We start from the raw sequence: 115,343 nt of genomic DNA on the forward strand, positions 1-115,343 counted from the left end.
CTCCATATAGGTCGATCTAACTATACAGAGTGTCTACAAGTCATGGGTATCTCGGGAAGCTAATGCCGAAGAGTATAAAATGGCGGACGGAACAGAAGTTTCCCTTCCTATGGTAGCTGTATTATTTATAGAGGTGTTTTTCAGGAGTTTTTTCAATGAACAAAAAATTGCTCATAAGTAATATAAACATAAAACAGGTGAATAGATTTAATATTTTTAAAGTTTCGAGTAAATTTATTTTATACCTTAGTGTTGAATAGTTTATCGGGGTTTCTTGTGTGGGTAGTATGTTTTCCGGGTGGGATTGTCATTAGTGAGGCGGAGCTAAGCGATAGTCATATGCATGCTTGATAATTTGTAAGCGGTACAGGTGTCTGGTGCAGGTGGGACATACTTACTTATAAATGCCATTGCATCACGATGCCTAGAGCTTCGATTGATCAAAGTGCGGGCATCTAATGGCCTCAAATCACTCCATGCTGAAACAAGGCTGCGTATATTTGTAGGTAGTGCTTCGGGCAGACACTTTAATTCGGTGAGATGGTATTTGATCGCTGCATTTTCGATGTCTCCACGGGCTTGGCGCTCTCGACGATTTTTCCATGCAACAAGGCTTCGAACATGAAACCACTTTTTTTTATCACAAACCCAAGAAGCCTCAGCTGTAAGCGGAATGAATCGAAACGGATCCCAAGTGTGCATGCTGCTATCCAAACCAAACGATAAAAAAGCTCCCATTAACCCATCAACGCGATATATCCCAAGAGGAATACGAATATTACGATTTCTAATTTGTTCAAGTGCTGCTGATTTGATAGAGCAGAGGTTGCCATGAAAGCCTCCTTCGATTTGCATTTGACGTCGCAGTTTTGCAGCAGAGGCTCCGATTGTTGGTAGCCCACTGGTTCCTAGAGAAGAAGCATTGTATGCCAGAGTCCGAGATAGTGCTGAGATGGCATCTTTTGTTACACGCACATAGCCGTCAATGTAAATTGCATCCATATCTCTTTGCCATATCGCATGGATATGCTGATTCCAGGCGTTACCTTTGTCCCCAACAGGTATATTCCATATCTGCAAGTGCCTGGTTTTGTGAGGGATACTGCGTGTTGCCCAATGGTACGTCTGGTCAGCCAGATCTTTATTTCCATTAATCAATACATCAATCCTTGATCCTTCTGGAACTGCTTTTATAGCACACGATAAAGTATTCGTTATTGCTATAAAGCTTTCTCTTGAAGCAAAAACAACAAGATTAACAGGCGTATCCATCAGAGGACCTCCGTATAAAAAAATGACACTAACATGCGCAAGGAACTACTATTTTTGCATACATTTTTATACACATGGCATTTCGCCACTACTCAAGCCAGCCCAACCCTTTCCTAAATGAAGCTAGATCTTTAGTATTTTGATGACTGGTTACTTTAAGGCGATCTTTTCCAAAAATAACTGACATCATTTTTGGATTGCGTATCAGTTGCTAGTCGATTTTTTTGTTGATGTTTTTACTGGCTCATACTATTGGCGCTTCGCCAACCACATTTCCAGCACCATCAGAATCCAGATTAGTTCCCCGTAATAGGCAGCATGCTGATTTCTGTGCAGTTCTATGGTCTGGTCAATAAAGTCGGGTTTGAAAAACTGGCGTTTTTTCAGGTTCAGTAGATGGTCATAGGCCATTTCCTGAAGCGGTTTATGGGTTTCCATCCATACCCCAAACGGCAAGCCGAAGCCCTGTTTTTTCTTGTTGATGGTGTCGTCGTGCAGCCAATCCTTCAGTGCGGCTTTGTAAAAATGGCGCAGGTCGTTGCCTTTGATCTTCCAGTCGCTCGGTACCCGACATGACAGGTCAATCAGACCGTCATCCAGCATGGGATAAGCGACATCCACGCCAGCCAGTTCACACATGTGGCTGACCTTTCTGAGGTCGTTATCCGCCAGGGTATATTGCCAGTCCAGATACAGCATTTTATTGAGCGTGCTGGCGTCAGTCGCCCGATGGTAAGTTTCTCTCAGTAACTGGAGCGGCGCCTGGGTGTTGACTGTCGCCAGAAATTCATCGTCGAAAATTTCATTCGCGGCATGGCGATGCAGGAAGTTATAACTCTGAAGGCGGTCGGGCAGCGGAACATTGGCCTGCTGCAGGTAGCTTTTTGCCTTGCCAGCCAGTGGTATGGCATTGGGGAGGACATTGATGAGCGGTTCAATGAATGCGTGCCGCAGGCCTGCGGGAAACTTCTGGTAGTTTTCAAATACCCGTTGCTTGATATAGCGTTCGTTGCCACCAAACAGCTCATCGCCACCGTCGCCGGCAAGCAGGCACTGGATACCGTTTTCGGCGGCCAGTTTCGCGCAGAAGTAAGCGGGCAGGGCAGAGGAGTTGCCGAACGGTTCGTCATAACTGGCGGCGACCATTGGCAGGGCCTTCACCACATCCTCTGGCGTGACATAGTACTCGTGGAGCTGGATGCCGAAGTGTTTTGCGGTGAGGCGCGCGTAGGCCATCTCATCGTAACCCTTGGCTGAAAAGCCGATAGAGAATGCATGAGCATTGTTCGGCTTGAGTTCAGACAGCATGCCGGCAACGGAGGAACTGTCCAGCCCGCCGCTGAGAAAAGCCCCTACTTTCACGTCGGGTTTGATGCACCGTTCAACGGCACCTTTTAACTGTGTCTTGAGTTCTGCCCCGAGGCTAATGAATGAATCCTGCGATTGTTCCCTGAACACGGGTCGGAAGTAGTTGCTGACAACACACTGGTCTACTGAGCAAAGCAGCAGGTGTCCGGCGGGTAATTTTTTTAGTCCACCAAATATCGAATGTGGGCTGGGTACCATATGAAAATAGACGTAGTCATACAGGCCCTGGGCTTGCAATGCCGCCTGTGCTGCCTCGTCAGTCGGGGTTGTATTGGCAAGTACAATGGATGCCGATGAACCGAAAACCAGTCCGTGATCGATCTCGGTGTAATAAAGTGGGTAACGGCCCATCCGGTCGGTACCCAGCATCACCGTATCCGTCGAGGTATCGATAACCGCGAAGGCGAACGGGCCCCTTAATACTTGTAAAAAGCGGCTGCCGTATTCAGCGTGGGCCATTGCCAATGCTGCGCCATGGCCCTCCTCGCGGGCTTTGTTGGCCAGGTGTTCCTCGGTCCACTGCGGTTGTCCAATCATGGCAAAACTGGACCCGTTATCGGTTTGGTAAAGCTCATCGCTGCTGGCACAGGCCGATGTGCTGTTTTCGATTGAATTATTTGGCAGTGAGCTATTGGCCGCTGTCACCATTCTGACCAGCGAATTTTTTGGGCTGGATGCTGATGATGCAGAGCAGGACCAACCCGCCAGGAAGTGATTGAGCAGCGGCGGCAGGTTGCTGGTGGTCATGGCGTAAGCTCCATTTTGTTTGCGGTCCATTTATTCGGGTTTGGCGGGATGGCAATAGCAAACATTATTCGGTGGTCGGTCAGTGGTCAGTCAGTGGTCGTTGTTGGTGTTCGCAGATTTTTGATCGGGCTGATCGGTCAAATGGTTTTTCAGCCATTGCGCTGTTTGCTCGAACAGTTCCGTACGCCAGACCGTCCGGGAAAAGGTATGGTCGGCATCTGCCATGTCATTAAAAAAGATTTTCTCCTGCAGCCCGGAGCTTTTCCAGATAGCTGAGCTATACGTGAAGTCTTTGAATTCCTGGGCGATGTAGTCGTTGCCACTGGTCAGGATATACGTCTTTCCCGGAAAGCGTTGCAGACTTTTGGTTAAGCGTTCGGGCAAGGGCAGCGACGTCAGCTCTTCTGTGTCTGAAGCCTTCTTCGAATCGCCGTTGCTTTTGGAGGCGTTTTGGGCGACATGCCTGAGCAGTTGTAACCAGGCTTTCAGTGAGCGCATCAGCGAAAACTGGCCGGTCCGGATTTTCTGCCAGAAGCGGGGGTCTCGTAGCCGGTTCCAGTAGTAGTGTTTGAGGTAGGTTTTGGCTTGCCCTGCCTCTGTTCTGATCCAGGGATTGACCATAAAGATTCCCGCCACCCTGGGATCCCTGTAGGCATAAAAAGCGGCGGCCGAAGCGGACTCACACTCGCCCCAGAGCATCACGCGCTTCAGGTTGCCACATTGTGTGAAAAGCGTGTCGATGGCACTTCGAATATCGGCATCCATGTCGAGAAACCCGCGAAAAGCGCCGCCGCTGTCACCAGTTCCCCGATGATCGAAGCGCAGTACCGGAATGCCCTGTCGAGCCAGTTCCCTGCCCAGCACAACAAACTGGCGGTGGGCGCCTACCCGGTATTGAGGGCCGCCGGCCACAATGATGACCACGCCGGTGGTTCCCGCCTGGTCCGGTGCGTGAACGATGCCCAACAGTGCATCCTCTTCACAGGGGAAAACAACGGCGTGCTCATTCATGTTGGGGTACCCCGGTCAGATGACTGATGGTCTCGTTCACCAGATTGGGTGCCAGGGTCCGTTCGTGAGCTTGCCAGAAGGCGGGGCCTATACTGGTCAGATGTTCAATCTGTTTTCCCTCGGAGCGCCATTGTTCGATGGTTTTCAGATCGGCGCGGGGGGTGCTTCGCTCTTCACTGGCCAGTACTGTAAACCAGCTGATTGGTGCGTTTACGGGTGACAGGTATTGATCGAAATGAGCAGCCTGGACTCCCCTGAAAAGCGCGGGAGACACATCATAGCCGGCCACCTGAATGCTGTTCCCCCGGTTGAGTTGTTCTTCAAACTGGGCAGTGGTGCCGCCGTCCTCGTCGCGGCCAATGGCAGCGGCAATCTTGATGCGCAGAAACTGATTGAGAGCGATCTTGCCGTTGCTGACCGGTTGCCAGAAGACCAGCCGTTGCAGGTTTTTCACCTCGGGTGCGGCGGCGGCTGCCAGCAGCGCACCGAGGCGGATACCCAGCAGGGTGACAGATCGGTAGCCGAGCTGCCCGGCATAGTCTGCTGCGGTGATGATATCCCTGATCCACTGTTGCCAGTCGGCTTCTACAAACTCGCCCTGACTGTCGCCGGTCCCAAAGGGATCAACGGATAGCAGAGCGATGCCGTGGCCGGCAAGTTGCTGCGCCAGCATCGTCTGCATATAGCGACAACGGTTCATTTCCTCAGCAAAGGAGGGGGCGACAATCACGCATTCTGCACGGTCATTTCGAGCTGCAGGTGCGCAGTGGAGTGCAAACAGTTTGCCTCTGCTCCCGGCGATATACGCGGGTTCTAACCTGCAGGAGTGAGCCATCAGTCCAGCTTTTGCTCGACGACTTTTGTGAGACTGCCGATGGTGGCGAACACATCGGCATTGAGTTCGTCATCGTCGAAAGCACAGCCGAATTCTTCCTCCAGTGCCGTCACCAGCGAGACCACGGCGATAGAGTCAAATTCCGGTATGGATCCCAGCAGGCCGGTGTCACTGTCAAACTCAGTGGTTTGTCCGTCGAGCATAAGTACGTCATTGATAATTTGAATGATGTCCGCTTGCAAACTCATAGAGGGTGTTCCATTTTTGTCATGAATCCGGGGCGTTCAGCCTGCCGGATAGCATTCTGCCAGCTCAGCACAGAATTGAGTAGTGGTGAAGATTTTTTATCACCCGGAGCCGTAGTCGAGTTGGTCGGGCGATCAGACCAGAACCTCAACCGGCTCAGGGTGACTCAGAAAGTGGTGCGGGCTGGCGGTATAGCCATAGGCGCCAGATTGAAAGACCACAATTAGATCGCCTATCTGAACGGGCGGTAGTGCGTATTTGTCCCCGAGGATATCCAGTGGGGTACACAGCGGCCCCACCACATTCACCGGTGCCAGTTGTTCGCCTGCCACCCGGTTGCCGATGCACACGGGGTAGTTTTTTCTGATCACCTGACCGAAGTTTCCCGACGCGGCGAGATGATGGTGCAGCCCGCCATTGGTCACAGCATAGGTTTCACCCCTGGATTTTTTCAGGTCGATGACTTCGCAGACGTAGACGCCGGCTTCACCCACCAGGTAGCGGCCCAGCTCAACAACAATTTCTGCTTCTGGCAGATCGGCCCTGTGGCGGGCCAGAAGGGTAGCAAGATTATCCGCCACAGGGGCTAGGTCGAGTCGTTGTTCACCCGGGAAGTAGGGGATGCCAAAGCCACCACCGATATTCAGCCACTGGACAGGCGACGGGGCGTGATCGGCCAGTTTCAGTGCCAGGGCAAAGGTGTTTGTCTGGGCCTCGATGATGGCGTCCGGTCGCAGGTTCTGCGAGCCACTGAAAATGTGGAACCCTTGGAAGGCGAGATCGAGTTGCCCAAGCCGCTTCAGCACGGCGGGAACCTCTTCAGCATCAATGCCGAACGGTTTCGGGCCGCCGGCCATCTTCATGCCGGAGGTTTTCAGTTCAAAGTCGGGGTTAACCCTCACGGCGACCTTGGCCCGGTGGCCGGTCTGGTTGCAGATGGTCGCCAGCCGTTCCATTTCCCCGGCGGATTCAAGATTGATAATAATGCCCGCCGCTGCCGCCGCTTTCAGTTCGGTATCGCTTTTGCCCGGTCCGGCAAAGCTGATATTGCGTGGGTCGGTGCCCGTATCCAGTGCCACGCGAAGTTCTTTCAGGGACGCCACATCAAGTCCGTCAGTCAGTCCTGCCAAGTGTTGAACAACGGCGGGCATCGGGTTGGATTTGATGGCGTAGTGTAAATGGATATCTTCAGGGAACTGGCCTCTCAGTGCGGCTACCCGATCTGTCATGAGCTGTCGGTCATAGGCATAAAAGGGTGTTTGCCCCACCCGCTCGGCAAGTCTGTCCACAGCTACATGACCCACCTGAAGGCGGTTGTCTATCACCTTGAACTGATCCATCGGTACATGTTCCGGTAATGCTTTTTTCACGCCTGAGGCTCCTTGAAAAGGTCGCGGTATTCAGTGGCAAGATGCTTTCGGTCTATTTTGCCATTTTGATTATGAGGCATTTGCTCGAGGATAACGATTTGCTGGGGCACCATGAAATTGGGCAGCTCCTTTTTACAGTGCTGGAGGACTTCTGCTGCCGTTACTGTGCCATGTGTTGTTATCACCAGTAAAATGGCCTGCCCCAGCATTGGATGAGGCAGCCCGAGAGCGGCAGCCTGACTGATACCCTGAAGGTTGTAGACGACCTCTTCGACCTCTGAAGGGCTTACCCGATAACCGGAGGTTTTGATCATTTCATCCAGTCGGCTGATGAAATACAGGTAACCCTCCTCGTCCCTGCGCACCTGATCGCCTGACCATACTGCGGTTTCCGGCAGGGGAATCCCGGTGGGCTGGCCGGGACTTGGTTTGAAACGCTCAGCGGTTTTCTGCGGGTCGTTCCAGTAGCCCATGGCCACCAGTGAACCGCGGTGGACAAGCTCGCCCGGTTCCCCGGCGTTGCAGGGTGTGCCGTCCGGGCGAACTACCAGAACCTCGGCGTTGGGAATCGCTTTGCCAATTGAGTCGGGGCGTTGATCGATTTGCTCCGGTGGCAGAAAAGTGGACCGGAATGCTTCGGTGAGCCCATACATCAAAAAAACCTTTGTATCGGGCAGGGCAGCTCTCAGTCTGTTGGTGGTGGCCCCCGGCATGGCACCGCCGCTATTGGTGATATAGCGCAGTGAGCGAGCAGTTTCCCCGGGCCATTCCAGCTGCGCCAGCTGGTTCCACAGTGGCGGGACAGCCGCCAGACCGGTGATGTTGTAGCGCTGAATGCTGCGGATAATGTCCCGGGGCAGCAGGTAATCCATCAGGACGACCGAGGCGCCCACCGAGAATGCGGTGGTGAGTTGGCTGAGTCCGTAATCAAAGCTGAAGGGCAGGGCCGCCAGCAGCCGGTCATCCGCGTGATTATTTAAATAGGACGCAACGCTTCTGGCGCCGGTGACCATGTTTTTATGGGAGAGTACGACGCCTTTCGGGTTGCCGGTGCTGCCCGAGGTATAGAGGATGGACACCATGTCACTGTCGATATGTGGGTGGGGTGGTTGGCAGTTCTGACTGCTGAGGAAGCTGTCCCAGCCGAGCAGAGCATAATGCGTTGCTGCTACTGACGGTGGCCGGGGTTTGTCGTCGATAATCACCACAGTCCGCAGATCGGGGCACTCCTGCAGTACCGCAGCCAATTGCTCCAGCCGTTGTGCCGAGGTGATCAGTATCCGGACATTGCAGTCGCGCAGAATGTAGGCCACCTGGTTGGCCTTGAGCAGGGGATTGACCGGGACAAACACCCCTCCGGCGCGGGCGGCTCCAAACAGACCGAAAACATTTTCCGGCACTTTTGGCAGATAGGTTGCGACCCGTTCACCGCGATTCAGGCCTGCACATAGCAGGCCGCATGAGACAGCGTCGACCTGCTGTTGCAACTCACGGTAACTGAATTGACGGTCCTTGAAATACAGCGCCATCGCATCAGGTGTTCGCATGGACTGGTGACTGATGAGTTGGTGAAGAAGGTCTGACATGGTGGGCGCGATCCGTTCGTTGAGTTGTCCCGGTTTATCGGAAGATGCCCGATTATAGCGATTTTTATCAAATGCACGTAACCTGTGGCCAAAGCTCAACGCGGACGGTCGGGGATTCCAGCTCATGAGGTTATTGGTACGTTACCTGCTTTTGCTGTGCGGTTTATCGCTGATGCCGGTCGGTCAGGTTGTGGCCGGGCTGCCGGATACCATCGACAAGATCAGGGGCGGGGTGGTCGGCATCGGCACGGTCTTTCCGAACAAGGGGCCGGATGGTCGGGGGCAACTGCCGACTTTTCGGGGTACCGGCTTTGTGGTGGGTAACGGCCGACAGGTGGTGACCAATTTCCATGTCATCCAGAAACCACTCGATAATGAAAAAAAAGAGTTGCTGGCAGTGTTTAGCGGTGAAGGCAAAGCCTCCCGCGTCTATCCGGCGACCCTGATCCGGACAGATGAAGCCCACGATCTCGCGTTGCTGGAGATTGTCGGCCCCGCCCTTCCCCCATTGGTGGTGGAGAGTTCGCGCACCTTGCGTGAGGGTGAAGAGGTTGCCTTTACCGGGTTCCCCATTGGGCTGGTGCTGGGTCTGCAGCCAGTCACGCATCGGGGTATTGTGTCTGCAGTGACGCCCATCGTGATGCCAGCCATGTCCTCTGCCACGCTGACGGCCGCGCAAATCAAACGTGCCCGCCAGCCTTTTGAGGTGTATCAGCTCGATGCAACAGCCTACCCTGGCAGCAGCGGCAGCCCGGTTTACGATGTCGAGACGGGTAGAGTCGTTGCTGTGATCAATAGTGTGTTTGTTAAAGAATCAAAAGAAGCCATGCTGCACAACCCCTCTGCTATCAGCTATGCCATCCCCTCGGCGTATGTCAATGCATTGCTTGAGGCTGCTGCGGCTGCCCAATGATCGATATTATTTAAATGGAACGCTGATATGCCCTCTGGCCAGACAATAAAAAATACGGGGCCAAATCCCGTTCTCAATATCTCTGGCAAACTGGCAGGTTTGTCATTATTGCTACTGGCACTGTATCCGTTTCTGTCTTTTCCCCTGGTGGGGAACATCTTGGTTGCTGTCGCTCTGGTTTACCTGGTGTTGCTGTTTTTTGTCCCGCGCCTCTGGTTGCTGGTGCTGCCGGTTGCGACGGTCAGTCTGGACCTTGCCACTTATACGGGCAGATTTCTGTTCAATGAGCTGGATCTGTTGATGCTGACGACAATAGCGTTCTCACTATTGTCCGGGCGTTTTGATCTGCATTTGGCCCATCGCAAGGGTGCTTTGCTGCTCATCGCAGCCTATTGTGCGGTGGTGCTGGCCGGTTTTTCGGCCTGGAATGTGTTCCTGTTTCCGCCCGAGAGTGTCACCAGTAACCCGTATTATTTGCCGGAATATGGCTACAAACTGATCAGGGGCATGCTCTGGGCGCTATTGTTGACCCCTCTCTGGCTCAATGTGTTCAGTCGTGCCCGCCACCGGTCTGTTAACTGTCTGGTGGCGGGGTTCTGTACAGCAGCGTTGGTTTTGGGCGTTATTGTGCTCTGGGAGCGGGGCACACTCGGTGTGCTGTTGTCCTGGAGTGCCTGGTATCACGTGGTCAATTCGCTGCTTGATCTGGCATCGGCCTATCGCACCACTGGCATTTTTTCAGATATGCACACCGGTGGTGAGGTGATTGACGGCATTGTGCTGCTGCTTTTGCCGGTGACCCTGTACGGGATATTTCATGGTTCCGGGCGGGTGGTGAAAATCTATGCGCTGGTAGCATTTTGCGCACTGGCCTATTGCGCCACGGTGGGATTTACCCGCGCAACCTATGTGAGTTTCTTTGTTGGCTGTGTTGCTTATGCGGTGCTTTCCATGGTGTGCCGCTGGCGCGCGGGAATCAGGCAGAGTGGCTTCCCTTCTCTGTTGATCGGCGGCACGTTGATGGTGGGGATGCTTGCAGCCTGGCTGTCATTTTCACGCGGTGGCAGCTATGCCCTTGCCGCCTTTGCCGGACTGGTTGTTTTTGCGTTGATCGGTGGCTGGCTGGCGCAGCGACACAGAGCGCTGGGGGTGGTTTGCTGGGTGCTTGCCGGCAGTCTTTTTCTGTTTGTCGCCATCAGTGCCCATTTTGACAGCCGTTGGGTGGACCGTTCAGCCGGGCACGCATTGACCATTGGTCTGGCACAATTGCTGTTTTATGTACTGGCAATGGTTCTGTTTGTCCGGCTCCGGACGCAGCCATACTTCAATCAGTTTCTGGCGGTAGTGCTGTTGGTGATGTTGCCGGGCGTTTTTGCGGTGGCACTGGGTGGTTATAAATTTAACGAGCGTATGGACACGGTGGCCAGCGACCTGGACTCCCGGTTGGGTCATTGGCAAAACGTTGTGGATGCGGGTTCCGGTAGTTGGCGAGCGAGGTTGTTGGGTAACGGGGTTGGTTCATTCCCGGCGGACTACGCCTACCGCTTTCCCGAAAAGGTGAGTGCTGTCGGCAGCTTTTCCATCGAGAGCGACGATGGTAATGCGTATCTTCGGCTTGGCCCCGGTGAAGATCTCGCCTTTGGTCAGCGAATTCCCGTTCAACCAGACACTGAATACACCCTGCAGCTTAGGGTCAGGGCGCCGGATAAAGCCCGCCTGGCGGTGTTTATCTGCGAGAGAAACCTGATTTTTGCCAGTAATTTTCGAGCAAACTGCCACGCGTCTTCCATACGCTTTGCGGACATGGGCAATCATTTCACCACGGTGTCGACCACCCTGGATTCAGCCAATGTGGGGAAGCGGTCACGGCTCTCACGCTGGCCTACGACCCTCTACCTGAAAAACTTTTCCAGGGGCACAGTAGTTGAACTGGACGACGTGACATTTGGTTCCGGTAATGAAAATTTGCTCACCAACGGTGGGTTTGCCGAAGGACTTGATTACTGGTTCTTCTACAATGATTTTGCGCATTTGCCCTGGCATATCAAAAATATTTACGTGCAGTCCTGGTATGACAATGGCTGGATCGGGTTGGGGCTGTTTTTGCTGCTCTGCCTCATTGCGGCACTGGTGCCATGCCTGCCACAGAATACATTGCCACTGTATGTCGCATTTTCTGTGGGTGTCATCGCTATCGCGGTCTTTGGTCTATTCGGTTCGCCACTGGACTCCGCCAGAGTGAGCTGGATTTTCTATCTGTATATTTTTGCCAGCCTGCTAAGACCAGCGGAAAGCGGTGATGTCGGCCAGCCAGACGAGGCACGCCTATGAGGGGGGTGGCCATATTGATGGTCTGTCGACATAACATTTGTCGCTCACCTCTGGCAGAAGGGATTTTGGTGCACGCACTCAAGGCCCATGGCATGCAGCGCATGGTCAAGGTGGATTCTGCCGGGACCCACGCCGGTATGGCCGGCCAGAGAACTGACGAGCGGGCCAGAAAGGTAGCCCGTATGTTTGGCGTTAAACTGAAACGCGGCCGTTCCAGGCGGGTTGTTGCCAAGGATTTTGAAAAATTTGATTACATCCTGGCAATGGATCAGGACAATTATCGGGACCTGCTGCAGATGTGCCCTGATGAGTTCGTGTACAAGCTGGCGTTGATTCGTTCTTTTTGCCCGGAGACTGAGCAACCGGAAATCCCCGACCCTTTTTACGGCAGTGTCAAGGGGTTTGAAAATACCTACCAGCTGCTGGACTCGGCAGTAACTGGCTTGATTGATGAACTTCCCCGGAATGTGCTTCGTTAGGTGGAGCCGTTAACAGAGGTTGTCTTTCCTGGGCCCGGAAAGTGATACAGTTCACATAATGGGTGTTAATCTCCGGGGGGGGTAATCTGTATTTATTGGTTCTGGCGTATGAGTCATGCTCACTCTGCGGTGATTAGAAAAGCGGGGAGCGGGTTTTCGCTGGAAAGAGCATGTTGTGCTTTACTGTAGTGAGAAAGTACCAGTGAAAGTTTGCTGTAGGATAAACAGCTGATCTGACAAGGGTCACAGGGAAGCATTATGAACGAAAGTATGTTGTCCATAGCCGAGGATTTCCAACGTTATTTCACCGTTGAATATGCTGCAACTCCCGAGCAGAAAGCGGAAGTCTATAGCATCAGATACCGTGTTTATTGCGAAGAATTCAAATACGAACCGATAGACCGCTTCCCCGCCAAAAAAGAATGGGATGCCTTTGATGATATCTCCTTGCACTGCTTGGTGAGACACAAGGCAACCAATAGGGGTGCTGCCTGTGTGAGGTTGGTGCCTGCCGGCAATAAGGGGATTTCACATCTCCCGATGGAGGCTTTTTGTGGTGATAAACTGGACAGAAAGCTTCTCGACAGCCTCCATCTCAATCGCGAGACGATTTGTGAGGTTTCCAGGCTGGCTGTTGACGGAGCTTTCAGGCGGCGTGCGGGGGAGGGACGAACCCGTTTCGGTGATCTGGATGCAATCGATTGTTCATTTCATGAGCGCCGTACGTTTTCCCTGATTTCGGTGGCCGCATACCTGGCGGCAACTTCTCTTACAGAAATCACTGGTATGACCATGGCATTTGCGATGATGGAACCCTTTCTGCCTCGTTTGTTGGCGAAGTCCGGAATTGACTTTGAAAAGGTGGGAGGAGAGGTGGATTATCACGGGCTTAGAGCGCCCTATTTCTCAACGACGGATAAGGCAATTAAAGGAATGCTGCCCAATTTGCGTGGGTTGTATGAAGCGATTTACCCTTTGGTGAATAGCGGTTATCAGGCATCGGTTATGAGTCGGTAGTTACTCAACTGTTGTCATGCTCAGATAGTTGGCGTCATGAAAAGTAGATTGAGTTTTGGCGGGGAGTGAGGTTTGGCAGAGACCTTTGATTATGAAACAGCATTTTCCCGCAATCTGGGATGGGTGACAGAGGCTGAGCAGCAGCTGCTCTCCGCTAGGCGAATTGCTATTGCCGGATTGGGTGGTGTAGGTGGCAGTCATCTGCTTTCCCTGGCCAGGCTCGGCGTCGGCAGCTTCCACGTGGCTGATATGGATATCTTCGAGTTGGCTAATTTTAATCGTCAGGTCGGAGCGACCATTCCCAACCTGGGAAGGGCCAAGGCTGACGTGCTGTCAGAGATGGCGGCGGCTATCAATCCCGAGCTCGACATAAAGACCTTTCCTGAGGGGGTGGCTCTCAACAACCTCGACGAGTTTCTCGCCGGTGTCGACCTCTATGTTGATGGGCTGGATTTTTTTGCTCTGGATATCAGGCAGGCAGTATTCGCTGCCTGTGCCGACAAGGGTATCCCGGCTATTACAGCGGCACCTCTCGGTATGGGGGTTGCCCTGCTTTGCTTTATGCCGGGGAAAATGACCTTCGAGCAATACTTCAGAATGACGGGGTTGTCAGAAAACGAGCAGCTCCTGCATTTTTTGCTGGGGCTGTCACCTGCCATGTTGCAGTCTGCCTACCTGGTGGATGATAACAGGGTCGACCTGGCAGCCCACAAAGGCCCGTCAACCAATATGGCCTGCGAACTCTGTGCCGGTGTTGCTGCCACCCACGCGCTCAAGGTTCTACTCAACCGCGGGGAGATTCTTGCAGCCCCCTATGGGCTTCACTTTGATGCCTACCGCAATTGCCTGAAAACAACCTGGCGACCCTGGGGAAATGCCAATCCGATACAAAAACTTGGTTTGTTCATTGCCAAAAAAAGGCTCGGGATCCGGTAAGGATTGCCCGATTTTCCCCGGTTATCGGGTAGAGGTATCGGTGAAAACCTTTTCGATAGGTAATCGCAGCGAGGAGGGTGGTGTCTGTTTTTTGGGATAGCCGACTCTGAGCAGCATGTGCAGGCTTTCTCCCTCGGACAGGCCCAGTGTGCTCTGGCAGTTGTTTGCCAGCGTTGTCGCTGCGCCAACAAGATCAGAAGGGACTGTGCCGGTGGACAGTCTCGCCAGCTGGTCAGATATTACATAGTACGGGTGAGCGGCGATATGCTGGCCATTGAGATAGCTCCAGCTTCGGTTGAGCAGCATTCCGGCATCAAGTGCGCCGGTGGCATCCGGCGGGGCAATCACCGCCAGTAGTGCCGGTGCACCAGCGACAGGTGCTGAATCCACTGTTGCCAGAAACTTGTAGATGCCCAGACGGTTGAGCATTTTCATACGATTCCAGTCACCGATAAATTTCAGCAGATACGAGCCGCCGAGCGGTAGTGCCAGCGTCTTTAAATCCAGTCCGTCAGCTTCTTTTACACTGTCTTCGGAAAAGCGCAGGCTGGCCATCAGCCACTCGTGAACCTCTCTGGTCTGAAAGCGAATTTCTGAGGCCGATTTAACCAGTTGCCCAACCTGCCTGATCTGTCTGGGTTCATTGATGGTTATCAGTCTGGCGCTGCTTTCAGATAGCTCTCCCAGGCTGTCCAGAACATCCTGGGGAAGCGGCGTATTCTTGTAGGGGAAGCGATTGGTATGACGAATCGATGGGTATTGTTTGGTGCGCTCCAGCAGAGGCTTGACGGGTGATGGCTTAAAGTCCATAGCCGCGTAGTAGGCTCCGTTGGCCTCACCTTCGGGCCACCAGTGAATCTCCGTTTTCAGGTCCCTCTGCTGCGCAGCATTGACGATGTTTTCCACTGCGGCGCCCATCGATAACAGCGTTGCCTGGTTGTCGGGGGGAAAAGTGCGGCCGGTGACCCTGGCGTGATCATAACGCAATGACAGCTGTTCGCCGTTCCAGTGGAAATGCCAGGGCTGTGAATTGTCGGCGGAGGGCGCGCGATGCCCGGCATTGACCAATTGCAGGATCGTATCTTTATCTGTCATGGCCGGATTATGAGCCGCCTGCGAAGCAGGGTCAAAACTATCTGTGACAACCTTGTGGGTCTCTCACCCTGTCGCACACATTTCTTCCGGTATAGATAAGGGGTTGATCATGGGGCAACAGGCTAAGACGTTTGTTTTTAAGTCTGCCGGCACCGTCAGGTTTCTTTACAGACCGCAAGTTCTCCTCAAGCGTCTGCCTCGACCCTCACGAAGATTCCTCAATAAAATCCTTTAATATCAGTAATATAATGTTTTTTTTGGAGGGTGCTCTAATCTTGGCATGCTTTGTGCTGAATATTACGGAAAGGATAATCAGTTTTTATCTGATAATCCTCTAAACAGAGAAAGACTTTTAAAGACGTTTAGACGCAGAGTCATCTTTTCGGCAAACAATGGAACTGTAAGGTTCTAGGAGTGAATAAATGAAAACGAACAATTTTGTAAAGCAGTTAGCTATAGGCCTGGGCCTCAGTGCTGCAATGGTGGGCAGCGCTTCAGCGGCAACCATGATCACCTCCTTTGACTACACCCAAGAATTTGAGTGGGTAGAGCCAATCAACCCCGCGGGTGTTGTAAAAGAAGGTGCAACCTCTGGTGTTTCTGATGTCGATGGTTTTACCAAACTGAGTTGGGGCACAGAATCCAATGATTTTGACCGTGTCAGTAGCCTGGTAATTAACCCTACTGCGGGCGATAGCACCACCCCGAGTAATAGCCTGACCAGTGGCAGTGGTGCGACTGGTTTGATGGTTTCGACGGATGTGAATGCTACAGCCTTCGCCCTGGGCCCGGTAGTTACCCACAATAACTATGTGATTACTGGTACATCTCTATCAAGCACGGCAGCACAGGATTATGTTGTCCTGACACCAAACGGTGGCGGCCCTGACCAGATTCAGGAAGTGACTTTCGGTGTGGACTTTACCGAAACAACCAATAACCCCGGCAATCCCGGTGCCTGCCCGGCGGGTGTTCCATTCAACGGATTCGGCTGTGGTGATATTTTCGCGCTCACCAGCGACTTGATTGGTCTGGCAACGGCACAAGCCTTTAACAACGGCTCTGTATTGGCCTTCCTGATCGATTCGTTCTCGGATGGTGACTTCACCTACGATGTCTACGTTGCAGCACTGGGTCTGGCTCCTCTTTCTGAAGAGGCTTGCAATGCAGCCGGCGCTGGTGACAACTGCATTGGCTTTGTTACTGCGGAGAATGAGACTAGCAGCTTCCAGCTCGAGTTTGCGATTCTGGCCACTGAAAACATCCCTGAGCCTGCTACTTTGGGCTTGCTGGCAGCCAGCCTGTTGCTGATGGGCTTGGTTCGTCGCAGAAAAGTAAACGGTAGCCTGTCTGCCTGATCTATTCTGTAAGTAAGTGTGAGTATGAAAGCGGCGACCTTTGGTCGCCGTTTTTTTTGCTTGGCTTTTCTGCCGGGTTCTTTTTTGACTGGGCTGGGTGACTGGAATGTATAACGGGCTACTCGTCTGCTCCACTCCACAGGTTTTATTTCTTTATTTCATCTGACCGCCATCGGATCAACGACTATCTATTTGTTCGCAAACCCTGTTTGCTTTAACCTTGAACGAAGTTTTATTATCAAAAAGGCAGTTTTATTTTTCGCAATAATGCTAATCACCTTCAAGCAAGCGGTTATCTCTGGCAGGTACAAAGGGAATTTTCTATGAGCAGATTTTTTCGGGTAGGGTTTCTGATGATTGTGGCAGGTCTTGTGCTGGCCTGTTCCAGTGATATGACTGGAAATCAGGAGGTTGCCAAGGCGGAGGCCTATCTTGCGGAAGGCAGGAACAATGCTGCCGTTATCGAATTGAAAAATGCATTGCAGAAGAATAGCAACAACCAGCAGGCAAGATGGTTATTGGGTGAGTACTATTTCAGCGAAGGAGCCTACGCCAATGCTGAAAAAGAATTGAAGGCAGCTCATGAACTGGGTCAACCTGATAGTGATGTATTGCCTCTTCTTGCTCAGGCACATCTTTCACAAAACCAGTTTGAACCCCTGCAGGACCTGCCGGTAGAAACGCTCTCTGGTGCTGATCTTTCAATGGTGCTCGCATCACAGGGATTGGGTTTGCTGGCACGGGGACAGGAGGAAGAGGCTGCGGTGTTGATAGATAAAGCAATTTCAGCGGCCCCGGAACTTCCCTATGCACTGGTGGCCCAGGCCAAGTTGAAAGGTACGCAGTCTGGCGGTGACTGGACTGAAGCCCGGCGTTTGTTGGGCAATGTATTTGACCTGGCGCCGGAATACGCCCCGGCGTTAAGCCTGCTTGGTGATATCGAGCTGCAAAGTTTGAATCTGGATGCAGCAGAAACTGCCTACTCAAAAGCACTGGCCAGTGACGATGATCGCTTTGAAGACCGCTATAAACGTGCGCTGGTCAGGTTGCAAAAGGAGGACAATACCGGTGCCTCTGAGGATGTAGCGGTGTTGATCAGGCGTTCGCCAAAAAGCCCCGCGGCCAACTATGTACAGGGGATCATTCACTTCCGTGAAGGTGATTTAAAAGCTGCCGTAGCGGCTTTCGATTTGGCGCAAACGGATGGAGATCGCTACCCCATGTCGCTGTTTTACCTGGCGACGGCCCACGACAAGCTGGGTAATTCTGCACAGGCGGAAGACTTTGCCTATCGCTACCTTTCCATCGCGCCCGACAGTGCTCCTGGAAGGAAACTTCTCGCCAATATGAAACTGCGAGAGGATGAGGGTGCGGAAGCTGAAGAGTTGATGCGTGCCGTTGTCGAGGCGAATCCTGAGGATGTGGATGCGCTCAATCTGCTGGCGGGAGCCCTGATAAAACAGGGTAAAACCGAGGAGGCATTGACACTTTTGGCTAAAGTGGCTTCTTTGCAGCCCGATTCCCCGGAAGCGCAAGCCAGACTGGGCGCAGGGTTGCTTGCAAGTGGTCAGGTAGCGAGCAGTTTTGAGCACATTGAGGCAGCGCTCAAACTTGATCCGGAGTTTGAACAGGCAGACATTCTGCTGGTAACGGCCTATCTCAAAGAGGGTGATGTGGATGGGGCGCTGGCTGCAGTAGAAGCCTTTGAACAGAAAATGCCCGATAGTGCCGCACCCCACAATCTGCGTGGGCAGGTCTATCTTTCACAGGATAAATCCGCTGAGGCGAAGACCGCGTTTAATCAGGCGCTGACAGTAGCCCCTGACGATGTCACTGCCAATGACAAGCTGGCACTCCTGTCTATTCGGGAGAATGATCTTGATACTGCCCGAGGTTACTACCAGAAAATACTGGAGACTCTCCCGGATAATTTGCCAACACTCATGAAACTGGCAGCCCTGGCTGAACTGGAAAAAGATGACCAGGGTATAGAGGAAAGTCTGAAACGGGCAATGGAGGCGCACCCAAAAGCGACCCAGCCCCGGGTTGTACTGGCCCGTTATTATCTGACTAAAGGTGAGCCGCAGCGGGTACCAAATCTTCTCAACTCGCTGGACCCTGCGTCACAAAATAATCCCGAAGTCCTTAATGTAAAGGGGTTGTCGCTGCTTGCTCGAAACGATTTTTCTGCCGCCAGATCTACCTTTGAGCAGTTGATAGCCCTTCGTTCTGATGCGCCCCAGCCGCATTATCATCTGGGTATGACCTATCGTGGTCTGAATGATGTCGATAAGGAAAAAGCAGAATTTGAAAAAGCGCTTCAAATATCTCCCGGCTATATCGAACCGCGTATCGAGCTAACCCGCATATTTCTCCGAGACAAAGATCAGTCGGCGGTAGAAGAAAACCTCACCATTTTGAAAAGATTGGCGCCGGAAAATGCGGAGGTTATGCAGCTGGAGGCAGTCTATGCCCTGGAGGGTGGAGACAGGGCGCGTGCGCTGGAACTGTCGGAAAAAGTATTTGCAAAAGCGCCTACCAGCCGAAACATGTTGTTTCTTGCCCAGCAGCACTGGCTGGCTGGAGATAGAGATGCTGCAGAAGGGATGATGACGGATTGGCTCAGTGAGCATCCGAAGGATGTTGCGGTCAGGCATGAGTTGGCGAGCCTGTATGTTGGCAAGGGGGAAGAGGGCAAGGCTGTTGAACAGTATCACGCTGCCCTGCAGGACGCTCCGGAGAGCGTTGTGGTGTTGAACAATCTCGCCTGGTTGTTACGTGACTCTGATCCCGAAAAAGCACTGGATCATGCCGAGAAAGCTGTAGATCTCAGCGACCGGTCACCATCAACACTCGATACCCTGGCTATAGTGCAATTGAAAAACAATCAATTGGTCAAGGCGCAGCGCTCCATCGAGCGTGCCCTCGCCGATGGCAAGGGCAGTCCCGCGATGTATTACCACAGTGCCATGATTGACCACGCTTCGGGGAATGCTGAGGCGGCTATTCAGACCCTGCAAAGATTGTTGTCAGAGAAAAAAGACTTCTCCGAGAGAGCTGAAGCAGAAAAACTGTTGGCAACTTTAACAGCGAAAAACTAGTTGGAGCTGATAATGCGCCTGGTTCGATAGATCGTAATCAGCAGGGCGGGAAGTAACAGTAGGTCGAACAGCAGTGCGGTGAGCAAGCCGATACTGGTCAGTATGCCAAAATGTCCCATAGGGACAAAAGCGCTGGCCATCAGCAGGCTGAACTGGGCGCACAGAATGATGGTGGTTGTCATCACTGCACGGCCTGCCAGGCTGTATGTTCGTGCCAAGGCATAGACAGGGCTGTGGCCCTGTCTGATGCGGTCGATAAAACCGTGATACAGGTGGATGGTATCGTCAATCGCGATACCTACCGCTACGCTGGCAATCATCGCTGTGGCCATGTCCAGCCAGATGCCCAGAAATCCCATGATGATAAAAATAACGATGATGGGGGAGATGTTTGGAATCATGCAAATGAGCGTGTCCTGAACAGATCGCCACAGACCCAACATCAGTAATAAAATCAGTAGCAGGGCCCCGCCAAGACTGTATATCTGACCTTTGACCAGCAGGTCCTCCTGATCGGCGAACATCCTGCCGGCTCCCGCCAGCTCCCAATCCGCTCCGGCTATCGGGCTTGCCGTGAGGTAATAACCAATCCGTTCCATCAGGTCGCCAATCTCATTTGCCCCGTGCACATTGACGTTGATGGCAACCCGCGCCCGGCGGAAGTCCCGGTCGATAAAGTCATACAAATCTGTGCCGTCATAAATAAACAGGTACTGGCTGATCAAGTCGGCATTCTGCGGGATTTTCCTGAATCGGTCGTTCTCTTCGTGAAAACCCCAGTGCATTTCTTCCACGAAATCAGCTGCCGACATGCTCTTGTCCACTTCGGGTTGTCGGCTCAGCCAGTTCTGAAATCCCTTTATGTCCTGAAGTGCCTCCGGTGTTATCAGCGCGTCCGGTTGATCGGAACTGAAGAACACTTCCAGCGGTGTGGTGCCGACGAGTTTCTCCTCGATGTGTTCTGTCGCCTGACGAAGCGAATGGCTGGGAGGAAAAAACTCGAGAATGTTGGTTTCTACATCGACTTTGAATATCTGCGGGATCGTCGCTGCCAGGATCATCAGGGTAAAACCCAGCACCCATATCGGATAGCGAATGCCGGTGTGGAACAGCCCTTTCACCATGACATCCATCAGTCCGAGTCCGGCTTTATGGTGGGGCCATTGCCGGTTGTCGTAGCGGGAGAAGATCGGTGGCAGCAGGTGTATGACAATCAGATAAATCAGAAAGACCCCGGCAGCTGCGGTGAGTCCGAAAGTGCTGATGGGCGGAATCGGACTCAGCCCGAGCGAGGCGAGTCCGGCAGACGTTGTCAGGGCGCTGAACAGCGCGGGTCGGCGGATTTGTGACAGGGCGGACTGCACCCTGTCATTGCCGGACAGACCTCGCCTGGAGGCGTACTGCAGCGCATTGAAAAAATGCACCAGGGCGGCAATCGTGAGCGCGGACAGCAGCGGTGGAATAATGCCTGCAATGGAATTGAAGGGTTGCCGAAAGATGACGTAGAAGGCAATGGTGGAGCTGACCACCGCTCCGGTGACGATACCGGTAATGATGACGGCCATCCAGCGATGAAACAGCCACCAGATCAGGATCAAACCGACCAACACAGTGGTGGGAATAAAAATCATGTTGTCGCGCAGGATGGCCCGCATCTGCGCCACATCCGTGGCGATTTCGCCGGCCATTGCCGTCAGATAACTGTCCAGTCGATTTTCCTCAACCAGCGCTACAATTTCCTGCTCCAGTGCCAAGTGGCGAAAGCTGTCGTCCAATGCCTGGGGAATCACTACGAGCGCGATCGCCGAACCGTCAGCCGCGATCAGGGAGTTCATGGCAAACCGGTCCGAGAGTGCTCGTTCGCGACGCTCTGTGGGTGACGTATCTGCCAGGGTATCGATGTTGATAAGGGGCTCGACCAGAAATCCGTCAGCCGAGCCACTGATGTGATCCTGCCGGGTGATTCCGATCACGCTGTCGATCAGGGGGTGTGCAGACAGCGACTCGGACAGTTGGTGGTAGGCCAGCAGGAAGTCATCTGAAAACATCGCCAGACCTTCAAACAGCATCACGATGACTTCGTCATCGGGAAAAGTTTCGCGTATCTGCTGGTCGATTAAAACGGAGGGCGCATCAGCTGGAAGGTAAGTTCTGGGTGCGTTATTGATGTTGAGGTTGGGGAGTAACAGATTGGGCAATGCTGCGATCAGTAACAGGCCAAACAGGCAGAAATACAGCTTCCAGGGCAGTCTGAGCATGCGTCTTGACGGCGTTAGGTCGTCTGCTGTCAGCAGGTATAGCTTGACGACTTTTTCCCCGTTCAGATTGTCTTGGTGGGCATGAATTTCTGCGGGAAGGCGAGTGCCGTCATTGCGCCGCAAGGTAACTTTTGTTCGGGGAGCATCGCGGGTATTTTTATCAGTGTGGCTGGCGCTTGCCAGAAAGTCGCGGGTTTGCTCCTTGGTCAGCCCCTCCAGCAAGTCCAGTAGTGGGGTTGATTCCAGTTCTGCCGGCGATTCAAAGCCCGCGTGTCGTGCAAAAGGCTCATTGACGGCCAGCAGAATACCGTCCTGAATGAGCGCCACAGGTTGGTGCTCATTGCTTAGCTGCTGGCGATAATCCTGTAATTCTTTATTGATGTCAGTAATCCCTGATCATTTGGCCTGGTGCCAGGCTGCTCAATAATCTGCCCGCCATCCCAGGGTAAGGATGCCGTTGTCCTGATAAAACCCGCCCGGTGTACCCAAGCTGCCATCAAAAAAGTGAAACTCCAGATACACTTCCTGGGCCTCCCACCCGGTATAGGCGATTTCCGGGTTAAAATAGATGTCTTTTTTATCCAGTCCGACATTGAAGCGGAATTTGGCTCGCCAGCGATTCTGGGCAAACGGTATATTGTAGGAGCCATTCAGGGCATAGATTTCTGCACGGTCCATCACCTCTGGTGCCCTGAGCAGTTTGACGCCCGTCAACTGTAGGTTGAGCCTGGCATCGCCGTCTCCGGGGAACAGCTCCAGTGCTGCCCCCCAGCTGATGCTTTTAACCGTGGTGTAGCTGCCATCCACCCGGGTGACAGGTGTGTCGCTCAGCCAGGCCGTCTCGAACTTGACGGTGCCACCCAGGGCTTCAATGCCGAAGTCACCACCGATTATCCAGGTGCGTGGGTACTGGCCTTCAATAATATTCCGGTCGGGGTTATAGCTGAAGTAGGGCACTGTCTGACGGCCTTTCTGCACAGTCAGTGCATAGTCAAAACCGGAGCCGAGTGTGCTGAAGCGGATACCGGCACCGCCTTCTGAGTCGGGGGCGTTTTCCTTTATGGGGACATTTTTTACGATGGTTTCTGCAAGAGCGGTGGTTTTCAGGCTGAGAATTTCACCGGTGCGTTTGTTGACCGGGTACCAGATGCTGTCCCTGTCAGCCAGCTGTGTTTCACGGAAGTGGGGGTAAAGCACAAAGTCTATTTTGCTGTCGCCAAAAAAATGCTCCATACGGATAGCGGGAGAGGCGAGTCGACGATCCTCGAGGTCATCGATCACAAACCGTCGGAAATCCTGAGTACTCAGGCGATCAGTGGGGGGGAACTCATCGATTCTGCCCCATAGTACTCGCTGAGTGCCAACGGTGAAGATAGAGCTGGCTGTTTTGTAGCGTGCATAGATTTCATCGTAATCGAGGCGGAAATCACTCCAGTCGTTGCTGCCGGATTCCCTGTAGCCATCCGCACGAACCGAGGCGTGGAATTCCCACGCCGATGATGGTGACCATTCGGCCGTGGCCAGACCGTGCATGTAGCCCTGATGGTTCTTATCAGCACTTTGTTGGGTAAAGTGCCCGTACTCGACCCATAACCGGTTCAGCTTGACAGTTGGCCCCGCTGATTTTTCAGTGGTGTAACTCGTGAACCGAGGTGGCTCGGTGGGAGTGCCGTCGCCCTCATCTACAAACAATCCATTTTCATCTTCACCGGAATCAAGAATTAGTTCGTCGCCGGGAGCCTCGCTGTTATTGGGCAAATCCGTTTGATCGTCAAGGATCAACAGTTCCTCCGGTTCCTCTTCAATAATCAGCAGGTCAAAATCCTCAGCGCTGACTGGAGACGCAAGAGGGGTCAGCAGCAGGGTGGCAAAAAGCGTCGCTAATCCGCGGTCAGTTATTTTCATGTCATTCTTCCTGGCTGTCTTCGCTCTGCGGACGGAATGGTATTTCCCGGCTGTCATCAGACAGACCTCTCTGGCTGAAGAGTGTCTCGGGAATACCCTGATCGTATTTGATATCAATAGTGATTAACTTGGTGCTTCGACCAGATTGCAGGTCATACATCGTACTATCAAAAATGGTCCAGTAACCCTGGACCCGTTTGATTTTTCTCGCCTGAAGTCTTTTGGTGGGTTCTTCGCGGTTGTTCTCGTAGTAGTCAATTCGCAGGGGCACGAGAATTCCCGGATGAATACAGAGAATGCGTTTGCTGTAAACCGAGTTGGATTTATCGACCGGAATACTTTCCAGTAGGGTGCAGCCGGCACCGCCGACCTTGTCCTTGCCGATAATCCGATGGTGATCCATGGAAACTTCCCGGTCGGATAAATCTTCATAGTAGAAATCGGAACCAACGAACCGGCCGCCTTTTCTCGATGAGGCGATGCGACGAACTCGCTCCAGAGCAGGCAGATACAGCCATTGGTCACTCTCGTCGCCGGGATAATCCTTGGTCAGCAGGCCGGTCCCTGCCACATCGTTCGGTTTCACAAAGCGGAGTAGTGTCCACCGCTCGGCATTGCCCTTGTCCAGTGCATAGCTGAACAGCATGCGCTGTCTGGTCGAGCCGCTGCTTTCCAACACCATGACTACCTGTGAGCTGGCATCCTGGCCGGTAGGATTGTCATAGACAGCCTGAGCCAGTTTGAGTGCTTCACTTTGCTGATTGGCATTGGCCACAGCTGGATGATGCGGCCCGGCCCAGCCAAAGCCGGTGAGCATCAGTACTGACAGGGTTGTTACCCACTGCCTGATGTTGCTGAAGGAAATATGCACGGTCATCCCTGTGATTGTTTTCATCATTCTAACGATCTAAGCGATTCACGGGAACAGTATCGTCTACTGTAGTGACCTAAAGAAAATGCAGCTGAGGTAAGTAAGCCAGCGTGTCGGGCCTGTGTGCTTTATCCGGTACTTTTGTCCAGAACAGTTTGTACCAGTTTGGTGGTCCGTAGGTCGTTGAACGGGTTATGGGTTAGCGCAGCCAGATGTGTGGTCTGGCGTATAAAAAGTGAGTAGCTAGCACTCTATAACAGCATGGTTAAAGGTTGTGGCAACGAGCCTGCGTCAGGTTTCTTTACAGAAGCTAAATGACGGCGCTTTATTTCTGGCAACGATATATATATCTATTTGATATAAAAGAATATTATTTAATTGGCCTGCATTTTGCTTACATGTTATGTATATCAGTGTAATTCATTAAAATTATTGAAGAAGGCCAGAAGTATGTTCAACTCCAAGATCACATCGCGTTTGCGTCGTTTTGTTAGTCAGGTTGCCGTTTGTGCCGTAGCTGTTTCTTTTATGGCAGGTGCCAATGCTGGTTTGGTGGGCGTGAAAAGCGTTGAGATTTCCAATAGTATAAATGAATGGTTGCAGGTGGCTGAGTTTCAGGCCTTCGACATGAGTAATGTGAATGTTGCGCTGACGGCAACGGCCTCAGCACCCGACAGCTGGAGCGCGTCTTCCACGCCGGATAAAGCCATCGATGGGAATACGGATGGCATTTTTGCCAATGGCAGTGTCTTTCATGAAGGTAATCCAAAAACAGGTGATACGCTGACGATTACATTTCTTGAAGCAGTTGACCTGAGTAGTATGGCAATTTTCGGACGTACAGATGATTGTTGTTCGAATCGTGATATTTACGACTTTAATTTTCTTGATGCCAGCGGTAGTTCCTTGTTCCAGTTGACTGGAGTGGATGCCACGGACGTCAATAATCACTTTGCTTCCTATCAATTCGAGAGCAACGAAATTCCCGAGCCGGCTCCACTGGCCTTGCTTGCGGCTGGCCTCCTTGCGATGGCCCTGCGTCGCCGTCGTCGGGCAAGCTGATACCCGCGGTTCTTCGCGCCAATAAAAAACCCGCTAATTGCGGGTTTTTTTATGTCAGCCTGTTTTGCAATTGATGTGAGTTAGCCAGGTAAAGTTCCCCTGGATGCAGCGGTAGAGATTGCGACTATAGACTGGTACCCGCCGTCACAGAATGAGTTTGAGTTAGTGTATTACTGAATGCGGTTGCACAGAGAATTGGTTGGTGGGTTGGGAAGATTGCTGGAGAACCAAAATGCCTTTGACTGTTATAGGGAGTGTGTCTGAAGAGGTGTTAGAAGTAGGGTAAAGGAATGGTAGCTACGGGTGGACTTGAACCACCGACCCCAGCATTATGAAACTGGCTGTAAATTTTTAACACGTTGATTTTATTAACTTTAATTTCGACACCCACAGCAAATTTGCAGTACAGAGCACAACTTTTCACAACAAGTCACGCAAATCTCACGCAAGCGCTGAATTGAATTTGGGATGTTTTGATGTTTTTATTTCACTTTATTCGCTTGAAAGTGAAATAACCTCCTTCCCTATTTCATTTTCACAAAACCAGGTTCCATAGCACTCTCAATCTAAGGTGACACGATAATTTTTATGGCGCATTTCCATTTTTGTGCCACTTTAATTTGTCGCAAAAGGTTAAATGCGCCAAATACAATCGAATATTGTCTTCGTTCCGACTTAACCAGGGGAATTTGCTCTGTAGTCTTGTTCAGGTAGAGAGAAAAGGTTTTAACTGATAAACGAGTAAATTAATAGTTGGCCTTATTTAGACTTCCGGAAATAACCCCGGCATCCAGCGCCCGGCGAGTGTGGCCGGGAATGCTATATGCAACGGTGCACGTGTGCTCTCGGAAGTAATCACTCCGGCATCCTGCAGTGCTGAAACGATACGCCGCGCCTGACGTTCACCTGTACCGACAATACCGGGGACATCGCCACGGGGTAGTTCGCCGCGATATAGCACCGCGTCTAATACGTTATCGGCCTTCGGAGGTAAGCTATCCGTCCGAATTTCCTCTTCTGCCCAAAGCCGGATACGCGCCCGCAATTTGTCCGGCTGCACAAGCTCTTCCATAAAAGTGATCTGATCTATACAGGTTTGCAGGAAGAACTCGGTAAATTCTGCCAAAGCACTTTCACTGCGGCTGCCCCGTCCATCCGTATCTCCGCGGCGTGGCTGGTCACAGGCTATCAGATGTTGCTTGTATCTGGATTCCTGTCTCGCCAGTCCCCGTGCTATTGACCAAATGCCCCCCGTATCAAGGGCCTCTCTCAGCATGGCGTAAGACATAAGGCGGGCCACCCGACCATTGCCGTCGAGAAAGGGGTGAATCCACAGCAGGCGATGATGTGCGGCGGCTGCCGAGAAAATTGTTTCAGCTTTTTTCAGTCTGCCATAAACCTCCTCAAAACGGCGAAGAAAGCGGGGCAGGGCACCGGCACTGACGGGAATGTGATCGCCAACCTTCACATCCCGTGCCCGAAGTTCGCCAGGGATGACTTTTATATGCTCCTCAGTATCCGGGTCTTCTACCCAGAGCAAATCTTCCGGTAGCTGTTCGCAGAACCGCCGGTGGATTTCACAAATGCCGTCAAGGGACAAAGCGCGTCCGTCATCCAGACCGCCTTCATCAATCCATTTTTGAACCATGACATGGGCGCGGGCCTCTAGCTGTAGGTCGCGTTTGCGAGGCTCATCGCTGTAGTCATTCCGCATGGCTCGTTCAATATCGACAGGATGGGTGTTGTGACCTTCAATCAGGTTGGAGTAGTAACAGTTCATGGCGCGCACCAGTTCGGCAAGCGCCGTGACAACGCCCACGGGCAAGCTGCGCCTGAAACCAGCTGATTTTGCGGCAAGCTCTAAGGAGAGTTCTGTTAAAGCGGGACGGAGACGGGAGCCTTCACTTATTTGGAGCGGCTCCATGATTGCAGTAGACTCTCCGCGATCAAAGGCCGCCTCCATGTCCGCTTTAATGTCCGTTTCTTTTTTATCCATAAGTCATTGTATATCATTAGGATAGATTATTTTCAATGCACAAATTATTTGAATAAAAGTCCGGTTAAATGTCCAGCTCTGTATTTTATCTTACCGGCAGTATAAAAATGTCCATAGGATTTTGATATTAAAAGAATTTATTCATGAATCCAGAGTAGAATTGCTGTTTTGAAAGACAAGCCGCGCACATTTCTAGCTTAAAGATGCACTCAATTAGGTACAATCTTTCCGATCGTCTTCCGCTTGATATATCGTGAGGCAATCACACAACTTGGTCTCGTATACGTTGTAATGAATACAAAATATTAGAAACAGGCCGTTTCACTTATCGGGCAATATACTGTTTTGCAAGCATAATGGTAGGATGAGTTGTTTATTTTGGTGGGATGTCAATGGTCAAGGATGCATCGTATGGGCTAACGCGAATAGCCCTTTATGGCTCTTTCATTCGAGGCAAAATGGTCTCGGTCGTATGTGGCGAAAATACCAACCTCTCTGGTGGTAACGCTGCTGGCAAGTCTGTATTCCTAAAGCTGATCCCCTTCTTCTACGGTGCAAAACCTGAAACATTGGTGGATCGTGCTGGCCATAAATCATCCTTTATGGATCATTACTTGCCCACAGAAGGCAGTCTGATCGTATTTGAATATCAGCGAAACGATGGCCCCCGGTGCATGATGGCATATAGGGGGACATCGCAGTCAGTTATCTATCGTTTTGTTAGAGCATCGTTGGATGAGAGCTTTTGCCTGCCAGATGTCACTGCGCTCCTTCAATCCGGCGTACCTATCGCCCAAGTGGTACAGGCACTGAAGGCTTTGGATGTGGAAACTACCATTCAGATCGACACAGTGGATAAATACTGCGCAATTATCCAGCATGACCTGTCGCTACTGAAAAACAAAGGTCGAGCTGATAGTACCGTACGCCAGATCGCAAGAGAGTACTGTATCGGGGGTGCTGATGTACGAATGCAGCACATCGAGAAGCTCACTCTCGCTATTTTAAAGCGTAACAATATGTTTTCCCGGCTTCGGCAGATGATCGCAGAGTCCATGTTTGATGGGGTACTCATTGGCGACAAGCCAGTACATATTGAAAACCGGGCAATGATTGATGATGTTTCAAGCCTGAATGAATTTATGCGTCACGAGGTCAGCATCAGGGAATGTATCCGGGCCTCTCATGCTAGATTGGATACCATCAAAGAACTCTATGCTACTGCACAAGGTCTTGACCAGACAATTGCAGAATCCAGAGAAAAACTCGAATCGCTCAACGCAAACATTCAGAACCTGGATGAGCGCGAGTCGCTAGCTGCTGAAGACTTCCAAAAACGTATCGATACCGCCAATGATTCCCTCTCGGCGATGAAAAGTGAGGAGCGCGAGCTCAATGACACGATTGAACGGTACACCAAGGAATTTCTGCAATGGGATGAAATTACGCCTGGCCCTGAAGCGATGAGGCAGGCCTATGAAAATTTACCCAACCTGCGAGAAGCCTATTCCTCTGCCAAAAATCATTTCAGTCGGTTGCAATCTGAGGTTGCTGAGCTAGACAGCAAGCGTCTGCTTGATCGTGAAGCTGCACAGAAAAGTGCTGAGAAACAGAAAGCTAGCATGCTCAGGCGCAAAGAGTCACTGCTGTCTGATTTTCATCTGAAAAAGGAGCAATGGCTGCGGACGGAAGGCGATATTAAAGAACGCTGTACTCTGGCAATTGATGTGGCAAGAAGCAAGGCACAGCCAAAACGCGAACAGTTGATTCAAAAAATTTCTGAAGAGAAGGCTTTGAACCAAAACCCCGGCATGACAGTGGGCGAGCGATTGTCGCTGCAAGAGCATGAAAACCGGGTAGAACGTTATGGTGATCAGATCCGTGAAGTGGAGGAGGAGTTCGCTGCACTTAAGATCAAACAAAATGAGGTCAAAGTTGATTATCTTGGTCGAGACAAAGCGGTCGGTGATGCGCGGCGTCTCCTCCAACAATCTCAGGGCGATGTGGTGCGTATCAAAAGCCACCTCTATCCTGATGACAATACTTTGTTGAGCCAGCTACGCAAGGCAGATAACTGGGTTACTGGGCCTGCCAAGGTAATACGTCCCGATTTGCTTGCAATGAAGAGCCTATCACCTGTACTCACAGAAGAAAACAATCACTTCTTTGGATGGGAGCTTAATCTGGATGACGTCAATATCCCGGAGTTTGCCCTAAGCGACGCTGAACTCAAGGAAAAACTCAGACAGGCAGAACTGTTTGAAAGTAATACACGGGAGGATTTAGCCGCAGCTGAAAAGCGGTTGGCGGATGTTGAGGACAGACGCAAAACCTTACAGCGTGAGGTCGAGATTTGTGAAGGCAAATTGCGTCGGGCCAAAAGTGACCTGGATTCCGCGAGGGCTGCAAAAAAATCCGCAGAACGGACTGTTCATGATCGTATCGCTGAGACAAAAGCGTCGAAAGATAAGGAAATCAAGCAACTGAATGACCAGTTGACAAATTTTAACAAAGCCTTGGAAGAAAACTTGTCGGCCATTAGAGAAAGTTTCGCGCAGGAAATCAGGGAAGGCCAAGGGCATAGCGGTATAGTTTTGAGTGGTGTACAGGAGCAGATAAATGCTACCGATCTTCAATTGCAGGATGTTACAGACAACCTGAATCGGCAACTGAACGATATTGAAAAGGCTTTCAGTTTGCAGGCTAGTGAAGATGGCATTGATACCGAGATGATCAGTGATGCCCGTCATCGGATGGAATTTCTCGAAAACGAGATAAGTACAGTGGAAGGTTGTAGAGAACAGGTCCGGCGCTACGACAGTTTTATGGCGAATCACTATGCCAAAATTCCCCAATTGGAGCAGCGCGCAGGTGAAGTACTACGTGAAAAAGAGAAAGTCGAGTTGGAGCTTTCCACTTTAAAGGGGGAGAGGCATCAGTTTTTTGAAGCTATTCGCAAGGAGAAGCAGGAAACACTGCGCGTGATAAAAGACCTCAAGCACAATCTGGATGATGCCGAGAGCTGTTATAGAACAATTGGCTCTTCACCTGTCGGGGAAATCGTCAAAGGTGATCTGGTTTTTCTCACCGAACGCGCCCGAAACCTCTATGAAGAGTCTCAAAGGGCGCGCATCAAGATTATCCGTGAAGTTGAAAAAATTAGAGGGGTTATCAATCAGTTTGATAGCTCCCAAATCAAGACCGCTTGGCAACAACTAGTGCAGAACCGCCTATCGCAATCTCAGTTTACTGATCTTGATCCCGATTTTCTGTTGCAGCAGCCACAGGATTTGGAAATCTTGCTTGATTCCCAAATCCCGCATATTCGTCAGACGTTACTTCAAACGGTCCGGTCTGTGGGCACAGGAATTGCGAATTACTATGAGGGGCTGAAAGGTCTGACACGGCAAGTAAAACAGGTGTCGTCACGGCTCGACCAGAGTATCAACACCAATCAGAAAATCGAAGACCTTGAAGATATCAGTATCAAGCTCGTTTCCCGTGTCACCAAGGAAGAGTGCTGGGAACCCCTGAGCCGATTTCATGAGCTGTGGACACCTTGGACTTCGCGAAGGGACGAAGAATTCCCACCAGACGACCTGATCCGGGCGCTCAAACTTGCCATCGATACCCTGAATCACGCACACATCGCGCGAGGCATAGAAACGCTAATTGAAATGGAAATTAGCATGGTGGAGAAAGGCCGTAGGGTCATCGTTCGCACCGATAATGACCTGTTGAATCTGAGTAGCCAGGGGCTTTCCTATCTGGCGATATGTGTGGTTTTTCTTGGAATTTGCCGCTTTCTTGCACCCAATTCACAAGTGCAGATCACTTTTCCCATTGATGAGCTTGCGACATTATCACCAGAGAATATTGCACGTCTGTTTAGTATGTTCGAAGACCATAATGTGCTGATGCTCGGTGCATTTCCGAGTACAGACCCCACAATCTTGAAATTCTTTGGTCTTCGATACCAAATTGATAGTCGCATTGGTGTGCGCAGTGTTGCTTTTCAGTCCGGGGGTGCCCCCGTGAATATGCGCAGCCTGTTTGCCAATGCCATTGTCACTAGTGAGCCGGAGAGTGTCCAATGAGTACGATTTTCAGCTTAACTGCCCAGCTTTTACTGGAACAAAAAATGATCTGCGAGGTGAGCCACGACACCTACTTTGATTGGCTCAACAATCCCACTCATCAGGAGAAAATGGATCTATTCCTTACTCAACTTGACCGAAAGTTAGTCAAAACCAGTGATGGTCAGGCATATTTTTGTGGGTACTTGGATGCTTCGGCACCGGATGCAAATCGTGAGATACGCAGCCAGTTCAAAGATGCAACCAGCCATCTTGGAACGCTTGTTAAGTGGCTCAATCTGGTAATGTCTTCCTCGCCCTCTGGTAGTCCTTTGTCACCTGGAGACCCGCTCTATGAAAGTGATCTGTTGCGTAGCATTGAGAACTCCCCTGCACAACTGGACGCACTGACAGAAATTGCTCGCTCTCCTTTCGTAAATTCAAAAGCAACGGACGGGCGAGGCCGTATACGGGCTGTGCTAATGCGTTTGAAAGAACAGGATTACCTGGTGCCTGTAGGCAATAGCGGGTCACAGTTCAGGGCGACCGGCAAATGGTCGTGGCTTTATGATGTCATGGCATTTATTCAGTCCCATGAAGGGCTTGAAGAAGAGCCACAATCCCTTATTGATCAGGATCATCTGGTTTAACAATGGCCACCAAAGAGCAGGTTGTTGCTGCACTCAAAACATTGGCGAAATATGCTGATCTAGTGGCCGATGCATACCTTTCTAGCAGAGGCACAATCCTAAATGACAGCGAAACGGATAACCCTATCAAGGCGCTACGAAAACACCGGTTGGTCTGGGTGGATGATGAGGAGGGCATTGTCCAGATTAGCTCGACAGTATCAAGGCTACTTGATAATTCTCTTGTCCATTACCGACGTCATCAGGCTAACGAGGTGGTTGCCGGTATCTGGGAGACGATTACTAATCATTTAGTACCCCAATATCTTAGCGCCAGAAAACGAAATCTCTTTAAGGAAGTCGATCGGTTCTCGCAGGATATTCAGGAAGCCGGAATGGAGCTGATTCAAGTACTGGATCAATCAACGCGCCGTTTTTCTCAATATATCACCAATGACTTTGCCTATGTTCGTGATCTGGAATTGCGAATCCGTGAAAACGAACGGGTTATCAAAGAGGCGGGACGGCTCAATGACCTGATTATGTCATTCCAATATGAGGAGCTGAATCGTTTTGGCGGTCAAGACCCCTTCCTCCGACGGTTGTTTAATCGTCAGGTGCCAGCTGCCATCCAACGGTGTAATCGTGAAATTACTGACGCGCTGCACAATTTACGGGGTTTGTTGCACAAGATGCGTAGCGACCTGGTTCAGGCAAGACTGATCCGATCAATCAATGCCGCTTTCACCAACGACCCTTCTTTCTCGCCAAATATCGATAGCCTATTTGCCGTACCCGATTACCTGAACAGAGCAAAACCTCTGTTAATGACTTCATCGGTGGATGTCTTGGATGAAAGTCAGCACAGAGAGCTTATTCCCTTGGCTCAATCTCTCGCTCAGCAATCGAGGATTATAGTAGTGGAAGCATCGCCAGCTGCCCCACTGGAGGATACCGCTGGTCTATCCGATGTTGAAATTGAATTACCCTATCTGGTGGAAGCAGCATCTGAGTTGATTGCATCGGCCATGGCGTCAGACTTACCAATTTCGGCCAGAAAAGCCTACGACTTGTTGGCCATGGATGAGCCAGGTGACTTGTGGTTGTTTGCTTTGATGAATGCGCTGCTGGCGCTTCCAGAAGCCGATCGGCAGTTGCTTCATATTGAGTGTGCCGAAGTGCTTGACCCACAATTTTCCGGCAACTCCATTGTTTGTGATTTGTTACTGAGCAAAAGAGCTCCCCATGTTGTCAGTCTCTGAGCTTTCTGCTGTCAGAAAAGTGTTGCGACAAAGCGATACCTCAGTACCGTTGACCAATTTCTGGCAAAGGCTCCACACTGAAGAAGGTATTGGCTCACCCATAGGAAAACGAATCCATTTCAACGTCACTGATCTATCTAGACTGCGTGAAATGGCGATAAAGACGTCAGGTATTGATCCGGTCTATGGCGACCTACAAGGTGATCGACTTGCAGTTGCTTCTACGTCCGCTAATGAAAAGTTGTCAACTGTCGGGGTTTTTGCCGACCTGGTGCAACTTGCCCGCTTCCCGGATAATTCAATCCCCACGCTTAACGGGGACTGCCGCACGCCGATAGGAACTGTATTATCGGTGCCCCCCGAACTTTTAAATGGACAAGCTTTTGACAAACTGGTTGTAATTGAAAACGGCATCGTGATGCGTTGTTGGGCGTCGGTGTCCTGGCCTCTGGAAATACGAGATGCTGTCTTTGTCTATCGTGGTCACGGAACCAATGAGGTTGCAGTGACACAACTTGTCACCGAGGCAGCGGTTAGCTATGGATTCTATGATTTCGATCCCGCCGGGCTGCTCATGGCGGTTAGGAGTGGCTGTGGAGGAATCGTTGTGCCAGCCGTCTGGCAGGAGTGGACCCAAAACCACGAATTCATAAAGTCATTCAACAAGCGGGCTGAATACAGAAAGCAATTCCGGGAATTGGCCAACCTGAAGACCAGTGTTAAACCGTTACTGAGATCTATAGTAAATCACATAGAACGATTTGAGTTGGCAATCACTCAGGAACACATGCTATCACACCAGATCCCTCTAACCGTGGTGCCAACAGGCAAGTAAGGATAGTTAATCAAAAACCTGATTTGACAATAATTCTTCAAAAGAGGCCAACGAATTGATCTGGGGCAATATTGCACGATATCTATTAAGGCTTTCTGATTTTTGAAGCATAGAAAACAATGGAATTAACGAGACTACAAACCAATATTCGAAGCGTCATGATAATGGAGATTTAGGTTGTACTCCCCTCATCAAACCCAATACTTTGCCTGGCAACTGACCCGCCGTCTTTCTTCAGAGGATGAAGATAAACTCACCGGCGCTATCATGGATGCCCAGATCGACCTCAACCCCCATCAGGTGGATGCGGCACTATTTGCCTTCAAAAACCCGTTGAACAAGGGAGTACTTCTGGCAGACGAAGTGGGTTTGGGTAAAACCATCGAGGCTGGGCTGGTCATTTCTCAGAAATGGGCCGAACGCAAGCGTAAAATTCTTATCATTGTTCCGGCCAATCTGCGCAAACAGTGGCATCAGGAACTACAGGAGAAATTTGGTGTTGACGGTCAGATTCTCGAATCGGCCAACTACAACAAGGCAAAGAGATCGGGCGTTAAAAACCCCTTTGATATTGGTGATGGTTTGGTTATCTGCTCCTATCAGTTCGCCAGCGCCAAGGCCGATGACCTCAGAATGATTCCCTGGGATTTAGCCATCATTGATGAAGCTCACAGGCTTAGAAACGTCTATAAAAAAAGCAACAAAATTGCCAAAACGCTAAAAGACGCACTGGCACCCACAAACAAGGTGTTGCTCACGGCCACACCTTTGCAAAACTCGCTGCTGGAACTCTATGGCCTGGTGAGTATTTTGGATGAACAGGTATTCGGTGACCTGGATAGCTTTCGTAGCCAATATGGTCGAATAACTGATGCAGCATCGTTTGCCAGTCTTAAGCAGCGCATCGCTCCAGTATGCAAACGCACCCTACGCCAACAGGTTCAGGCCTACGTTTCCTATACCAAACGTATTCCGTTGGTACAAACCTTTACCCCGTCCAGCGACGAACAGCGGCTTTATACACGGGTTTCCGACTACCTGCGACGGCCAGAACTGAACGCCCTGCCCAGTGGCCAGCGACAATTGATCTCTATGGTGATGTGGAAATTGCTGGCCTCATCCTCCTTTGCTATCGCCGGTGCGCTCGGTTCTATTGTCGCCCGGCTGGAGCGCATGCTGGAGCACGCTGCACCAGACGATGAACAGGTGGTCGGCGAGTTTCAAACAGATTACGAAGCCTTGGATGAAACTGCCGAAGAGTGGGATGAGCAGGAACAAGGGCTTTCGGAAGCGGAACAGCAGTCAATAAAGGCAGAAATTGAAGAGCTGCGAAGCTACAAAGACCTGGCCGAAAATATCCGCCAGAACAGCAAGGGCGACGCACTGCTCAAAGCCCTGAAAATCGGCTTTGATAAGCTGGCGGAACTGGGCGCCAACCAAAAGGCCATTATCTTTACCGAATCCCGCAAAACCCAAAACTATCTGTTGCAGCGCTTGGGCGATAGCCCCTACAACGACGGTATTGTTCTATTCAACGGCAGCAACAGCGATGCCGCTGCCAAACAGATCTATCAGGACTGGCTGCAGCGACATCAGGGTTCCGACAAAATCACCGGCTCGCGCACCGCTGATACCCGCGCCGCGCTAGTGGAATACTTCCGCGACTACGGGCGCATTATGATCGCCACCGAAGCCGCTGCCGAAGGGGTCAACCTGCAATTCTGTTCGTTAGTGATTAACTACGATTTGCCGTGGAACCCGCAACGCATCGAACAGCGCATAGGCCGCTGCCACCGCTACGGTCAAAAGCACGATGTTGTAGTGCTCAACTTTATCGACCTCAGCAACGAAGCCGACCGCCGTGTTTACGAACTGCTGGATCAAAAATTCAACCTGTTCAATGGCGTATTCGGTGCTTCCGATGAGGTGCTGGGTGCTATCGAAAGTGGTGTTGATCTGGAACGGCGCATCAAGCAAATCTACCAAACCTGCCGGGAGCCGGAACAGATTAGCTTTGCCTTTGAACAACTCCAGCAAGAGCTGGCCCACGAAATTAACGCCCAGATGGTCAATACACGCGAGCAACTTTTCGAGCACTTTGACGAAGACGTACTGCAAAAAATCAAAATCGACAGCACCGCTTCCCTCGACCGTTACGAACGCCTGCTACTCAACCTCACCAAAGGTGAATTGCAGCAATATGTTAAAGAAATAGACGGCGGCTTTGTTCTCAAGAGCCTGCCTACCGGTGCGCCAACCGGAATACCACTAGGCGAATACGAACTGCCGCGACGCGATGGGGAACACCATATCTACCGCCTCAGCCACCCATTGGCACAATGGCTAATCCATCAAGCCAAAGCGCGGCAATTGCCAGCCGCCAAACTGGAGTTTGACTACAACGCCAGCCCTACCCAGGCTGCGGTTATCAAGGAGCTTCAAGGTAAATCAGGATTGCTTCAAGCCCATTGCGTCACCGTCACCTCCCTTGAGCGAGCAGAAGATCATATTGTTCTCTGCGGACGAACCGATACAGGCGAGAGGATCGACCAGGAAGTGTTGGAAAAACTTCTCGGCTTTCCGGTCGCCCGTATCGACTTGGTTGAACAAGAAAACAGCGCTACTGACTTGATGGATGACCTAAACCGCCGCAAAACCGGAATCCTGCAGGATGTGAATCAGCGGAATCTCAAATACTTCGAGGCCGAAGTGGAAAAACTCGACGGCTGGGCCGATGACCTCAAAGTGGGCCTGGAGCAGGAAATCAAGGAACTGGACAAAGAAATCAAAGAGGTTCGCCGTACCGCCAAAGCCGCCCCCGACCTGGAAGAAAAACTCAACTGGCAAAAAAAGCAGCGGGAGCTGGAAAAACTTCGCAGTCGCAATAGGCGGGAACTGTTTGATAAACAAGACGAAGTGGATGCCAGAAGGGGGGAATTAATCGGCGAACTTGAGGATAAACTGGAACAAAATGTCGAAGAATTGCCTCTCTTTGCTATCACCTGGGCAGTCAATTAAAATGCCAGATTTGAAATTAAAATTTACCTATTAGGTAAATAAATATATACTAAGGTACCCAAGTGGATATCAGTTACAAGGACAGTAAGCTCCGCAAACTCTGTGAAAATAGCCGTGAAGCAAACCGAAAGCTGGGTGCAGACAGCGCTGGAAAATTACAAAGGCGTTTATCTGAATTAGATGCCGCGGATAATGTGGACGAGCTGATAGCGGGTAACCCTCATCCGTTAGAAGGTGATAGATCTGCCCAGTTTTCGTTGGCGCTTGCAGGGGGTAAACGCTTGGTCTTTACGCCAGACCACGACCCAGTGCCACTCAAGGACGATAAAGGAATCAAATGGTCGGCGGTGACCGCTGTCACCATCATATATATTGGAGATTACCATGACTAATCAGCTAAAAGGATTTCAGCCCGATTGGGTCTCCCCACCCGGTGAAACCATTCTTGATGTAATGGAAGAACGCGACTGGAGCCAGGCGGAGCTGGCTCAGCGCCTGGGTTTTAGCACCAAACATCTGAATCAGCTGGTTAAAGGCAAGGTTGCCCTTACCGATGAGGCAGCTTTAAGGTTAGAGCGGGTGTTAGGGTCCACTGCCAACTTCTGGTTAAACAGAGAGGCCAAATACCGCGAACACCTCGCACGCATCGAAGCTCAGGAGCGCTATAAAGCCTGGACCGGGTGGCTGGATCAGCTCCCTTTGGCAGAGCTAAAAAAGGCCAAGGTCATTCCTGATGAGCGCATTACGAGCGCGGTAAAGCCGGCGCTAGTGGAGAGGTTGCTGAGCTTTTTTGGCGTTGCCTCCCCCGATAGCTGGCAGACACAGTATGGCGATATGCAGGCATCATTCCGTCGTACGCGGGAAACCCAGTCAGATGTCGGGGCTATCGCGTCCTGGTTGCGCCTGGGTGAAATAAAAGCCGAGCAAATCGAATTGCCCAAATACAACCGCGCCACATTTATCAAGGCGCTGGATGACATCAGGGAAATGACTACCCAGCCACCCCAACAGTTCGAACCGGCAATGCGCCAACTCTGTGGCGAAGCGGGTGTAAAGCTGGTGCTGGTGCCTGCCATACCCAAGTCACACGTGAGTGGCGTGGCGCGCTGGCTTAACCGCCACACGCCGTTAATTCAAATCTCTCTTTATGGAAAAACCAATGACAAATTCTGGTTTACCTTCTTTCATGAAGCTGCCCATATCCTGCTCCATGCCGAGAGCAAAGCCGATATTTTCCTGGACGACCCTAATCACGGGACAACGGACTCGGAGCAAGAACACGAAGCCAACCGGTGGGCGGGAGACAAGCTGATTCCTCCTTCCCATGCTTTTGAGTTGTCCCAAATTGTCCCAACTGCCCCCGAGATAACAGCCTTCGCAACAAGCATTAATATTCACCCTGGTATTGTCGTAGGCAGATTGCAGCATGAGGGTAGATTGGGTTATGCAACGCCATTAAACAAGTTGAAGCAGAGTTTTCGGTTTGTTGAGGAATGTGAGCGATGAATATGTCTAAACGAGATATCGCACGCGGCTCTCTATGGAGACAATGGGACTTGCATGTGCATACACCAGCTTCTTTCCATTGGATGGGAAAGAAATTTGAGGGCAACGAATTAACAGACGTAAATCGCGCGTTAGTCGATAAGATGATTGACGCACTGAATAAGGCGACACCTGCAGTCTTTGCGGTGATGGATTATTGGACGTTTGACGGCTGGTTCTTACTGAAAAAAAGACTAAGTGAATCGGATTCCCCGAAACTGCGTAAAACCGTATTTCCGGGAATAGAGATTCGGCTGGCTGCTCCAACTACCTGTAGATTGAATGCCCATGTTATTTTCTCAGATAAGATCACAGATCAACAACTACGCGACTTCCTAAGTTGTCTCAAGCTGGAGACATCCGCGCAAAGACCGCTTTCTAAAGAAGCATTTGTTGAGCTAGCTAGAAGTTCAGCGTCGGACATACTTAGTAAGAAAGGGCACGATAAACAAAATGTCGTTACCGATGAGGAAGAAGCTCTCCTAGCAGGATATAAGCTGGCGGAAATCAATTGCGATAGCTATAAAAAGGCCATTACTGAAGTACCCAATGGCTTGGCCATTGGTTTTATGCCCTATGATACAAGTGACGGTTTGAATGAGATTAAATGGCAAGATCATTACGCTTATTTCATGGGATTGTTTGAGTCGTCACCTGTTTTTGAATCCAGAAATCTTGAGCTTAGATCCGCATTTTTGTGTGAGAAAACGGAAAAAAATGAATCTTGGTTGGGCAACTTTACTCACGGTTTAAAGAATATTCCCAGATTAGTTGTATCTGGAAGCGATGCACATTGCTTTATTGGTGTAGCGGGTGACAACAATAAACGTGGTTATGGCGATTTTCCCTCTGGCAAAAAAACCTGGATCAAGGCCGATACAACTTTTGATGGCTTTAGGCAGGCCATTCTTGAACCATCAAAACGCTCGTTCATTGGAGATAAGCCGTCAAAACTAAAGGCAATCGAGTCGAACAAAACTTTTTTCATAGAGTCGGTCGAAGTTAGCAAAACAGGAGACAAAGAAGGTATAGGTAAATGGCTCGAAGGTTGCGATCTCCCACTAAACCCAGACTTGGCTGCTATTATTGGTAACAAGGGCAGTGGTAAAAGTGCACTCGCTGATGTCATCGCAATGTTAGGAAACTCCCGTCAATCAAAGCACTTTAGCTTTTTACGTCGTGACAGGTTTTGGGGGAAATCGGGCGAGCCAGCAAAACACTTCACCGGAACGCTGACATGGCTGGACGATAGTACTGAAGCACGCCCCTTGATTGATCTGCCACCCGAAGAAAAAGCTGAATTGGTCCGATATATCCCCCAAGGGTATTTTGAAGAGCTGTGCAATGAACATGTTTCTGGTAAGTCAAACGCATTTGAAAAGGAACTCAGGGCAGTCATTTTCTCCCATGCAGGTGAGGATATACGTCTTGGTGCGCTTGACTTTGATCAGCTAACCGAACAACAAGAGCAATCATTAAGAAACCAGTTAGGAGAATACCGAAAAGAACTCTCCTCACTAAATGCTTCTATCGTTCGCATTGAAGAGCAGTTGCAGCCAATCGAGTTGGAAAAGTTGACCGATTTGCTTTTGTTGAAAAATAAGGAGATCGAGGAGCATCAGAAAGTCATGCCCCCCGAGGAGCCTGAACCGACGGATGTACTCTCGCCAGAACAGAAACAAGCGGCAGAAAACTTGGCTGAAGTGACCCAGAAAATTGAGGGTGACACTAAGCGGTTGGAGGAGCTTGCCGAGCAGAATACTATTCTTGCCAAACAGCAAAAGGCGATATCGAATGTTCGGGAAAAAATACGCCTTCTTCAACGTGCCTATGATCAGACTGAAGTGGAAACGGTCGACGATTTGAATTTGGTCGGAATTGCTTGGGCTGAACTTGCAACCCTTGACATTGATATATCGATTCTTGACGAAAAAACAAATCAAATTACCACCAAACAAGATACTGTTCGGACTGAAACCGACGCTATCGATGCTCAATTGGAATCCCTTGTTACCCAACGAAATGCTTTCACTGAAAAACTCGACGCTCCGCAGCAAAACTATGAAGCGTATAAGCGACAGCTTTCAGAGTGGAACAAAAAGCTCACTGAATTGACTGGTACTGAAACCGAGCCTGAAACCAAAATTGGTTTGGAAACCCGAATCGCTCAGATAAAAGAGCTTCCTTCTAAGCTAGAAGAGATGGAAGTTCGCAGGTTAGAATTGTCGGCGGAGATTTATGACACGCTAAATGCACAGCGAAACGCCCGCGAAATACTCTTCAAGCCGGTGCAGGATTTAATCCATAAAAATAGTTTGATTCGTGAAGATTATAAGTTGCAATTTCAGGCCGTTCTGGCGGCGTCCGCAGATTCAGTCTCAAGCTCGTTGTTTAATTTGATTAAGCAAACTAGTGGTGAATTTCGAGGTCAAGATGAGGCGCTCTCAACAATCAGAAAGCTCCTGGATACTCATGATATAAATTCAAAAGATGAATTGATAGCCTTCCTCAAAGCTCTTCATAATAAAGTTGTTGAATCTTCTAACGCCAACAAAGCAAATTCCTTTGGAATATTCAATGTGCTCAAAAAGGAGCAATCCGCGGAATCAGTTTACGACCTGATCTTTGGGCTGAAATTTTTGGAGCCGAGATATTCGCTTCTTTTTCAAGACGCTCATATTGAACAGCTTTCACCTGGTCAGCGAGGTGCGCTTCTACTTATCTTTTACCTTCTGGTAGATAAAGGAAGGATGCCAATTATTCTTGACCAACCTGAAGAAAATTTGGATAACGAGACAGTTTACCGTTTGCTCGTTCCAGTTATTGCAGAGGCAAAAAAGCAACGGCAAATTATTATGGTCACTCACAATCCAAACTTGGCAGTTGTGTGTGATGCCGAACAGATCATCTATGCGGAATTTGATCGGACAGCTGATTCAGTTATCAGGTACACGTCAGGTTCGATTGAGAATTCCAATTTGAACTCAAGAGTCGTGACCATTTTAGAAGGAACAAAACCAGCATTTGACAACCGTTCCGGGAAATACCACTAATGGCCGGTTCCAAACAAAAAACCAAACTCGAACTCACCTGGATCGGCAAAGACAAACGGCCCAAGCTGGAGCCGCGTATTCTGCTGGAAGAGCCTGACAAATCCTACCATGCCAAACACCGGGTAACGGATAAGGATAATTTTCATAACAAGCTGATCTTTGGCGATAACCTGCTGGCGTTGAAGGCGCTGGAGCAGGAGTACGCGGGCAAGGTGAAGTGTGTGTTTATCGACCCGCCCTACAACACAGGCAGTGCCTTTGAGCATTACGACGATGGGCTTGAGCACTCCATCTGGCTGGGGTTGATGCGGGATAGACTGGAGATTTTGCGGAATTTGTTATCAGAAGATGGCTCTCTCTGGATCACCATCGACGATAACGAAGCTCATTATTTGAAGGTGCTATGCGATGAAATTTTCGGGCGTGAAAATTTCGTAGCGAATTTGATTTGGGAAAAGGCGGATTCGCCGCGTAATTCTGCGAGACAATTTTCTACCGATCATGACCACTTGCTGGTTTTCTCGAAGAAGCCTGATTGGGTCCCAAATAAATTGGCTAGAACTGAAGAAGCAAATTCAATTTACAAAAACCCCGACAATGATCCAAGGGGGCCATGGTTACCCGGTGACCCCTACGCTAACAAGCCCTATTCAAAAGGGCTCTACACTGTAAAAGGTCCGACTGGAAGAGAATTTTCGCCTCCACCCGGTAGATTTTGGAGAATTTCGGAAGACAAACTAAATGAGCTTGATCGGGACGGTCGAGTCTGGTGGGGACCAAATGGTAACGCTAGGCCAAGTATAAAACGCTATTTGACAGAAGTTGGTGACCTTGTTCCTCGAACCATATGGGGAAAACAAGATGTCGGGAGCAATAGAACATCAAAAAATGAAATGCGTTCATTGTTCCCAGGAGTTAGCTCTTTCGATACGCCAAAACCAGAGCTTTTAATGAAAAGGGTTTTTGAGGTGTCAACTGATTTAGGGGATTTGGTTTTAGACTCCTTCGCCGGTTCCGGCACAACAGGTGCTGTAGCGCATAAAATGGGCCGCGGCTGGATTATGGTGGAGCTGGGGGAGCACTGCCATACCCATATTATTCCGCGCTTGCAAAAGGTCATCGACGGCGACGACCCCGGTGGTATTACTAAATCCGTCAACTGGCAGGGCGGTGGCGGTTTTCGCTATTACAAGGTCGCGCCATCACTGCTGGAGCAGGATGCCTGGGGTCGCTGGGTGGTGAATAAAGAGTACAACCCGGAAATGCTCACCGAAGCTATCTGCAAGCTGGAGGGTTTTAGCTATGCGCCCTCGGATACCCTGTTCTGGCAACAGGGTTATTCCACGGAAACGGATTTTATTTACGTCACCACCCAAACCCTGTCGCTGGAGCAGTTGCAGGTGTTATCCGACGAGGTGGGGCAGGATCGCACCCTATTGGTGTGTTGCAGCGCCTTCCGCTGCAAGGCGGATCAGTTCCCTAATTTAACGCTGAAAAAAATCCCCAAAATGGTGTTAAGCCGCTGTGAGTGGGGCCACGACGATTACAGCCTGAATGTGGAAAACCTGCCGATGTTGGAGCGCGAGCAGTTGCCGGAACAGGATGATCTTTTTACCGGTGACAATGGCGAGGGAGAGAGCTGATGGATACTCGCACTCTTAACGCCATTACTGGCCGCCTGAGCTTACGTGCCCCGCAGGAAGAATCTCTGTACGCACTGGCAAAAACATTGGATGCCGCGCCAGATATGCTGAAAAAAGAGCGGGAGTTGGATAGCCTGCAAAAGGCGATTTCAGCAGAATTCCCCACACTTACGGATTTTGAGCGGGAGTTTCCCTCATTGTGTTTTGCCCTGGCCACCGGTGTGGGTAAAACCCGTCTGATGGGTGCATTTATTTCTTACCTGCATTTGGCCTGCGGCATTAAAAACTTTTTTGTGCTGGCCCCCAACCTGACGATATACAACAAGCTGATTGCCGACTTTACCCCCAACTATCCCAAGTACGTTTTTAAGGGTATTGCCGAATTTGCGGCCTATCCGCCACAGGTGGTGACGGGTGACAATTACGAAAGCGCCGCCACCGGGGATATTCTCTCGCCGGTCACTATCAATATATTCAATATCGCCAAGATCAATTCGGAAATACGGGGCGGTAAGGCCCCACGTATCAAACGGCTGCGGGAAACCATTGGTGACAGTTACTTCAACTACCTGGCCAATCTGCCCGATCTGGTAATGCTGATGGATGAATCCCATCGCTATCGCGCCAGTGCCGGGGTGCGCTCACTCAATGAATTAAATCCGTTAATGGGGCTGGAACTGACAGCCACGCCATTTACGGAAGGCAATCGTGGCCCAGTGCCGTTCAAGAATGTGGTGGTGGATTACCCCCTGGCGCGGGCCATGGATGACGGTTTTGTTAAGGAGCCTGCTGTGGTGACTCAGCGCAACTTTAACGCCAGCCAGTACAGTGCCGAGCGGCTTGAGCGTATCAAGCTTGAAGATGGTATTCGCTTGCACGAGTCCACCAAGGTTGAACTGTTCACCTACGCCAAACAGCAGGGGGTACAAATCGTAAAGCCCTTTATGCTGGTGATTGCCAGGGACACGACCCATGCGGCAAATCTCTTGGACTTGCTGGAAAACCAGCTCTTTGATAGTCGCTATAAAGACAAAGTCATTCAGGTGGATAGCAGCCGAAGTGGTGCTGCAGAAGAAGAAATGGTCACTCGCCTGCTGGCGGTGGAAAGTTTCGACGAACCCACGGAAATTGTTATCCATGTGAATATGCTGAAAGAGGGCTGGGATGTTACCAACCTTTACACCATTGTGCCTTTGCGTGCAGCTAATGCCCGCACCCTGATTGAGCAATCCATTGGCCGGGGTTTGCGCCTACCCTACGGTAAACGTACCGGGGTGGATGCGGTGGATAGGTTGAGTATTGTCGCCCACGACCGCTTTCAGGAAATTGTCGATGAAGCCAATAACCCGCAAAACCCGTTGCGGCTGAAACAGGTGATTCTGGAACCCGAGGGTAATGACGCGCCCAAAGAGGCCGTGGTGGTGAAACCCCATCTTCAGGCCGTGTTGGCGGGGGATGAATCTCTCGGCACAGAGTATCCCGGCAAAGGAGAAAAACTAGCCTTTGGCAGCGAACGGGAGCGGCAGGTGGCTGATGTCGCTTTGAAGGTGTTACAGACCTTTCAGCACAAACCACTGCAGGCGCCAACATCAAAGCAGTTGCTTAACGCGGATATTCAGGCGGCGATTACCCAGGCGGTGCAGGAGCAATTGACCGGTGAGCAGCAATCGTTGTTGGCAGAACAGGAGCATCTGGACGTGGCTGCTGTGGTGGCCAAAACCACGGCGCTAATGGTTGGCCAAACCATCGACATACCGCGCATTGTGGTGCAGCCGATAGGGGAGATAACCTATGGTTACCACCCATTTACCCTGGAACTGAATCACCTCAATTTGCAGCCCAGCAACCGGGAGTTGATCAGCCAAAGCCTGCAAACCAACCAGCAGATTTCTATATCGTCTGCCCCCAACAAAAAATACCAGAGGTTGGAGGACTATATCGTCGAACACCTGGTGGACAAGGACGACATCAGCTACGACGAACACGCGGAGTTGATTTATGGCCTGGCTAGTCAGGCAGTCGCTTATTTCAGTGAGGCAAAAACCTATTCAGACGACGAGTTGCACAATATCTTTTTCGGCTATGGCAAACTGCTGGCGGACAATATCCACGCGCAAATGGCGGCGCATTACTGGGAGCAGGCCAGCGGCTACGAAGTGAAAGTGAGCGCCGGCTTTTCTCCCCTTAAGGAGGCGGCCTTTACCAAAGCGGTGGATCAGCCCATTCACAACTACCGGGAAACCGTAGCGGAGGTGGGCAAAATCAAACAAATGCTGTTTGGTGGCTTTAGTAACTGTCTTTACCCGCTGCAAAAGTTTGATTCCGACACCGAGCGCCGTTTTTCGGTGATATTGGAGCGGGATGCCATCAAGTGGTTCAAACCCGTTAGCGGACAATTTCAGATTGTCTATAAGGATGGTGTGGAGCACAGGCAATACCAGCCGGATTTTGTCGCGGAACTGGATAGTGAAGTGCTGATGGTGGAAACCAAGGCACGCAACGAACTGGATGATGCCATCGTTCAGGCCAAGGCAGAAGCCGCGCGGGAATACTGCAAAAACGCCAGCGATTATTTACAGGCCAATGGCGGCAAGCGTTGGCGTTATGTACTGGTTGCGCATGATGAGGTAACAGAGAATCGGGCGGCCTCGGATTTTTGACTGATGTCTTGTCTGCAACCGTTGTCAAAAATCCATGGTTCCAGTGGAACCACTTGTTCCTGGAGGCTTGATTACGCCCATGTCACTGCCAACGCCAGTGGTAGTGACGTGGGCGACCGCACCACTAACCGCAACGGTTTGGCGTGGGATTTCGCCATGACACCGGGATGATCTGTTCCTAAACTAGCCTCCAATGTTGTTGTAACGGTTCTATCCGCGGCCACTGCGGGAAAGTGGCAAGGCAAGCTCCACCTTGCGCAAGCAAACGGAGTAGAGTGCGAAACAGGTCTGTAATCGCACTTGTGCAGGGTAGTAGTTATTTTGTTTCTGCACAGGCCTATCTTTCATGCAGCGGGCTTCGGTCTGCACTTTTAAAAGTACTTTTCAATCTGTACCGGTCAAGCTTTGTAGTTGTTATAGGCCGGATACACCTTCAGTTTGCGAGCCTTTCGGCAGTGGCATTCAGCAACAGTTGATAGCTGTCGTCTGGCTCGACCCTTCCAAGTCAATGTTACTAGCTGCATCACGCAGCTATTTCGTGTCCCTTAACTCAATCTAAATAAAGGAGGTAATTCCACTCACCCGGATAGCCGGGATATTGGTTTGCAGGTGCCAGGTCTCTTCAGAGAACAAATCTGCTGTCTAGGGCCAGACATATTCAGGTCAGTTTCGGGCGTTGTGTCCCGTGATCTTTCTGCCATGTGCAGACCGTCCAGGCTACGGCTTGGCGCTGATCAGAAACACTAACCAACACAGGTTTACACGAATGAGAGACTTGAACTACCAATTGAAACAACTGTGCCGCCATAACCGGGAAGGCAGCTATGCCACCCGCAGCAATCGCGAGCACCAGTTAACACAGATCGCTGATCAGCTCCATGAATTGGGTTTCAGGCGCATGAGTAAACACTCCCTGAAGCCCAAGCATGTGGAAGCTTTGGTGAAACTGTGGCAATCACAAAATCTTTCGCCTGGCACCATCAAGAACCGGATGAGTAATCTGCGCTGGTGGGCCAGAGCGGTGAATAAACAAAACGTGATTGCCCGATCCAACGATTTTTATGGTATTCCCGATCGCTACTATGGTTCCACTGGAACCACAAGAGCGAGAACCCTGGAACAGGACAAGCTGGACAAGGTGACAGACCCCTTTGTTCGCATGAGCCTGCAACTCCAGGCAGCTTTTGGGCTACGACGGGAAGAGGCCCTGAAAATCAAACCCCGGCAAGCGGATGAAGGCCATCAAATCAGATTACAGGCCAGTTGGACCAAGGGCGGCAAGGAAAGAACCATCCCCATCCGCACAGAAGAACAGCGGCAACTACTCGAACAGGCCAAAGCACTGGCAGGCAGTCATTCACTGATACCCCAAAACCGGCAATACATCCAGCAGGTACGTATCTACGAACGCCAAACCGCCAATGCCGGGTTATCCAAAATGCATGGTCTCAGACATACCTATGCCCAAAATCGCTACAAAGAGCTCACGGGCTGGGATGCCCCCAACCAAGGTGGGCCAACCAATCAACAACTCACAAGCCGTCAAAAAGCCCAGGATCAGCAAGCGAGATTACAAATCTCCCGTGAATTGGGTCATGAGCGCGAGCAGATAACAGCGGTGTATTTAGGAAGATAGCCATGCAAGGAATTCTGCCACGGCTTATTCGACTCAGAGATGCTCCGACTTATCTGGGCATGGATAAGAACCGATTCAACCGGGAAGTCCGACTCCAGTTGACAGAGATTCCCATTGGCAAACAGGGAATCGCCTTTGATCGCCTTGAAATGGATGCCTGGGTGGAGCAGTATAAGTCCCGCTGTGGGTGTTCGACGAACCATAGGAGTAATTCACTATGTCGAAGAGAACACCGGGCCTCGTCAAACGGGGCAAAAACGGCATCTGGACAATCGACAAACGCATCAGAGGATATGGCCGCCTTTTCGAAAGCACTGGCACGGGTGACCGGCAGGAAGCCGAGCAATACCTGACTTTTCGCCTGGAGCAGATTCGGAATGAAATGGTGTATGGCATCAAACCCGAATACACCTTTCGGCAGGCAGCCACCAAGCATCTTCTGGAGAACGAGCACAAACGCAGTATTGATCGCGATGCCCAGTCGCTGAGGATTCTCGACCCCTATATCGGGAATCTGGCGTTACGGCAGGTGCATCAGGATACCTTGGGGCCTTTCATTGCTTCACGCAAAAAAGAGGGCCTGAAGTCCAATACGATCAATCGCGATTTGGCTGTTGTCCGGCGGGTACTGATGTTGGCGGCCAGGTTGTGGCGCGATGATCGCGGCAATCCTTGGCTGGAAACACCACCGCTGATTCGTATGCTGGACTGGAAAGATGCCAGGAAGCCATACCCGGTTTCGTGGGTTGAGCAGGAGCGGCTGTTTGCTGAATTGCCGAAGCACATGCGGGAAATGGCGTTATTCAAGGTCAACACAGGTACACGGGAAGCGGAAGTCTGCGGTTTGCGCTGGGAATGGGAAGTCTCACTCCCTGAGCTGTCGAGCAGTGTGTTCCTGATACCGGGAGACCTTGTGAAAAATGGCGAAGATCGGTTGGTGGTACTGAACTCTGTCGCAAAAGCCGTTGTGAATCGTCAGCGTGGTAAGCATCGGGAATATGTATTCACCTATCAATACAAAGGTGAATACAAACCGGTCGAGCGGATGAATACCAAGGCTTGGCGCAGAGCGCGAGATGTGACCGGGTTATCCCCGGTCAGGGTGCATGACCTGAAACACACATTCGGTCGTCGCCTGCGCGCTGCCGGTATCGGTGTAGAAACACGGATGGTGTTGCTGGGTCACACCAACAAGCAGATCACCACGCACTATTCGGCAGTGGAAATCGCGGAACTGATAGAAGCAGCCGAGAAAGTGAGTTTTGAGCGGGGATCAACGCCGACATTAACGCTACTGAAGAGTTCAAATGCCATGACAGAAGGAGGGTCACGCAAATCTCACGCATTTGGCAGAAACAAAAAGGGCTACGCGTACGTAACCCTTTGAAAAATATGGTAGCTACGGGTGGACTTGAACCACCGACCCCAGCATTATGAATGCTGTGCTCTAACCAGCTGAGCTACGTAGCCATTGCCTGAATAACGGGCGCGAATTTTCTCGATTTTGCCGGATGTTGTCAAGGTGTATTCTGCCTGCGGTTAGTCGCTGCAAGCGTGGCAGGTCGGTGTGCATATCTGATCAAAGTGGTCCGCTGTCATTGTTGAGGGTTAATTGTAGCGGACCCGATAAATAGCCCCGGCGTAGTCATCCGAGATAAAAATGCTGCCGTCCATTCCCTCCTCAATATCCACGGGGCGACCGATCACGTCATCGTCGGGGCGTAGGAACCCGGTGACAAAATCCTCGCTGGTAATTTTCCCCTGCTGATCCCAGTGCAGGGCAACGACTTTGTAGCCATCGGGTTCGGTGCGGTTCCAGGAGCCGTGCAGTGCTACCAGGGCGGTGCGTCGGTACCCATCCGGACGGTCGGGATGGCTTAAAAAGCTTATGCCGAGTGGTGCGTTGTGGGCTCGAAAGCCGAACACCGGTGAAATACTGGTGGCGAGCAGGGTGGCCTTGTTTTTCGCCGATTTGTTTTGCCCGAGGTCGGGGTCGAGATCGCCAAACCCGTTGATATAGGGCCAGCCGTAAAAACCACCCGCTTCGATTCTGTTCAGTTCACAGGGCGGAAAATCGTCACCAAGCATATCCCGGCCATTGTCCGTGGCGTAGAGGCTGTTATCCCAGGGTGCCCAGTCAAATCCCACGCTGTTGCGCAGGCCGGTCGCGTAAATCTGTTCGCCGGAACCGTCCGGTCGGTAGCGCATCATGGCCGCTCGCCGGGGATCGGTTTCTTCGCAGACGTTGCAGCTTGAGCCGACGGTGAGATACAGCCAGCCGTCTGTTCCAAACTGAATCGTCCTGGTCCAGTGGCCGCCAGTATTGGGCAGGTTAGTGATCAGTCGTTGATAGTCGCTTTTAGTGGAGGCCGTTGACCAGTCTATGGCGATACGGCCTACTGCATTGGTTTCGGCAATGTAAAGCCACGAAGTTTCGCCGTCGTGGTGAATATCGAGTCCGTGTGGGCGATTCAGGCCACCGATTAACGGGATGTGCTCATCTGCTTTGCCGTTGCCATTTGTATCAGCCAGCAGATAAACCGTGCCGGTTTTTGGTGAGCTGACCAACAGTTGACCGGCGGGGGTGGTTTTCATAAAACGGGCATTGGGAATGTTGTCGGCGAAAAGTGTGAGTTCAAATCCCTTGGGGCTGACAAGCAGGTCGGTAATGGTCTCCAGTTCGACAGGACTACCGGTTCCAGCCAGTGTGTTGAACAGCACCGGGAAGCTGCTGATCTGAAATCCCGGCACATGGCGCGTCAGTGCAACCAGTAGCAAGACCGTCAGCAGAAGACCAAGGATCAGGACCTTCAGTGATTTAGCCATTGCTGCATTATAGGGCTGGATGGCGGCCTGTACAGCAAAACGCCCGCATCAGCGGGCGCAGCAGTTTTGGGTGGACTGGAAGCGGCGAGCTTGGACTTTCCATTGATGTCGTGTTCAGACGTTAAAACGGAAGTGAACGACATCGCCATCGCGGACAATATATTCTTTGCCTTCGAGACGCCATTTGCCGGCATCCTTGGCGCCCTGTTCGCCATTGCCGGCGACAAAGTCCTCGTAGGCAATGACCTCGGCGCGGATAAATCCTTTCTCGAAGTCGGTATGGATTTTACCGGCAGCCTGCGGCGCGGTGGCCCCTACCGGGATCGTCCAGGCACGCACTTCTTTTACCCCGGCGGTAAAGTAGGTTTGCAGTCCCAGCAGTGAATAGCCGGCGCGAATCACCCGGTTCAGGCCGGGCTCTTCCATACCCATCTCCTGCAGAAAGTCGAGTTTTTCGTCGTCGCCCAGTTCCGCGATTTCGGATTCCAGCTTGTTACAGATAGGGACAACCACGGCATTCTCTGCGGCGGCTACCGTATTGACCTGGTCGAGATAGGGGTTGTTTTCAAATCCGGTTTCATCGACATTGGCGATATACATGGTGGGTTTCAGGGTCAGCAGGTTGAGCGAGCGTATCGTTTTCAACTCCTCGTTACTGAGGGACATTGCCCGCAACGGTTTTGCTTCGTTGAGGTGAGGCTGTATTTTTTCCAGCACGGCTTTTATCGCCATGGCCTCCTTGTCCTGACCCTTGGCGGCCTTGGCCACGCGCAACAATGTCTTATCCACGGCATCCAGATCAGCGAGCGCCAGCTCGGTATTGATGACTTCAATGTCTGATACCGGATTGATTTTGCCCTCCACATGCACCACGTTGTCATCGTCAAAACAACGCACCACATGGGCAATGGCATCGGTTTCACGGATATTGGCGAGAAACTTGTTGCCCAGCCCCTCGCCCTTTGAGGCGCCGGCAACCAGCCCGGCGATATCGACAAACTCCATGGTGGCGGGAACGATGCGCTCCGGTTTGACGATGTCGGCGAGTTTGTCCTGGCGAGGATCCGGTATGGGGACGATACCGGTGTTCGGTTCAATCGTGCAGAAGGGGAAGTTTGCTGCGTCAATCCCCGCCTGGGTCAAAGCATTGAAAAGGGTGGATTTGCCCACATTCGGCAGACCGACGATACCGCAGTTAAAACCCATGACTATAAAACCTCAATGCCGATGTTTGTTTAGGGAATGATTGAGTGCAGCGCTTTCATGGCGCTGTTCCACTGGCCGGCCACTGTAGGCTCAATGGCCTTGATGGCGTTATCAATGCTCTGATCAATCAATTGTTGTTCTGATGCCGGTGCCCGCCGCAGTACATAGTTGACCACCTCGCTGGCGTGACCGGGGTGGCCGATGCCGATGCGCAGGCGTGCAAAGTCACGCTGGTTCCCCAAAGAAAGAATCGTGTCTTTGAGGCCGTTGTGTCCACCGTGTCCCCCGCCCAGTTTGAATCTTGCGATACCGGGATTCAGATCCAGTTCGTCGTGGGCCACCAGAATAGCCTCGGGACGAATTTGGTAAAACCCGGCAAGGGCTGCAATTGCCTTGCCGCTGCGGTTCATAAAGGTCGTGGGGATCAATAGCCAGACCGGCTTGCCATTGATTACGGCCTTGCCGGTGAGACCAGAATACTTATTGTCAGCTTTTAGCGTAACGCCGAAGTGATTGGCGAGCGCCATAACGAAATCAGCCCCGGCATTGTGACGGGTTCGCTCATACTGGGGGCCGGGATTTCCCAGCCCCACAATAAGTTGAACGGGCGTGTCCAATGTCGGGGCCTGTTAACGCGAACAGTAAGTTCCGGTGGGGTAACCCCGGGAACTTACTCTTCGTCGCCGTTGCTTTCTTCAGTCGTGTTATCAGCTTCCTCGTCAGCGATATCTTCCTCGGTGGCGGCGGCCTTCGGCTTGTTGACCGTGAATACGGGCAGGTCATGGTCTTCACCATGACTCAGGGCCACGCTCTCAACGCCGGAAGGCAGCTTGATATCAGAGATATGCAGGATGTCGCCAATTTCAACGGCTGCCACATCCAGTTCGATGAACTCGGGCAGATCTGCAGGCAAGCAGGAAATATCCAGCTCAGTCATGGTGCGGGAGATAATACCGCCACCGGGTTTGACGCCGACACAGGTGTCTTCATTGATAAAGTGAATCGGCACTTTGGTGTGCAGTTTGTGGGTTTTGCTTACCCGCAGAAAGTCCGCATGCAGGATGACCGGCTTGGATGGATGACGTTGTACATCTTTCAGGATCACCTGCTGGGAATCGCCTTCAAGATCCAGGGTGATGATGTGAGAGTAAAACGCTTCATTCTCCAGAGCATGTTTCAGCTCGTTTTGAGCGAGACTGATGTTTTGTGGTGCTTTTTGTCCACCGTAAATGATGGCGGGCACCTGCTTGGCCAGACGACGCAGGCGGCGGCTCGCACCTTTCCCCATGTCCTCACGGGCCTTGGCATTCAATTGAAAATCATTGGACATTGCCTTGACTCCTGTTGTTACCCCTGCTGATCCGCGACCAGAATCGAGGCGGGGGTATTGAAATTCCCTTGCGGGAGTTATAAAGCCCGAATGGGCGGTTTATTATCCGGTGCCTGTCAGTCGAACATGGCACTGATGGATTCTTCGTTGCTGACCCGGCGCATGGCTTCTGCCAGCATTTGTCCGAGGCTCAACGAACGTATCTGCGCACAGTTTTTTGCTGCCTCAGTCAGAGGAATACTGTTGGTGACCACCAGTGTATCCAGCGCAGAGTTTGTAATATTTTCGATGGCCTTGCCCGACAACACCGGATGGGTACAGTAGGCAATCACTTTTTTTGCACCCTGCTCCTTGAGGGCATCAGCCGCCTTGCAAAGTGTCCCTGCCGTATCAACGATATCGTCGATCAGCAGGCAGGTGCGGCCTTCGATTTCACCGATAATATTCATTACCTGAGCCTGATTGGCCTCCGGACGGCGCTTGTCAATGATGGCCAGGTCAGTGTTGAGTTGTTTCGCCATCGCTCTGGCTCGAACCACACCACCAATATCTGGTGAAACTACTGTCAGGTTTTCGTAATTCTGTCTTTCTACGTCGGTGAGTAATACGGGCAAGCCGTAGACGTTGTCCACCGCGCAATCAAAAAATCCCTGGATCTGTTCGGCGTGGAGATCTACGGTCATGACGCGGTCAACCCCGGCATTGGTCAGCATGTCTGCTACTACCTTGGCGCTGATCGGCACCCGGATAGAGCGAACCCGGCGGTCTTGTCGTGCGTAGCCAAAGTAGGGCACTACTGCTGTGATACGGGTAGCTGAGGCACGTCGCAGTGCGTCAATGATGAGTACCAGCTCCATGAGATTTTTATGGGTGGGAGCACAGGTGGGTTGGACGACGAAAACATCGCGGCCGCGCACATTATCCCTTATCTCGATATTGATTTCCCCGTCCGAGAACTGTGAAACCAGCGCCTTGCCCATATTCAGGCCGAGGTGACGGGTAATTTCGTTTGTCAGCTCCGGGTTGGCATTCCCGGAGAAAACCATCAAGTTAGGCACGGCTTTTTCCTGATCAGTTTCGAAATGTCTCCGGTGGCCCAGAGGAATTCAGAGAATAATGGCTGGGGTGGGAGGACTCGAACCTCCGAATGACGGGATCAAAACCCGTTGCCTTAGCCACTTGGCGACACCCCAATATTAGTATTTAGACGGTAACTGCTGAAATAACGGGGATTGGTTGACCCCTTTAGCAACAAAGCCCTGCCATTGATGTGGCAGTTGTTCCAGTACTGACCTTGCAGTGGTATCTGAATCAAAGCAGCCGAACAAGCAGGCGCCAGTTCCCGTCAATCGGGCTTCAGTAAATTGAGCCAGCCATAAGCGCGCCTCTTTTACCTGGGGGTAGAGCGATTCCACTACTGCCTGGCAATCGTTTCTACCACCCCGCTCGAGAAAGGCGCGTATTTTGATCGGATGCGTGTTCCTTGTCAAACCCTGATGGGTGAATATTTTTCCTGTTGAAACATGGGCATCCGGCGCGATGACCAGGTACCAGACGGGTGGTAATTCGATGGCCGTGAGTTGTTCGCCAATGCCCTCGCCCCAGGCGCTTTGACCAAAAATAAACAGGGGAATATCCGCACCCAGTTTTTCTCCCATGGCCATCAGTTGCTGTTTTGATAAAGCCGTCTCCCACAGGGCGTTGAGTCCCACCAGGGTGGTGGCGGCATTGCTGCTGCCGCCGCCGAGTCCACCGCCCATGGGCAGCCGTTTGTGCAGGCGGATGCTGGCCCCTTGCCTGCAACCGGTCTGTTCCTGTAGGCAACGTGCCGCCCGAAAAATCAGATTTTCCATGGGGGGGATACCCGTCTGCTCATCGGTGAGGCAGATTTTGCCAGTGTCGTTGCGCTCAAAATCCAGCAGGTCGCTGTAATCAAGCAGTTGAAATAGGGTTTGCAGGTTATGGTAACCGTCCTCCCGACGGCCGGTAATATGAAGAAACAGGTTCAATTTGGCTGGAGCGGGTAGTGATAGCTTCACGGCGCAGTGTCCCCGGGATGCCAGCGCTTGACGATCAGGGTGAAGCTGAACTCCCCGCTGTTGCCCTTGATGCGGCTGGGCAGCACCCACTGGCCAACCTGTTCGTAACCGGTAAATTCCAGCTGCCAGTTGGACTGCTGCAGTACCGCCAGGGTGCCCTCTGCATTATGGGTCCTCAGTACTGTGGGCTCATGGGGTGAAGGTATTCCCCGAACCCAGAATTGCAATTGGTCTACCGGCCACTGCCAGCCAAAAAGTTGTTCCGTCAGCGCTGCAGGGGATACGGCCGTCAGCGTGTCTTCTCCCGACTGTTGCAATTCCGCGTGATTGTCGTCACCGAGAATGCGTGTTGCCCCGCTGCCAAAAGGCCCGTGTAGTTGCAGATCGAAGGCAGCCCCGGATTGACGCCAGTTGACCCAGGCGCTGCCGCCATCGCGACTGTCCCTGTAACCGAGTTTGCCTTCAAGCAGCCAGAGATCAAGTTGTTGCAAGTGCTCTGTGTGCTTCTGCCAGTTTGCAATCGAGGCTGGCGGCTGTGGGTTTTGCCAGGCACAGGCACCAAGAAACAGGATCAACCACGGAAGGAGCAGTCGCATGTGGCTACCTCTGGTTTTCCTTCAAGCGTTCCATGGTTTCGAGAATGGTCGTATTGTCCGGGTCTTTGTCGAGGATCGTCTGCCAGATAGCGCGGGCCTCTTCCCGGTCACCTGAGACCCATAGAACCTCGCCCAGATGCGCGGCAATTTCCGGGTCCGACAATTTTTTCAGCGCTTCGCGAAGATGCACAATAGCTTCTTCGTGATTGCCCATCTGGTAGAGCACCCAGCCGAGACTGTCGGTGGTGGCCGGATCACCCGGGTTCAGCTCCAGAGCACGGGTGATCAGCTGATACGCTTCCTCGTAGCGATCGGTATTTACGGTCAGTGTATAACCGAGCGCATTCAGTGCTGTGGCATTATTGGCATCCCTGGCAAGAATGGTCCGGAGATCTTTTTCCGAGCTGGCAAAGTCATCTTGCTGCTCGCTCAGCATGGACCGGGTGTAGAGCAGCGCGTTATTGTCAGGATGTTCGTTAACGGCTTCGTCCATCAGGCTGCGGGCTTCATTGAGCGAATCGTGGTCGGCAAGCAGTTCGGCCTCAATCTGAAACAGGGGTGCCGAGTACCGGGGATGGTTCAGTCGCAATTCGTGCAGGTAGAGCCTGGCATTGTTCAGCTCGTCATGCTTTGCCATGAACTGGCTGAGCCGGACTGCTGCGGGGAGGAGCTTTTGGCCACTGCGTACCTGGGCATAATGGAACAGTACCGAATCCATATTTTCTGCCTCTTCTGCCATTTTCCCGAGCTCGAAATGGGCAGCTGCAGCAGTTCCCGGGTGACGGGTCAGATCGGTAAGCAACTGGCGTGCTTCGTCAGTTTTATCCAGGCCCCGACTCACCATTGCCAGCGTGAAAAGCAGTTCGGTGTCGCGGGGGTGCTTGTCAGCCAGCAGGCGCAGTTGGGCGTGGGCACCTTCCAGATCATCCTCTGAAAGCAGCCTGGCGTACTGGAGACGCAGTTTCATGCTATCGGGCAGGGTTTTCAGGCTGCCTGCGAGAAATGCTATGGCCTCTTTTTTGCGATCCAGTTGGTGGAGCAATTGTGCCTTGAATATGTGCGCATTTTCTTGCTCGGGCGCCAGCTTCAGCAGTCGATCAATGGTATTCAATGCCTGTTGCAAATCCTCTTGCTGACTGAACAGCATGGCGCTGGCGAGCAGGAGTGTTTGGTTGTCGGGGAATTGCTCGCGGAGGGTCGAATATTCGGTCAGCAAAGGCGCTCGCTGTTCAGGGCTGAGGCCACCGGCGGCTACAGCAATGGACATGACCGGTTCATCATCACCCTTGCTCAGTGAAAAAACAGCATGCGTCATAGCCTCGCTGAGTCGTCCGCTACGTGCAAGCGAGAGGGCTGCCAGACTGCGGGCATCGAGATTTTGCGGTTCAATATCGCTCCATAACAGTGCCATTTCCAGTAGTGCCTCACGGTCCTCGGCGTAGGCTGCGACGCTGGTTGCCCTGGCGACAACACCGGGGTCACGGGTGATTCGGGCCTGTTTCAGATACTTTTCCCGCGCAATATCCAGATGATTGCGCATGCCGGCCAGCTCTCCTACCAGCAGGTCGTAAAAAGTATCGGTGGGAAATGGCCGGGATGGCACATCGGCTTTTACCTCAGTAGCTACCTGGTCTGGCGCGGTCTCTGCGGGTGGTTGCTTCGGTGCTGGGGCCTGGAGATCAATTTGTTCAGACACCTGATGGGCACAGCCCGTCAGTACCTGGAAAGCCAATAGCAGGGTTAGTAATAGGTGGCCGGGTATTTTCATAGGGGCTGGCTTCAGCCTGGTGCTCTGTCGGTTTTGATGAGAGAAGTACGACTGTGATTTTATTTGAGCCGCAACCCGCGATAGCAACATTGTATCCAATAACTCAGACAATAACGAAAGGGGAATATTGCAGTCCGGGTTAAATTCGATACCGCTTGTCTTTGCCTGGCCAGAACCGGACAATTGTCGATCTACTGCCAAGCACTGTTGTAATGACGATTTTTGCCCTCGGGATCAACCACCGTACCGCATCTCTCGATATCCGGGAGAAGGTAGCCTTTGCCCCTGATCAGACTGCTGAAGCGATACAGCAATTGTGTGATTACGCCGGTATTGAAGAAGTCGCGATTCTGTCGACCTGTAACCGGACAGAGATTTACGGCATCGGCAATGAGCCTGAGCAGGCCCTGGGCTGGATGGCGGATTATCACCGTATCACCCTGCCTGAATTGCACCCCTGTCATTATTTGTACCGGGACAATGACGCCGTCCGGCATATCATGAAAGTGGCCTGTGGCCTCGATTCCATGGTGTTGGGTGAGCCGCAGATTCTCGGTCAACTGAAGTCCTGCTATGCCGTGGCCAGGGAAGCTGGCAAAGTCTCTACGCAGCTCAATTTGTTGTTTCAGCAGGCCTTTGCGATTGCCAAGCGGGTTCGCACTGAAACGGCTATCGGTCAGAATCCCGTGTCCGTTGCTTACGCAGCTGTCAGTTTGTCCCAGCAGATATTTTCAGATCTCCGCGAGGTGCGGGCGTTGTTGATTGGTGCCGGAGAGACAGTGGAATTGGTGGCCCGGCATCTCAAGGAAAAGGGGGTAAAGGAAATAATGGTCGCCAATCGCACCCTCAGTCGAGCGCAGGATCTGGCCCTCCAGTTTGGCGCACAGGCCATTTTGCTGTCGGAAATACCCGATTTTTTACCCCGGGCCGATATGGTGATTTCCTCCACGGCCAGTCAGTTACCGATTCTGGGGAAAGGGGCCGTGGAGTCAGCTCTGAAGCAGCGCAAGCACAAACCCATGTTCATGGTGGATATTGCGGTACCCAGGGATATTGAGCCAGAGGTCGCAAAGCTTCAGGATGTCTACCTGTACACGGTCGACGACCTGCAGGCGGTGATTGAAGAGAATATTCGCTCTCGTCAGAGTGCCGCCAGCAAAGCAGAACAGATTATCGAAGAAGGGGTGAATGCCTGGCAAAATCAGCTGCGGGGCCTGGATGTGGTGGAAACCATCCGTGCTTTCCGCAGCAGCGCAGAGCAGGTGCGCGATCAGGAGCTGGATAAGGCCATCGCGCTATTGCGCACGGGTCAAGCGCCGGAGCAGGTGTTGAAAACACTGGCGCGCAACATTACCAACAAACTTATGCATGTGCCGACCACGCGATTAAAGCAGGCCGGTGAAGCGGGACGCACCGAGCAACTGAGTCTGGCCCACGACCTGTTCGGTCTTGACAAGCCCGATTCTGAATCCAAATAAGACGATGTCTATAACTCTTCACTAACGAGCATTAATGAAACAATCGATCCTGGAAAAACTGCAACATTTGGCCGACCGCTATGAGGAGGTGGGCGCGCTGCTGAGTGACCCCGAAGTGATCGGTCAGCAAACCCGCTTCCGTGAGCTGTCCCGTGAATATGCGGAGCTGGAGTCGGTGGTGAAAAGCTATCGCGACTACTATCGGGTTCAGACGAACATTGAAGAGGCGCGAGTATTGCTCAAGGATACCGATGCGGATATGTGCGCCATGGCGGAAGAGGATCTTCTTGAAAACCAAAGCCGGCTTGCCGACCTTGAGGTTGAGTTGCAGACATTACTGTTGCCGAAGGATCCCAATGATGATCGCAATGTGTTCCTTGAAATCCGTGCTGGAACAGGGGGTGACGAAGCGGCGATCTTTTCCGGTGACCTGTTTCGGATGTACAGCAGGTACGCGGAAAGCCGGCGCTGGAAAGTGGAGGTTATCAGTGAAAGCCACGGTGAACACGGTGGCTATAAGGAGATTATCAGCCGTATCGTCGGGCAGGGGGCGTATTCCCGGCTGAAGTTTGAATCCGGTGTGCATCGTGTTCAGCGGGTTCCAGAAACAGAGTCCCAAGGCCGGATTCACACCTCTGCCTGTACAGTGGCAATTATGGCGGAAGCCGATGAGTTGGAAGAGGTCAATATCAATAAAAACGATCTTCGGATTGATACGTTCCGCGCGTCGGGTGCCGGTGGCCAGCACGTCAATAAAACCGACTCTGCCATTCGCATTACCCACTTGCCCTCCGGGCTGGTGGTTGAGTGCCAGGATGAACGCTCCCAGCACAAGAATCGGGCAAGGGCGATGTCATTATTGGCGGCCCGGCTGAAAAGTGCCCAAGATGAGGTGGCCGCAAAAAATATTGCCGACGAGCGACGACTGCAGGTGGGAAGTGGTGATCGCTCCGAGCGAATCCGTACCTATAATTTCCCTCAGGGTCGGGTCACCGATCACCGTATCAATCTGACGCTCTATAAACTGGGGGAGGTGTTGGAAGGTCACCTGGATGAAGTGGTAGAGCCGTTGATTCATGAACACCAGGCGGGGCAGTTAGCCGCGCTTTCGGGCTGATCTGGTGGTGCCCGACATCGCCAGTCTGCTGGCGCGCAGCAGCGAGCTTTCGGGCTGCAGTGACAGTCCGCGGCTGGACACTGAGCTGTTGCTCTGCCATGTGCTCGGCAAGCCGAGAACCTACCTTTATACATGGCCCGAGTATCGACTGCTGTCGGCTGAAGTGGCCGGGTTTAATACGTTGTTTGCTCGCCGAGTCCAGGGTGAGCCAATCGCTTATCTCATCGGCCGGCGGGAGTTCTGGTCATTGTCTTTGAAGGTCTCTGAGGCAACGCTGATTCCCCGGCCCGAGACCGAATTATTGGTGGAGTTGGCAATCGCATTACCACTGGAGCACGCGGCGTTGGTGGCAGATCTGGGCACGGGTACTGGTGCGGTGGCGCTGGCGCTGGCCAGCGAACGGCCGCTCTGGCAGATATCAGCGGTGGATGTTTGCCCGGACGCGTTAGCGTTGGCGGAACATAATCGTCGGGAGCTGGGCTTTGGCAATGTTCGGGTCTTTCAAAGTGACTGGTTTTCAGCTCTTGTCGGTTCCCGCTTTGATCTGGTGGTGAGCAACCCGCCCTATATAGATGAAGCCGACACGCATTTGCAGCAGGGAGATGTTCGTTTTGAGCCGACCTCTGCGCTAGTGGCCACCGATGGTGGATTTGGTGACCTGGCGGTGATTATCCAGAATGCTGGGGAACATCTGAATGCCGGGGGCTGGTTGCTACTTGAGCACGGTTGGCAGCAGGGTGAAAGGGTGCGTCAGTTAATGAACCGGGCTGATTTTCTGGCGGTGACAAGCCATTTTGACCTGGCGGGGCGGGAGCGCGTCACCATTGGTCGTAATCCCTAATCTGTTTCAGCGCTCTTCGCTATCTTGCAGTTGTCGATACTGACCGCTGTGGAAAATCAGCGGATCCATGGGCGCGTTGCTGAATTCGAGTACCCGACCCACCAGAATGACATGATCGCCACCGGGATAGCGGTGCTCTATTTGGCACTGAAAGTGGCAGAGGCAGTCATCCAGCAGTGGCAGTCCATGCAGCCCCGGGTGCCAGCGAACATTGGCAAATTTGTTGTCATCGGTGCCGGCAAATAGCTGTGACAGGTCGGCCTGACCGCTGTGCAGTATGTTGACAGCGAAATAGTCCTGCTCCTGAAACAGGCCAAACAACCGTGATTCACTGCCCACACACCAGGACACCAGCGCTGGCTCGAGCGATACGGAGGAGAAGCTGTTGGCTGTCATGCCCCTGGCGGTTCCCTCTGAGTCCACTGTGGTCATCACCGTGATGCCGGTGGCAAAGTTACCCATGGCGTTGCGCATGCTTCGAATCTGATCTTTGGTCATGATGGCTGCCTCTGGGGCCGTAAATTGAACTGCCGCAAGGGTACTCCATGTCTCATCAGTTAAAAACCGCTATTCCCGAAAACACACCGTTTGATAGTGCCATGCCTTGAGTTTCTCGGCGGACAGCTCCGGTTCCAGACCAGCCTTGCGTTTGAGATGGTCGAGAAACTGCTGTTTATCGGGGAGAGTGGTCCAGACACTGGGTAAAAACGTTGCACGCTGGGCACCGGCCTCTATAGTCAGGCCGTCGACGCCAGGCTCGAGCTGAGCCAGCAGTTCATCCTCACTGGAGAACAACAGCGGCATGGCCTCGGTGAGAACAGAAATTTCAATTGAAACAAGCGCTTCCTCCTGTAGCGACAGTGGGGGAAAGCGTGGGTCATCCAATGCTGCCGAGGCGGCATGATGTACAACATCGACAACCAGTGGTCTCGACGCTTCTGTTGAACCGATACAACCGCGCAATGCCTGCTTGATTTTTAGCGTGACAAAACTGCAAGCCGGTTGTTGCAGAGCATGACTGAACACGGTCTCATCAATTTGCAGGTCCCGGTCAAACAGCAGTCGGACACGGATGCTCTCCCTGGCGAGCGTCAGCAGTATCTGACGGTCATCCTCGCTGAGCTCAATAAATGACATAGGCACCGTATCCTACCACGCGATCTCTATCTCCAGCGGTGTCCCCAGAGTTCCGGACATCCAGTGTGTGCAGTTTCAAATGCGCTTCCTCAGCCAGTTTCAGCAGACCGTTGACTGCTCTGCTGCCGCAGGCCTGTTCGCTGGTAAGGTGGCTGTCAAACCCTTCAATCATGGCGGATGTGAATTTATCCAGCCGTTGCGCGTCCTGGTAGTGATGATAGTGGCTCAGGTCTGTGCTGATTACAATCAGGGTCTCCACGCTTCCCCACAGCTGCCTTAATACATCGGTGACTTGCTCCCGTGGCGTATTCCCGACAACCAGTGGAACCACGGTAAATTCATGCAGAACACGCTGCAAAAAAGGCAGCTGAACTTCGATGCTGTGCTCGAACTGGTGGGCGTCATCATTCACTGTTACCAGTGCTTGTCTTACCAGCTTGTCAATGCTTTGCCGGTCCACCGGCACATCACCGAGAGGGGTCTGAAAGTTGGCCGCAGAGGGCGCAGCCATGCCCCGTAGGGGTATGCGGTGGCAGGGGCCGATGACTATCACCCGGGAAATATCCCGGCTCATCGGTGACAAACAGCGATAGGCTGTGGCGGCAGTCGGTCCCGAAAAACGGTAGCCTGCATGGGGAACAATCAGTGCCTTTGGTCTGTATACGTTGGGCGAGGCGTCAACGTCACAGCATGTCCCAGCCAACAGCTCGTCCACTTCATGCTGCAATGCAGCAGGGTCGGCCGGGTAAAATGTACCTGCTACAGCAGCTGTTCTGGTTGCGATCATGATATCTCTCAACGCCTGTGTTTGTTCTATAACTATAGTGTGTTTTTGTTATTGCTTTGATAGTAAAGAGGTTGCTCTTATCCATGGTGACAAACAACCAGCTGCCACCCGCTAATCATCCCACCCATTATTGGCATGCGCTTGCGGATGGGCGGTTGCAATGCGATGTCTGCCCCCGTGAATGCAAGCTGCACGAAGGACAGCGAGGGCTTTGTTATGTCCGGGGTCGGGAGGGCGATGAAATTGTCCTCTACAGTTACGGTCGGTCGAGCGGCTTTTGCGTCGACCCTATCGAGAAAAAACCGCTCAACCATTTTTTGCCAGGCAGTTCGGTGCTGTCTTTTGGTACGGCAGGCTGCAATCTTGCCTGCAAATTCTGCCAGAACTGGGATATGAGTAAATCCCGCGAAATGGATACGCTGGCGGATTCGGCGATGCCGGTGAAGCTGGCGGAAACCGCCCTGGAGCTGGGTTGCCGTAGCGTTGCCTTTACTTACAACGACCCGGTTATTTTTCTGGAGTATGCCGTGGATGTCGCTAAAGCCTGTCGGGAGTTGGGGGTAAAAGCGGTGGCTGTCAGTGCCGGCTATATTCAGGATGCACCGCGCCGCGAGTTTTTCCAGTATATGGATGCCGCCAACATCGATTTGAAAGGCTTTACTGATGTCTTTTATCGGAAAATATGTGGAGGGGAGTTGCAGAATATTCTTGAGACCCTTCGGTATGTCGCCCACGAAACAAATGTCTGGCTGGAGCTGACTACTTTGTTGATTCCCGGGGAAAATGATTCCGATGAGGAGCTTGACGCCATGACCCGTTGGGTAGTCAGTGAGCTGGGACCGGATGTGCCGATGCACTTCACGGCGTTTCACCCTGACTGGAAAATGCGGGATACGCCGGCCACCCCGCCGAAAACCCTAACCCGTGCACGACAGATTGCACTGACCAATGGTATTCACTTTGCCTACACCGGTAATGTCCACGATCCTGCAGGTGGCAGTACATTCTGTCCAAGCTGTCATGAGGTCGTGATTGAGAGAGACTGGTACCAATTAGGTTTTTGGGGCATAACGGCGGAGGGTCGCTGCCACGTCTGCAACTTCCCGTTGCCGGGTGTATTTGAAGCGGAGCCAGGCCATTGGGGACCTAGACGGGTGCCGGTAAAGTTGTTGGAGTAAGAGCCCCTGTTGCTGTTGCCTGACAAACAGGTGCGGCAGGATGGTGGCAATCACTGTTTTTGGTGGTGCTGAATGCAGGCATTTTATCCCGTGCTATAATCCCGGCCTTTTAAAGACCGGGTTAATCCGGACATTCCTCCTGTTGGCATATTATGACTGAACAAACCACTTCCCAAACGCCTGAGACCCATCCCAAACGTCCTGCCCGTCGCAGCCGCCGCCGCGGTGGTAAAGCGCCTGCCAAGGCCAGGGATAACGCATGGACACTGTCGGACTTTCAGGTACCTGAGGAAGAGGGCAAGCTGCGCTTTCACGATCTGGACTTACCGGAACCTCTGATGCATGGCATTGCTGATCTGGGTTTTCAATACTGTTCACCCATTCAGGCCAGATCCTTACCATTCACCCTCAGGGCCCATGATGTAGTAGGCAAGGCTCAGACCGGTACCGGTAAAACGGCGGCTTTTCTGCTGACAATTATTACCGAACTGCTGAATCACACCATCGATGATGAACGTTTTGCCGGTGAGGCCCGTTCGCTGATTATCGCGCCCACCCGCGAGCTGGTTATGCAGATCGCACAGGATGCCAAGGACCTCTGTAAATACACGGACCTGCATGTGCATACCCTGGTGGGCGGTATGGATTACGACAAGCAAAAGCGTCATTTACTCGAGAATGTTTGTGACATCCTGGTCGCCACGCCGGGCCGTCTGCTGGACTTTGCGGGAAGCCGTGATGTCTATCTGGACAGGGTTGAAGTGCTGGTGCTGGATGAAGCTGACCGCATGCTGGATATGGGTTTTATTCCACAGGTGCGCCGTATCGTCAGGCTTACGCCCCCCCGTGAAAACCGGCAGACGCTGTTCTTCTCTGCCACCTTTACCCCGGAGGTGCTCAATCTTGCCGAGCAGTGGACGGTGAGCCCGGTGAGCATCGAGATTGAACCGGACAATGTGGCGACGGACAGTGTTGATCAGAAAGTTTTTATTGTTTCGGCAAAAGAAAAATTCCGCCTGCTGGACGGCATCATGCAGCAGGAAGCGGTGGAAAGTGTGATCGTCTTTGCCAACCGCCGTGACCAGTGCCGGCGGTTACAGGAAAAACTGAGAGCAAAAGGCTTCAGTGTCGGCCTGTTGTCGGGCGATGTCCCACAGGGAAAACGGGTAAAAACCCTGGACGACTTCAAGTCCGGTGAGCTCAAGGTGTTGGTTGCCACAGATGTGGCGGGCCGCGGTATCCACATCGACGGTGTCAGCCATGTCATCAATTTCACTCTGCCGGAAGAACCTGAGGATTATGTGCACCGGATCGGCCGTACCGGTCGCGCCGGAAAATTCGGAACCTCCATCAGCTTTGCCTGTGAGGACGATGCCTTTTTGCTGGAACCTATCCAGAAGTTGCTGGGTAGAGAGCTGCACTGTGAACAGCCGGGCCCCGAATTACTCGGTCAAGATTGAGCCGTTTTTATCGCTGTGCCCCAGCTGTTGAGGGTCGCTGGCCAGGTGGTCCAGCCAGAAGCTGGTGGCGCCGATCACCGAGGCGGGCATGATAAAAAGATTCAACAGCGGCACGGTGGTGGCAATCAGCACCGTGCCACCAAAGCTCAGTGATTGCAGGCGCTGTTTTTTCAGCACCTGGCGCAGCTCATCAAAGGGCTGTCCATGATTGTCCGAAGGATAGTCCAGGTATTGCAATGCCTGCGACCAGCCCCCCCACAGAAAAGCAATTGCCGGCCCCACCAGATTCAGTACCGGGATAAATGACAAGGTTAGTGTCAGCATAAAGATGCCGACAATTCTCGGCAGAAAATACCCCATTTTGAACAGTTCCCGCTTTATGGCACTGCCCGCCATTGCCAGTAGCTGCTTCATTGAGGTCGGTGTTGACTGAATATGGCCGGTGAGCACCTGCTCCGCCCGTTCCGACAGTGGCCCGTAAAATGGTGAGGCCAGCAGATTCCCGAGAATGGCGAACGTGTAGCCGTATACCAGCAATAAGAATCCACTGAACAGTACCCAGAAGATCCAGGTAATAAATTCCAGCCAGGCTGGAATTTTACTGGTCAGCCAGGTCAGTAATTGCCCGAACTGATCAATCGCCAGCCAGGTGAGACCGACAAACAGAAAAGCATTGATCAACAGCGGCCATAACACCAGCCAGCGCAGTTGCCGGTGGTGGAGTAGTCGCATGCCCTGAAGCAGATAGGTCGGGCCGATTCTGGGAGTTTTTGTCATAAGGGTTTCCGGATTTTTGGCATTCGATCAGATTGCTGTACACTTTTAATTTAAACCGAGCACGTTTATTTTTAAAAGACGCGAGTAGGCCCCTGGTCAAAGGAAAAAAATAATGAAAACTCTGTTGAAGATTGTAGCTGGTCTGGTGGTAGTACTGATCGTTTTATTGGTGATTGGGGTGCTGAATCTTGATCGCGGTATCAAAATGGCGGTTGAAACTGTCGGCCCCAGGCTGACCCAGTCCGATGTCACGCTGGCAGATGTCGACCTTTCCCTGAAAACTGGTGAGGGAAGCCTGCAGGGGCTGGTGGTGGGCAATCCCGCTGGCTTCAGCAGCGCTGATGCATTTTCTCTGGGGGAAATATTCCTCTCTATTGAACCGGGGTCCATCACCACCGATACTATTGTGATCAACAGCATCCGTATTGTTGCCCCTGAAATTACTTACGAGTCGGGGAAGGGTGGCACGAACCTCAGTCAACTACAGAAAAATGTCAGCAATGCTGCCGGTGGAAGTGATTCGAACTCTTCTGCTGATGAATCCGGTGAGGGCGCAGCCAAAAAACTTATTATCCGCGATCTGAAGATAACCGGTGCAAAAATGCGCTATGTGAACCAGTTGTTGGACATGAAACCCATTGAGTTGACCTTGCCAGACATACAGCTGACCGGTATTGGTGAAAGGTCCAACGGTGCCACCGCTGCAGAGGTCGTTAGCCAGGTGATGGTGGCGATCAATAAAAATGCCGCCAATGCGGCAGCCAATTCCGGCGCACTTAAAGAAGCGGGTGATCAGATCAAGAAACAGGTAGAGGACAAACTGGGTGGCTTCAAGGGCCTGCTGGACAAAAACTGAGCCGCCGGTGCGGTCTGTCCTGTCGAGAGGATAATCGTGCTGTAAGAACGATTATTTAAATAAGTTGATCGACTTGTCTGGGGGGTGCTGTTATAGTGCCCCCCGCATGGTATCCATCGGTCGGTACCTGTTGTGTCCTCGGTACTTTCCTTTCGGTTTTTCCCTGACACCCCCCTTAATTAATTGTTGCCAGCCTAAGACCGTTACTGTGCTCTATGCATGGCTAGGCCGGTTCCGGAGTTAAAATCTATATGTCATTTAATGACCTCGGCCTTTCGGCCGAATTGCTTCGTGCTGTGTCTGATCAGGGCTACAGCAACCCCACCCCCATTCAGGCGAAAGCCATCCCTATTATTCTCCAGGGTCTTGATGTCCTGGCGGGCGCTCAAACCGGCACCGGCAAAACAGCTGGCTTTACCCTGCCACTGCTGCATCGCCTCAGCAGTAATAAACCCACCGATAACAACCGTCGCCCCGTTCGCGCTCTGGTATTAACACCCACCCGGGAGTTGGCTGCGCAGGTAGCGGAGAGTGTTGTCACCTACGGTAAGCATCTGCCGCTGAAATCCGGTGTAATTTTTGGCGGCGTCAATATCAACCCACAGATTTCAATGTTGCGCAGGGGTGTGGATATTCTGATTGCTACCCCGGGCCGGTTACTGGATCACGTGAATCAGCGCACTCTCGATCTGTCACAGGTGGAAATCCTGGTACTGGACGAAGCGGATCGCATGCTGGACATGGGCTTTATCCATGATATCCGCAAGGTTCTGGCCCTATTGCCAAAGCAGCGTCAGAATCTGTTGTTTTCCGCTACTTTTTCCGATGAGATTAAACGCTTGGCTGACGGTTTGCTCAATGCGCCCGTGCTGATCGAGGTGGCTCGCCGCAATACAGCTTCTGAACAGGTGGCCCAGACCGTTCATCTGGTGGACAAGGGCCGTAAACGCGAGCTGCTGTCTTACCTGATTGGTGACGGCAACTGGCAGCAGGTGCTGGTCTTTACCCGGACCAAACACGGTGCCAACCGGCTCGCTGATCAATTGACTGAGGATGGTCTGCGGGCGGCAGCGATTCATGGCAACAAAAGTCAGGGTGCTCGGACGAAAGCTCTGGCGGATTTCAAAAAGGGCACGGTGCGGGTGCTGGTGGCGACGGATATTGCGGCCCGTGGACTGGATATCGATCAGTTGCCGCATGTGGTAAATTTCGAATTGCCCAATGTGCCGGAGGATTATGTGCATCGTATCGGTCGTACTGGACGCGCCGGTAATGAAGGCGAGGCCGTTTCGCTGGTCTGTGTGGACGAGCACAAGTTGCTGCGCGATATTGAGCGAGTGCTTAAACGCGAGGTTCCCAGGGGAAATATCAAAGGTTTTGAGCCGGATCTCTCCATTCGTCCGGAGCCTATCCAGAATGGTCGCCGTAGTGGAGGTGGTGGCCGTCCCGGTGCTACAGCACGTCGACCGGGTAAACCCCAACATGCTCGCAGCACTGGCAATCGCAATGGTGGCAATGCCTCAGGTGATCGTCGTAGATCGGCTGGGGCAAAACCGAGCCAGGGTGCGCCGCGACCGAGACGCGCTGCCTCACGCTAGACAAGCAGGTCCATAAAACCGCACCCGAGAATATCGGGTGCGGTTTTTTTATTTCAGGTAGCGGTAAACAGACGATTCGAAGTCAACAAAACCGGGATAGGAGGAAATATCCTTAAACGGTAATATTTGTGAGGCCCACATGCCTCCGATCCCGTTCTGTCGGTCAATCCAGTAGAACAGATTCGCCAGTCCCGCCCACATTATTTGCCCGGCGGGCCGGCCAGAGGGCGTTGGTTCATCGTTGATCTGGAAGGTATAACCCCAGGATTTTTTCAGCCCCGGAAAGAACTCGCCACTGTTGGAAAGCGCCGGTATCGAGGTTGTCCAGCCGCCACTCTGTAAACCCGCCAGCCCATTTCTGGACATCTTTTCTACGGTTTCTTTGTTCAGTACACGGCCATCTGGCCCCTCGCCATCATTGAGTATCATCCGGATAAATTTCAGGTAATCCGGTACGGTGCCGTACAGTCCGTGCCCTCCCATATCCATTTCCGGCGGTTGTGGGAGAACCAGATCCCAGGGCGCCAGCTGGCCATCTTCGGCGCGGGTGTGCAGGCTGGCCAGTCGTGATCGCATAGCGGGGGTCAAGGTGAAGGCGCTGTCTGTCATGCCCAGTGGGTTAAAGATGCGTTCCTGCATGACCTGGCCCAGGCGCTTGCCTCGCACTGCTTCGACAATCTTGCCCACCCAATCGAGGTTGACGCCATACATCCAGCGTTCTCCCGGGTCGTGCAGCAGTACGGATTTGATGCCGTCATAGGTGCTGGATACCACCGAAGCTGTTTCCCTTGCGGTACGAAACGCCAGGTCATCGTGGCTGAAAAACTCGTAACCAAAACCGGCGGTATGCAGCATCAGTTGATTGATTGTGATATCTGATTTCGGCGGCCTCAACTTCGGCTGGCCGTTGCTGTCAAAACCATCGAGTACCTGGATCTCTGCAATGTCGGGCACATAGTCCCTGGCGGGATCATCCAGAGTTACCAGACCTTCTTCAACCAGCTGCATCAAGGCTGTGCCGGTCAGGGCCTTGGTACAGGAAAAAATGGCGAACACGGAATCGGTGGCGATGGGCTCAGTTTTGCCCATCTCTCTCAACCCTGCAGTCCCCTCATAGATATTGGCCCGCCTGTCCGTGACCATGGCCACAACGCCTGGTGCACCACCGGACTCTGCGACCGTATTCGTCAATACACTGTCCGCCGCTTCTTTCAATCGATTATTCATTATGGTTCCTTCTCTCATTGCCCAGCTTGTGAATATCAGGCGTTCCTATGGTTATTGATTTTGTTGTGCTGTTCAAGCGAGTGCATGGCATATTCCTGTAGCGTCGGTGGGGTAAGAATCTCCGGGCCGCGTTTCGCGTATAACCGGTCAGTACACAATGTAGGGGAGGGTCCCGGTAAGGAGTTTTAACAGTACGGACCCTGTGGGAAGAAAGCCTGTAAAACCGACGTTAATGTTTGGCTGAGCTCTGTTTAAAAAGCCTGGTATCAATTTGATATTTCTTGATCCTTGATGCCAGTGTGGTGGGTTTGATGCCCAACAGCTGGGCCGCCCCGTTATGGCCAAATACCTTGCCGTGGCATTTTTCCAGTGCCATCAGCAGATTGCGGCGTTCCTGTTGTTTAAGGTCAGAAGCCGTCAGAACACTACTGTCCGGTTCCTCGCCAACCCGGGCAATGTTTTGTTGATCTTTGGCCAGCAGCTCGCTGAATCTCAGCGTTGATCCCTGGGCGAGTATGACCTGGCGTTCAATTACGTTTTCCAGTTCGCGGATATTTCCCGGCCAGTGGTAATCCTTCAGTTTTTCCAGCTCACTGAGTGAGATTTTCAGGCCCTGCTTGTTGATTCTGGTGCAGCTTTTTTTCAAAAAATGCTGGGTCAGTAGGGGGATATCTTCGCTCCTCTCTCGCAATGGTACCGATTCAATTGGGAAAACATTGAGGCGGAAATACAGGTCTTCACGAAATTGTCCCCGCTGCACCTGTTCCTTGAGGTTGCGGTTGGTGGCGGTGATGATACGAACATCCACGCGGCGGGTTTTCGATTCGCCCACCCGCTCAAACTGCTGTTCCTGTAACACCCGCAGTAACTTGCCCTGGAGGTGCAGGGGGATTTCACCGACCTCATCGAGGAAAAGTGTGCCGGCGTTAGCCAGTTCAAAGCGACCGGGTCGATCATTGGTGGCGCCGGTGAAGGCCCCCCTGGTGTGACCGAAGAATTCGCTTTCGAAAAGGTCTGCCGGAATGGCTGCACAGTTGACCCGGATCAGTGAGCGATTGGAGCGGTGACTCATTTCGTGGATCGCCCTGGCAATCAGCTCCTTCCCGGTGCCGGACTCTCCACTGATAAGCACTGTAGAGTCTGTCGGCGCCACCAGTTCAATTTTTTGCAGGATATGTTGTACAGCACCACTTTTACCAATGATCTGGTGATGATTGAATTCAGAGTTGATTTCTTCCTGCAAATAGGCGTTTTCCAGTTCCAGTTGGTTTTTCAGTTTCTCGACTTCTGCCAGTGCTTCCAGGAGCCGTTTGCGGTCGGTTTTTTTCTGGGATATATCGCGAAAGATCACCACCGCGCCGACAATAAAGCCGTTGTCCCTGACCGGTGTGCTGGTGTATTCCACGTCGATGGGTTTGCCGGATTTCGTCCAGAACGTGTCGTCTTCTACCCGGTGAACCGTGCCGTCCCGGAATGCTTCAAAGATGGGACATTCCTGCATATTGAAATGCGAGTGATCCGCGTGGGAGTGGTGCACCATGTTGTGCATATTCCTGCCGGCCAGTTCCTCCGCCCGGTAGCCGAGAATCCGCTCCGCCGCAGGATTGACGAACGTGGTAATACCATTGGCCTCCACCCCATAGATCCCGTCACCGGCGGCATCCAGCAGCAACTGGTTTTCCCGCTCAAACTCCTGGAAAACCTGGGACACCCTGTTCCAGTGGCCAATACCTGACAGGTAGTGTCGCTCGGCACTGGAGCGCTCACGCAACAGTTCCAGGTCATCGGTCCTTTGCAAACCGAGGAAGAGCTGAGGTTGGCCGCCAGAATCAGAGCAGCGACCATTGACCTCCATGCGGATTTCCCCGATGGCCGATTGCACCAGCAGGTGGTCACACCAGCCCCGCCCCTTCTCGATCAGTTCCTGGGTGAACAGGATCAACGCCGGCAGGTTGGGTGCGAACAGATGACTGGCCCGGCCAGACTGAATTTCAATGACATCCCTGTGCAAGAGTCGGCAGGCCTCCTGGTTAACGAACAGAACCCGATCCTCAATCGGGTCGATCACCAGCTGTGCGGTGGCGGAGTAGTAGAAAAACCGTTCGTCCTGCATAGGGCCTACCGTTAAGTCCTGGGGGATATCAATACAGCTAACAAATTTCGGGCCAATAACGACGAAAAATCGTTTTTTTGTCTACGACTTTTCGTGAACTACGACTTTTCGTGTCTGCTATGACGGCTTGTTATCAGTTGTTTTTCTTTTTAAATCAGACAATTGATAGTTATCAGCACGGTTGGCACCAAAGTTGCGATGTAGTAGCAGCAGTTGCTATCAATGCGAACAAGCAGGATTTGATAGAACACCGCTGCCCGTCCACGAGCGGTTCTCAGGATTCGGCGCACCAGCACAGTGCGCTGCCACAGCGTTAGCTACAAAGCGAAGAGGAAATACATCATGGCGACGAAAAGTTTAGGTAACCCGTTTGATGCCGATACCAGCCTGACGCACACCAATGATTGTTCCTGCCGGTTATGTCAGGCCGAGTCTGCCAACCCCAGTGGTCTTGCCGACGACGATCAGCGCCTGGTTCTGTTGGAGCAACAGGCTGAACAGGGTGAAGGCCACAGCCATTCTGCAGAAGCAGGGGGGCTATCTTTTGACAGTTCTGAAGATTTGCTCGACCGGGCAGTGGAAAGTGCCATTGTCCGCGGTGTTTTTGGACACAACGACACCAGTCGTCGAAATTTTATCCGGTTGATGGGCGGCGGTACCCTGGCCACGGTGCTCGGTAGCATGATCCCGCTGGAAAAAGTGAAAGCGGCGGTGAAGGAGTCGATGGGGCCACTGGAGAAAACCAAACTGAAGGTGGGTTTTGTGCCGATTACCTGTGCCACGCCCATCATCATGGCGCAGCCAATGGGGTTCTATGCAAAGTATGGCCTAGACGTGGATGTGATCAAGACAGCCGGTTGGGCGGTGGCCAGGGATATGTCACTGAACGGGGAATACGATGCCTCTCACATGCTGACGCCCATGCCGCTGGCCATGTCCATGGGGGCGGGATCAACCGCGACCCCCTACATCATGCCGGCCGTGGAAAACATCAACGGTCAGGCCATTGTGCTCCACAACAAGCACAAGGATAAGCGCGATCCGAAACAGTGGAAGGGTTTCAAATTCGGGGTGCCCTTTGATTACTCCATGCACAACTTCCTGCTGCGCTATTACGTGGCGGAGCATGGGTTGGATCCGGATCAGGATATCCAGATCCGGGTCGTGCCACCGCCGGAAATGGTGGCCAACCTTCGGGCCGGTAACCTCGATGGCTACCTGTCGCCGGATCCGTTCAACCAGCGCGCTGTGTTCGAAAAGATCGGCTTTCTGCATATTCTCACCAAGGATATCTGGGAGGGCCACCCCTGCTGTGCCTTTGCCTGTAGCCAGAAGTTCGCCACGGAGATGCCCAATACCTACGCAGCCCTGTTTCGAGCCATTGTGGGTGCCACCCATTTTTCTGCCAAAGCAGAAAACCGTGAAGAGATCGCCCGGGCCATCTCGCCAAAAAACTACCTCAATCAGCCGGAAGTGGTGGTCAGGCAAGTTCTGACGGGTCGCTATGTGGATGGGTTGGAGGAGAAGATTTACGACGTTCCCGACCGCATTGATTTTGATCCCTTCCCCTGGCACTCCATGGCGGTATGGATTCTCACCCAGATGAAACGCTGGGGCTATATCAGTGGTGATGTGGATTACAAGAAGATCGCCGAACAGGTCTACGTTGCCTCGGAAACCGGCAAGGTCATGGAGGAGCTGGGTTACACACCACCGGCGACCACCTACAAGAAACACATCATTATGGGCAAGACGTTTGATTACAACGAGCCCGAGGAATACATCAACAGCTTTGCCATCAAGAGGGTATGACATGGCGTCACTGAATATGAAGGCAACCCTGCTCTCGCTGTTGCTGTTACTGGTTGGGCTCGGTATCTGGGAGGCGATGAATCAGGTCCCTGCGGCCAGTACGGGGTTGTCGGAATATGAACGGATGATGGGTGGTGCGGATCAGGAGGCCCGCGTTCCACCCCCATCCCAGGTCTTCAGCCATGCCTGGGATGAGCTGAGTGACCCCTTCTACGATGCCGGTCCCAATGACAAGGGTATCGGCATTCAGTTGGCCTATTCTCTCTATCGGGTGCTGACCGGCTATCTGGCGGCGGCGTTGATCGCAATACCTCTCGGTTTTGTTATTGGTATGTCGCCTCTGATGCACAAGGCGCTCAATCCTTTTATCCAGGTGCTGCGTCCCATTTCGCCGCTGGCCTGGATGCCTCTGGCTCTATTCATCATCAGGGACTCGGAGGGATCAGCCATTTTTGTGATCTTTATCTGTTCCATCTGGCCCATGTTGATCAATACCGCTTTTGGTGTGGCCAATGTTCGCACCGACTGGATCAAGGTGGCCCGTACCCATGAGTTGAGTCCATTGAAAACGGCTTTTCTGGTGATTCTACCGGCGGCAGCTCCCACTATTCTCACCGGAATGCGCATTTCCATTGGTATCGCCTGGCTGGTCATTGTCGCCGCCGAGATGCTGGTGGGTGGAACCGGTATCGGCTATTACGTCTGGAACGAGTGGAATAATCTGGATCTGAACAGTGTTATTTTTTCCATTTTGATGATTGGTATCGTCGGTATGTTGCTGGACATGACCCTGGCAGCGGTGACGAAACTGGTGCAATACGAGGATTAGCCCATGAGTCGACATTTCGTCAGTATCGAAGGGCTTTCTAAAGTCTATCCTTCAAAAGAGCAGGATCTGGTGGTGTTTGAAGGTGCCAACATCGGCATCGACAAAGGGGAATTTGTTTGCATTATCGGCCACTCAGGCTGTGGAAAGTCCACCATTTTAAATGTGATGGCGGGGCTGGAGACCCCCACCACAGGCACCATGATCATGGACAACAAGGAGGCTTCCGGACCGAGCCTTGATCGCGGGGTGGTGTTTCAGAATTACAGTTTGTTGCCCTGGCTAACGGCTCTCCAGAATGTCAGTTTTGGGGTCAGGGCAAGGTGGCCGAAGTGGAATAAAGCCAAAGTGGACGCTCACAGCAGTCACTTCCTGGAAATGGTCGGGTTATCGGGGGCGCTTCATCGCAAGCCATCCGAATTGTCCGGCGGCATGTGTCAGCGCGTCAGTATTGCCCGCGCCTTTGCCACCAGTCCCAAACTGTTACTGCTCGATGAACCGTTTGGTGCACTTGATGCACTGACCCGGGGGGTCATTCAGGATGAGCTGCTGAAAATATGGAGTGAAACCCAGCAGACCGTTTTCATGATTACCCACGACGTCGACGAGGCCATACTCCTGGCAGACAGGGTGCTGTTGATGACCAATGGTCCTCACGCCAGAGTGGCCGAATCCGTCAGGATCAATATCCCCCGCCCGCGCAACCGCGCCAATATTATTGAGGATCCTGCCTACTACAAGATCCGCAATTATCTGGTGAATTTTCTGGTGAAGCGTTCCGGGCAATTGTCGGGCTCTGCGGGGCAGGTTGGCGGGGCCACACAGGAGGTAGATCCCTCCGTTGAAATCAATCCAAAAAATGAACAGTCGGCAGCCCTGAAGGCCGCTATCTAACGAACAGTGAAGGAGTGTCCATGAACAAAATCTCGATGACTGAAACCATTATCAGTATCAAGCTGGCCAAAGGTTTGAGCTGGGAGACCATGGCCGATGACCTGGGTATGTCGGCGGTGTGGCTGACCTCTGCCTGTCTCGGCATGAACAGTGCGCCACCGGGAAAGGCGAAAGCCATTGCCGATTACCTCGGCCTGGGCCCGGAAGTTGCCACTGCGCTGGCGAGCTATCCCACAAAAAATTGGGATAAGTCGGTGCCGACAGACCCGTTGATCTATCGACTGTATGAGGTGGTTGGAGTCTACGGCGATACTCTGAAAGAGGTCATTCAGGAAAAGTTCGGTGACGGGATCATGAGCGCCATCGATTTTTCCATGGAAGTGGACAAGATTGAAGATCCCAAAGGTGACCGGGTGTTGCTGACACTGAATGGCAAATTTCTGCCCTACAAGAGCTGGTAATGGGTTATACCCGGTTGTACGGGAGTGCTTTATGTGAGGAAAAACCCATGAATGATTCATTGAGGCCGCCGTTGCCTCCATTCACACTTGAGGAGGCTGTACTCAAAGTACGCAAGGCCGAGGATGCATGGAATACCAAAAATCCGGCACTGGTATCGCTGGCCTATACGGAGGATTCCTGCTGGCGCAACCGGTCAGTGTTTCTCAATGGTCGCAGTGAGATAGTCTCGTTTCTGGAAAACAAGTGGTTACGTGAGCTGGACTATCGCTTGATCAAGGAGATTTGGGCCTTTGCCCACGACAGAATCGCGGTGCGTTTTGCCTACGAATGGCACGATAGAGACGGTAGCTGGTTTCGCTCCTACGGTAACGAAAACTGGCAGTTTGCCAAAAATGGCTTGATGAAAACCCGTTATGCCAGTATCAACGATATACCCATCACTGAAGCTGAAAGAAAGTTTGATTGGTCTCCGGGGCCCCGGCCAGTCAATTATCCCGGCCTCTCGGCTCTGGGGCTTTGATTCAGGGTGCAGCCGGGATGGGGAGTGGCCGTTACCGGCAATAGCGCAATATCTGACAGGAGAAGGTCTCTGGCAAGTAATCGGTATTGGCTATTTTCTGCTGGTTGCAGGTGTAGCCAAATTGAATCATTTTTTTACTGAATGGCGCGTGATGACCTCTGCCCGGATCTACGATGATCACTTCGCAGGCGGGCTGTGCGTGCTTGTCGATGAAGGTTGCCAGCAGGTCGACGTGTTCACGCTCGTATAACACATCACTGCCAATAATTATGTCGAATTTACCCAGCAGCAGATCCTCATCGGCCCAGCCGGTTCGGACAAAGGGAATCGGTCGTCCCTGATTGAGCTGAGCGTTGATGTCGAGGAATTCACCTGCCCGGGGGTGGTAGTCTGTGGCGGTGATGTCTGCGCCACCATGATTGAGCACCAGGCTTGCCAGACCAATACCGCAGCCCACCTCAAGGATGCGTTTTCCACTGGTATCCTGACTGAGCATGTGGTGAGCCAAGGCTTTTGCCGAATCCCAGACAACACCGAACAGTGGCCAACTGGCAGAGGAAATGCCCAGCGCCTCTGCGTCTCCATCCGGATCGCTGTATTCCAGATTGCTGCGCAGAGTGCGGACATGAATATCCAGTTCACCAAACTCTATGGTCTGGTAGCGGAGGCGCAGCAGTGACATGGGAGCTCCAGTATGCGTTGGTTGGTAATGTCAGTTACATTGCAGCCTGCTCATCGGCAAAGTGGGGCGCAGTGATCAGGGGTGAACTTTGACTGCCAGAAACCTGATGATGTCGATGTCAGCCTTCAGGGTAGATCACCAACAGTGTGCAGCCGGTTTCCGATTGTGGAATGTGAGAGGAGTTTTTGGGCTGGTGAACAAAATCACCTTCTCGATAGTCTTCTTTACCGCCACCAAAGACACCCGAGATAACATAGATTTGCTCAGGCCCTGTCTCATGTTTGTCGATGTCGGGAAATTTGGCACCCGGCTTAAATTCATAGATTGCCGCCCAGCTACCGTTTTCCCCGGCCCAGAGCTTTGTTTCAAAAATGCCCGGGCAGACCTCGACAGCCTCAACATCTTTCCGGTTAGTGCGGGTTACGCCCTCAAAATTCAGTTTGGTTGTCATTTTTTATCTCCTTGTCGTAGCTTTGCTCTCGCAATATTCAGGATAAAGCGTTAATAAAAAAGGGCAAGGTATGAACCTTGCCCTTTTTCAGTCCGATTCTTCAAGAAGAATCGGGCTGACAACTGATAGTTGTCAGCAGGTAGTCTCTAGGTCTCTGTATTAAGAGACGACTACGATGTTTTCAGCCTGGGGACCTTTTTGTCCCTGGGTGACAGTAAACTCCACTTTCTGGCCTTCGATCAGGGTTTTGAAGCCTGAGCTTGAAATGGCGCTGAAATGAGCAAAAACATCGGGGCCGGATTCACGTTCGATAAATCCAAAACCTTTTGATTCGTTAAACCATTTTACGGTGCCGGTAACTGTAGACATATTCGTTTCCTATCTATTCATTGGTAATAAAGTATTAATTGTTGCCTTTTTCAGGAGGCGGTATTTGCTGGAAGTATTGCTAGTAATTATGAATAACAGGACGAAGTTCTAAACATGAGACATCGAAATGGTGCACATAAATATAGGACGTACTTTCAAGCTTTACGCACTATATAGGGTTTTTTTAAGGAATGGTAGATTTATTTGATTGCCGCCAGGTTTTGGGGCTCAGAGCCGCTTCTCGCGGGTTTAGGGTTCGTCGAGCTTGGTGCGCTTGATCAGACTCTGGTACCTATGGCGAAACTTGTCGATCGTATCCAGCAGTATGGCATCTGATACGCCCATATCTGTCAATGCCATTCTGGCCAGTTCGAGACTGGCCTCAAGGTTTTCTGAAACTACCCCGTTGGCACCCAGGTCACTCAGGGACTGGCATTGGGGCAGACCGAGACCACGGGCATAGATATGCTTCTTGGGGTAAGTGCGTCGCAGAGAGGCGACGATCTCTTCTGTGGCTTTCGAGTCATTGATGGTGACGATGATGACCTGGGCATTGGTTGCGCCCGCGGATATAAGAACTTCGGGTTTTCGAACATCGCCAAAATAGACAGGGTGGCCGTTGGCTCGCTCCCGCTTGACGATCTCGGGGTCTGCATCCAACGCGACAAACGATTTGCCAGATCGGGTGAGAATCTCCCCGACATTGCAGCCAACCCGGCCAAAGCCCGCCAGAACTATAGGTGCTTCGGCGATAGCTTCAGGCTTATGCTGTTCTCCGTGTTGTGATTTCGCCAGTTTTTCCGCTTTCCTTGCCAGTAACGGGGTCGCAAGCATGCTCAGCAACACTACCAGTAAAAGTTGCTGAAACAATGCTGTGTCGAGCAGTCCGGATTTATTGGCGAGAGAAAAAAGCACCAGAGAAAATTCGCCACTTTGGGCAAGTATCAGTGCGACGGCCAGGCTGACCCGGGTTTTTAGCCCAAACAGGAGACAGATCGGTAACAGCACTAGCATTTTTACCAGCAACAGGAGGCCGAGCAGGCCAAGGGAGAGGAACGGTTTGTCCAGCAGGAGGCCGATATTCAGCGACATCCCCATGGACATGAAAAACATACCGAGCAACAGGCCGCGAAAGGGCTCAATTTCTGCAATTACCTGATGGCGGTAAAATGAGTCGGAGATCAGCATGCCCGCCAGAAAGGCCCCCATCGCCATGGACAGACCGGCATGTTCAGTGGCCAGCGCGGTGCCCATCACAATCAGTACTGCCGAAGCCGTGAATACTTCGCGGCTACCAGACATGGCCACCCGGTGTAAGAGTGGGTGCAGTAGATAACGTCCCACAAAGACTACCAGCGCGACAATCGAAACGGATTTGATCAGCGTCAGCCAGATATCGTCATCCATTTTGATTTCTGGCCCGGAGAGCAGAGGAACCAGTGCCAGTAAAGGGACGACGGCGAGATCCTGCATCAGTAGCACAGCGATAGAGGAGCGGCCATAGCTCGAATTTATCAGCTTTTGATCGGCGATTAGTTGGATGACAAAAGCAGTGGAAGACAGGGCCAGTGCCGGGCCAATCAAAATAGCTGCGTGGGAGGGAATATCGAATAGAAAATAGGCAATGCTGCCGATCAGAACCGCAGTCAACAATACCTGCAGGGAGCCCAGGCCAAAGACCAGGCGGCGCATCTGCCAGAGCAGGGAAGGTTTCAGTTCGATACCAATTACAAACAGTAGAAAGACCACACCGATTTCAGCGAGGTGACTGATGTCGCTGACATTATTGATCAGACCAAATCCGTAAGGTCCCACTGCCAGCCCGGCGATCAGAAAACCCGGTACAGCACCGAGCCGCAGTGTCTGAGCCAGCGGTACAGCAATGACAGCCGCCACCAGCAGGGCGATGATGTCAGTGAGATAGGATGGCGTCATGGTCGGGCATCATTTTCTATGGGTTGCTGTAGTGTGTGATGGTAGAGAACCGGGTTAAAGGGCTACCACCCTGTGTTTTACCGTCGGTTAAATACTGTCAGGTGCGATACGGATCAAGCGTTTGCCCAGATTGTCGCCACGGTAAAGGCTGGCGATTGAATCCGGTGCCTGATCGATGCCATCAAGAATGGCTTCCCGGTATCGAAGCTCACCATTGCGAACCAGAGGGGTCAGCTTTTCAAGCGCCTCAGCATAGCGATCCACATAATCGAATACCAGAAAGCCCTGCATTCTAGCCCGGTTGACCAATAGCTGCCGGTGTACTCTTGGTCCCTGCGGGATGGGATCCCAGCGAGTGATTGAGGCGGTGCCGCAAAGGGTGATACGTGCGCCGACATTGATGTGTCGCATCACTGCATCGCTGATCGGACCGCTGGTATTATCGAAATAGATATCCACGCCATCCGGACAGGCCAGGGCGAGGGCCGCTTCGAAATCATCAGTTTGATAATCAATTGCTTCGTCGTACTGAAAAACCTCTCGGCAAAGATCCACTTTTTCGGGACCACCGGTAATACCGACGGTGCGGCAACCATGCAGTTTGGCCAGTTGGCCCACACAGGAGCCCACTGCACCAGCGGCGGTAGAGACAACCACGGTGTCGCCCGGGCCCGGCTGGCTCAGATCGAAAAGTCCAAAATAAGCGGTTAATCCATTGATTCCCAAAACGCCGAGCGCTGTGGAGATCGGTAGTCCGTTATCGGGCACCTTGCGTTGAATGGCGGCTGCCTCGACGGCCGCATAGTCCTGCCAGCCAAACATGCCTGTGACAACCTCGCCATTCTGGAAGTCGGGATGGCGCGACTCCACTACATGTCCCACGGTAAGGCTGCGCATCACACCATCTATCGCCACCGGTTCTGAATAATTGGCCACTGCGCTGACCCAGCCGCGCATCGCTGGTTCAACCGAGAGATATACATTGCGAACCAGCACCTGTCCGTCGTTCAGAGAGGGTATCGCCGACTCGATAACAGCAAAGTTCTCCGCCTGTGGAATATCGGAAGGCCTTGATTTGAGGATTACCTGGCGATTGACCGGTTGCTGCATGATTTACTCCCACAAATATCGGTTTGGTTATTTGTCGTGCTGTGCGATCCGACAAAGCTGTAACATAGCTATATGATACTGATTATGGGCCACAGCAGGTGGATTTGTCGGCACTGTCAGATATTGTCGGGGAATTCTTTCCAGGAAAACATATATTTCCATTACCCGTCACGGGTCGGTGGCTAGTCAGTTCACCGAATGTACACTGATCCTGTGATATGTATGCGGTAGCAGCAGTCAGGATGCCAAACTGGTGCGTGCCGGACTGACAGATCATTGCAACAGGAACAGGAGAGGAAGATGAGCACGCAGGCTGACATACTTTTTGAACCTTTCAGGCTCGGTAACCTGTTGTTGCCTAACCGTATTGTCATGCCACCGCTGACCCGCTCCAGAGCCACCCAACCAGGTGATGCCCCCAACGAAATGAATGCGGAGTACTATCGGCAGCGGGCTGGTGCGGGGCTGATTATCAGTGAAGCAACCCAGATCTCCCGGCAGGGTAAAGGTTATGTATTTACTCCCGGCATCTATACGGACGAGCAAATCGATGGCTGGCGTAGGGTCACGGATGCTGTACACCAGGCGGGGGGCCGAATACATCTACAGCTTTGGCATGTGGGCCGGATTTCTCACCCCGCCCTACAGGCGGAGGGTGCGCAGCCCGTGGCGCCTTCTGCAATCAAGCCCCGCGGAGCGCAGACTTTTATCAGCGCCGATTCGGGCATGGTGGATATCCCCCAGCCCAGGGCACTGAGCAAAGACGAGATTCCAGGCATCGTCAATCAATACCGGGTCGGCGCGGAGAACGCCCGGCGGGCCGGATTTGACGGTGTTCAGATCCACGCGGCAAATGGCTATCTGATCGACCAGTTTTTGCGCAGCGGCAGCAATCAGCGCGACGATGAATTTGGCGGTTCTCTAGAAAACCGGCTGCGTTTTCCGATGATGGTAGTGGATGCCGTTCTCTCTGTCTGGGGTGCCGATTGTTCCGGCATCCGGGTCAGCCCCACCGGCAGTTTTAATGATATGTATGACGATGACCCAGTGGCCACCTATGGGACCTTTGCCGAGCGGCTGAATCGGACCGGGATGTCCTACCTTGAGGTGGTGGAGGATTCCTTTCAGGGCAACCATGCGGGCGGTCGGCCCGAGCAGGTAATCGATGCTATCCGGGCGGGGTACAAAGGTTGTTATATCGCCAATGGCGGATACTCGGCCGATGAGGCACGCCGACGGATCAAGGCAGGCCGTTGTGACCTGGTCTCCTTTGGCCGTCCGTTTATTGCCAACCCCGACCTCCCCGAGCGTTTCCGTTGTCATGCCCAGCTGAATGAGTGGGACTCCGCCAGCTTTTACGGCGGCGACGAGCGAGGGTACACCGATTACCCCCGTCTCGCTGACGCGAACTGAAATACGGGATTTGTTCCTGCTACAGGTTCACTGTGTGCCGGTGAGCTTGCGCAGTACATAGTGCAGAATGCCACCATTCCTGAAATAGTCGAATTCATTGGGGGTGTCGATGCGCACAGTGACGGAGAAAGTGCGGGTTCCCTTCTCGCCGGTTGCTGTGACAGACAACTCGCGTTGGTCGGCGTCAATAGTGGGAATATCGAAATACTCGGTGCCGTCCAGGCCCAGCGAATCGGCATCTTCCCCGTCACTGAACTGCAGCGGCAAAACCCCCATGCCTACCAGATTGGAGCGATGAATGCGCTCGAAGCTTTTGGCAATTACCGCCCGGACGCCGAGTAGAATAGTCCCCTTGGCCGCCCAGTCCCGGGAGGAACCGGTGCCATATTCCTGTCCAGCCAACACCACCAGGGGTGTTTCGGTTTGCCGGTATTTCATGGCGGCGTCGTACACACTGATCGACGAATTATCGGGAAAGTAAGTGGTCCATCCGCCCTCAGTGCCCGGAGCCAGTTGATTGCGCAACCGCACATTGGCAAAGGTGCCGCGCATCATCACCTCGTGGTTGCCCCGCCGCGATCCATAGGAGTTGAAATCCTTCGGCTCCACACCCTGTTCAATCAGATAGTGTCCCGCCGGACTGTCCTTGGCGATACTGCCAGCTGGAGAGATGTGGTCGGTGGTGATTGAGTCCCCCAGTTTCAGCAGGCAGCGCGCCTGTTTGATGGGTTTTATCGCTGCTGGCTCGGCGGTCATGCCCTCAAAAAAAGGCGGCTTTCGGACATAGGTGGATTCTGGCCAGCTGTACAGCTCCCCACCGGATACCGGCAGGTTCTGCCATTCCTCGTCCCCACTATAGACATCTGCGTACTTTTCCCGGAACAGCCCGGCTGCCACATGGGCATTAACCAGCGCCTTGATTTCCTCTGAGGATGGCCAGATGTCCTTCAGGTAAACGGCACGTCCTTCCGCGTCTTCGCCCAGGGGCTCGTTTTTCAGATCCAGCAACATACTGCCGGCCAGCGCATAGGCCACCACCAGAGGGGGCGATGCCAGATAGTTGGTTTTTACATCGGAATGGATACGGCCTTCGAAATTGCGGTTACCAGACAACACCGACGCTACTGTGAGATTCCGGGCGCGGATGGATTCGGCTATCTCATCGGGCAGTGGCCCTGAATTGCCGATACAGGTAGTGCAGCCATAGCCCACCAGATAGAAGCCCATCGCTTCGAGATCTTCCAGCAATCCGGACTGCTCCAGATATTCGGTGACTACCTTCGAGCCGGGGGCCAGGCTGGTTTTGACCCAGGGTTTTACGGTAAGTCCCCGCTGTCTCGCTTTCCGGGCGAGCAGGCCCGCTGCCAACATGACACTCGGATTGGAGGTGTTCGTGCAACTGGTAATAGCGGCAATGACCACTGCCCCATCATGGAGCTGAAAATTTTGATTCCGAAAGGTGATTTCGTGAGCGGTATCTTCCGGCTCTTCCATGGCCGCGCCTTCGTCATCCATGTTCCGTGCCTGAATCTGGTCAGTGCGTGTGGCGATGGCATCATCCAGCAGCTCGCGATAGTGGTTGGCCATAGCCGAGAGAGGAACCCGGTCCTGGGGGCGCTTTGGTCCCGCGAGGCTGGGTACCACATCGGCCAGATTGAGCTCCAGCAACGAGCTGTACTCTGCGTCCGGGGTATTTTCGTCATGCCATATCCCGACAGTTTTGGTGTAGGTTTCCACCAGGGCCAGTTGCTGATCACTGCGGCCGGTGAGTTTGAGGTAGTTAATGGTTTCCCGGTCGATAGGGAAAATAGCGCAGGTTGCACCGTACTCCGGTGTCATATTGCCGATAGTGGCTCGATCAGCGAGCGACAGACTTTCCAGCCCCGGCCCGAAAAATTCGACAAATTTTGATACCACCCCGTGTTTGCGCAGTTGTTCGGTCACGGTCAGCACCAGATCGGTGGCGGTGGCGCCCTCGGGTAACTTGCCGGTCAATTTGAAGCCCACGACCTGGGGTAATAGCATACTGATGGGTTGCCCCAGCATGGCGGCTTCCGCCTCGATGCCGCCAACTCCCCAGCCCAGTACCCCCAGGCCGTTGATCATGGTGGTATGTGAGTCGGTGCCGACCAGCGTATCGGGGTACGCCACCAGCTTGCCGTCAATGGTTTTTGAGTAGACTGCCTGGGCGAGATATTCCAGATTGACCTGATGGCAAATGCCGGTGCCCGGAGGAACAACCTTGAAGTTTTCAAAGGCTTTTTGTCCCCAGCGCAGGAACTGGTAGCGCTCCCGGTTGCGAGTCACCTCGAGAGCGGTATTCTTTTTAAACGAATCCTCGTGACCGTAAAAATCCACCATGACGGAGTGGTCAATAACCAGGTCCACGGCGGAAAGGGGGTTGATCCGGTCGGGTGAGCCACCCAGTTCTCGCATGGCATCGCGCATGGCGGCCAGGTCGACGACTGCGGGGACGCCGGTGAAATCCTGCAACAGGACTCTCGCCGGTACAAAATTGATTTCCTCACTCGGTATTGCCTGCGGATCCCAACCGGCCACCGTTTCAATATCCCGGTCCTGAACAAAATCCTCGTCGGCATGCCGGAGTAGGTTTTCCAGCAGGATCTTCAGTGAATAGGGGAGCCGGGTAATATCGTATTTGTCGGACACACCCTTAAAGTCGTAAAAGGTGTAGGTGTTGTCGCCAATAACCGATGAGGTTGTGGACTGATACTTGGACATACTCGCTCCTGTTGCAATTGCTTGATCACTAGCTTAAGGGTAGTCAAAGCCTGCCATCGTGTCTGTATGTGAAATAGTGGGGAGAGTTGTTAATGTGTTTACAAAACCCCTGTAATCTTTGTTTATCTTGCCAGTTTGATCGCTAGCGCGGTGCAGATACCCCATATCCCGTTAAAAAATAGTACCAGCAGCGGTGTCAGCAGCCCCAGTTCCAGGCCGGCTATACCCTTCTGTGCTTGCAGGGGAAATACAATGAATAGCTGCACTGCAGTGGGAAACAGACTCAGCACCATCCCTTTCCAGACCAGTCTCGATTGCCATATCGGCAGTAAAAACAGCAGCCCCCACAGACCACCCCAGACGATCCGCGGGTAAAGCCATTGGGGCGATAGGCCCGGGGCAATAGCGACTCCGAGTGCTTGCGATATACCGAGATCGCCAAAGATCCAGACGGAGAGACTATTGGCCAGTGCCCCGAGGCAGCCGGCTGCGAAAAAAAAGAGTGACTTGTGCATAAGTGCTCCCGGAAACGCTTCGCCCGATCATAGGGCGATACCCTTTTGGCTATCAACTATTGGTCTGGCTGTTGCTCATACATGCAGTTCAGGTATTGGCTCTGGGTGTCTATTCATAAGCGGGAAAGGCGATAACACCGGCGGCTAAATCCAGCGCTGTTTCCAGCCGCTCATTGCCCCAGAACAGCTCCCTGCCCACCAGAAACGAGGGCGCACCGAAAATATGTTGTTCGATGGCCATCCGGGTTTGCTGATGAAGACGACCTTTGGTTTCTTCTGAACCGGCTTCTTCCAGGACAGGTTGTGCAACTGTGCCGCTGGCGGTCAAGCATTGGTCGATGACTTCGGGTGAGGCGATATCCTCGTCGCGTTCAAAGTTGGCGCGAAATACTTCCCGACAGAACTGCGGTACCCAGTGGGCATCCGGTGCCGTACAGACTGCCCGTGCCGCGAGCAAGCCGTTGCGCGGAAATCGAGAGGGTTGTTGCCAGGGCAGATGCAGCTGGCTGGTGATTCGTGTCATATCACGCCACATGTAGCGCCCTTTGTCAGGGTAGATGTTGAATGGCGAGTCGTTCCAGCCCTGTTGTTTGAAAATGGCCCCGAGCATGAACGGTCGCCACCGTACCGGGATGTTTCTCTCCTCCGCAAGGGCCTCGATACGCATGGCGGCGGGGTAGGAATAGGTGCTGCCAAAGTCAAACCAGAATTCCAGGTACATCGTGTTGGTTGCTCCTCAGAATCAATCGCTGGCGCTGTCTATCCGCACCACACTTACCCGTTGCGTGATCGGCGAGACAGCCGGACCAAACTGGTTGTAAATAGCCACATCGGCGGCGTCCCGGCCATAGCCGATTGCCACATAACCACCTCGCAGTGTTGGTTGTGTTGCATCAAAGGTGTACCACTGGCCACCCACATAGGCCTCAAACCAGGCATGCATATCGATAGGGTCAAGCTCGTAGAGGTAGCCGACGACCATTCTGGCGGGAATACTGAGACTCCGGCACAGGGCAATACCCAAGTGGGCAAAATCACGACAAACGCCCCACTGGCGCATGTTTACTTCTGCCGCAGAGAGTTGATCATTACCGAGCATAGGCTCATAGCGAATGCGCTCACGCAGCCAGCGCTGAATGGCGCTGACCTGATCGTAGCCCGGTTGTTGGTCGGCGGTAATTTCGTTGGCCATCTGGACAAAGCGATCCGATTCGCAGTAGCGACTGGGAAGCAGATAGCAGAGCATGGAGTCCGGCAGATACTGTACTTCAATAAAAGGCGCGCCCGGGGCCTGTTCAATGGTATCCACTGTCTTTACCTCGGCAGAGGTGGTGATGGAAAAGGGGCCGGGTTGGCCCAGCAGTCGCTGGCAGAGGTTACCGAAATTATCAGTAAATTCCTCCATTGGACAATCTGGTGTGAGCGTGTATTCCTCCCGTGCCACCCTTTGTTGTCCGCCGCTGCGTGGCCTGAGCATGAAGATGAAGGGTGTCGGAACGTCGATTTCGAAGCTCATGCTGCAAGTAGTTCGTAACCACATAAGGCAATGTCCAGTATCAAAACAGTCTTATGAATGGGACCCGTCAGGCCGCATAGTTGAAAATGGCAATATAGTGGCAAGTAGTCCCCGCCATGACAAACAAGTGCCAGATAAAGTGGCCGTATCGTAAATAGCCGTCGGCGGTGAAAAAGGCCACCCCCACGGTATAGGCCAAGCCGCCGGAAGCGAGCCAGATCAGGCCCGGTGTCGGCAGGTGAAGCCACAAAGGATTGGCTGCAATCACAATCAGCCAGCCCATTAAAAGATAAAGGCCGGTGGAAAATACCGGATGATTAAGCCTGTTGCTGGTCTTGAGTATGACGCCTGTGGCTGCCAGACACCAGATCGCTGCCAATAGAGACCAGCCCCATGTGCCCCGCAGCGCTCCCAGGGTAAAGGGGGTGTAGGTGCCAGCGATCAGCAGAAAAATAGCCGAATGTTCTATCACCTGAAACTGTTTCTTTCTGTGTCCCCTGGGAAGACCGTGATAGAGCATGGATGCAAGATAGAGCAGTATCATCGTCAGGGCAAAGACCGCCGAGCCGATCATGAAGCCGGTGTTGTCCTGTTGGGATGCACGGATTAACAGAGGGGGTGTGGCAATAAGAGCCGCCAGGAGTCCTGCGCCATGGCTGAGACTGTTAGCAATTTCCTCTTCGGAGGACTGCTCGCGCCCCCGTGATTTGAGTGATGATGACACAATGCTCCATTTTCTCGGTTTTAGCAGGTAATAGATTTCTGTTTTTCAAGCAAATGACTTGAAGCTGACAGGCTTAATCCGCTCGGCCTACTCAGCCACGGTCACTGGTGAAACAAACCCCGGCGGCTTAATGGCCAGTACTGAACAGGTCAGTTGGTCGAGAATGGCTTCAGCCGTGTTGCCGATAATCAATCCCGATATTCCGGTGCGACCCAGTGTCCCCATCACGACAAGGTCTGCCTGCAATTGCTTGGCCATCGCCGGTATGACCCTCGGTGCAGGCCCCTGTCGCAAATGAAATTGCGGTGACAGGTAGTTGTAGGCTTTATCGCCAACCCGCGCATGTATTTCGCGATCCAGGGTATCCATAACGGCCTGGTGTCGTGCGCGTTCACCTTCGGTATAACTGACGCTGCTCGTTTCCGGGGTGTCACTCCATACCTGAAACAACATTTCACCGGGTGCATCCCAGGCGTGCACAAAATGCAGTTCGGTAAAATCCAGGCCTGCCAGCGAGGTGGCAAGCTCAATGATCTGTGGGTTGGGGCCCTGTTCTATCGATGCCGGCTCCCCCGGATCAAAATCCAGAGGGGCCATAATGCAACGATAGTTAGGCTTCTCATCTGCCTTTATCAGCCAAACCGGGCAGGGACATTTGCGCAACAGGTGCATATCGTCACTGCCGAACAGCCTTTCCATAAAATCCGGATTTTCTGCCGGTTTGATGACCAGATCATGACCGTCTCTGAGAACCGCCCGGATGACTTCCAGAAAACACTTGCCTTCAACCACTGTCAGGGTGATCTGGCTATCCTGTGAATAGGGTTCTGTCAGTGATTGCAGTACGTTGTAGCGCTCTGCAACCAGGTTTGCTTTTAGCTCGGCTGAACTCGGTGCCTCAGGGGGCAGGTGTACGCTGATAAAGGGTGGGGGCATTACGTCAATCACAGTTAGCTCGGCCTGGTTGTTGATGGCCAGTGATACTGCGCGAGCAAATGCCAGTTCCTGGCTAACAGCGGGCTCCGATACGTAGAGAATACGCTTGAACTGACTCATCTCGATCTCCTGTCAGACTTGCGGGTTGTCGGCCTTTTTTTGTGGGAACAATTGCGCTGCTGCTTCTCTGGCGGCATCAGTATAGGGGACCAATACCATGTCCACACCCGCTTGCTCAAAGAACTTGGCGTCGTAACTGCCGGCGGCTGAAATAGCCACCTTACCTTTATAGCCCTGTTCCTTGAGTCCATGCAATATCATCCGGTTGATGGCGCGGTCGCGAACCGTACTGACAACCCAGGTTGCCCGGGACAGGGGGAGTGAGGCGATGAATTCGGGGTCTTCGGCATCACCATAGCGCACTGCGTAGCCGTCGCGGGTGTGGTACTGGACGGCTTGTGGGTCGAAATCCACTGCCAGCAGACGGCAACCCCGCTGGCGCAGGTTGGTGGCGACGGACGCGCCGAAACGGCCCAGGCCAATCAGCAGGATATCGACTTTTTCCTCATCGCCGGCCGTGGTGCTCAGTTCCCGGTATGCCACTTTGCGCTCAAAAATGCTCAGCCAGGGAGCAAGCCGGGCATAGAGCGGGTGAGAATAGAGGATCATATAGGTGGAAACGCTGATGGTAATCAGGCCCACCAGGGTGATAAGTCCTACGGTATCCTGTTCCAAGTGACCGAGGCTGAGGCCGAGTGCCGCCAGAATCAGGGAGAACTCACTGATCTGTGCCACTGTCAGTCCTGCCAGAAAGCCGGTGCGTTTACGGTAGCCCATATACCCCATGATCGCCATGACGATCAGCGGATTGCCGACCAGTACGAACAGCGAGAAGATCATTGCTGTTCCCAACTGGCCGCCCAGATTAAGAATATCCAGTGATGCGCCCAGTTCGATAAAAAAGAATAACAACAGGAAATCGCGCAAACTCACCAGCCTGGCGGCAACCTGTTCACGATAGGCTGTGGAGGCAATGGAGATGCCTGCCAAAAAGGCCCCCACTTCCTTGCTGAAACCCAGCAGATCACCGATCGATGCGCCGAGCACAGCCCAGGCAATAGCAAACAGCATCAACAATTCCGATGAATGCGCCATCCGCTGCAGTAACCGAGGCAACACATAACGCATTAACAGTGCCACCCCGATCAACATCAGGGCGCCCTTAAGCAGAATCACCAGTGCTTCCCGGCCGATATTGATGCCTTCTTCAGCCTGACCGAAGGCGGTCAGGCCGATCATCACCAGTACCACCACAATGTCCTGAACAATCAGAAAGCCCACGGCGATTCGGCCATGCAGGGAGTCGACCTCCCGTTTGTCGGACAGCAGCTTGACAATAATAATCGTGCTGGAGAAGGTCAGGGCTACAGCCACGTAAAGCGCGGTGACTGGCGACATGCCCATGAGCAGGGCGATCAGGTAACCCACGACCGAGGTAAAGAGTACTTGTCCGAGCCCCGATGCCAGGGCGACCGGGCCAACCGTACGGATAATGTGCAGATCCAGCTTCAGCCCGACCACGAACAGCAACAGCGCTATACCCAGCCGGGCAAACAGCTCGATCTCGCTGCTGTGGGAAACCATGCCGAGCCCGGAGGGTCCCACCAGAATGCCGATTGCAATAAAAGCGACAATCAGTGGTTGGCGCAAAAATTGGGCAATAAATCCCCCAATTGCCGCCAGGCCCAATATGACTCCAATTTCCAGAAAAACACTTCCCAGCATGAATGGGACCCCTTTCCCGACAGTTCTTTTAGACGGGTGTGCGATGCGCTGTTCTCAGGTGCCAGATTTTTCCGATCGAACGGTATGGTGTTTTTACCTATCCAGTCAAAGCAATGGAGAGGTTAAGTGATAATAGCCGCAAATGGTACAGTTCGATATTTCGGGTATTTTTCGGATTGTGGCAAATAGATGAAAATGTCTGCCGTGACAATTGTTCGGTTATTGCTGGAGGGGCAGCTCAGGGGGTACTTTTCTTGGTCCGGTACATGGCATGGTCAGCGTGGCGCAACAGTTCTGTCTCATCGTCGCCATCGTCCGGGAACTGGGCCACGCCAATGCTCGGAAGTATGCCGATGTTATGATTTCCCAGCACAAAAGGCTGATTTAATGCCTGGTGAATTTTATTCACGACGGCGGCAGTGTTTGCCGGGGAGTCGATATTTTCGAGCAAAATCACAAACTCATCGCCGCCAAATCGCGATACCGTATCGGACGCCCTGACACATTCCTCAAGACGCTGTGCGACCTGCTTCAGCAATAGGTCACCCACCGGGTGACCATAGTTGTCATTGATAAACTTGAATTTATCCAGATCAAGATAGAGCACGGAGAGTCGTAGCCCATCGCGACGGGCTCTGCTGAGGGCGGACTGGATGCGATCCCCGAACAGTGCCCGATTGGGCAGGTCGGTAAGCTGATCGTAGAGCGCCATATGCTGCAGGTGATCCAGCAGCTGCTTCCGCTCAATGGCGGCGGCAGCTTGCGTGGAGACAAATTGCAGTAGTTCCCGGTCTTCATCCGAGTAGTGCGGGTTATCCGGGTGGCTCAAAACGGCCATCGCACCAATGGTTCCCCGCTGTGACTTCAGGGGGACTCCCAGCCAGCTGGAGGAGGTGTCTGCCAGCCCCCGCAGCTCATTGATATCCTTCGGCAAGAGAAGCAGTGTTTTGCCGGTGCGGATGACCTCTACGCAGTGGGCCGTTGAATCGATCATCGAGGGTGATGCCCGATTGTCTGCGTGGTAGGGGAAACACACGTCTTTTTTAAGATCATCGTAGAGAGCGATCGAAAAGCTGGCAGCCGGCAGCAGGTTTTCAATAATTTGATGAAGCCGTTCAAACAGGGTTGGCAGGTCCTCTGCTGCGTGGGCTGCTTCTGAAATGGCAAACAGGGCCGCCTGTCTGGCCTCAATGCGTTTGCGTTTGGTGATATCCCTGGCCACGGCAATACGCAGCTGGTCCGCGTCGGACCAGCGCGCCGACCACATGATATGAACGATCTGGCCATCCTTGCGCACATAGCGGTTTTCAAAATGGGGTTCGTGCTTGCCGGACATGATGTCCCGGGCCGTTTGCAGGGTTATGTCGCGATCTTCGGGTAATACCAGGTCAATCATGCACTTGCCAATCATCTCTTCACTGGTGTAGCCAAAGATCCGTTCACCTCCTCCACTGACGTAGACAAACTTCCCCGCTTTGTCCACCACACAAATGGCGTCCAGAAACAGGTCTATATAGCTGTTCAGATGTGTGTCTGCTTCCAGAGTGAGCTCTTTGAAGAAAGGTGGACTCTGAAGTTGATCAAAGAAGTGGGTCTTGCCGTCGGTGGTCATAATGCTTGCCCGAGAGATCCAATCACTATTCTATGCCTGATGAGATACCAATAGGTATCATCCTGTTTTGTTGTGCGTATAGACTGAGTGAAGATTCTCTATCATTGAGTCACAGTCCTGAACCGGTGGACGTTATTCACCTATCCACTCGACCTTGTAGAGATCACGCCGCCGATCCAGGAAGTTTCTCACCGACCCTTCATTCTGCAGCTTGTTGAGTTTCTCCAGATCGAGATCGACAATCAATGTCATCTCGGTATTTGGTGTGGTTTCGGCCATGATGGCATCGTGCGGGAAAGCAAAGTCTGACGGCGAGAATACCGCTGACTGGGCATACTGGATATCGGCGCCATCCACTTTCGGCAGGTTGCCGACACTGCCGGCGATTGCCACATAACACTCGTTTTCAATGGCTCTGGCATGGGCACAGCAACGCACCCTGAGGTAGCCATTCTTGGTATCGGTCCAGAACGGCACGAACAGCATTTGCATGCCCTGTTCTGAGAGCAGGCGAGCCAGCTCCGGAAACTCCACGTCGTAACAGATCAGCACCCCAATTTTGCCAAAATCGGTATCAAACACACGCAGTCCATTGCCGCCCTGCATGACCCAGGCGCGCTTTTCACCGGGTGTGGGGTGAAGCTTGTACTGGGTTTCAAGGGTGCCGTCGCGACGGCAGAAATAAGCCACATTGAACAGCTCATCGTTTTCAATCAGCGGCATGGAGCCGGCGATGATATTGATGTTGTAGGAAACTGCGAGCCGGGAGACGGCCTCGACAATTTCATCGGTGAATTCCGCCAGCGCCTTGATGGAGTCAATAGAGTTGCTGTGATTTTCTATCCCCATCAGCGGGGCGTTGAAAAACTCCGGGAACAGGGCCAGGTCACACTGGTAATCGGAGAGCGCGTCTACAAAGTACTCAACCTGCTGCATCAACTCCTCGACGGATCCGAGGGAGCGCATTTGCCACTGAACACAACCGATCCGGGCAGTGGTGCGCGGTGCGCCAATCAAAGGGGCTTTGCGCGGGTCGTAGTAAAGGTTATGCCACTCCAGCAGGGTGGCGTAACCACGGGACTCCTTGTCTTCCGGCAGGTAATCGTCCAGCACCCGCTTCACTTCGAAGTCATTGGATAACTGGAAGGTCAGGATAGGGTCGTAAATTTCTTTCTTTTTGACTTGCTCGATGTAGGCCTGTGGGGTCAGCTTGTCTGCAAAATTTTTGTAGTTGGGTATCCGCCCCCCGGCGACGATGGATTTCAGGTTGAGGTTTTGGCAAAGTTCCTTGCGGGCTTCGTAGAGTCGGCGACCCAGCCGCATGCCGTGGTAGTCGGGCGAGACGAACACATCCACACCGTACAATACGTCGCCACTCGGGTCGTGTGTGGTCAGATACGCGTCGCCGGTGATTTCCTCATAGGTGTGCTGGTCACCAAATTTATCGTAATCGACAATGACCGAAAACGCTGCGGCCACAATAATACCGTGATCCTCGATACAGATCTGGCCTTCAGGGAACACAGCCAATTGGGCACGGAATTTCTTCAGTGGCCATGCACCACCGAGACCCGGATAAACATAATCCATTAATGCCTTTAAGTTGGGATAGTCCTCTTTTTGCAAGTGTCGTAAGGTCAGTTTGTGTTCCGGTTCTTCGGGATGAGTCGTCGCGTTCACGAGATTTTTATTCCTGAATTAAAAAATGGATGTCGCAGCAGATAGTCGGCGCCCAGCCCTGCTGTTGTCCAAGGTTCTCGAGTGGAGGCACCTTGGGGCACAACATGGATAGTTCGCTGAAAGCGGGCTATGTGCTCTGCCACAGATGATAACTTAAATTGGCCGGATGAAGCGGCTGAAGTGCAACTGTCCGGAGTATAAATAAATATGTGGATACCTGGAGTCGTGCAGTCAATGATTCAGTTAAGACTGGAGTGATGGTGTGTGGCGTTGCAAGGGGGCTTAGGACGGACTGTAGAGAACCTTGACCCGGCAGGGCCGGGCCAAATTTCCCGTAGCAAAGTACTAGAAGGTTTCTTTTATTGTTTTAGTCCCGCCGCTGGCTTTGACAGCTGCCTGTGCCTTGTCGCGATCTTCAGCGCTTTTGAACATCTGGCTGGTTCCCAGTACCCGACGTTTCGGGGTTTTCAGTTCAAAATAATGCTGATTTCCCTCTGATGTTTTCTCATAGAGGGCATCGTATCCACAGCTGTGCTGGACGTCCGAGATGTCCATCTTTGCATTGCCCTTGGAATAATAATTCGGGCTTGAAAGCAGAGTTTCGCCGCTTTCGCTCTTGAGGTTGAAGTTGTACTCGCCATCTGGCGTTTTGTTGAGCTCGAACCAACTTGACATATTTATCTCCTTTTTATTTTAGTAATCGGTGCACATGGCACCATATAGACTAAACATCAGATGTTTTTCCCGTATCCGGTTATCTGTGAACAAGGTCGCCTTGATTGCGATCTGTCCAACGGGACATCCGTTGAAAAGCCCGTACTAGATATCACAGACCATAGGAAAATACAAAGTACCTTTTTGCATGGCCATTAGCCGCAGCCCCGTCGGCCGGAACGCGCTGGCCGACGGGGCCCGTACTCAACTTATTCCACAATCACTCGTGCATTGATGGGTTGAACCGGCCGGTTAGTAGGGTGCTCCATGGCAGTGCTGAATTTCTCAATTTGTTCCCTGGAGGCTGTAACGGGTTCTTTCATCACAAACCAGGAAACCCCCTCGCTGCAGGGCGGCGTGGTCAGGGAGCCATTGAAACGATAGTAATCATGATCTTCCGGTAGCAAGGACAAGGCGTTGACAGCGGTGGTCAGTTCTACCAGACCACTGGGTTCTGAAGGCATTTGTGTCCAGGCTTTTTCAAGCTCGGGATTGGTTTCGCCTATTTCAAACATCACCCCGATAACAGCCAGATTGCCATCCTTGTCGGCGTGTACAAAGTGGGCATCCATGGGGTAAAGCTTGCCGTTAATGGCGTTTTCACTGGGAGCGTGGACATGGAACTGTTTCAGTTCAAAGGCGTTATCGCCCACTTGCATGGTGCTGCCCTGTACATAATTGACCTGGACGGTATGACCATTGTTGATGACATTTTTGCCGCCGGTTTTGTAATCCAGTTCTAGTGATGGAAGGTCACCCTCTATCGTATCGGTGATATTTACCGGAGACTGGTTTTTACCCGTCTTGCAGGTGGCATATTCTGTGGCGAGACTGCCCCAGTTTTCCGGTCCCTCGTCACCCAGGTAACTCCAGGCGACACTGTCAGCAGCATGACAAGTCCCGAATGCCAGCATCCCGGCGGTTAGTAGTGACAGTTTCATTGAACATTTTTTCATCGTTAGCTCTCTATTGTTAAAATGGATTTTTATTGTTGTCTTGGGAAATGCACTGCACCTCCCTTAACGCATTACCCCCTGTCTCTGGGTATTATTCGAGCGATGTCATTCTTAACTGACTGACTTATCTCCCACAGGTCCAGGGATTCTTGTATATTCAACCAAAAATTTGCCGGGTTGTTAATAAGAGCCGTGCAAGGCGTATTGCCATTTCCGGGCTGACAACAGGGCGTTCCAGCAACAGCTCATTGACTGGCTGTCGGGAAACGCCCAGCGCCGTTGCCAGTTTCGCAACGGACAAACCGCAGCTCCGCATAAACCTTTCCCGCAGTATGGCTCCGGGATGGATGGGTCTCGGGCTTGCTGGTTCGCAGTTATTCGGGCACATATCCGGGTGTATGGTTATTCCGGCGTATAGTCGCTTCCATTGTCAGGCTAGCCCGGTTGATACCTGAATTTTTGGACAATTGCCCCGGGTGCTGATCTTTAGCTGAAGGGAGGGTGAATGTGTTGTGAGTCAGCGGGAGCTTCAGCTCGGCGGCGGTCTCTAGGTGTTCGGCTTTGCCTTCCGCTGTGGGGGTAACCTCAAAAATCACGCCGATCATATGGGATTTCCAGTCATTTTTTGCCTCCATTGGGGTCTAGCAGGAAGGTAAGTACTTCGCCCATTAAGCGGTTAATCGTCCGGTAGTGCTCGGTGGTGGCACTGAGAAGAGTGGCGGCATCCTGCACGTGGTCATCGGGTGTTAATTCCGCACCGCAGTGGCTGACAATATCTCTCGCCGATGCCGGCGTCGTTTCCAGATGAAATTGCAGCCCTATCACCGATGTGCCCAGCTGAAATGCCTGTAGTCGACAGGCTTCGCTGGAGGCGAGGCGAATTGCGCCGGGTGGCAAGTCAAAGGTCTCCCCGTGCCAGTGGAAGACGTTAACTGATGAGGGGAAGGAAAAGTTGTTTGCCCCTGGCACTGTGCAACCATGGATCGGAAACCAGCCGATTTCTCTGGTCGGGTTTGGGTAAACTCTTGCGCCCATGGCGCTGGCGATCAATTGCGCACCGAGGCAGATGCCAAGCACTGGCTTGCCGGCGTCGATGACCCGGCGTATAAAAGCCTTTTCTTGCGCTAGCCAGGGGAATTGTTGCTCATCATTGGCGCTCATTGGGCCGCCCATAACGATCAGTGAATCGATATCCGGAATCGCCGGCAAGGTACTCCCACCGATAAAGAAGGGTGTTCGGGTAATGTGGTGCCCTGCGGCTCTCAGCCAGGGTTCAATACTGCCGGGACCCTCGAAGGGCACGTGTTGGAAAATATGGCTGCGCATGGTGGGTGTCTGCAATCCTGAGATAGTTCAGGTAATGTAACAGTTGTCAGTTTTCCTGTAACTGCTGTGCGGTTTCCTCCTCGGCAATCTGTAATGCCTGATAGGCGGTAAAGGTAGACAGGAAAATCTCGCCGCTGAGGCGTTCGGGGAATGTATCGTTTTCCAGTTGACAGAGTACCGGACCTTTTACTTCTGCCAGGTGCAGCTTCATGCCCTCATCAATCAGGCGTTCATTGAGCATGTCGAGCATTTGCATGGCCGTGGCATCGACACTGCTGACTGACGACATCACTAGCACCAGGTGGTGAGCTTCTGGTTGTGCCTCTATGGCGCGAAGAATGAACTTTTCCACCGATTCAGCATTGCCAAAGAACAGGTTTTCATCCACCCGAAGTATCAGAATTTCACCCCGCGTTTCGACCTGATAGCGGTTCACATTGCGAAAGTGTTCGGTATCGGGTACCCGCCCGACAATGGCAATATGGGGCCGACTGGCTCGCCACACCAGGGTTGCCAGTGACAGGGCGATGCCGATGGCAATGCCAACTTCCACACCGGCCAGCAGTACTCCCAAAGCCGTTCCCGCCTGTGCCATACCTTCTGCCCGATCGTAGTGCCAGTTGTGGATCAATGATTTGATGTCCACCAGACCGATTGCAGCGATAATGATTGTGGCGGCCAGTACCGCCATGGGCAGGGCGTGGAATAACCCAGTGGCAAAGACCAGTAACAACGCGATCAGGACTGCCGCAAATATGCCTGAGAGTGGCGAGCGGGCACCTGCTTCGGCATTGACGGCGGTGCGTGAAAAGCCACCAGTGACGGGAAAGGCACCGGAGAGCGCACTTGCGATATTGGCGGCACCCAGTCCGCGCAGCTCTGCGTTGGTATTGATGCGTTGCCGGTTCTTGCTGGCAAAAGCCTGGGCAATGGAGACGCTTTCCACAAAGCCGATCAAACTGATGGCCAGCGCCGGCAACCACAGCTTGTTCACGATCGAGAAATCGATGGTCGGCACCTGTAGCACCGGCAATCCTCCCGGTAGAGCCCCGACCACGCGAAGGTCAGTTTCCCAGCCCATTGTAGACACCAATACAGCGCTACCCAGCACGGTCACGATGGGCATCAGTTTGGCAATCAGCGAAGCCGCACCCTCGGCGAGACCGAGACCCATGAGCAGTTTTGCCAACCAGTGTCTGGCCAGCCATAACAGCACAAACGTGGCAAAGCCGAATGCCGCCGTGAGTGGTTGAATGCCACCCAGGTTGGCCATCAGCCCAACTGCCAGTTCAACACCGGTTTCACCGTGACTGTTGATGCCCAGTAACGGGCGCAACTGGCCGATAATAATCAGCAATGCCGCGCCACTGATAAAACCACTGATTACTGGGTGACTTAAAAACTGGGCCATGGCGCCGAGTCGCAAAAGGCCAAAGGTAAACAGCATGATCCCTGATACCATGGCCAGCATAATAGCCCCGGTAATGTATTCAGCGCTGCCCGGTTCGGCTATCGGGGCCAGCGCGGCTCCGGTCATCAGAGAGATAACTGCCACCGGTCCCACCGACATCACCATGGATGAGCCAAACAGGGCGTAGGCAAGGAGTGGCAGCAGGCTGGCATAGAGTCCCAGTTGTGGTGGCAAGCCCGCCAGCGCGGCATAGGCGAGTCCCTGGGGGATCAGTAGCAGGGTGACGACCACCGCTGCTACCAGGTCGCTGGGCAATAGCTTTGCCTGATAATCTGTCAGCCACGAGGGTAGGAGTTTGCGCATCAGAGAGATCCTGTCGCCAATGGGTGGTCAGAGATAAAAAGGTGCATTGTCATTATCAAGGGGTGTTAGCTGGGCCGCTGGCGCTGGAGAAGCTCATAAACGGCCATGCCCGATAACATGGCGACGGTAAATACCAGCGCTTTCAGCTCGCCCGCACCCAGAGCCACCAGCGCCGGGCCGGGGCAAAACCCCGCCAGCCCCCAGCCTATGCCAAATCCAAGGCTGCCCAACACCAGTGGCTTGTCGATATCCTGTCGGGTGGGTAGGCGCATGACGTCACCTAGTAGAGAGGTCTGGCGCTTACCGGCCAGGTTAAAGGCGATCAGCCCTACCGCCACGGCACCGCTCATGACCAGAGCCAGGGAGGGATCCCATGGTCCTGCGAGATCGAGAAAGCCCAACACTTTTGCGGGATTGGCCATGCCGGATACCAGCAGGCCGATACCGAAAATCAATCCTGCGATAAAGGCCGAAAGCAGAGATCTGTTCATTTTATAGCCCTCCTGACAGGTGGCGAATAATAAACACAGTCGCAAAGCCGCTCAGCATGAACGCGCCTGTAGCAATCAGAGAGCGGGGCGATAGTCGGGAGATGCCGCAGACACCGTGACCGCTGGTGCAGCCGGCACCAAATCGGGTGCTGACACCCACCACCAGTCCGGCAACAACCAGCATCGGAAAGCCCGCGTCAATCTGAATGACTGGCAGAGAAGAGGCCAGTAGCCAGAACAATGGTGCAGTGATCATGCCCCCTACAAAGGCCAGTCGCCAGCCCGCATCCCCTTTTTTGGGCGTGAGCAATCCGCCGACAATGCCGGAGATTCCTGCGATGCGGCCATTCAGCAGAACAAAGGCTGCTGCGGCCAGACCGATCAGTGCGCCGCCCAGCAATGAGGTCCAGGGAGTAAAGGCTTGCCAGTCGATAGTCATGATAAATACCAGTGGTGATTGATAAATCGGGTGACCGGGTCAATGGTCGACCCTGCAGTAAAGGTCGTACAAAAGCGTCACCAGCGCTAGCGCCTTTTGATCCGCTATCCGATAGAAGATGCGTTTACCTTCTCGCCGTGTGGCTACCAGCTTTTCCCGCCGCAATACGCCCAGTTGCTGGGATAGGCTGGGTTGGTGGATGTGCAGTTGGGCTTCAATTTCCCCGACACTCAGCTCATGCCTGCTCAGCAGGCAGAGCAGAAGGAGTCGATCTTCATGGGCGACACCTTTCAGTAATGCACTGGCAGCACTGGCGGCAATGCGCATCTGATCGATGTCGTCAACATTATCAATGGCAGTGTCAGGCGTTGCAGTGACGGACTTTGGCATATTTCAATCTATAATAATACATTATGTTTAATTGTATATTATTGGTGATCAGTTGTGCCAGGGTTCTGAAGGTTTAATGCGATTAAGTGGGGTGTCTGTCAGAAAAACGCCCTGACCTGACGGGGTTATCAGGTCAGGGCGTGAAAGGGGGGGTTAATGAGTGTTGATGACTTTGGTTGTGCCAACTGATTTGGCCAGACCAATGGCATTTTCCATAGACTCCGCCGAGCTGAACATCGGACTGGTGCCGATGATCTTGCGTCTGGGGGTCTGGAGTTCGAAATAATGCTCGTTACCGTCCGAGACGTTTCTTTGATAGTTATTCTCGTAATTGCAGATATGCTGCAGCTCCGAAATATCATTTATGGCTGAACCCTTGGAAAAATAGGGTTTGCTAACCAGAATCGTCTCTCCATCCTCAGTCTTCAGTGAAAAGTTAAAAGCACCCTCGTTATCTTTGTGCAACTCGTATGAACTGGACATTCTCTTTTCCTCTCTATGTTGAATGATCTGACACCCGGGCGTCAGATTGTTATAGCACCTGCCTCAATATTTGTTCGGGCAGGATGAGTCGTCGTATCCGTTGAGTTACCCCGCCCCGTGACCGATCTGAACTGTCAGCCGGGTTAAAATCCGGTCCGGTTGATACCCGGTGGCATCGGGATTATTCGGTTCATATCGGCCGTAAAATTATTATATTTAATTGGTTATTTATTCAATATCTTGTGAATTATATTTTTATTAATAATTTTTTTATCCGGCGTATTGATTTATGTAAGATTTTGATAAATATAATTTTTATTGTATTTTTTGGAGAGTTTCTATTGTGAAAAAAAATATGGGATATTCGTCATTGCATGCATCATATCTGGTTTAATATAAACCAGATAATACGCAATGAAAAAATAATACTGATTAATATTTTTTAATACATTAAAAAGAGAATCAAATATTTTTTTATATGACTATTATGTTAATAGCATGAGGGGGCGGGTGAGAGTGTCGCAGCTGGCGGCCGGTGGTAGGGAAGGCCGACTATAGCCGAAAAAGTCAATGTATAAATTAGTTGTCCTAGGGGGTTTCGCTATGCTGACCCACAGTGGAAAATAGCGCGTGCAACTGTTCGTGCCCCAGGCTTTCGAGGTGAGCGATATTGCGCTCCGGTATTTTGCGCGTGTCGGGGTAATTGGCGATGGCATTTGCCAGGCTGTCTTCGCGAAGCAGATGAAGCATGGGATAGGGAGAGCGGTTGGTGTAATTTCCCGGCGCCTGTTTGAGGCTGTTGAGAAACTGGTAGTCGGGATGAAAGCTGGCAATCTGAAAAACGCCCCGGAATCCCATGCGCTTCAACACCTGGCCAGCCCAGATCAAAAATTGCTGATAATCGAAAAAGTCTGCCAACACCTGTGGGTGAATAATCAGCGTTGTTTCGATGGATGTGTCCCGATCGAGCCTTTCCAGCTCTGCTTCCAGGTCGCTGAGCAGCATTTCCTCGTTGGTTGCTGCCGAAACAAAAAAGCGGATTCTGTCTTTCACCAGCTCCCGTTTGGCAAAAGGGCACAGGTTTAACCCCACCACGATGGTTTCCAGCCAGAGTTTCACCTGTTTTGTCACCCCTTCTTGCGAAGGTGGCAAGCTCGTTTGGGGCATGCCGTTCAGTTCTTTTTCACAAAGGCTGATTTGAGCTGCATGGCGCCAATACCGTCAATTTTGCAGTCGATATCGTGATCACCTTCCACCAGGCGAATATTTTTTACCTTAGTGCCCACTTTTACTACCAGCGACGAGCCCTTTACCTTCAGATCTTTGATCACGTTCACGGTATCACCGTCGTTGAGAATATTGCCGTTGGCATCTTTGACGGCAGGTTTTTGCTGGGTTTTTTCCGGTGGGGCTTCTGGGGACCATTCGTGGGCACATTCCGGGCAAATAAATAGACTGCCATCTTCATAGGTGTATTCGGAGTTGCATTGCGGGCAGTTGGGTAAATTGATCATACCGGTGCTTGTATCCTGTTTTCGGTGGGGAGGCATAAGTCGTCTTTCAGCAGGCGGACTATTTTATGCCTTTTCAGGTGGCAAGTGTTGGCATTACTGTCAGGGGCATTTCTGCCAGTCGGAGGTAAGTTCGGCGGCGGCGAACAATTGGCCACTACCAATAGAGAAAAATCTCCATGGGTCGCCACATCGCCACCTAGACACCCATCATTAGACCTTCACTGAGTAATTCGGTAAATCCGCTGTAGGGGGACAGGGTTTGTCAATTGGCCGGCATGGTCGGTGTTACAGGGATGCTGGGGCCGCTGACCCTAGTGACATTCGAAACGCGACAGCACCACATCGACGGTGACTTGCAGGTTAGTCAGTGCTGCCGCTTTGGCCCGGCCCTCGGCCGAAGCGCGATACAGGTGTGGGGTCATGGCAAGCAGGTCAGCTATGGATCCAGCGTCTGTCAGTGAGAGGTGGTAGCAAATGCTTTCGCTGGAGCGATGCGTGAATCCCGCCGGTTGCGGCGGCTCGGGCATGTGTGTGTGTTTTGTGCGGGGGTAGATGATATCGCGCAATTCCCGGAGGTGATCGGGTCCGGTCTCCACCTGATACAGGATGCTGCCGGGTTTCAATACCCGGGCAAATTCGGAATAGACGGGAAAACCAAAAATACACAGCAGTCCGTCAAGTGTACCGCTCAATACCGGCAAATTGGCATTGCTACCCACTACCCAGTTGGCCCAGGGAGAGATAGTGGCTGTTGCAGGTCCCGGCATGGTGGCGGCCTGCTTGGCCGCAGAGAGGACAGCCCACTTCGAAATATCCAGCCCCATCAGGGCAAGCGAGTGTCCATCGCCGCCTGCCGCTGTCCTCAGCTGTCGCAGGTAGTAGCCTTCACCGCAACCGGCATCGAGGCAGTTCGCAGTGGTGTTGGTAGGGAGCTCTGCCAGAACTGTGTGGCTCACGGCATCTGCTATGGGCTGATAATGACCCGCGTTCAGGAAGCGCTGGCGTGCCGCCACCATTATTTTGCTGTCGCCGGGGTCGGCGGAGCGTTTTTTCTGCACGGGCAATAAGTGGGTATAGCCCTGCCTGGCGATATCGAAGCTGTGTCCACTGGCGCAGCGCCACGTTGTGCCATGGCGTGTCAGGGCATTGCCATCCAGGGGGCAAGCCAGTGAGCTGAATGGCTCTGCGTTAATGGCTTTGCCTCCTGAACTGTAATGAATTATTGGGGGGCATCTCAGCCGGATGCGCGGCTGTAATCAGGTTTGGTCCATTATCTGAATCAACTCTTCGGCGCGCAGAATCAATTGCTCTTGATCCTTCAATAATGCTTCCAGCAACATTACAGAACTACCGGATTCGCTCTGGGCTACTTCTGTGAGCTTGCTCTTGCGCTGGGATAGAGTGTCGAGTCGCTCCTTGATGAGATCCTTCTGTTGCAGAAACCGGTTAAGCCTTGGGTTGTCTGCCTGGCTCAGGTTGTCTCTCTGACGTTTGGTGAACGACCGGCCACACTGTTCACAGACAAAATCCCCTGTCTTTGAGCCAAACATGTATTCGTCGGCAAAGGATGGGTGGTTGCAAGGCTTGTCGCCCCAGCTTTCGCGCAGTGCTTTTGCTTCTTCTAATGTCATGGGGACTCCGTGAAATATTGATGAATGAGGGTGGTCTTGGCCGGGACGGCTTTGACGTTATCTGAGCAGGCCGTAAGGGTGCCAAACCGGCTGTAAAACAGCAAATATAAATACGTTGCAGGCAGAGTGGACGGCTCTTTACCTTTAATGTAATGATTGAACCGTCTTCATAAAGTCAAGCCGGGCGCTATGAACAAAGCAGTTAAGATTCGTCAGACGTACTGGGTCCCTCTTTCGCTGTTGGTGGTACTGATGGCGATAGTGCTGTCATCGTGCAGTAGCGGTTTGCCCAAAGGTGGGGCCAAGACGAAGTCCCAGTGGAACAGTTTTGAGGAGGCCAAGGCCTCCTACGACAGCATCATTCTTAACGAAACCACTACCGATGACCTGCAGGATCTGGGTTTTGATCCTTATAGCGCCCCCAATGTCAGAATTCTTTCCTACCTCGACATCATCCAGAAATTCAGCCCAAACAGTTCCGTGACAAATGATGAGTTACCCCCCAGTGTCAGAACCTGTCTCAAATCCCGCGAGAAGTGTCTGGCCTATGAGGCAACGCCCAGCGTCAGCAACAGCAAACGGGTGGGCAATGTAGTGCTGGACTTGCTAAAATTCAAGCGTGAGCGTATTCGCAACGGTTGGAACTTTAATGCCCTGATCGTGATTGACCACAATACGGTGGTCTACAAGATCTGGAGCGGTGTTCCTTTGATTGATGAAGAAGAAACCCGCCGCAATCCACTGGGGCCGTTGCAGGATTCTGTCGGTACGGCAGTTCGCAGCGGCGCTGAATAAGTCGCGGTGCCGCGAATACCACACTCTACCGGGTGTGATTCGGCGCCTGGTTGAAAATCCATTGTTGGCAGCTGTGTCCAGTACGCTACTGAAGCAGCAGTTGCCTTTCCAAGTGATGAGTGCCAATGATTATGACCAACAGAAATCAGCAGGATACTGCGCCAGAAACCGCCACTGAAGTAGATTCCCGGCAGGATGAGGCGGAGGAGACCAAGCCGAAAAATCTCAGTGCACTTGAGATTATTACCCAGGCGTTCTGTCTGGTGTTTGCCCTGCAAAGAAGGCGTGGCATGAAGAGGGCATCGGACCTGTTGGAGACCAATCCAAAATCCGTGATTCTGGCGGGTATCATGGCAATGGTGATTTTCTTCTCTATCTGCTTCATTGCCTCGCAACTGGTCATCAGGCATCTGGTGCCATAATAGCCCCGCAACATGATGGGCTGGCAGGATTTACTGCCTGCGAGCCTCAAAACAATCGATCAACGGGGTGATGTTTCGCACAATTTCTCTGCCCACATCGCCAGTCAGTTTTTTAAAACCAAAGTTTGACGTTAATACGTCAGTTTCGTTGAGAATTTCTGCTTTTCCGGTGTTTTCAATCAATTCATACCGGAAATCGATCCTAGTGAACAGGTTGCCCCGGGCGATATTGAGCACCTTGATTTTCAATAAAAGCCCGTCTGCTTTTGCCTGTTCGCTATTCTGGACGATTATCACCTCATCAGCGATATCGTCCAGCGCCAGGGCGGTTTCCTTTCTGACCAATTGGGCAATGCTCTCACGCGGCTGATGCTCCCTGTAGGCAAACAGATACACCTTGTTCGAGTCGGGCAGGGTGAAAGTGCTACACAGGGTGTTTGTTTCATTTGAGGCCGCATGTGCCTGATGTGCCAAAATGCCATAACCATTGCCGACAATAAAAAACGTCATGGCAAACAGGATTGTGATTTTATGTTTCATTTATCGTCCTGAATGTTCTGTTCAATGAGGTTCCCGAAAGAGGCAGTTTGTCGCTTCAGTCGGTTGAGAGAATGCCCAGTAGTTTCTGGGTGTGATCGACCGTTTCGAAACCCAGATCAGTCAGATAGCCACCGTCCCTGTTTGTGATTAAACCCTTTTGATGCAGGCGCTCGGCTGCTGCCACCAGTTCGGGTGCCGCCTCATTTCGGTGAACCTTGATGCCTTCCTGCAGTGTGGGGGTGCTGAACATGACCAGCAAGTTCAATTCGGTTAGATGTTCCGGAGAAAAGGGCATGGTGGTACCTCTTATTGTTATCTTTGAGGGGTGGTGGTTGGCTGCCTAGGGCAACATAGGGTAACCGAATCACAAGGTTAATCAATGCTGTCCATAGAGCTCCCAGCCGAAGATAATCTTAACAGGAAAATAAGCAGTTCTCGTTAATATTGATGATCTATACCTGCAGATGTGGTTGTCAGCTTTGTACGATCATATAACTTCCCGCTCCGATCATCGCACCACCTGCTGTTTTTCTGATGGCGGGCTCAAACGGTAGGCCTTTCGAGAGGGCGGCAATTTTTGCTGCTGAACATGCATAGACGACTTTCACGCCACCCACAGCCACCACTGTGACTGCCATGATAATGAAAACGTCAGTAAGCTGGAGTGCGGCTAAATCAATAAACACGGGAAACAGGCTAAGGTAGAAAAAGATGGCCTTGAGATCCCCGAGCGTCAGGGCGAGGCCAGCAAGGAAGCTCGTTGTGAAACGTCCTTTTCCCGCTGGGTTGTCGATCATAAACCCGGTGGTGTGTTTTCTTGTCAGCAATGAGAAGCCAAACCAGATCAGATAGGTCGCGCCAAGATATCTGACGATCAGAAACAGGCTGGCCAGGGTCTCTGCCAGCACAGATAGACCCAGTATTACCAGTAAGACAAAGATCAGATCGCCGACAACAACTCCCGCAGCGACCGCTATACCATTATGGACGCTCAGAGTGACAGAGCGTGTGACAACCAGTGCGACACTGGTACTTGGCATCACAGCAAGTGCAATCATGATTCCCAGAAGTGTTATCGACTCGATGATACCCATAGTGTGTAACGTTCTTTGTTCATCCAGTTCTGTGGCGCAGGGCTTGGGGTGTAGCGAATCAGAGCCGGCCGCCGCTACTTTATTAGTTGCGGTTGAGTTGCTTGGGTCTCGTCTCTTGAAGTGTTGAATCCAGAGTGTGAATCTGTTGAATGATGCTGATGAGTTTTATGCCCGATGGTGTCAATGAATACTCCGTGCGAGGTGGCACCTCCGGGAAACTCTGCTTCTCGAGCAAACCATAAGTAGTCAGTTTTCGCAGTCGTTCAGACAGCACTTTCGTTGAGATGCCGGAAATGTGGCGCTCCAGTGCGCCGGGGCGGGAGATCCCGGCATCAATGGCCAGTAGGACCGACACCGACCATTTGCAGCCAACCACGTCTTCAAGCTTGCGGTAGACATTGCTGGCGCGGGAATTTATTTTTTTCTCATTAATATTCATTAAGTTACACCATAAAGTGCCTACCACACCTTCCGGTTCCCGCTTTTTTGCAACTGACAATAGCGCTACCGTTTGGGTGTATTTCGAACATGATTGTAACTTAAGGACTGGAGAGAAGTTATGAAAGCAAAAGCAGTTTTTTATCACGCTGGTTGCCCGGTTTGTGTGGCGGCTGAGGACAGTGTAGCCAGGGCAATAGACCCCGTTCAGTATGATGTGGAAATCGTGCATCTTGGGAATGACAAATCCCGAATTGCAGAAGCTGAGTCAGCAGGGGTCAAATCCGTACCTGCCCTGCTTCTGGATGGTTCGCCGTTTCATATCAATTTTGGAGCCAGTCTTTCTGAACTGAAGTAGCCACCTCGTTTTGTGCGGCACCTCGCTGAGACGATAAACGATCTCGCGCTTGAGAGGTGTCGCGCCAGCGCGGGCATTCGGGTGGCTGAAAATCACTTATTGCGGAGCCGCCAGTTATGCTTTGAACCTCAAAGGCGTCGCCGACCGGGCCCTGATGAACTGTTAAATTCGTTGCCCCCATGTCTATTGTGGCAAAATCAGTGATCGTATCGGTCGAGCACAATATTATGAAATCAGGTACTTCGTTATTGCGCCTGCGGCAACGTATCCTTTTCGGAAAAGCTATCGCTATCGGTCCGGGGAAAGCGGAACTACTGGAGCGTATTATCGCCACTGGGTCCATCTCGGCCGCATCCCGGCAGATGGGGATGAGCTATCGCCGGGCCTGGTTGCTGGTTGACACCATGAACCAGTGTTTTTCTTCTCCCCTGATTGAAACCGCTGCGGGGGGCAGTGGCGGCGGGGGTGCCCGGATTACGCCGCTGGGTGAGCGCGTACTGGCTTTGTACCGACAAATCGAAGAAAAGACGGCAGCGGCAGTGGCCGATGAATTGAGCGAACTCTCGGCCCTTCTGGCGTCGTCCCCTCCCAGCAGTCCCCACTGATTGGTCGATATTCGTCCTGGGTTGACGATCCGGCGATCTGGCCCTATTCTTCACGTTATATTCAATTGGATATAACGTGAAGAGCATCCGGTCCGGCCACAGCATAATCACACCAATTCTTGCTCGGAGATCGACAATGCCCCTATTCGAAAAACCGGGTCGGTTGCTTGTGATACTGACTCTTCTGTTGTTGACCTCCGCGATGCATGCCAGCGAGCCCATGCGTATCGCGGCAGCCTCTGATCTGCGTTATGCACTGGATGACATTGTGAACCTCTATCGTGAGGTGCGTCCCGATGTCGCCATTGAGGTTATCTACGGCTCATCGGGGAAAATGACCACGCAGATCACTAACGGTGCACCTTACGATATCTTCTTTTCGGCCGACATCGCCTTCCCCCAGCAACTCAGGAATAAGGGCCTGACAACCACTGAACCGGCTGTCTATGCCATTGGCCGGATTGTGATCTGGAGCAACATCCTGAACGCCGCCGACCTTACCCTTGAAGACCTGACTTCAGAGGCGATTACCCGCATTGCCATTGCCCAGCCCTCGCATGCTCCCTACGGTCTGCGTGCGAAAGAGGCGATGCAATCGACAGGTGTGTGGGACGCTGTGCAGAGCAAACTGGTGTTCGGCGAAAACATTGCGCACACCGCCCAGATGACTGAATCCGGCGCTGCACAGGTGGGCATCATCGCCCTGTCTCTGGCAAAGTTTCCCGACCTGGCCAGGCATGATCACTACCTGATTGACGATACGCTGCACAATCCGCTGACCCAGGGCTATGTGGTCACCAGGCGTGGCGGTAACAAGCCCGAAGCGTTGGCGTTTGCCGCGTTTATGGCGACCGACAAAGTACACGACATCATGACCCGCTACGGGTTTGTGATACCGGAGTAAACAAACACCATCGGGCCGCCCGATTCTGGTCGTGAGGAAATCCTATGTATGCACTCGGGCCCGCGGAATGGCAAGCCATCGATGTCACTCTCCGGCTGTGCCTGTACACCACGATAATTTTGTTAGTGTTGGCAACCCCGCTTGCCTGGTGGCTGGCAAAGGGCCGTTCCCGTGGTAGGAATGTGGTGCAGGCGATTGTCTCCCTGCCTCTGGTGCTGCCGCCCACCGTGCTTGGCTTTTATCTGCTAGTGGCGATGGGGCCACGGGGGATTGTGGGCAAAACTTTGCAAGACCTGGGTTTTCATCACCTTGCTTTTTCTTTTGAGGGCATTCTGATGGCGTCCATTCTCTACTCCATGCCCTTTGCCGTGCAGCCGCTGACCGAAGCCTTCAGTAATCTGGGGAGGCGTCCAGTGGAGGTGGCGAGCAGTCTCGGCGCCGGTGCACTGGATCGTTTCCGTACCGTGATCTTTCCACTGACACGCAGCGGTTTTGTGGTGGCGGCCACATTGACCTTCGCCCATACCATGGGCGAATTTGGTGTTATCCTGATGCTCGGTGGCAGCATACCCGGCGAAACCAAAGTGTTGTCGGTATTGATCTACGATCATGTTGAAGCCATGAACTATGAGGCTGCACACAGTCTTTCATTACTGCTGCTGATCTTTGCCTTCACCACTTTGTTCGTGGTGTACAGCCTTACCCGTCGCTTTCAGGTCGTCCGGGTATGATGCTTCGTATTCAGGCTCACCTGCGTTATGGCGGAGATTTTGAGCTCAAGGTAGATCACGAGTGGCCTCTTGAGGGCGTGACCGGGCTGTTTGGCCGCTCTGGTTGTGGCAAGACGACTTTACTGCGCCTCATCGCCGGACTGGAGCGAATCAGGGGAGCTGCAGTGAGCTTTGGCGATCAGCAATGGCAGCAGGGAAGACAGTTTGTGCCGCTGCACAGGCGGCGTATCGGCCTGGTTTTTCAGGAACACAGCCTGCTGCCGCACCTCTCGGTGCAGGACAACCTGCTCTATGGCTACAAGCGAACTCCGGCGCCATTACGCCGACTGCATCTGCCTGAAGTTTCCGCCATGCTGGGCATTGAAGATCTGCTGGGCCGCCGCATTGATCAATTGTCGGGTGGCCAGCGCCAGCGAGTGTCCCTGGGACGGGCCTTGCTGATCAGTCCACAGCTGTTACTGCTGGATGAGCCAATGGCGGCACTCGATACCCAGACCCGGCGTGAGATCATGCCATTTCTTGGTCGTATGGCAGCCGAGTCCGCTGTACCTATCATTATGGTCAGCCACTCCCCGGATGAGATCGAACGTCTGGCGGACCGGATTGTCTTCCTGCAGGATGGCCTCATCCAGCGCATCGAAACGCTACACGAGTCGCTGGCGCGTCCGGACTCGCCACTATTTGATGATGCCGGTGCTGTTTCGGTTTTGGAGGGAGCTCTGGGCGAGGCCGGGGAGGATGGCGTCAGACCCTTTGGCCCACCGGAAGCCCGGCTGTGGATTCCCAGAACGGGACAGGCCTCTGGTTCCCTGCCCACACGGATACTCATTCGCGCTCGTGATGTCAGTCTGTCCCTGGTGGATCCGCATCACATCAGTATCCAAAATCATCTGCCGGTGACCATTGAGCGCATTGATCCACCAGCAGACAGTCGCTGTGTGGTGGCCTGTCGCACTGCGGATGGACAATTGGTGCTGGCAGAAGTGACCTCGAGAGCAGTTAGTCAGCTTGGGCTCGAGACAGGGAAGTCGCTCTATATGCTGATTAAATCGGTGGCGTTACTGGGATGATATTTTATGCCACGGAGGAAGGCGACAGAGTGACGTTCATTTCTCGACAATATGAGTATTTCAATATACCCCTATATTTCTGACTGTTGAGCGCGGAGTGGGCTATTTTCGAGGCAAGTTACAAGCTTTTTACGCAAATAGGGATCGTATTTGTATTCGTTATCCTCGTGGAGGACCTTCATGATAAAACTGTGTGGTTTGCCTGGGCGATATGGCCTGGATGTGGCCATCGCATCGTAACAATCCGCCAGTGCGATGATACGTGAGAGAACAGGGATCTCCTCGCTGTGTTTGCCGTCGGGGTATCCGCTCCCATCAAACGCCTCATGGTGGTTTCGAACCACGTTGGCCACCGACTCTGCATAGGGCGATTCGACGGTGTTGAGAATCAGAAACCCGTGCTCCGGATGGGTCTTCATCACTTCCCATTCTTCTGCATCAAGACGCCCGGGTTTTAGCAAGATTCGATCGGGAATCCCGATTTTTCCGATATCGTGCACAGACGCCGCAATTTCGAGGATCGTCAGCTCCTCAGCTTCCAGGCTACATTGCTCTCCAATATCCAACGCAATCAGCTTCGTTCGCTGATCGTGACAAGCCGTGTATTCATCCCGCTTCTCAAGGGCGGCAATGAGAGAGCGAAAGGGGTTGGTCAGACTTAAGTCATTCATAATGTCCTCCTGACTTGCGTGGCCTGACGCACCAATACCCGAAGCTTTGTAGCAGCAGAGCTGCAACGATAAAACGGCTGCCGTGTTCGGTCTGTTGTCTCAGGCTCTTTCCGTCTACCTGTATGGCTTTTCCATAAACCGCATGTGTGCCAGCTGTATAAATTATATTTACAGTTGGCCTAAAAGTTATGTTAGAACAAGTGGTTAGGCTGTCAAGGTTGGTCGTTGAGGTGGGGCTGTGTGGTCTTTAGAGCCGATGGGCGGGTATAAAAAGCATGGAATGTGCCCTAAACCAAGTATCCCCTATGTCATCCGCTCAGCGCCTCGGAGAATGTCCCCAAGGGGGCTATATCCCTGCGAATCGATTCGTGCAGGCCTGGCGATAGGCCAGCAGAGGGCAGGATGTGCCCCCTGTTGGGGGGAGATTGATTCAAAGAAATTGTTAGAAATCGTAACGAATTCCCATCTCTGCAGAGCGACCGGGACCGTGGAGTGATTCAAAGGGCCCCGTCATGCCGTCATCACGCCATTGGGCCAGGCTTACACCACCCAAAGGCAAGTCGTGGCTTTCATCCAGCAGATTACGTACACCAAAATTGAGCGTGGTGTTATGCCAGCGGTATTGGGTGAATATGTTCAGGAGGGTATATTTGGCCGTTTTGTTTTCCAGACGAACTTGGTCCACGTTGTCTTTTTCATCGACCCACTCCAATTCAATAGTATTGGCCCACTGCTGAAAAGACTGCTCCAAAGCGATTTTCACATTAAGTGGCATGATGTGGTAAAGGTCTTCCGGGCCGTCTTTGCGTTTACCTCGAGTGTAGGACGCCCGGGCTTTCAGGTTCACGGTGCCCCACTTGCCAGATTGCGAAAGAAGGCGGGAACCATTGACATCCAGACCGTAAAACTCGGCGTCGATATTGGTAAATTGCAACCTGGGTCGTGTAACGGACATTACCATTCTCGGATTGAATGTACCGATCTGAGTAGCATCAATAAAATCATCCACGTATGTGTAATAGGGGCTGATGGTGTATTCCCAGCGGTTATCCGAAGCCTTTTTGCTATAGGCAGCGCTCAGGGTATGCGCAGTCTCCGGATCCAGGTCAATATCACCCACATAGCCATTGCCGTCGCCATACCAGCCAATCATGGTCATTGCCATGGTGTTCCTGCCCCATGTGTAGCGCTCATAGAGGTTGGGTGAGCGGGTTTTGCGCGCGTAGCCAAACTCTACAGTGTCCTCGGACGTAGGCTGGTAGCGGAGCACCAGGGTTAAATCGATGTTGTCATCAACCTGCTTGTGATTGCGAGCATTGAATGCAGTTGCAGCCGGTGCATCGAGGTTGGGGCTCATCATGATCATCGGCATGGTGTTGTAGGGTTGCACATCATCGGTATCGGTAATGACATGCTCGTAGCGAATACCGTAGAGAGCTGTCCAGGATGTATTGATCCGATAGTCTGACTCAGCCCAGAGCGCGTAGCGGGTGCGCTCGCCATCATTGATATTGATATAGTCATTTGGGCCCATCATCATTGAGCCGGGCACAGCAGGCCACCAGTCGTCGAGTTCAAATTTGTGGTATTCATTGCCGATACGCAATGTGTGTTGCTCTGACAGTGGGAATTCTGCCTTCAGGACGTAACCCATGTCCTTGCCCTCGGTATACATGGGCATTGTGCCGGTCTTCTCCTCGGTGAAAAATCCCATTTCGTGTTCGACATCATTCCAGCTAAACAGGACATCGAGTTTCATCCAACTGAAATCGTGGAGGTAGTTGACAATAACGCCGTCACCTTTATTGCCTACCATGTCCATGTACTGATTGGGAAAGCCTTGATAGTGCACCTTCTGGTGAGTGAGTTTCAGGACGAGCTCCTGAAACTCACCTCTGGCACCAAAGGTAATGGCGTGATTTTCTGAACGATAGAGCGTATCGAGAACTTTGTCGCCACTGCCATCGCGATAGCTGTCAGAGCGGTCCAGACTACCGCTGTAACCCAGACTTAGATTGCTGTTGGCAATGGTAGCGTTTAGGTATTCGCCATGGTGCCGCCCATTACTTTCGTAGATGGCACCAATAGAACCCTGCATAAGTAGTTCGTCGGAATCAGAATAGGCGGGTTTGCGGGAATCCACTGAAATTGTGCCGGCGATACTGTCGCCGCCCATACTGACAGGGGTAATTCCACTCAGGACCGTCGTCGATGAAATACGGCTGGCATCCATATAGGAAAGCGGGGGATTCATATGGTTTGCACAGGCAGAAGTGATTTCACCGCCATCAATGAGTACTTTAACCCGATCACCATTCATTCCACGAATGCTGGGTAACTGGGAAATACCACCGGCAGCAGAAAAATTGACACCCTGGTTACCCAATAAATTGGTGGCGTCGCCCGTTGTTGTAGGCATCGTTTGCTGAGACTTGATAAGGATAATTTCTTCTACAGTCTCCTCAGCGTGTGAAGATGCCAGCAAAACGACCGGGAGACCCGTGGCCAGTACAGCATGGAAAATAAAACGTTTCATGACGCGAGAATAGATGAAAGTCAAAACAAGCCACTCCTTAGTGAAGACTCAAAAAGAGCGCTATTCTAAAAGACAGGCGAAAAACAGAACATGCGACAAATTGACGCAGGCAGAAGGGCAGGAACGTCTAACAGTCAGGAGTTATTTGCCGGGCGCTGACATAAAGTGCTGAAGAAAAGCGGGCCGAGGCCGAACCAGCTAGCGGAGTCATCTGAACACAGGTCATGGACCTAAAAGTCAAGACTTTTCAGTCGGTTATCAGGCATGGGTAAGTTTGAGGCCAACAATGCCGGCACAAATCAGGCAAAGACTCAGTATTCTGGGCAGATCGGCGGACTCGCCGAACAGGAATATCCCCAAAATCGCTGTGCCAACGGCACCGATACCAACCCACACCGCATACGCCGTCCCCACGGGCAGTGACCGCATGGCAATACCAAGCAACAGGAAACTGGCCACCAGTGAAATCACTGTTCCCACAGTTGGCCACAGTCGTGTAAAGCCCTCCGTGTACTTCAGTCCAATAGCCCAGCCGATTTCGAGAAGACCGGCAACAAACAAAATAAACCAGTTCATTAAATACCTCTTTTATAGCGTCGTCCCGGCCTGAAGGGGCGAGAACCCTGGCTTGCTAGCTGGTGTGTGTCAACATTTCAGCAAATAGTGCAAAGCAAAACCCAAACACGGCGCCAAGGGGCGGTGCCCAGTGTTTTTTCAGTCGCGATTGTGGCGCGATATCCTGGAAAATCAGATAAAGAATACCGCCAGCTGAAAATAGCATGATTGCCCCCATGATGGGTTCGTGCTCCGAGAGAAATGAATAACCAGCAATCCCGGCCAGCGGTCCTAGTGGAACCAGGAGGCTCATTGTCAGCAACGTTTTTTGGGAAGAGGTGTTGTTTTGAAACTTAAGCTCTCTGTAGGCGTTAAATCCTTCTGGCAGATTTTGTAAGCCAATCAGTAATGCCAGTAACGGAGCAATAGGTGACCCCAGAGCGATTAGCCCACCCAATGCGATAGCTTCGGGCA

General features: G+C 52.5%; 104 protein-coding genes and 2 tRNA genes (1 of these 106 running past the window's edge). 41 read left to right on the forward strand and 65 right to left on the reverse strand.

All coding sequences use genetic code 11. The annotated features are described in order from the left end of the window. Positions 1–324: 324 nt before the first annotated feature. The 7 genes from AACZ64_RS00005 to AACZ64_RS00035 all read right to left on the reverse strand — a co-directional run bounded on the left by AACZ64_RS00005 (position 325) and on the right by AACZ64_RS00035 (position 8,561). Positions 325–1,272: a hypothetical protein gene (locus AACZ64_RS00005; protein WP_293615604.1), complete on the reverse strand. Its 948-nt coding sequence runs from the start codon at positions 1,270–1,272 to the stop codon at positions 325–327. Positions 1,273–1,521: 249 nt separating this feature from the next. Then, entirely contained in the window at positions 1,522–3,387 is a 1,866-nt protein-coding gene (locus AACZ64_RS00010; protein WP_293615603.1) for an asparagine synthase-related protein, read from the reverse strand. A gap of 90 nt (positions 3,388–3,477) precedes the next feature. Beyond that, on the reverse strand, positions 3,478–4,398 hold the full coding sequence (locus AACZ64_RS00015; RefSeq protein WP_293615602.1) for a hydrolase 1, exosortase A system-associated: 921 nt from the start codon (positions 4,396–4,398) through the stop codon (positions 3,478–3,480). Continuing rightward, positions 4,391–5,233 carry a hydrolase 2, exosortase A system-associated gene (locus tag AACZ64_RS00020; RefSeq protein ID WP_293615601.1) on the reverse strand — a complete coding sequence of 281 codons (843 nt, stop codon included), beginning with the start codon at positions 5,231–5,233 and terminating at the stop codon, positions 4,391–4,393. Before AACZ64_RS00020 ends, AACZ64_RS00015 begins: the two co-directional genes overlap by 8 nt. Beyond that, complete coding sequence (locus tag AACZ64_RS00025; protein ID WP_036858589.1) at positions 5,233–5,481, reverse strand: phosphopantetheine-binding protein; 249 nt, start codon at positions 5,479–5,481, stop codon at positions 5,233–5,235. The genes AACZ64_RS00020 and AACZ64_RS00025 overlap by 1 nt, the downstream gene beginning before the upstream one ends. A 132-nt stretch (positions 5,482–5,613) precedes the next feature. After that, on the reverse strand, positions 5,614–6,849 hold the full coding sequence (locus AACZ64_RS00030; RefSeq protein ID WP_293615600.1) for a pyridoxal-dependent decarboxylase, exosortase A system-associated: 1,236 nt from the start codon (positions 6,847–6,849) through the stop codon (positions 5,614–5,616). Then, positions 6,846–8,561 carry an acyl-CoA ligase (AMP-forming), exosortase A system-associated gene (locus tag AACZ64_RS00035; RefSeq protein WP_339639562.1) on the reverse strand — a complete coding sequence of 572 codons (1,716 nt, stop codon included), beginning with the start codon at positions 8,559–8,561 and terminating at the stop codon, positions 6,846–6,848. The genes AACZ64_RS00030 and AACZ64_RS00035 overlap by 4 nt, the downstream gene beginning before the upstream one ends. On the opposite strand from AACZ64_RS00035, the gene AACZ64_RS00040 reads away from it, so the two are divergent. The 5 genes from AACZ64_RS00040 to AACZ64_RS00060 all read left to right on the forward strand — a co-directional run bounded on the left by AACZ64_RS00040 (position 8,560) and on the right by AACZ64_RS00060 (position 14,111). Further along, complete coding sequence (locus AACZ64_RS00040) at positions 8,560–9,348, forward strand: serine protease (protein WP_293615598.1); 789 nt, start codon at positions 8,560–8,562, stop codon at positions 9,346–9,348. The genes AACZ64_RS00035 and AACZ64_RS00040 overlap by 2 nt on opposite strands. 27 nt (positions 9,349–9,375) lie before the next feature. Continuing rightward, a complete protein-coding gene (locus tag AACZ64_RS00045; RefSeq protein ID WP_339639563.1) occupies positions 9,376–11,679 on the forward strand; it encodes a hypothetical protein in 2,304 nt (767 codons plus the stop codon). Between the two features lie 17 nt (positions 11,680–11,696). Next, a complete protein-coding gene (locus AACZ64_RS00050; protein ID WP_293615597.1) occupies positions 11,697–12,158 on the forward strand; it encodes a low molecular weight protein-tyrosine-phosphatase in 462 nt (153 codons plus the stop codon). 258 nt (positions 12,159–12,416) lie between these two features. After that, entirely contained in the window at positions 12,417–13,175 is a 759-nt protein-coding gene (locus AACZ64_RS00055; RefSeq protein WP_293615596.1) for a PEP-CTERM/exosortase system-associated acyltransferase, read from the forward strand. A gap of 72 nt (positions 13,176–13,247) precedes the next feature. Next, positions 13,248–14,111 carry a ThiF family adenylyltransferase gene (locus AACZ64_RS00060; protein ID WP_339639566.1) on the forward strand — a complete coding sequence of 288 codons (864 nt, stop codon included), beginning with the start codon at positions 13,248–13,250 and terminating at the stop codon, positions 14,109–14,111. A 21-nt stretch (positions 14,112–14,132) separates the two neighbouring features. On the opposite strand, the gene AACZ64_RS00065 is transcribed toward AACZ64_RS00060, so the two are convergent. Further along, positions 14,133–15,206, reverse strand: coding sequence for a hypothetical protein (locus AACZ64_RS00065; protein ID WP_293615594.1), 1,074 nt, complete (start codon positions 15,204–15,206; stop codon positions 14,133–14,135). Between the two features lie 422 nt (positions 15,207–15,628). Here AACZ64_RS00065 and AACZ64_RS00070 point away from each other — a divergent pair, with 422 nt between their 5' ends. Both AACZ64_RS00070 and prsT read left to right on the forward strand, forming a co-directional pair. Then, positions 15,629–16,564 carry a THxN family PEP-CTERM protein gene (locus AACZ64_RS00070; RefSeq protein WP_293615611.1) on the forward strand — a complete coding sequence of 312 codons (936 nt, stop codon included), beginning with the start codon at positions 15,629–15,631 and terminating at the stop codon, positions 16,562–16,564. Positions 16,565–16,887: 323 nt separating this feature from the next. Next, a complete protein-coding gene (prsT, locus tag AACZ64_RS00075; RefSeq protein ID WP_293615610.1) occupies positions 16,888–19,665 on the forward strand; it encodes an XrtA/PEP-CTERM system TPR-repeat protein PrsT in 2,778 nt (925 codons plus the stop codon). On the opposite strand, the gene AACZ64_RS00080 is transcribed toward prsT, so the two are convergent. The 3 genes from AACZ64_RS00080 to AACZ64_RS00090 all read right to left on the reverse strand — a co-directional run bounded on the left by AACZ64_RS00080 (position 19,662) and on the right by AACZ64_RS00090 (position 24,726). Then, a complete protein-coding gene (locus AACZ64_RS00080) occupies positions 19,662–22,250 on the reverse strand; it encodes an MMPL family transporter (protein ID WP_293615609.1) in 2,589 nt (862 codons plus the stop codon). The genes prsT and AACZ64_RS00080 overlap by 4 nt on opposite strands. A gap of 93 nt (positions 22,251–22,343) precedes the next feature. Beyond that, on the reverse strand, positions 22,344–23,828 hold the full coding sequence (locus AACZ64_RS00085) for a hypothetical protein (protein ID WP_293615608.1): 1,485 nt from the start codon (positions 23,826–23,828) through the stop codon (positions 22,344–22,346). A 1-nt stretch (position 23,829) separates the two neighbouring features. After that, positions 23,830–24,726 (reverse strand): outer membrane lipoprotein-sorting protein, encoded by an 897-nt coding sequence (locus AACZ64_RS00090; RefSeq protein WP_293615607.1) that lies wholly within the window; start codon positions 24,724–24,726, stop codon positions 23,830–23,832. Between the two features lie 423 nt (positions 24,727–25,149). Here AACZ64_RS00090 and AACZ64_RS00095 point away from each other — a divergent pair, with 423 nt between their 5' ends. Continuing rightward, complete coding sequence (locus AACZ64_RS00095) at positions 25,150–25,761, forward strand: PEP-CTERM sorting domain-containing protein (RefSeq protein WP_293615751.1); 612 nt, start codon at positions 25,150–25,152, stop codon at positions 25,759–25,761. Positions 25,762–26,524: 763 nt separating this feature from the next. Here AACZ64_RS00095 and AACZ64_RS00100 read toward each other — a convergent pair. Beyond that, the gene (locus AACZ64_RS00100; protein WP_293615750.1) at positions 26,525–27,757 is read right to left on the reverse strand and encodes a Fic family protein; all 1,233 of its coding nucleotides are present in this window, start codon (positions 27,755–27,757) and stop codon (positions 26,525–26,527) included. A gap of 392 nt (positions 27,758–28,149) precedes the next feature. Between AACZ64_RS00100 and AACZ64_RS00105 the strand changes: the two genes are divergently transcribed. From AACZ64_RS00105 to AACZ64_RS00140, 8 genes are all read left to right on the forward strand, one after another. Further along, positions 28,150–31,854 carry an ATP-binding protein gene (locus tag AACZ64_RS00105; RefSeq protein WP_293615749.1) on the forward strand — a complete coding sequence of 1,235 codons (3,705 nt, stop codon included), beginning with the start codon at positions 28,150–28,152 and terminating at the stop codon, positions 31,852–31,854. Further along, complete coding sequence (locus AACZ64_RS00110) at positions 31,851–32,483, forward strand: hypothetical protein (RefSeq protein WP_293615748.1); 633 nt, start codon at positions 31,851–31,853, stop codon at positions 32,481–32,483. Before AACZ64_RS00105 ends, AACZ64_RS00110 begins: the two co-directional genes overlap by 4 nt. A 2-nt stretch (positions 32,484–32,485) precedes the next feature. Beyond that, the gene (locus AACZ64_RS00115) at positions 32,486–33,724 is read left to right on the forward strand and encodes a hypothetical protein (protein WP_293615747.1); all 1,239 of its coding nucleotides are present in this window, start codon (positions 32,486–32,488) and stop codon (positions 33,722–33,724) included. Beyond that, complete coding sequence (locus AACZ64_RS00120; protein WP_293615746.1) at positions 33,708–34,559, forward strand: hypothetical protein; 852 nt, start codon at positions 33,708–33,710, stop codon at positions 34,557–34,559. Before AACZ64_RS00115 ends, AACZ64_RS00120 begins: the two co-directional genes overlap by 17 nt. A gap of 177 nt (positions 34,560–34,736) precedes the next feature. Further along, positions 34,737–37,577, forward strand: coding sequence for an SNF2-related protein (locus AACZ64_RS00125; protein WP_339639568.1), 2,841 nt, complete (start codon positions 34,737–34,739; stop codon positions 37,575–37,577). A gap of 62 nt (positions 37,578–37,639) precedes the next feature. After that, a complete protein-coding gene (locus AACZ64_RS00130; protein ID WP_293614015.1) occupies positions 37,640–37,969 on the forward strand; it encodes a hypothetical protein in 330 nt (109 codons plus the stop codon). Beyond that, entirely contained in the window at positions 37,962–39,083 is a 1,122-nt protein-coding gene (locus AACZ64_RS00135) for a HigA family addiction module antitoxin (RefSeq protein WP_293614014.1), read from the forward strand. Before AACZ64_RS00130 ends, AACZ64_RS00135 begins: the two co-directional genes overlap by 8 nt. Continuing rightward, the gene (locus tag AACZ64_RS00140) at positions 39,080–42,175 is read left to right on the forward strand and encodes a TrlF family AAA-like ATPase (RefSeq protein ID WP_293614013.1); all 3,096 of its coding nucleotides are present in this window, start codon (positions 39,080–39,082) and stop codon (positions 42,173–42,175) included. Before AACZ64_RS00135 ends, AACZ64_RS00140 begins: the two co-directional genes overlap by 4 nt. Here the strand turns inward: AACZ64_RS00140 and AACZ64_RS00145 are convergent. Then, positions 42,172–42,321, reverse strand: a complete 150-nt coding sequence (locus tag AACZ64_RS00145) for a hypothetical protein (protein WP_293614012.1) — start codon at positions 42,319–42,321, stop codon at positions 42,172–42,174. The two genes, AACZ64_RS00140 and AACZ64_RS00145, sit on opposite strands and share 4 nt — an antisense overlap. A 33-nt stretch (positions 42,322–42,354) precedes the next feature. Between AACZ64_RS00145 and AACZ64_RS00150 the strand changes: the two genes are divergently transcribed. From AACZ64_RS00150 to AACZ64_RS00170, 5 genes are all read left to right on the forward strand, one after another. After that, positions 42,355–43,818: a site-specific DNA-methyltransferase gene (locus AACZ64_RS00150; RefSeq protein WP_339639569.1), complete on the forward strand. Its 1,464-nt coding sequence runs from the start codon at positions 42,355–42,357 to the stop codon at positions 43,816–43,818. Next, entirely contained in the window at positions 43,818–46,478 is a 2,661-nt protein-coding gene (locus AACZ64_RS00155) for a DEAD/DEAH box helicase family protein (protein WP_293614010.1), read from the forward strand. Before AACZ64_RS00150 ends, AACZ64_RS00155 begins: the two co-directional genes overlap by 1 nt. A gap of 3 nt (positions 46,479–46,481) precedes the next feature. Continuing rightward, positions 46,482–46,649 (forward strand): hypothetical protein, encoded by a 168-nt coding sequence (locus tag AACZ64_RS00160; protein WP_293614009.1) that lies wholly within the window; start codon positions 46,482–46,484, stop codon positions 46,647–46,649. A gap of 595 nt (positions 46,650–47,244) precedes the next feature. Next, positions 47,245–48,114, forward strand: a complete 870-nt coding sequence (locus AACZ64_RS00165) for a phage integrase N-terminal domain-containing protein (protein ID WP_293614008.1) — start codon at positions 47,245–47,247, stop codon at positions 48,112–48,114. A 217-nt stretch (positions 48,115–48,331) separates the two neighbouring features. Beyond that, positions 48,332–49,501, forward strand: a complete 1,170-nt coding sequence (locus AACZ64_RS00170) for a tyrosine-type recombinase/integrase (protein WP_293614007.1) — start codon at positions 48,332–48,334, stop codon at positions 49,499–49,501. Positions 49,502–49,507: 6 nt separating this feature from the next. Here the strand turns inward: AACZ64_RS00170 and AACZ64_RS00175 are convergent. The 10 genes from AACZ64_RS00175 to AACZ64_RS00220 all read right to left on the reverse strand — a co-directional run bounded on the left by AACZ64_RS00175 (position 49,508) and on the right by AACZ64_RS00220 (position 57,879). Next, positions 49,508–49,584, reverse strand: a tRNA-Met gene (locus tag AACZ64_RS00175). A 138-nt stretch (positions 49,585–49,722) separates the two neighbouring features. Further along, on the reverse strand, positions 49,723–50,940 hold the full coding sequence (locus AACZ64_RS00180) for a PQQ-dependent sugar dehydrogenase (RefSeq protein ID WP_293614006.1): 1,218 nt from the start codon (positions 50,938–50,940) through the stop codon (positions 49,723–49,725). Positions 50,941–51,054: 114 nt separating this feature from the next. Next, a complete protein-coding gene (gene ychF / locus AACZ64_RS00185) occupies positions 51,055–52,146 on the reverse strand; it encodes a redox-regulated ATPase YchF (protein ID WP_293614005.1) in 1,092 nt (363 codons plus the stop codon). 29 nt (positions 52,147–52,175) lie between these two features. Then, a complete protein-coding gene (pth, locus tag AACZ64_RS00190) occupies positions 52,176–52,763 on the reverse strand; it encodes an aminoacyl-tRNA hydrolase (RefSeq protein WP_293614004.1) in 588 nt (195 codons plus the stop codon). A 53-nt stretch (positions 52,764–52,816) separates the two neighbouring features. Beyond that, positions 52,817–53,476 (reverse strand): 50S ribosomal protein L25/general stress protein Ctc, encoded by a 660-nt coding sequence (locus tag AACZ64_RS00195; RefSeq protein ID WP_293614003.1) that lies wholly within the window; start codon positions 53,474–53,476, stop codon positions 52,817–52,819. Positions 53,477–53,592: 116 nt separating this feature from the next. Further along, a complete protein-coding gene (locus AACZ64_RS00200; RefSeq protein ID WP_293614024.1) occupies positions 53,593–54,522 on the reverse strand; it encodes a ribose-phosphate pyrophosphokinase in 930 nt (309 codons plus the stop codon). A gap of 71 nt (positions 54,523–54,593) precedes the next feature. Further along, positions 54,594–54,669 (reverse strand) — tRNA-Gln (locus tag AACZ64_RS00205). Positions 54,670–54,672: 3 nt separating this feature from the next. Next, positions 54,673–55,515: a 4-(cytidine 5'-diphospho)-2-C-methyl-D-erythritol kinase gene (ispE, locus tag AACZ64_RS00210; protein WP_293614002.1), complete on the reverse strand. Its 843-nt coding sequence runs from the start codon at positions 55,513–55,515 to the stop codon at positions 54,673–54,675. Next, positions 55,512–56,111 (reverse strand): lipoprotein insertase outer membrane protein LolB, encoded by a 600-nt coding sequence (gene lolB, locus AACZ64_RS00215; protein WP_293614001.1) that lies wholly within the window; start codon positions 56,109–56,111, stop codon positions 55,512–55,514. The genes ispE and lolB overlap by 4 nt, the downstream gene beginning before the upstream one ends. A gap of 4 nt (positions 56,112–56,115) precedes the next feature. After that, complete coding sequence (locus AACZ64_RS00220) at positions 56,116–57,879, reverse strand: tetratricopeptide repeat protein (RefSeq protein ID WP_293614000.1); 1,764 nt, start codon at positions 57,877–57,879, stop codon at positions 56,116–56,118. Positions 57,880–58,091: 212 nt separating this feature from the next. On the opposite strand from AACZ64_RS00220, the gene hemA reads away from it, so the two are divergent. Genes hemA through prmC form a run of 3 tightly spaced genes read left to right on the forward strand, consistent with a single transcriptional unit; the run spans position 58,092 to position 61,315 of the window. Continuing rightward, on the forward strand, positions 58,092–59,357 hold the full coding sequence (gene hemA, locus AACZ64_RS00225) for a glutamyl-tRNA reductase (RefSeq protein WP_293613999.1): 1,266 nt from the start codon (positions 58,092–58,094) through the stop codon (positions 59,355–59,357). A gap of 34 nt (positions 59,358–59,391) precedes the next feature. Continuing rightward, positions 59,392–60,474 (forward strand): peptide chain release factor 1, encoded by a 1,083-nt coding sequence (gene prfA, locus AACZ64_RS00230; protein WP_293613998.1) that lies wholly within the window; start codon positions 59,392–59,394, stop codon positions 60,472–60,474. A 7-nt stretch (positions 60,475–60,481) separates the two neighbouring features. Next, positions 60,482–61,315 carry a peptide chain release factor N(5)-glutamine methyltransferase gene (gene prmC, locus AACZ64_RS00235; RefSeq protein WP_293613997.1) on the forward strand — a complete coding sequence of 278 codons (834 nt, stop codon included), beginning with the start codon at positions 60,482–60,484 and terminating at the stop codon, positions 61,313–61,315. 6 nt (positions 61,316–61,321) lie between these two features. Here prmC and AACZ64_RS00240 read toward each other — a convergent pair whose 3' ends face one another. The 3 genes from AACZ64_RS00240 to amrB all read right to left on the reverse strand — a co-directional run bounded on the left by AACZ64_RS00240 (position 61,322) and on the right by amrB (position 63,239). Continuing rightward, positions 61,322–61,813, reverse strand: coding sequence for a flavin reductase family protein (locus AACZ64_RS00240; RefSeq protein WP_293613996.1), 492 nt, complete (start codon positions 61,811–61,813; stop codon positions 61,322–61,324). A gap of 69 nt (positions 61,814–61,882) precedes the next feature. Further along, positions 61,883–62,452 (reverse strand): AmmeMemoRadiSam system protein A, encoded by a 570-nt coding sequence (amrA, locus tag AACZ64_RS00245; protein ID WP_293613995.1) that lies wholly within the window; start codon positions 62,450–62,452, stop codon positions 61,883–61,885. Further along, complete coding sequence (gene amrB, locus AACZ64_RS00250; RefSeq protein ID WP_293613994.1) at positions 62,439–63,239, reverse strand: AmmeMemoRadiSam system protein B; 801 nt, start codon at positions 63,237–63,239, stop codon at positions 62,439–62,441. The genes amrA and amrB overlap by 14 nt, the downstream gene beginning before the upstream one ends. A gap of 83 nt (positions 63,240–63,322) precedes the next feature. On the opposite strand from amrB, the gene amrS reads away from it, so the two are divergent. Both amrS and rhlB read left to right on the forward strand, forming a co-directional pair. Next, a complete protein-coding gene (amrS, locus tag AACZ64_RS00255; RefSeq protein ID WP_293613993.1) occupies positions 63,323–64,417 on the forward strand; it encodes an AmmeMemoRadiSam system radical SAM enzyme in 1,095 nt (364 codons plus the stop codon). A 152-nt stretch (positions 64,418–64,569) separates the two neighbouring features. Then, positions 64,570–65,877, forward strand: a complete 1,308-nt coding sequence (gene rhlB, locus AACZ64_RS00260; RefSeq protein WP_339639570.1) for an ATP-dependent RNA helicase RhlB — start codon at positions 64,570–64,572, stop codon at positions 65,875–65,877. On the opposite strand, the gene cysZ is transcribed toward rhlB, so the two are convergent. Then, a complete protein-coding gene (gene cysZ, locus AACZ64_RS00265; protein WP_339639571.1) occupies positions 65,860–66,654 on the reverse strand; it encodes a sulfate transporter CysZ in 795 nt (264 codons plus the stop codon). The two genes, rhlB and cysZ, sit on opposite strands and share 18 nt — an antisense overlap. 112 nt (positions 66,655–66,766) lie before the next feature. Here cysZ and AACZ64_RS00270 point away from each other — a divergent pair, with 112 nt between their 5' ends. Both AACZ64_RS00270 and rhlE read left to right on the forward strand, forming a co-directional pair. After that, positions 66,767–67,510: a hypothetical protein gene (locus AACZ64_RS00270; protein WP_339639572.1), complete on the forward strand. Its 744-nt coding sequence runs from the start codon at positions 66,767–66,769 to the stop codon at positions 67,508–67,510. 251 nt (positions 67,511–67,761) lie between these two features. Then, positions 67,762–69,108 carry an ATP-dependent RNA helicase RhlE gene (gene rhlE, locus AACZ64_RS00275; RefSeq protein ID WP_293613991.1) on the forward strand — a complete coding sequence of 449 codons (1,347 nt, stop codon included), beginning with the start codon at positions 67,762–67,764 and terminating at the stop codon, positions 69,106–69,108. A gap of 48 nt (positions 69,109–69,156) precedes the next feature. Here rhlE and AACZ64_RS00280 read toward each other — a convergent pair whose 3' ends face one another. Both AACZ64_RS00280 and AACZ64_RS00285 read right to left on the reverse strand, forming a co-directional pair. Further along, the gene (locus AACZ64_RS00280; protein WP_293613990.1) at positions 69,157–70,335 is read right to left on the reverse strand and encodes a serine hydrolase domain-containing protein; all 1,179 of its coding nucleotides are present in this window, start codon (positions 70,333–70,335) and stop codon (positions 69,157–69,159) included. A gap of 229 nt (positions 70,336–70,564) precedes the next feature. Next, a complete protein-coding gene (locus AACZ64_RS00285) occupies positions 70,565–72,448 on the reverse strand; it encodes a sigma 54-interacting transcriptional regulator (protein WP_293613989.1) in 1,884 nt (627 codons plus the stop codon). A 342-nt stretch (positions 72,449–72,790) separates the two neighbouring features. On the opposite strand from AACZ64_RS00285, the gene AACZ64_RS00290 reads away from it, so the two are divergent. Genes AACZ64_RS00290 through AACZ64_RS00310 form a run of 5 tightly spaced genes read left to right on the forward strand, consistent with a single transcriptional unit; the run spans position 72,791 to position 76,962 of the window. Continuing rightward, positions 72,791–74,260 carry a CmpA/NrtA family ABC transporter substrate-binding protein gene (locus AACZ64_RS00290; protein ID WP_293613988.1) on the forward strand — a complete coding sequence of 490 codons (1,470 nt, stop codon included), beginning with the start codon at positions 72,791–72,793 and terminating at the stop codon, positions 74,258–74,260. 1 nt (position 74,261) lies between these two features. Then, complete coding sequence (gene ntrB, locus AACZ64_RS00295; protein WP_293613987.1) at positions 74,262–75,089, forward strand: nitrate ABC transporter permease; 828 nt, start codon at positions 74,262–74,264, stop codon at positions 75,087–75,089. 3 nt (positions 75,090–75,092) lie between these two features. After that, positions 75,093–75,980, forward strand: a complete 888-nt coding sequence (locus AACZ64_RS00300) for an ABC transporter ATP-binding protein (RefSeq protein ID WP_293613986.1) — start codon at positions 75,093–75,095, stop codon at positions 75,978–75,980. 20 nt (positions 75,981–76,000) lie between these two features. Further along, positions 76,001–76,441 (forward strand): cyanase, encoded by a 441-nt coding sequence (cynS, locus tag AACZ64_RS00305; protein ID WP_293613985.1) that lies wholly within the window; start codon positions 76,001–76,003, stop codon positions 76,439–76,441. A 47-nt stretch (positions 76,442–76,488) separates the two neighbouring features. Continuing rightward, positions 76,489–76,962 carry a nuclear transport factor 2 family protein gene (locus AACZ64_RS00310; RefSeq protein ID WP_293613984.1) on the forward strand — a complete coding sequence of 158 codons (474 nt, stop codon included), beginning with the start codon at positions 76,489–76,491 and terminating at the stop codon, positions 76,960–76,962. A gap of 31 nt (positions 76,963–76,993) precedes the next feature. On the opposite strand, the gene AACZ64_RS00315 is transcribed toward AACZ64_RS00310, so the two are convergent. The 5 genes from AACZ64_RS00315 to AACZ64_RS00335 all read right to left on the reverse strand — a co-directional run bounded on the left by AACZ64_RS00315 (position 76,994) and on the right by AACZ64_RS00335 (position 81,509). Continuing rightward, a complete protein-coding gene (locus tag AACZ64_RS00315) occupies positions 76,994–77,644 on the reverse strand; it encodes a methyltransferase domain-containing protein (protein WP_293613983.1) in 651 nt (216 codons plus the stop codon). A gap of 118 nt (positions 77,645–77,762) precedes the next feature. After that, complete coding sequence (locus tag AACZ64_RS00320; protein ID WP_293613982.1) at positions 77,763–78,095, reverse strand: cupin domain-containing protein; 333 nt, start codon at positions 78,093–78,095, stop codon at positions 77,763–77,765. A 159-nt stretch (positions 78,096–78,254) separates the two neighbouring features. Further along, positions 78,255–78,464 carry a cold-shock protein gene (locus tag AACZ64_RS00325; protein WP_036858546.1) on the reverse strand — a complete coding sequence of 70 codons (210 nt, stop codon included), beginning with the start codon at positions 78,462–78,464 and terminating at the stop codon, positions 78,255–78,257. A gap of 249 nt (positions 78,465–78,713) precedes the next feature. Further along, on the reverse strand, positions 78,714–80,399 hold the full coding sequence (locus AACZ64_RS00330) for a monovalent cation:proton antiporter-2 (CPA2) family protein (RefSeq protein WP_293613981.1): 1,686 nt from the start codon (positions 80,397–80,399) through the stop codon (positions 78,714–78,716). Positions 80,400–80,486: 87 nt separating this feature from the next. Then, on the reverse strand, positions 80,487–81,509 hold the full coding sequence (locus tag AACZ64_RS00335) for an NADP-dependent oxidoreductase (RefSeq protein WP_293613980.1): 1,023 nt from the start codon (positions 81,507–81,509) through the stop codon (positions 80,487–80,489). Between the two features lie 300 nt (positions 81,510–81,809). Between AACZ64_RS00335 and AACZ64_RS00340 the strand changes: the two genes are divergently transcribed. After that, positions 81,810–82,922, forward strand: a complete 1,113-nt coding sequence (locus tag AACZ64_RS00340) for an alkene reductase (protein ID WP_293613979.1) — start codon at positions 81,810–81,812, stop codon at positions 82,920–82,922. A 27-nt stretch (positions 82,923–82,949) separates the two neighbouring features. Here AACZ64_RS00340 and acnA read toward each other — a convergent pair whose 3' ends face one another. The 23 genes from acnA to AACZ64_RS00455 all read right to left on the reverse strand — a co-directional run bounded on the left by acnA (position 82,950) and on the right by AACZ64_RS00455 (position 104,150). Continuing rightward, positions 82,950–85,664, reverse strand: a complete 2,715-nt coding sequence (acnA, locus tag AACZ64_RS00345) for an aconitate hydratase AcnA (RefSeq protein WP_293613978.1) — start codon at positions 85,662–85,664, stop codon at positions 82,950–82,952. Positions 85,665–85,786: 122 nt separating this feature from the next. Continuing rightward, a complete protein-coding gene (locus AACZ64_RS00350) occupies positions 85,787–86,179 on the reverse strand; it encodes a hypothetical protein (protein ID WP_293613977.1) in 393 nt (130 codons plus the stop codon). A gap of 109 nt (positions 86,180–86,288) precedes the next feature. After that, the gene (locus AACZ64_RS00355; RefSeq protein WP_293613976.1) at positions 86,289–86,900 is read right to left on the reverse strand and encodes a 2-hydroxychromene-2-carboxylate isomerase; all 612 of its coding nucleotides are present in this window, start codon (positions 86,898–86,900) and stop codon (positions 86,289–86,291) included. Between the two features lie 21 nt (positions 86,901–86,921). Next, complete coding sequence (locus tag AACZ64_RS00360) at positions 86,922–87,719, reverse strand: transglutaminase family protein (protein ID WP_339639574.1); 798 nt, start codon at positions 87,717–87,719, stop codon at positions 86,922–86,924. Between the two features lie 43 nt (positions 87,720–87,762). Then, complete coding sequence (locus tag AACZ64_RS00365; RefSeq protein WP_293613974.1) at positions 87,763–88,419, reverse strand: hemolysin III family protein; 657 nt, start codon at positions 88,417–88,419, stop codon at positions 87,763–87,765. Between the two features lie 87 nt (positions 88,420–88,506). Continuing rightward, positions 88,507–89,475, reverse strand: a complete 969-nt coding sequence (locus AACZ64_RS00370) for a universal stress protein (protein WP_293613973.1) — start codon at positions 89,473–89,475, stop codon at positions 88,507–88,509. Between the two features lie 12 nt (positions 89,476–89,487). Then, positions 89,488–91,140, reverse strand: coding sequence for a cation:proton antiporter family protein (locus AACZ64_RS00375; protein WP_293613972.1), 1,653 nt, complete (start codon positions 91,138–91,140; stop codon positions 89,488–89,490). A gap of 238 nt (positions 91,141–91,378) precedes the next feature. After that, on the reverse strand, positions 91,379–92,752 hold the full coding sequence (locus tag AACZ64_RS00380; protein ID WP_293613971.1) for a GGDEF domain-containing protein: 1,374 nt from the start codon (positions 92,750–92,752) through the stop codon (positions 91,379–91,381). 132 nt (positions 92,753–92,884) lie between these two features. Further along, entirely contained in the window at positions 92,885–94,432 is a 1,548-nt protein-coding gene (locus AACZ64_RS00385; protein ID WP_293613970.1) for a bifunctional GNAT family N-acetyltransferase/carbon-nitrogen hydrolase family protein, read from the reverse strand. A 345-nt stretch (positions 94,433–94,777) separates the two neighbouring features. Beyond that, complete coding sequence (locus tag AACZ64_RS00390; RefSeq protein WP_293613969.1) at positions 94,778–95,107, reverse strand: YegP family protein; 330 nt, start codon at positions 95,105–95,107, stop codon at positions 94,778–94,780. Between the two features lie 248 nt (positions 95,108–95,355). Further along, complete coding sequence (locus AACZ64_RS00395) at positions 95,356–96,102, reverse strand: carbonic anhydrase family protein (RefSeq protein WP_293613968.1); 747 nt, start codon at positions 96,100–96,102, stop codon at positions 95,356–95,358. A 157-nt stretch (positions 96,103–96,259) separates the two neighbouring features. After that, the gene (locus AACZ64_RS00400) at positions 96,260–96,403 is read right to left on the reverse strand and encodes a hypothetical protein (RefSeq protein WP_293613967.1); all 144 of its coding nucleotides are present in this window, start codon (positions 96,401–96,403) and stop codon (positions 96,260–96,262) included. 73 nt (positions 96,404–96,476) lie between these two features. Further along, entirely contained in the window at positions 96,477–96,707 is a 231-nt protein-coding gene (locus AACZ64_RS00405; RefSeq protein ID WP_293613966.1) for a hypothetical protein, read from the reverse strand. Between the two features lie 13 nt (positions 96,708–96,720). Beyond that, positions 96,721–97,428, reverse strand: a complete 708-nt coding sequence (locus tag AACZ64_RS00410; protein WP_293613965.1) for a gamma-glutamyl-gamma-aminobutyrate hydrolase family protein — start codon at positions 97,426–97,428, stop codon at positions 96,721–96,723. A 46-nt stretch (positions 97,429–97,474) separates the two neighbouring features. Continuing rightward, complete coding sequence (locus AACZ64_RS00415; protein ID WP_293613964.1) at positions 97,475–99,202, reverse strand: SulP family inorganic anion transporter; 1,728 nt, start codon at positions 99,200–99,202, stop codon at positions 97,475–97,477. A gap of 65 nt (positions 99,203–99,267) precedes the next feature. Beyond that, the gene (locus tag AACZ64_RS00420) at positions 99,268–99,693 is read right to left on the reverse strand and encodes a YeeE/YedE family protein (RefSeq protein WP_293613963.1); all 426 of its coding nucleotides are present in this window, start codon (positions 99,691–99,693) and stop codon (positions 99,268–99,270) included. Between the two features lies 1 nt (position 99,694). Continuing rightward, the gene (locus AACZ64_RS00425; protein WP_293613962.1) at positions 99,695–100,132 is read right to left on the reverse strand and encodes a YeeE/YedE family protein; all 438 of its coding nucleotides are present in this window, start codon (positions 100,130–100,132) and stop codon (positions 99,695–99,697) included. Positions 100,133–100,171: 39 nt separating this feature from the next. Further along, positions 100,172–100,522, reverse strand: coding sequence for a metalloregulator ArsR/SmtB family transcription factor (locus AACZ64_RS00430; RefSeq protein WP_293613961.1), 351 nt, complete (start codon positions 100,520–100,522; stop codon positions 100,172–100,174). Between the two features lie 153 nt (positions 100,523–100,675). After that, a complete protein-coding gene (locus tag AACZ64_RS00435; RefSeq protein WP_293613960.1) occupies positions 100,676–101,005 on the reverse strand; it encodes a DUF1508 domain-containing protein in 330 nt (109 codons plus the stop codon). A gap of 588 nt (positions 101,006–101,593) precedes the next feature. Then, positions 101,594–102,172 (reverse strand): DUF1415 domain-containing protein, encoded by a 579-nt coding sequence (locus tag AACZ64_RS00440; RefSeq protein WP_293613959.1) that lies wholly within the window; start codon positions 102,170–102,172, stop codon positions 101,594–101,596. Between the two features lie 5 nt (positions 102,173–102,177). Beyond that, positions 102,178–102,519 (reverse strand): zinc ribbon domain-containing protein YjdM, encoded by a 342-nt coding sequence (locus tag AACZ64_RS00445; RefSeq protein ID WP_293613958.1) that lies wholly within the window; start codon positions 102,517–102,519, stop codon positions 102,178–102,180. A gap of 311 nt (positions 102,520–102,830) precedes the next feature. After that, positions 102,831–103,763, reverse strand: coding sequence for a putative RNA methyltransferase (locus AACZ64_RS00450; protein ID WP_339639660.1), 933 nt, complete (start codon positions 103,761–103,763; stop codon positions 102,831–102,833). A 12-nt stretch (positions 103,764–103,775) separates the two neighbouring features. Further along, on the reverse strand, positions 103,776–104,150 hold the full coding sequence (locus AACZ64_RS00455) for a hypothetical protein (protein WP_293613957.1): 375 nt from the start codon (positions 104,148–104,150) through the stop codon (positions 103,776–103,778). A gap of 189 nt (positions 104,151–104,339) precedes the next feature. Here AACZ64_RS00455 and AACZ64_RS00460 point away from each other — a divergent pair, with 189 nt between their 5' ends. Then, positions 104,340–104,945 (forward strand): hypothetical protein, encoded by a 606-nt coding sequence (locus tag AACZ64_RS00460; protein WP_293613956.1) that lies wholly within the window; start codon positions 104,340–104,342, stop codon positions 104,943–104,945. Positions 104,946–105,076: 131 nt separating this feature from the next. Then, a complete protein-coding gene (locus tag AACZ64_RS00465; RefSeq protein ID WP_152556764.1) occupies positions 105,077–105,367 on the forward strand; it encodes a hypothetical protein in 291 nt (96 codons plus the stop codon). Positions 105,368–105,397: 30 nt separating this feature from the next. Here AACZ64_RS00465 and AACZ64_RS00470 read toward each other — a convergent pair whose 3' ends face one another. The 4 genes from AACZ64_RS00470 to AACZ64_RS00485 all read right to left on the reverse strand — a co-directional run bounded on the left by AACZ64_RS00470 (position 105,398) and on the right by AACZ64_RS00485 (position 107,440). Continuing rightward, positions 105,398–105,907: a hypothetical protein gene (locus AACZ64_RS00470; RefSeq protein WP_036858525.1), complete on the reverse strand. Its 510-nt coding sequence runs from the start codon at positions 105,905–105,907 to the stop codon at positions 105,398–105,400. Positions 105,908–105,962: 55 nt separating this feature from the next. Next, entirely contained in the window at positions 105,963–106,202 is a 240-nt protein-coding gene (locus AACZ64_RS00475) for a TIGR02647 family protein (RefSeq protein WP_036858524.1), read from the reverse strand. Between the two features lie 178 nt (positions 106,203–106,380). Next, entirely contained in the window at positions 106,381–107,001 is a 621-nt protein-coding gene (locus tag AACZ64_RS00480) for a LysE family translocator (protein WP_036858523.1), read from the reverse strand. A gap of 82 nt (positions 107,002–107,083) precedes the next feature. Further along, positions 107,084–107,440 (reverse strand): helix-turn-helix domain-containing protein, encoded by a 357-nt coding sequence (locus tag AACZ64_RS00485; protein ID WP_036858522.1) that lies wholly within the window; start codon positions 107,438–107,440, stop codon positions 107,084–107,086. A 120-nt stretch (positions 107,441–107,560) separates the two neighbouring features. Between AACZ64_RS00485 and AACZ64_RS00490 the strand changes: the two genes are divergently transcribed. The 5 genes from AACZ64_RS00490 to modC all read left to right on the forward strand — a co-directional run bounded on the left by AACZ64_RS00490 (position 107,561) and on the right by modC (position 111,107). Then, the gene (locus AACZ64_RS00490) at positions 107,561–107,797 is read left to right on the forward strand and encodes a thioredoxin (RefSeq protein WP_036858521.1); all 237 of its coding nucleotides are present in this window, start codon (positions 107,561–107,563) and stop codon (positions 107,795–107,797) included. A gap of 227 nt (positions 107,798–108,024) precedes the next feature. Further along, a complete protein-coding gene (locus AACZ64_RS00495) occupies positions 108,025–108,402 on the forward strand; it encodes a LysR family transcriptional regulator (protein WP_036860961.1) in 378 nt (125 codons plus the stop codon). Positions 108,403–108,538: 136 nt separating this feature from the next. Continuing rightward, positions 108,539–109,306, forward strand: a complete 768-nt coding sequence (gene modA / locus AACZ64_RS00500; RefSeq protein ID WP_293613955.1) for a molybdate ABC transporter substrate-binding protein — start codon at positions 108,539–108,541, stop codon at positions 109,304–109,306. Positions 109,307–109,350: 44 nt separating this feature from the next. Continuing rightward, positions 109,351–110,037: a molybdate ABC transporter permease subunit gene (modB, locus tag AACZ64_RS00505; protein WP_293613954.1), complete on the forward strand. Its 687-nt coding sequence runs from the start codon at positions 109,351–109,353 to the stop codon at positions 110,035–110,037. Beyond that, a complete protein-coding gene (modC, locus tag AACZ64_RS00510; protein ID WP_293613953.1) occupies positions 110,034–111,107 on the forward strand; it encodes a molybdenum ABC transporter ATP-binding protein in 1,074 nt (357 codons plus the stop codon). The genes modB and modC overlap by 4 nt, the downstream gene beginning before the upstream one ends. 71 nt (positions 111,108–111,178) lie before the next feature. Here the strand turns inward: modC and AACZ64_RS00515 are convergent, their stop codons facing one another. The 4 genes from AACZ64_RS00515 to AACZ64_RS00530 all read right to left on the reverse strand — a co-directional run. Beyond that, positions 111,179–111,778 carry an HD domain-containing phosphohydrolase gene (locus tag AACZ64_RS00515; RefSeq protein WP_293613952.1) on the reverse strand — a complete coding sequence of 200 codons (600 nt, stop codon included), beginning with the start codon at positions 111,776–111,778 and terminating at the stop codon, positions 111,179–111,181. Between the two features lie 442 nt (positions 111,779–112,220). Next, positions 112,221–114,338, reverse strand: a complete 2,118-nt coding sequence (locus tag AACZ64_RS00520; RefSeq protein WP_293613951.1) for a TonB-dependent receptor — start codon at positions 114,336–114,338, stop codon at positions 112,221–112,223. 234 nt (positions 114,339–114,572) lie between these two features. Beyond that, positions 114,573–114,890, reverse strand: coding sequence for a quaternary ammonium compound efflux SMR transporter SugE (gene sugE / locus AACZ64_RS00525; RefSeq protein WP_293613950.1), 318 nt, complete (start codon positions 114,888–114,890; stop codon positions 114,573–114,575). A gap of 55 nt (positions 114,891–114,945) precedes the next feature. Then, positions 114,946–115,343, reverse strand: the 3' portion of a protein-coding gene (locus AACZ64_RS00530; protein WP_293613949.1) for a divalent cation transporter. The gene runs 331 nt beyond the window's last position; only the last 398 of its 729 coding nucleotides appear in the window; its start codon lies beyond the right edge, outside the window; the stop codon is at positions 114,946–114,948.

It is taken from the genome of uncultured Porticoccus sp., assembly GCF_963975625.1.
In the GTDB taxonomy this organism is placed as follows: domain Bacteria; phylum Pseudomonadota; class Gammaproteobacteria; order Pseudomonadales; family Porticoccaceae; genus Porticoccus.

Coding starts and splice junctions, on each gene's coding strand:
- AACZ64_RS00015 (WP_293615602.1), bottom strand. CDS start 4,398: ATGAATGAGCACGCCGTTGTTTTCCCCTGTGAAGAGGATGCACTGTTG.
- hemA (WP_293613999.1), top strand. CDS start 58,092: ATGACGATTTTTGCCCTCGGGATCAACCACCGTACCGCATCTCTCGAT.
- AACZ64_RS00370 (WP_293613973.1), bottom strand. CDS start 89,475: ATGAGTCAGTTCAAGCGTATTCTCTACGTATCGGAGCCCGCTGTTAGC.
- modA (WP_293613955.1), top strand. CDS start 108,539: ATGCCCCTATTCGAAAAACCGGGTCGGTTGCTTGTGATACTGACTCTT.
- AACZ64_RS00350 (WP_293613977.1), bottom strand. CDS start 86,179: ATGCACAAGTCACTCTTTTTTTTCGCAGCCGGCTGCCTCGGGGCACTG.
- AACZ64_RS00480 (WP_036858523.1), bottom strand. CDS start 107,001: ATGGGTATCATCGAGTCGATAACACTTCTGGGAATCATGATTGCACTT.
- AACZ64_RS00470 (WP_036858525.1), bottom strand. CDS start 105,907: ATGAAACATAAAATCACAATCCTGTTTGCCATGACGTTTTTTATTGTC.
- AACZ64_RS00475 (WP_036858524.1), bottom strand. CDS start 106,202: ATGCCCTTTTCTCCGGAACATCTAACCGAATTGAACTTGCTGGTCATG.
- AACZ64_RS00280 (WP_293613990.1), bottom strand. CDS start 70,335: ATGAATAATCGATTGAAAGAAGCGGCGGACAGTGTATTGACGAATACG.
- AACZ64_RS00445 (WP_293613958.1), bottom strand. CDS start 102,519: ATGATCAATTTACCCAACTGCCCGCAATGCAACTCCGAATACACCTAT.
- AACZ64_RS00020 (WP_293615601.1), bottom strand. CDS start 5,233: ATGGCTCACTCCTGCAGGTTAGAACCCGCGTATATCGCCGGGAGCAGA.
- AACZ64_RS00465 (WP_152556764.1), top strand. CDS start 105,077: ATGACCAACAGAAATCAGCAGGATACTGCGCCAGAAACCGCCACTGAA.
- AACZ64_RS00220 (WP_293614000.1), bottom strand. CDS start 57,879: ATGAAAATACCCGGCCACCTATTACTAACCCTGCTATTGGCTTTCCAG.
- AACZ64_RS00200 (WP_293614024.1), bottom strand. CDS start 54,522: ATGGTTTTCTCCGGGAATGCCAACCCGGAGCTGACAAACGAAATTACC.
- AACZ64_RS00035 (WP_339639562.1), bottom strand. CDS start 8,561: ATGAGCTGGAATCCCCGACCGTCCGCGTTGAGCTTTGGCCACAGGTTA.
- AACZ64_RS00180 (WP_293614006.1), bottom strand. CDS start 50,940: ATGGCTAAATCACTGAAGGTCCTGATCCTTGGTCTTCTGCTGACGGTC.
- cysZ (WP_339639571.1), bottom strand. CDS start 66,654: ATGACAAAAACTCCCAGAATCGGCCCGACCTATCTGCTTCAGGGCATG.
- AACZ64_RS00290 (WP_293613988.1), top strand. CDS start 72,791: ATGGCGACGAAAAGTTTAGGTAACCCGTTTGATGCCGATACCAGCCTG.
- AACZ64_RS00025 (WP_036858589.1), bottom strand. CDS start 5,481: ATGAGTTTGCAAGCGGACATCATTCAAATTATCAATGACGTACTTATG.
- AACZ64_RS00440 (WP_293613959.1), bottom strand. CDS start 102,172: ATGCCCCAAACGAGCTTGCCACCTTCGCAAGAAGGGGTGACAAAACAG.
- AACZ64_RS00425 (WP_293613962.1), bottom strand. CDS start 100,132: ATGACTATCGACTGGCAAGCCTTTACTCCCTGGACCTCATTGCTGGGC.
- AACZ64_RS00420 (WP_293613963.1), bottom strand. CDS start 99,693: ATGAACAGATCTCTGCTTTCGGCCTTTATCGCAGGATTGATTTTCGGT.
- amrS (WP_293613993.1), top strand. CDS start 63,323: ATGGTGACAAACAACCAGCTGCCACCCGCTAATCATCCCACCCATTAT.
- AACZ64_RS00335 (WP_293613980.1), bottom strand. CDS start 81,509: ATGCAGCAACCGGTCAATCGCCAGGTAATCCTCAAATCAAGGCCTTCC.
- AACZ64_RS00040 (WP_293615598.1), top strand. CDS start 8,560: ATGAGGTTATTGGTACGTTACCTGCTTTTGCTGTGCGGTTTATCGCTG.
- AACZ64_RS00375 (WP_293613972.1), bottom strand. CDS start 91,140: ATGCTGGGAAGTGTTTTTCTGGAAATTGGAGTCATATTGGGCCTGGCG.
- AACZ64_RS00390 (WP_293613969.1), bottom strand. CDS start 95,107: ATGTCAAGTTGGTTCGAGCTCAACAAAACGCCAGATGGCGAGTACAAC.
- AACZ64_RS00120 (WP_293615746.1), top strand. CDS start 33,708: ATGTTGTCAGTCTCTGAGCTTTCTGCTGTCAGAAAAGTGTTGCGACAA.
- AACZ64_RS00155 (WP_293614010.1), top strand. CDS start 43,818: ATGGATACTCGCACTCTTAACGCCATTACTGGCCGCCTGAGCTTACGT.
- amrB (WP_293613994.1), bottom strand. CDS start 63,239: ATGATCGCAACCAGAACAGCTGCTGTAGCAGGTACATTTTACCCGGCC.
- AACZ64_RS00380 (WP_293613971.1), bottom strand. CDS start 92,752: ATGACCACCGACGGCAAGACCCACTTCTTTGATCAACTTCAGAGTCCA.
- AACZ64_RS00010 (WP_293615603.1), bottom strand. CDS start 3,387: ATGACCACCAGCAACCTGCCGCCGCTGCTCAATCACTTCCTGGCGGGT.
- AACZ64_RS00455 (WP_293613957.1), bottom strand. CDS start 104,150: ATGACATTAGAAGAAGCAAAAGCACTGCGCGAAAGCTGGGGCGACAAG.
- AACZ64_RS00395 (WP_293613968.1), bottom strand. CDS start 96,102: ATGAAAAAATGTTCAATGAAACTGTCACTACTAACCGCCGGGATGCTG.
- AACZ64_RS00340 (WP_293613979.1), top strand. CDS start 81,810: ATGAGCACGCAGGCTGACATACTTTTTGAACCTTTCAGGCTCGGTAAC.
- AACZ64_RS00515 (WP_293613952.1), bottom strand. CDS start 111,778: ATGAATGACTTAAGTCTGACCAACCCCTTTCGCTCTCTCATTGCCGCC.
- AACZ64_RS00435 (WP_293613960.1), bottom strand. CDS start 101,005: ATGTCCAGTTCATACGAGTTGCACAAAGATAACGAGGGTGCTTTTAAC.
- rhlB (WP_339639570.1), top strand. CDS start 64,570: ATGACTGAACAAACCACTTCCCAAACGCCTGAGACCCATCCCAAACGT.
- AACZ64_RS00430 (WP_293613961.1), bottom strand. CDS start 100,522: ATGCCAAAGTCCGTCACTGCAACGCCTGACACTGCCATTGATAATGTT.
- AACZ64_RS00100 (WP_293615750.1), bottom strand. CDS start 27,757: ATGGATAAAAAAGAAACGGACATTAAAGCGGACATGGAGGCGGCCTTT.
- AACZ64_RS00140 (WP_293614013.1), top strand. CDS start 39,080: ATGAATATGTCTAAACGAGATATCGCACGCGGCTCTCTATGGAGACAA.
- AACZ64_RS00355 (WP_293613976.1), bottom strand. CDS start 86,900: ATGTACCTGGAATTCTGGTTTGACTTTGGCAGCACCTATTCCTACCCC.
- AACZ64_RS00095 (WP_293615751.1), top strand. CDS start 25,150: ATGTTCAACTCCAAGATCACATCGCGTTTGCGTCGTTTTGTTAGTCAG.
- AACZ64_RS00285 (WP_293613989.1), bottom strand. CDS start 72,448: ATGCAGGACGAACGGTTTTTCTACTACTCCGCCACCGCACAGCTGGTG.
- prsT (WP_293615610.1), top strand. CDS start 16,888: ATGAGCAGATTTTTTCGGGTAGGGTTTCTGATGATTGTGGCAGGTCTT.
- amrA (WP_293613995.1), bottom strand. CDS start 62,452: ATGTCATTTATTGAGCTCAGCGAGGATGACCGTCAGATACTGCTGACG.
- AACZ64_RS00045 (WP_339639563.1), top strand. CDS start 9,376: ATGCCCTCTGGCCAGACAATAAAAAATACGGGGCCAAATCCCGTTCTC.
- AACZ64_RS00405 (WP_293613966.1), bottom strand. CDS start 96,707: ATGATCGGCGTGATTTTTGAGGTTACCCCCACAGCGGAAGGCAAAGCC.
- AACZ64_RS00115 (WP_293615747.1), top strand. CDS start 32,486: ATGGCCACCAAAGAGCAGGTTGTTGCTGCACTCAAAACATTGGCGAAA.
- AACZ64_RS00300 (WP_293613986.1), top strand. CDS start 75,093: ATGAGTCGACATTTCGTCAGTATCGAAGGGCTTTCTAAAGTCTATCCT.
- AACZ64_RS00145 (WP_293614012.1), bottom strand. CDS start 42,321: ATGAAAATTATCCTTATCCGTTACCCGGTGTTTGGCATGGTAGGATTT.
- AACZ64_RS00460 (WP_293613956.1), top strand. CDS start 104,340: ATGAACAAAGCAGTTAAGATTCGTCAGACGTACTGGGTCCCTCTTTCG.
- AACZ64_RS00485 (WP_036858522.1), bottom strand. CDS start 107,440: ATGAATATTAATGAGAAAAAAATAAATTCCCGCGCCAGCAATGTCTAC.
- AACZ64_RS00270 (WP_339639572.1), top strand. CDS start 66,767: ATGAAAACTCTGTTGAAGATTGTAGCTGGTCTGGTGGTAGTACTGATC.
- AACZ64_RS00110 (WP_293615748.1), top strand. CDS start 31,851: ATGAGTACGATTTTCAGCTTAACTGCCCAGCTTTTACTGGAACAAAAA.
- AACZ64_RS00050 (WP_293615597.1), top strand. CDS start 11,697: ATGGTCTGTCGACATAACATTTGTCGCTCACCTCTGGCAGAAGGGATT.
- AACZ64_RS00240 (WP_293613996.1), bottom strand. CDS start 61,813: ATGACCAAAGATCAGATTCGAAGCATGCGCAACGCCATGGGTAACTTT.
- lolB (WP_293614001.1), bottom strand. CDS start 56,111: ATGCGACTGCTCCTTCCGTGGTTGATCCTGTTTCTTGGTGCCTGTGCC.
- AACZ64_RS00325 (WP_036858546.1), bottom strand. CDS start 78,464: ATGTCTACAGTTACCGGCACCGTAAAATGGTTTAACGAATCAAAAGGT.
- AACZ64_RS00495 (WP_036860961.1), top strand. CDS start 108,025: ATGAAATCAGGTACTTCGTTATTGCGCCTGCGGCAACGTATCCTTTTC.
- cynS (WP_293613985.1), top strand. CDS start 76,001: ATGAACAAAATCTCGATGACTGAAACCATTATCAGTATCAAGCTGGCC.
- prfA (WP_293613998.1), top strand. CDS start 59,392: ATGAAACAATCGATCCTGGAAAAACTGCAACATTTGGCCGACCGCTAT.
- AACZ64_RS00330 (WP_293613981.1), bottom strand. CDS start 80,399: ATGACGCCATCCTATCTCACTGACATCATCGCCCTGCTGGTGGCGGCT.
- ychF (WP_293614005.1), bottom strand. CDS start 52,146: ATGGGTTTTAACTGCGGTATCGTCGGTCTGCCGAATGTGGGCAAATCC.
- AACZ64_RS00310 (WP_293613984.1), top strand. CDS start 76,489: ATGAATGATTCATTGAGGCCGCCGTTGCCTCCATTCACACTTGAGGAG.
- AACZ64_RS00360 (WP_339639574.1), bottom strand. CDS start 87,719: ATGTGGTTACGAACTACTTGCAGCATGAGCTTCGAAATCGACGTTCCG.
- sugE (WP_293613950.1), bottom strand. CDS start 114,890: ATGAACTGGTTTATTTTGTTTGTTGCCGGTCTTCTCGAAATCGGCTGG.
- AACZ64_RS00410 (WP_293613965.1), bottom strand. CDS start 97,428: ATGCGCAGCCATATTTTCCAACACGTGCCCTTCGAGGGTCCCGGCAGT.
- AACZ64_RS00065 (WP_293615594.1), bottom strand. CDS start 15,206: ATGACAGATAAAGATACGATCCTGCAATTGGTCAATGCCGGGCATCGC.
- AACZ64_RS00085 (WP_293615608.1), bottom strand. CDS start 23,828: ATGAAAATAACTGACCGCGGATTAGCGACGCTTTTTGCCACCCTGCTG.
- AACZ64_RS00165 (WP_293614008.1), top strand. CDS start 47,245: ATGAGAGACTTGAACTACCAATTGAAACAACTGTGCCGCCATAACCGG.
- AACZ64_RS00105 (WP_293615749.1), top strand. CDS start 28,150: ATGGTCAAGGATGCATCGTATGGGCTAACGCGAATAGCCCTTTATGGC.
- AACZ64_RS00490 (WP_036858521.1), top strand. CDS start 107,561: ATGAAAGCAAAAGCAGTTTTTTATCACGCTGGTTGCCCGGTTTGTGTG.
- AACZ64_RS00135 (WP_293614014.1), top strand. CDS start 37,962: ATGACTAATCAGCTAAAAGGATTTCAGCCCGATTGGGTCTCCCCACCC.
- acnA (WP_293613978.1), bottom strand. CDS start 85,664: ATGTCCAAGTATCAGTCCACAACCTCATCGGTTATTGGCGACAACACC.
- modC (WP_293613953.1), top strand. CDS start 110,034: ATGATGCTTCGTATTCAGGCTCACCTGCGTTATGGCGGAGATTTTGAG.
- AACZ64_RS00170 (WP_293614007.1), top strand. CDS start 48,332: ATGTCGAAGAGAACACCGGGCCTCGTCAAACGGGGCAAAAACGGCATC.
- AACZ64_RS00070 (WP_293615611.1), top strand. CDS start 15,629: ATGAAAACGAACAATTTTGTAAAGCAGTTAGCTATAGGCCTGGGCCTC.
- AACZ64_RS00415 (WP_293613964.1), bottom strand. CDS start 99,202: ATGCGCAAACTCCTACCCTCGTGGCTGACAGATTATCAGGCAAAGCTA.
- ntrB (WP_293613987.1), top strand. CDS start 74,262: ATGGCGTCACTGAATATGAAGGCAACCCTGCTCTCGCTGTTGCTGTTA.
- AACZ64_RS00005 (WP_293615604.1), bottom strand. CDS start 1,272: ATGGATACGCCTGTTAATCTTGTTGTTTTTGCTTCAAGAGAAAGCTTT.
- AACZ64_RS00320 (WP_293613982.1), bottom strand. CDS start 78,095: ATGACAACCAAACTGAATTTTGAGGGCGTAACCCGCACTAACCGGAAA.
- rhlE (WP_293613991.1), top strand. CDS start 67,762: ATGTCATTTAATGACCTCGGCCTTTCGGCCGAATTGCTTCGTGCTGTG.
- AACZ64_RS00160 (WP_293614009.1), top strand. CDS start 46,482: ATGTCTTGTCTGCAACCGTTGTCAAAAATCCATGGTTCCAGTGGAACC.
- modB (WP_293613954.1), top strand. CDS start 109,351: ATGTATGCACTCGGGCCCGCGGAATGGCAAGCCATCGATGTCACTCTC.
- AACZ64_RS00315 (WP_293613983.1), bottom strand. CDS start 77,644: ATGTCACTGCTGCGCCTCCGCTACCAGACCATAGAGTTTGGTGAACTG.
- AACZ64_RS00090 (WP_293615607.1), bottom strand. CDS start 24,726: ATGATGAAAACAATCACAGGGATGACCGTGCATATTTCCTTCAGCAAC.
- AACZ64_RS00195 (WP_293614003.1), bottom strand. CDS start 53,476: ATGTCCAATGATTTTCAATTGAATGCCAAGGCCCGTGAGGACATGGGG.
- AACZ64_RS00055 (WP_293615596.1), top strand. CDS start 12,417: ATGAACGAAAGTATGTTGTCCATAGCCGAGGATTTCCAACGTTATTTC.